Source organism: Nonomuraea sp. NPDC050540 (assembly GCF_044457485.1).
Lineage (GTDB): Bacteria > Actinomycetota > Actinomycetes > Streptosporangiales > Streptosporangiaceae > Nonomuraea.
The window spans coordinates 227,341-341,101 of the sequence record NZ_JBITHA010000011.1 but is presented as its reverse complement, the minus strand read 5'-3'; the positions used below and the strand labels follow the sequence as shown (position 1 = coordinate 341,101).

The following is a 113,761-nucleotide window of genomic DNA, read 5'->3' as shown; positions in this document are numbered from 1 at the left end:
CGAAGCCGAGCTCGACATGGTCGCCATGTCCGGTGCATTCGAGAAGGTGAAGCAGCAGCTCGTCAAGGCGGTATTCGGCGACGAGCAGGCATAACCACACCGGCGACACCGCGCAGGATCGTCCAGAGCTACGAGAAGCCCCCGGACGTTCGTCGATGCCGGTTTCGCCGGGGTGCAGGTGTACGTACACGATGAGCCGGGCACGCGAGCCAGGCCAGAGCGCGAAGCCACCGAAGCCGTCGGCCGAGATGCGCGAGCCGTACAGGACGCTCACCTACGGCCCCGCGCTGACCGCGCAGGACCTCAGCCCGGACTGCCGCAGCACAACGGCGCTCTCCGCACGGCGTCCCGGCCATGGTCGCTGCGGTCGCCTGCGCCTACGTCGCCTCTGGGCATGCTGAGGAGTTTGGAACCCCGCGAGCTGGCCTCGCTGATCGCGAGGGACGCATTCGCCTACGGGAGGAGCTCGGGAGCCGCTGCCCGCGGCGGTATCGTGACCTCCCTTCGGCACATAGAGAGATCTACATGCGCAACTGGCTCATGACATGGAACTCCGAAACCTTCGACCTGGACACACTCCGTCGTGAGGGTAGGCCAGTGAACGACTGGCGGGTCGGCCGATTCCGGGACGAACTAAGCGCTGGAGACCGGTTCCTGTTGTGGCGCTCCGGGGGCGGAGGTATCGCTGCCTTGGGTCGCATCGAGGGGAAGCCGGAGTTCAAGGCCGCTCCCTCTCCGGATGAGTGGACTGACCCTCCAGAGCCCGCTTGGTTCGTCCCGCTGGTGATCGACAGCTGGCATGATCGGCGGGTCGCTTTCAAGACCCTTCGGGCGGACGCACGCTTCGAGGGCATGAAGTTCATCGGCATGCCGGGTGCGCCCAACCCGCACCCCGTCACCGAGGCGCAATGGGCTGCGCTGATGACGTACCTGTAGGCGGCGCCAGCCCAGGGTGCTCGTTCAGCCCCGCAGGGGTGGAGATGGCCTTCTCGATACGCCGCTGACGTGTCTCGGGCTTCTTCGCGCTCTCGATTGCACGCACGTGCTCGCGCTTGTGGCTGTAGGCAAGATTGTCGTACGCGGCGCGGGCGACGGGGTTCTCGTCCAGGGCGCGGGCGAAGTCCGCCGGCTCGACGACGACGCGCGGCTCGGTGTCGAGCTCCAGTTCGACCTCGACCTCCTCGCCGATCGCAACACCCGCGGCCCGCCGGTTGGCATTGCTGAGGCCAAGCAAGTGGCGGCCGCGCAGAAGGGCGAGGCGGCTCTTCCAGGAATGCCCGTTGACGGTGATCGTCACCGGCGGCCGCGTGCCCCCGCCGAGCGCTGCTACCACCTCGGCCGGAACTTCCAGACCTCGCATGGGCTCAGGTGGCTCAACGTAGGCCAGAAACTTCATCATCTTCTCCTGTTCGTCCTGCCGGTTCACTGCGGATCCCGCTCGCCCGGCTCCGATCGCCGCTCCCACTTCCCCCACCCGGGGCTACAGCTGCCGGGACGGGCCCCGCCGTCCCGGACGGCTGTGAGACAAAGATCGCGGCTACTCCGCGTAGGGCTGGTCGGGTTGCTTGGGCGCTGTAGCCAAGACTCCAGATGTAGCCGTCGGGGTCGCTGAAGCCGCCGCCATCGGCGTCCGTGTCCGCCGGTCGGCCAGACCTTCGCTGCCGTAGAAGCACGGGCGAGGCGCCATCTGATGCCAAGAACACCGAAATCGCTCTGGGTCTTCCAGCGAGCCCCTCGGTGTAGAACTGCTTGGCCCGGTCCATATAGGGTCAATGCCCCCATGCGGTGCGCCTTGTCCTCGAAGCGGCGAACATGAGCCCTCAATGGTGGCCTTACCAGGTGCCGGCGATCTGCCGGATGGGGGCGTTGAGGCGGTTGAACAGGTTCGTCGCGGCGGTGATCAGCAGGATCGAGGCCAGCTGCCGCTCGTCGAAGTGGTCGGCGGCCTCGTCCCACACTTCGTCGGGGACAGCGTCGGCGCGGTCGGTCAGCCGGGTCGCGGCCTCGGCCAGTGCGAGGGCGGCCCGCTCGGCGCCGGTGTAGTACGGCGTCTCGCGCCATGCGACGACCAAGCCGATGCGCTCGTCGCTCTCGCCCAGCTTGCGCAGGCTCTTGTAGCCGGCATCGACGCAGAAACTGCAGCCGTTGATCTGACTGACCCGCAAGTGGATCATCTCCGCCAGCTCGTGGGAGAGCCCGCCGGACTGTGCGGCCTTCATCAGCTCCATGATCGGCTTCTGGGCGGCGGGAATGATCGTGGCGGGGTTCTTCATCCGGGCTTCCATCGCGTGTTCCTCCGTATCGGGTGGTGTGAGATGAGCTTCGCCGCCACGGTTGATACTTCGGCCATGCGACCGCGATGCGCGCATGGTGGTCACGCATGGCGTCGCGTTGTTGCCGCTCTCTCCCGAGAGCAGCCGCGCCACCGCACCGCGACGCCCTTCATCTCCCAGTGCCCACGACCATCCCGCGTGGCACCCAGGCCGGCTCCGCCGGGCGCACCTACATGGTCAGCGGCCATCATGCCTTGCGCTGCACCGACGTCATGAACGCCACCTGCGACGCGCCGACGCCTCGGGGGCCGCCGCCGCGATCGAGGCCGCACGGGTCATGGCGACACGCACCCTCGACGCGACCCGCATGCCGTCCGTGTGTTCTCCGAGGGCGTGCCCACCTCCGAGACCCCGGCCCAGGTGGCGGTGCGCCAGTCCGTCGCCCAAGACAACCTGCCTCCGTCCGACCTGTTCAGACGCCATGCCTCCCTCCCGGCCGCACTCTGCCTCGCAGGGCCTCCCAGCGGGCTGAGGTCTCCTTACCGTTGAGATCAAGCCCATGTACAGGAGTCCCAGTTCACGGCCGCGGTGGCGGAAGGGGGATGATTCCGTTCGCGTTCTGAGGGCGGGTGTCCACAGAGGACAACCGGACCCCGCCTCCTCGCGGAGCTGGCAGGTATCCCGGTCGAACGCGCTGATCTCGTGCCGAGGGGTGGGGCGATCGTCGCCGAGTTCTTCGACGTCGACAAGTCGCGCCTGATCCCGCCGCTGCGCCGCCCCGAGGCCGCCACGCTCATCGCGGAGCTGCGTAATCCCCATCGCGGCTTCGACGCGGTTGTGGTCGGTCAGCCGCGGCGGGCGTTCTATGGCAACCAGTTCGGCAACACCATGGAGCTCTTCAACCACTACGGAGTGCCCCTGTGGGTGCCCGAGGTCGGCGGGCCGATCGACCCGACCAACGAGGCCCACGAGCCGATCATGTTGATGTTCGGCGGAATCAGCAAGGGCGGGCGCAACCGCATCAAGATGCGCGTCCGAACGACGATGGAGGCGCAGGCGAAGATCGAGTGGCGGTTCCTAGGCGGGCGCCCGCCGTACGGCTACCGCCTGAAGGACATCGGCCCCACCCCAACCCGAGCAAGGCGGCTGACCACTCCGATCGTGGGGAGGATCTTCTGGGAGTTCGTCCATGGCCAGTGGCTCTACCTGATCGCCGAGGGGCTGACCCGCGAAGACATCCCTTGCTCTTCGGCCTACGACAAGGCCCGCGACCGCCACCGCAGCCGCGTCGCCTGGTCGAAGTCGGCTGTGCGCGCGATCCTGCTCAACCTGTTACACGGCCATCAGATCTGGAACAGGCAGCGCAAGCAGGAAGAGCTCCCGGACGTCAACGACGTCACCCAGGGCCACGTGACCAAGCTGAAGCGGAAACCCCGAAGACCAGTGGGCTTGGTTGGGATGCGGTCGTCCACGAGCCGATCGTCAACACCGAGACCTTCGAGAAGGCCCAGGCGCTGCCGTCGGCCAACGGGCGTCCAGCCGCCGAGCGCAAGCCTCGCAGGACCCCGCGTCGCCACCTCCTACGCCGCCTGCCGCACTGCGGCGTCTGCACCCGTCGGATGGAAGGCACCTGGAACAACGGCCGCCCCCACTACCGGTGCAAGTTCCCACCGAATACGCCCTCGCCAACAAGATCGAATACCCACGACGGTCTACGTCCGCGAGGACCACATTCTGACTGAACCGTCCAGGCCCAGAACGACGAGATAGACCATGGTTATCCAGGCGGCGAGCAAGACGATCGACGACTGCGACCTGCGGATGAGCCGATACCGAACCACTCTGGACGCGGGCGGAGACCCTCTGGAGATTGGCCGGTGGATGGCCCAGACCCGAGCCGAGAGACTGCAGGCCGAGGGCCGAAGACGGGCGATCACCAGGAAGCGTGAGATCACAGAGAAGGAGATCAAGGAGATGATCTCGACGATGGCCGCGATACCGGAAATCCTGGCCCGGGCCGAGGGCGCCGACAAGAGCGACCTTTACACACAAATAGGCCTCCACCTCGTCTATGAGCCCTCGGAGAGGGTTGTCACAGTCGAAGCGAGGCCCATCATGTACTGGAGTGCGTGTCCGAGGGGGGACTTGAACCCCCATGCCCCGCAAAGGGCACTAGCACCTCAAGCTAGCGCGTCTGCCTATTCCGCCACCCGGACTTGGTGCCTGCACGCGGGACCGTCATCCCGCGTCGGCGAGAGAAAGGTTAGCAAACTCTGGGGGGTGCGTCATACCTGGTTTCCGTGGCGGCCTCGCGAAGAGCCCAGGAGGACCCCGTGGAGAAGAGAAAAGCGTGCCCAATCAGCGAGTACAGGCTGGTTTGGGACGTGCGTTCTTGACCTCTTCCTGGATCTCTGCTGAAAAGCCCTTGCGACAACGTTGGGTGCTGCTACGGTTACGGACCGTTGAGGGGTGAGTCCATGGACCGGCCTCACCTGGTGGGGTCGGTTCTGGAGCTATGGGAGGTCACGTGGCAGGCACGCCGGTGCAGCAGCTGAGGGCGATGTCCCTCGTTGCGCCGCGTGTACGCGTGTCCGTTCCCACGGAGGGCGCGATCACTGATCGGCAGGACCGGATGGCGCGGTTCGCGGCCGGCGCCGGTCAGGTCATCGCCCGAGCAGTCGCGGTTGGGGCCCTGGTGGCCGCCGGCTGGCTGCTCGCTCTTCTCTTCGGGATGCTCACCGCCGCTCCCGCGGCGGCCGACACCTCTCCATCCATGGTCGCCGCCGGGCCCGTATCGGGCGATTTCCCCACGGCGGGCGACGCCGTCTCGGTCACGGACAATGCCGAGGCGATGGCAGGCCTGAAGGTCGACGGGCTGACCAGCCAGTCGACTCCGGGCATGCCGGCACCATCCACCGCGTCTAAAAACCTGGGCGCCAATGGGCTGGCCCCCAATGGCGGTGGCAGTGGCCCCTTCGGGCCGGGCATGGGGGACGTCGCGAGGCCGGTGTTCGACCCGCGGCTCCTGGCACAGCGCGCCCCCCTGGCGTGCGTGCTGCCCCCCGTTGTCCGCACAGCGGCGGACGACCCTTCTTTCTCACCTGACTGATCCGATGCGTCATCGGCCGGCCCTGGTCTAAGGCCCGGCGGCGGAGCGTGGGCGAATCTCTGAAGCCCCTCCGCGAGCGAGCCAGTCAGTCAGTCACAGGTTCGCATGCCCCGTGATCTTCGCTGAGCGGCGCCCCATCCAGAGGGCGCGCACGGTCTCGGGCTGCCCGCGAACTGTCAGGTAATCCCCCCAAGAACCACTAGGAGCATTCATTATGCGTACGTGGGCAAAGGCATCGGCCCCGGCGGCTCTGCTCGCCGTAGCGGTCATGTCCTTCGGCGGCGGTACGGCTGCCGCCGACACCTCGGGCAACTCATCGGTCGGCGGCGGGAACCAGGTCAACCTGCCCATCTCCCTGCCGATCGACATCAGCGGCAACGCCGTCGGCGCGGCCGGCGAGTCCAGCGCCACCTCGCAGGGCGGCGCCTCGGTCGAGAACACCGGCAAGGGCGGCATCCCCGGCAAGACATCCGGCAACAGCAGCGTGCTGGGCGGCAACCAGGTCAACGCGCCGATCAGCGCGCCGGTCAACGCCTGTGGCAACGCGGTCTCGCTGTTCGGCAGTTCCGACGCGGGCTGCAAGGGCGGCGCGACCGTCAAGAACTCCGGCAAGGGCGGCGCGGGCGGCAACAGGACCTCCGGTGACAGCAGCCTTCTCGGCGGCAACCAGGTCACCGCGCCCATCAGCGCGCCGATCAACGCCTGCGGCAACGCTCTGGCGATCTTCGGCGACGCGACCGCGGGCTGCAAGGGCGGCTCGTCCGTCAAGAACACCGGCGTCGGCGCCGGCGGCAACACCACGTCGGGCCGGAGTTCCGCGCTCGGCGGCAACCAGGTGATCGCGCCCATCAGCGGCCCGATCAACATCTGCGGCAACGCGATCGCCGTCTTCGGCCAGGCGTTCGCCGGCTGCAAGGGCGGCTCGTCGGTCACCAACGGCGGCGGCAAGCCCGGTCACGGATACCACTCCGCACACGGCAGGGGTTCCAGCGGCAACGACACCGACGGCCGCTTCGGCGCCGGCAGCGGCAACCAGGTCGTCGCGCCGGTCAGTCTGCCCATCACGGCCTGCGGCAACGCGGTCGGCAACGCCCCGGCCGGGTGCAAGGGCGGCAGCACCGTCGAGAACACCGCCGCGGGCAGCGGGGCGGGCGGCAACACCACCTCCGGGCGTTCCGGGGTGCTCTCCGGCAACCAGGTGATCGCGCCGATCACCGCTCCCGTCAACGTCTGCGGCAACGCCGTGGCCGCGTTCGGCGAGGCCTTTGCCGGGTGCCGCGGCGGCGTGTCGGTGAAGAACGGCGGCAAGGGCGCCGGCGGCAACACCACCTCTGGCAAGTCGGGTGTCGGCTCGGGCAACCAGGTCGTGGCACCGATCACCGCTCCGATCAACGCCTGTGGCAACGCGGTGGCTGCACTCGGCCTGGCCGAGGCTCACTGCAAGGGCGGCGCCAGCGTCAACCCGCACAACGGCATCGGCGGCGGTGGCAACACCACCTCCGGCCAGTCGGGCGTGCTCGCCGGCAACCAGGTGATCGCGCCGATCACCGCTCCTGTCAACGTCTGCGGCAACGCGGTGGCCGTCCTGGGTGATGCCGCCGCCGGGTGCCTCGGCGGCTCGCACGTGGGCAAGCCGGTCGAAGAGGGCCACGGCTACGACCACTACGCGCGCCCCCGTTCGGGAAGCGTCGCCAAGAACAGCGGCCTGCTGCCCGCACTGCCCCTCCCGGCTCTGGCGAGCCTGAAGGACGCGGGGAACGTCACACAGCAGATGCGCTCCGGCGGTCTGCCCCCGCTGCCCGTCGTCGGCGACGTGACCCAGACCCTGGGCCTGCCCGCGCTTCCCGGCCTGCCCGGTCTGCCGGGCCAGCCGGCAACCCCTGCCACGCAGGGCAAGACCAACCTGCCGGTGAAGACCAAGAACCACACCGCCGCCCCTGACCCGCTGTCGGCCCTCGGCCCGGTGGGCGGGCTGGCCTCCGCGACTCCGGTCGGCGGCGCGGTGGCCTCCACCGCGGGCTCGCTGCCCGTCGGCGACCTGGGCCTGATGAGCGCCGCTCAGCCCGCCGGGGTCACGGGGATGAACTCCACCTCGTTGTTCGCGCTGGTGCTCGGTGCGATGTTCGCCGCGTCCACGACGCTGTTCGCGACCACCCGCCGGCTCCGGCTCGGCAGGAAGTAGTTCAGGTACGGCTCTCGCTCACAGCCTGTGAGTAAGTAGCGTGAGACGCTTTGCCCGTTCTGGGGGGCGCGGCCCCGGGACGGGCAAAGCCATGTCCAGAAGCGGTCAACAATTAGAGGGTGCGGCGAACTCGTATGATCTTGCGGCGCAGCCGTACCCGACGGCTTCCATCGGGATACACGCGCACGAGTGACAGTTCCCACTGGCCGTACTCGGCGTGTTCGGTGAGCAGTTGACGTGCGGCTTCGCGGGAGGTGTCGCGTGGAATGAAGATATCCATGTAGGAGTAGTCGGGCACAACGATTAGTCTCCAGGGTGAGTCAGGGCGCGAGGCTGCTCGGTGGGCCTTATTCTGCGTCCTTGTGGGTGGACCCGAAAGGTTGTGGGTAGCCCGGGGGAAGGAAAAAACCCGCAATCCGGGTTACCTTGCAGATCTGTGCCGGACTCCGGCAGGGGGAAGCGCGAACGAACAGCGAGGTAGGAAGCAGCGTGCCAGCCAACAACGGCGCCGGCGGAACACGCCTGGTGATCGTCGAGTCGCCCGCCAAGGCGAAGACGATTGAGAAGTACCTGGGGCGTGGCTACGTCGTCGAGTCCAGCATCGGCCACATCCGTGACCTGCCGGAGCGGGCCGACGACATCCCCGAGAAGTACAAGGGGGAGTCGTGGGCTCGGCTCGGCGTGAACGTGGAGCACGAGTTCGAGCCGCTGTACGTCGTCAACGCCGACAAACGAGCCCAGGTCACCAAACTCCGGCAGCTCCTGAAGGACGCCGACGAGCTCTACCTCGCCACTGACGAGGACCGCGAGGGCGAGGCCATCGCGTGGCACCTGCAGGAGGTGCTGAAGCCCAAGGTGCCGGTGCACCGCATGGTCTTCCACGAGATCACCAAGCAGGCGATCCAGGAAGCCGTCGCGAACCCGCGCACTCTCAACCTGCGCCTGGTCGACGCCCAGGAGACGCGCCGCATCCTCGACCGCCTCTACGGCTACGAGGTCAGCCCGGTCCTGTGGAAGAAGGTCAAGCCGCGTCTGTCCGCGGGCCGCGTGCAGTCGGTCGCGACCCGGCTGGTCGTGGAGCGCGAGCGGGACCGGATGGCGTTCACCGTCGCCAACTACTGGGACCTTTCTGCCCTTTTCGACACCGGCAAGGCCGAGGAGCGGCCGCGTGACTTCACCGCCACGCTGTCGACGGTCGACGGCAAGCGGGTCGCGCAGGGCCGTGACTTCGCCTCCACCGGCCAGCTGAAGACGGCCGGCGTGCTCCACCTGTCCGAGGCGGCCGCCGGTGAGCTGGCCGGGCGCCTGCGCGCCTCGTCGTTCCGGGTCAAGTCGGTCGAGCGCAAGCCGTACACGCGCAAGCCTTACGCACCCTTCAGGACGACCACGTTGCAGCAGGAGGCCAGCCGCAAGCTGGGCTTCACCTCGAAGCACACGATGCAGGTCGCGCAGCGTCTGTACGAAGAGGGCTACATCACCTATATGCGTACCGACAGCATCACGCTGTCGGAGACGGCCATCGCCGCCGCGCGCTCTCAGGCCATCAAGCTGTACGGCGCCGCCTACGTGCCCGACAAGCCGCGGGCCTATGCCAGCAAGGTGAAGAACGCGCAGGAGGCGCACGAGGCGATCCGCCCGTCGGGTGAGGAGTTCCGCACGCCTGGCGAGACCGGGCTGAGCGGCGACAAGTTCCGCCTTTACGAGCTGATCTGGCAGCGGACCATCTCCTCGCAGATGAAGGACGCGGTCGGCGAGTCCGTCACGGTGAAGGTGGCGGGCGCGTCGTCGGCGGGTGAAGAGGTCGAGTTCAGCGCCTCCGGCCGGACGATCACCTTCCACGGTTTCCTCAAGGCCTACGTCGAGGGCGCGGACGACCCGTCGACCGACCGAGACGACTCCGAGAAGCGCCTGCCCAACCTGGCGGAGGGCGACACGCTGGACCTGAGCAGGCTCGATGTGGCCGCGCACGCGACCAAGCCGCCCGCCCGTTACACGGAAGCGACGCTGATCAAGGAGCTGGAGGATCGGGAGATCGGGCGTCCTTCGACGTACTCCTCGATCATCGGAACGATCCTCGACCGCGGCTACGTGTTCAAGAAGGGCACGGCGCTGGTGCCGTCGTTCCTGGCGTTCGCCGTGGTCAACCTCCTGGAGCAGCATTTCGGCAACCTGGTCGACTACGACTTCACCGCCGAGATGGAGAAGGTCCTCGACGACATCGCCAACGACCGCGCCGAGCGGGTGCCCGAGCTGCAGCGCTTCTACTACGGCGCCGACGGCGACGAGGGACTGAAGGAGATGGTCACCGACCTCGGCGAGATCGACGCCAAGGAGATCAGCTCCTTCGCGATCCGGGACAGCGACATCGTCCTGCGCGTCGGCCGATATGGCCCGTACCTGGACAGGGAGGGCTCGCGGGTCAACGTCCCCGAGGACATGACGCCGGATGAGCTGACCGCGGACAAGGCCGAGGAACTGTTCTCGCGGCCGACCGGCGACCGTGAGCTCGGGCACGACCCGGCGACGGGGAACATGATCGTGGCCAAGGACGGGCGGTTCGGCCCGTATGTCACGGAGGTCCTGCCTGCTCCGGCCGAGGATGAGGCGCCCAAGAAGCGGACGAAGAAGGCGGATGCCGCGAAGCCGCGGACGAGTTCGTTGTTCAAGACGATGACGCTGGACACGATCACGTTCGAGGAGGCGCTCAAGCTCCTGGAGATCCCGCGGCTCGTGGGTGAGCTGGAGGGCGAGCCGGTCGTCGCGCACAACGGCAAGTTCGGGCCCTACCTGAAGAAGGGCACGGACTCGCGCTCGCTGACCGCCGAAGACGACCTGTTCACGGTCACGATCGAGCAGGCCAAGGAGCTGTTCGCGCAGCCCAAGCAGCGTGGCAGGGGACGCGCCGCGGCGGCGGCGCCGTTGCGTGAGCTCGGCGAGGACCCGCACTCCAAGAAGCAGATCGTGGTGAAGGAAGGGCGTTTCGGCCCGTACGTCACCGACGGCGAGACCAACGCCTCCCTGCGCAAGGACGACAGCGTGGAGGAGATCACCACGGAGCGGGCCGCCGAACTGCTGGCCGAGCGGCGTGAGCGGGCGCCCGCGCCGAAGAAGAAGACGACCACGACCAGGAAGGCTCCGGCCAAGAAGGCTCCGGCGAAGAAGCCGGCCGCCAAGTCCTGAGAAGGCTCTCAGGCGGCGCCGCGCACGTTGTCGGCGCCGCCTCGTAGCATGACCGCGTGGGATTTGCCGTCATGATGATCGTGGTCGTTCTGGCCGTGCACTACTACCTGTGGCGCAGGCTGGTCCGTTCGACCACCGTGCCCGGCCGCTCGCGCCGAGCCCTCACCTGGGCCATGGTCGGCCTGGTCCTGCTCGTGGTGGCGACCTTCATCGGCACCCGCGTGGAGGCGGGGTTGTGGTGGCTGGCCTGGCCGGGCTACATCTGGTTCGCCATGATGTTCTACCTCGTGGTCTTCCTGGTGGTGCTGGAGATCCCGCGGGCCGTGGTGAGCCGGTTGTGGCGGCGGCCTGCCGTACATGAGGTGAAAGAGCCGGTACTGGTCGCGGGCGGGGCGCCGCCCGCGACGGAGCCCGCCGAAGCGCCGCCGCCGTCGGGCGGCGAGGACGTGAGCAGACGCCTGTTCATCGGGCGCGGCACCGCGCTGGTCGCGGGCGTCGCGGCCATGGGCACGGTGGGGTACGGCATGCGTACCGCCCTGGGGCCGCCGGTGATCGAGCCGGTCAAGGTCACGCTGCCCAAGCTCGATCCCCGGCTGGGCGGGATGAGGTTCGCGGTGGTCAGCGACATCCACCTGGGGCCGCTGACCGGGATCGGGCACACCGAGCGCATCGTCCGGATGATCAACGAGCTCGAGCCCGACGTGGTAGCGATCGTGGGCGACCTGGTGGACGGTACGGTGGCGGAGCTGGGGGCGCTGGCGAAGCCGTTCCGGAACCTCGAATCCCGATATGGCGCCTATTTCGTGACCGGCAACCACGAGTACTACACGGCCAACGGGCCGAATGAGTGGATCAAGGAGCTCGACGGGCTCGGCGTGCGGTCGCTGCGCAACGAGCGGGTGGAGATCCGGCACCAGGGCGCGGTGCTCGACCTGGCCGGGGTCAACGACATCAACGGCGCGACCATGAACGACGGCCCCGACTTCGACAAGGCGCTCGGCGGGCGGGACGCGGCGCGGCCCACCGTGCTGCTGGCCCACCAGCCGGTGCAGGTGGACCGGGCCAAGGACTACGGCGTGGACCTGCAACTCTCCGGGCACACGCACGGCGGGCAGATCGTGCCGTTCAACCTGGTGGTGCCGTTCCAGCAGCCGGTGGTGTCGGGGCTGGCGACGGTCGACGGCGTGCAGGTGTACGTCACCAGGGGCGCGGGTTTCTGGGGGCCGCCGGTGCGCGTGGGGGCGCCGCCGGAGATCACCCTGCTGGAGCTGCGCTGACTTCCCGATTCGCCTGACGGGCCCGGCCCACCCGGCGTAGTATCCAACCGGATACCGAGGAGGTGGGCGGTTGCGTACGCCTGACGTCAGATTCTGGGCCGAGCGCGGCGGGTTGCTGCTCAAACGGGCCAGACAGGCCGCCAGCATGAACCAGACCGTGCTGGCCGACCTGAGCGGCACGTCGCGTACGACGCTGTCCGCCTACGAGCACGGCCGCAAGTCACCGACGCTGGAGACCGCCGGCCGTATCCTCGACGCGGCCGGCTTCCACCTGGCGCTGGAGCCGAAGATCGAGTTCACCGAGCACGAGGGCTCCTTCCACGTGCCCGATCGGCTGCCACGGCTGCCGGCCGAGCGCGCGCTGGCCACGGTCGACTATCCGGCGGGCCGGCGACGCGACCTGTCCGACAGAGCCGACCGCGGCGCGGTCTACTCCGCCGTGCTGAGTGAGGGAAACCCCGCTGACCTGCTGCGCTATGTCGACGGCGTGTTGCTGGTGGAGCTCTGGAGAGAGCTGGAGCTGCCCGAGGCGGTCAGAGCCGCCTGGACGCCCCTGGTGCGCGCGTGCCGGACGGCATAGCGATGGGGGCCCATTCGGGGTCTGTGCCCTGCACAGGGGCCCCAGGACGTAATACCCTCAGGCGCGAGCAGCCGGGTATATCCGGCTCGTCTCGTGACCTCCCACGCCCGGCGAGCACCTGGATACGCTGACACTATGACCGCCCCTGGCCGACCCAGACCAGCGCATGTGCTGGCTAACGCCCCATTCCGCAAGCTGTGGACGGCCATGTCGGCGTGCAGCCTGGGTGACTGGCTGACCATCCTGGCGCTGACCGCCATCGCGGGAAACCTCTACCCGGGCGACCGGCGCGTGCAGACGCTGGCCATCGGCGGCGTCTTCGTCGCCAAGATCCTGCCGGCGATCCTGCTCGGACCGCTGGCGGGCGCGCTCGCCGGCCGTTTCGACCGCCGGATGACCATGGCCGCGGCCGGCCTCGCGAGGTTCGCGCTGGTGCTGTCGGCCGTGTTCGTCGGCGGCTACCAGTGGCTGATCATCACGATGGTCCTCGTGGAGTGCGTCAGCCTGCTCTGGACGCCGGCCAAGGACGCGACGGTCTCCAGCCTGGTGCCCAGGGAGCGGCTGGAGGCGGCCAACCGGCTCGACCTGCTGGCGACCTACGGCGCCGCGCCGCCGGCCGCTCTGCTGTTCGCCGTGCTGTCGGTCGTCGCCGGCCTGGTGCGTACCGTGACCCCCTTCTCGCCCGCGATGGAGACGGCGGGGCCGGCGCTGATCATCGCGGCCGCCGCCTACCTCGTGTCCGCGGCGCTCGTCTTCACGCACCACGACATCCCCCGGCGCACCGGGGCGATCCCGACGCCGTCGGTGCTCAAGCAGATCGTCGAGGGGCGCCGGTCGGTCGGCGGCAACCGGCTGGTCCGCGGGCTGATCATCGGCATGCTCGGCGCCTTCGCCGCCGGCGGCGCCGTGGCGGTCCTGGCGAAGCTGTACGTCAGCAGCCAGCTCGAAGGCGGCGACGCCGCCTACGGCATGGTGTTCTTCGCGGTCTTCACCGGCGTCGCGCTCGGCATGTTCTTCGGGCCGAGGCTGCTGGCGGGGTTGTCGCGGCGGCGGTTGTTCGGGCTGTCGGTCGTGGTCGCGGGCGTGGCGCTCGTGGCGATCGCGCTCATCCACAACCTGGTGATCGTGGTCATGCTGACCGGGCTGCTGGGCGCGTGCGCGGGCATCTCGTGGATCATCGGCCACACGCTGATCGAGCTGGAGGCGGAAGACGCGCTGCGCGGGCGCATCCTGCCGTTCCTGCGGGCGGCGGCGCGGGTGACGCTGCTGCTGGTGGTCCTGGTCGGCGGCGCGCTGGCGGCGGTGTTCGGGGTGCACAGGCTCCCCTTCGCCGGGTACGACTACACCTTCGACGGCGTCAACCTGGTGCTGGTCGTCTGCGGCGTGCTCGTCACCGTGGTCGGAGTCCTGAGCTTCCGCCACCTGGACGACAGGAAGGGCGTCCGGCTGTCGGAGGACCTGGTCGCGGCGGTGCGCGGTGAGCGGTACGCGCCCGGGTCCGACGAGGAGACCCCCGGGCTGTTCCTCGCCTTCGAGGGCGGGGAGGGCTCCGGCAAGACCACGCAGTCCCGGCTCGTCGCGATCTGGCTGCGCGACCAGGGCTACGACGTCGTCCAGACCCGCGAGCCCGGATCCACCAAGGTCGGCATGCGGCTGCGGGCCATCCTGCTGGACGCGGCCGAGCGCGGGCTGTCGGCGCGCTCCGAGGCGCTGCTGTACGCCGCCGACCGGGCCGAGCACGTCGAGAAGGTGATCCGTCCGGCGTTGGAGCGGGGCGCCGTGGTGGTCACCGACCGCTATGTCGACTCGTCGCTGGCCTATCAGGGCGCGGGGCGGGAGCTCGACCCGGCCGACGTCTCCAGGGTCAACGCCTGGGCGACCGGCGGACTGGTGCCGCATCTGACCGTGCTGATCGACACGCCGCCGGAGATCGGGCTGACCCGGCTGGGCGGGGCGGCCGACCGGATCGAGTCGGAGCCGCTGGAGTTCCATGAGCGGGTGCGCAAGGAGTTCCGCGCGCTGGCCTCGGCCGCGCCCGAGCGCTACCTGGTCGTCGACGGCACGTTGGGGCCCGAGGAGATCACCCGTTCGATCCAGGACCGGGTGCGGGAGATCCTGCCCGATCCGGTGCCGCAGGAGTCCGAAGACAACACGGGCACGATGCCTGCCATCCGCGACTAACCTTGCTTCCGTGGGCGTCTTCGATGACCTTGTCGGCCAGGACCAGGCGGTAGCCGTACTTTCGCGTGCAGCCGCTGCCGCGCGCGAGGTCGTCGGCGGCGGGCGGGGCGCGGGCATGACGCACGCGTGGTTGTTCACCGGTCCGCCGGGATCCGGGCGTGAGGAGGCCGCGCGGGCCTTCGCCGCCGCGCTGCTCTGCCCGGACGGCGGATGCGGCCACTGCGACCAGTGTCACCAGGTGATGATCGGGTCGCACCCCGACCTCGAATCGGTCCGACCGCAAGGGCTGTCCTACGGCGTGAAGCAGACCCGGGAACTCATCCTGCGGGCCGCGGGCGCGCCGACGCAGGGACGGTGGCGGGTGATCCTCTTCGAGGACGCCGACCGGGCCACGGAATCGGCCCAGAACGCGGTGCTGAAGGCCATCGAGGAGCCGCCGCCGCGTACCGTGTGGCTGCTGTGCTCGCCCGCGCCGGACGACATGATGATCACGATCAGGTCGCGCTGCCGGGTGATCACGCTGACCACGCCGCGCACGGAGGCGGTCGCGCACGTGCTGGCGACGCGTGACAGTGTGCCGGCGCCGATGGCGCAGTTCGCGGCGCGGGCCGCGCAGGGGCACATCAGCCGGGCGCGGTCGCTGGCGCTGGATGAGGGGGCGCGGTCGCGGCGGGAGGCGGTGCTGGCGATTCCCCGGTCGCTGACGGGGGTCGGGGAGTGCATCACGGCCGCGGAACGCCTGGTCAAGGCGGCCGAGGAGGAGGCCGCGGCGGCCACGGCGGCGCTCAATGAGACGGAGACGTCCGAACTGCGCAAGTTGTATGGCGAGGGGTCGACGGGGAAAGGGCTCAATCGCGGGCTGGTGCGTGGGGGCGCGGGGGCGCTGAAGGAGCTGGAGGACCGGCAGAAGTCGCGGGCCACGCGGATCAAGCGGGACTCGCTGGACTCGGCGTTGCTGGAGCTGGTGTCGTTCTACCGGGACGTGCTGGCGATGCAGTTCGGGGCGGGGGTGGAGTTGGCGAACGACGATCTGCGGTTTGACCTGGATCAGGTGGCTCGGGGGGGTACACCGGAGGAGACGTTGCGGCGGATCGACGCGATCATGATGTGCCGGGAGCGGCTGGAGGCGAGCGTCAATCCACAGATCGCGGTGGAAGCGCTGATGCTGTCCCTGCGCGGCTGAGGCCTGACTTTGTTCCCGGCCGCTTTGCGGCCGTTCTCTCTTTTCGTTCCTTCCTTTTGTTACGGCAAGCCGCCCCCACGCCACCCGCCGACGTGGGCGAGCGTGTCGTGGGGGTCGCTTCTCACGTCGGACGTGGCGCCCGCCGTCACGGCCTGCGATGCACCGGTCAGGTCGGCATCACCATCCAGGTGGCGCGCATGTCTCGTGCGGCTGGATGGTCGGCGCGGCGGGCTTTGGCGGGGCGACAAGATATCGCGGTGACCGAAGCAGCAGACGGGCCCCGCAGGCGTCTCTGTGATGTGGAAGTCGAACTGCTCACCCATGGAGAACCCCTGACGCGGCAGCATGTCGACGTCGCGGCCATCTTCGCCGAGCATCAGCTGGGCCTGGTCCGGCTGGCGCTGCTCATGCTCGGTGATCGGGCCAGCGCCGAGGACGTGGTTCAGGAGGCGTTCGCGCGTACCCATGCCGGCCGGGGCAGGCTGCGAGATCCGGACAAGGCGCTGGCCTACGTGCGTTCGGCGGTGCTCAACGGGTGCCGGTCGGTGCTGCGGCGGCGGGCGACGGTGTTCCGGCGCGCCCTGCCGTACGATCCGCCGGTCTGGTCGGCGGAGAGCGCGGCGCTGGTCGGTGAGGAGCGCCGTGAGGTGCTGCTCGCGCTGCAGCGCCTGCCCCGCAGACAGCGCGAGGCGCTGACGCTGCGCTACTACTTCGACCTCTCCGATCCGGAGATCGCCGAGACCATGGGGATCAGCGGCGGCACCGCTCGGTCCACGATCGCCCGGGGGCTCGCCGCCCTCGCCAAGCAGTTGGGGGAGGGGTCATGAACAGCCCTGTGGAAGAACGTCTGCGCCAAGCCCTGTCCGAGGCGGGGGCCGTCATCGACCCGGAGACCCTGCGCCCGCTGCGTCCGGTCGCCCGACGGCGCTGGGCTGACCTGCGGTGGATCGGGGTGAGCTGGGCACGAGTGCGGTTGTTGATCCCGCGGGCGAGCCGGCGGTGGGTGACGGTGGCCTCGGTCGTGGTGGCGGCCGGTGTGATGACGGGGGTCATGGTCACCTCGCCCTCCGGGGGCACTCTGAGCACTGCCGCCGCGGTGCTGCCGCCGAACAGCGGCATGGCCGATCTGTCCGTCTTTCTCTGCCACGGCGAAAACCCCGCGCAGCCGTCCTGCGAGGGTGAGGCCATCACGAAGGAGCAGCGCCTGGCCGTCCGGCGGGCCCTGCTGAGCGCTCCATGGGTGGAGACCTTGGTTTTCGAGGACCAGAGAGAGGCGTTCAAGAACTTCCAGGCCGATGACCTCATCTCCGAGAGCGTCAAGAAGGTTGTCCGGGTGCAGGACATGCCGGAGTCGTTCCGGGTGAAGATCAGACCAGGTGCCGACTACAAGTCGCTGATCGCCGAGGTCAAGGCCATGCCCGGGGTCGTGCAGGTAGTGGACTCCAGCATGATTCGGCGGAGGATGGCCGCGGGGCTGCCGGAGGGCTGGCCGCAGGAGCGTACGATCTCGGTCTTCATGTGCAGACGCGGCGGATCCGGCGCGCTGTGTGAAGACGAGCCCTCGAAACGTGGCAACGGGGCGACACCGGAGCAGGTGAAGGCCGCGCACGACGCGCTCCGTTCGCTGCCCGAGGTGGCGGACATCCTGGTCGAGACTCGGGAGATGGCCTGGAAGGCGCAGCAGGGCATCGGCGCCACAGCCGGCCAGACGCCCGAGGACATGAACGAGTCCATCCGGCTTCTGCTCCACCCGGACACTGATCACGCACGTGTCATCAAGGTGATCGAGTCCCTGGCAGGTGTGGAGCGGGTAGTGGAGTACCCGTGCCCCGCGTCGACCTCGTGCTGACCGCTCGGCCCGACCCCTGGGTTGATCACGCACCGGGTCGGGCCCACCGCAGCCCCCGGTCGCGAGAGGATCTTGGGTGGGCGGGGAAAGTAGTGCTAGTGACTCTCACGTTTGGGCGGTCCGCGCACGTAGTGTGGCAAGGGTAGGCACCCCCGAGGCCGTCAGGAGGCGAGCTCTAGCCCATGGGAATGATCATGGCCGTGAGCTTTACACGCTACGGGAGGCTCTACTACCTCGATCCGGGCGGGCACAGTCCCAAGGTCGGTGACAAGGTTCTGGTGCCCACCGACTCGGGTCCCGAGGTCGCGGAGTGCGTGTGGGCGCCGCAGTATTCAAGTGAGGACATCGACGGGCTGCCCGTGTGCGCGGGCGTCGCCGGCGACGAGCACCTGGCCCGTGACGAGAGCAACAAGCGCCGCCGCGCGGAAGCCCGCAGCGTCTCCAAGCGGCTGATCAAACGCCACAGCCTGCCCATGAAGGTGGTCGGCGTCGACTACCTCGACCAGGACAACGTCTACACCGTCTACTTCTCCGCGCCGCACCGGGTCGACTTCCGGGCGCTGGTCCGCGACCTGGCCCGCAACCTCCGCGCCCGGGTCGAACTCCGCCAGATCGGCCCCCGCGACGAAGCCCGCCTCCAGGGCGGCATCGGCCCGTGCGGTCGTGACCTGTGCTGCGCGACCTTCCTCAAGGACTTCGAACCGGTGTCGGTCCGCATGGCCAAGGACCAGGACCTTCCGGTCAACCCGCTGCGTATCGCGGGGGCGTGCGGGCGCCTCATGTGCTGCCTCAAGTACGAGCATCCGCTGTATGTCGAGACGCGCTACCGGATGCCGAAAGCGGGCAGCCGGGTGGCCACGCCCCAGGGCGACGGCACGGTGATGGGCCACAACGTACCGTCGGACACCGTGCTGGTCCGGCTGGACGACGGAGGCCGCCGATGCGCCTGCCCGTCGGCGTCGGTGTGCTCTCCCCGCCAGCAACACGAAAAGCAGTACGGTCCCGAAGGCGCCAACCCCGACGGCACCCCGACCTCCTGAACCCGGATGGGCATTTGGGCTAAGTGCGCCGCTGTGGCGCCCGAATGAGCGGTCACCTGGTAGCCCGTGGACGGCTCGTGCCTTCCCCATGGGTCTCCTCCGTGGGCTGACCCTCGCAGCGCCGTCACAGGTGGCGCGGTCACGCGGCGGGCAACACTGAACGGTGTAGTTGACAGTGGATACTGAACGGTTTAGTTTCGAGAGGAGATCATATTCGGAGGTTTGTCATGGATTTCGGTTTCTCCCTTGTCCCGACACCCGACATAGCCGCTCATCGCGAACTGGTCACCGTTGCCGAGGAGACCGGCCTTGACCTGGTCGGCGTACAGGATCATCCTTATGCCCCCTCCCAAGTTGACGCCTTTGCCCTGATCGGCACCTTGCTGGAGCACACGGAGCGGATCCGGTTCTTCCCTGATGTCGCCAGCCTGCCGTTGCGTCCGCCGGCCGTACTCGCCAATACTGCGGCAACCCTGGATCTGGCCTCTGGTGGGCGGTTTGAGCTGGGTATCGGTGCGGGCGGCTACTGGCGGGCGATCGCCAGTATGGGCGTGCCCGAGCTCAGGCCCGCGGCGGCTCTCGACGCGCTCGGCGAGGCGATGGAGATCATGCGCGCGTTGTGGAGCCCGGACCAGCCCACGGTACGGCTGCGCGGTGAGCACTACACGGTCGACGGCGTGCATGCCGGGCCACCGCCGGCCCACCCGATCAACATCTGGGTCGGCGCGCAGGGGCCGCGGGCGCTGCGGTTCACCGGCCGGAGGGCCGACGGGTGGGCCGCGCCGATCCCGTCGTATCTGCCGTACGAGGCCTGGCCCGAGGCGAACTCCCTCATCGACCAGGCGGCACGCGCCGAAGGCCGCGATCCGGCCGCCGTCATGCGGATGGCGCAGATCGTCGGCACCATCACCACCACCCCGGGCGAACTACCCGAACACGGCGCCGATCCGGTACGCGGCACGCCTGACCAGTGGGCCGATTTCCTGGCGAAGCTCGCTATCGAGCAGCCCTTCACCACATTCGTCTTCTGGCCGGAGCAGCAGTCGACCGATCAGGTGGTGCGCTTCGCGACCGAGGTCGTCCCGCTGGTCAAGGAGAGGACACCAAACGGTGTAGTTTACGCGCATGAACGTTGACGAATTCGGCCTTCCGATCATCCCCGATGCGGTCAACGTTTCGCAGCGCAAGCGCGAAGCGATCATCGACGCGGCCAAGGTCGAGTTCCTCAAAGAGGGATATACAGCCGCATCGGTGGATGCCATCGCCTCCCGGGCCGGGGTGTCCAAACCCACGATCTACAAGCATTTCGGCAACAAGGAGCGGCTCTTCCTGGCGGTGATCGGGGGGATCCTGCCGCAGACGTACGCGCATCTGGAGCCCTGCAAGTCGAAGATCGCCCAGGCGGACGACCTGCGAACGGCCCTCATCAGCCTGATGACCGAATGGGCGGAGATCCTCCTACGTCCCGACATCATGGCCCTGCGGCGGCTGGTCATCGGCGAGATCGACCGCTTTCCGCAGCTCGGCAAGGCGTGGTACCGCATCAGCGACAAGATGAACAACGAGCCGCTCGTGGAGGCGTTCGAGATCCTGCATGAGCGCGGGCGAATCAGCGTGCCCGACCCGGTCCTCGCCGTGCGGCAGCTCGTAGCGGCCACGATCGGCGTGCCGCAGCTGGTCCGCACGTTCGACGCCGACGCGGAGGTCGACCTCAAGGAGATCATCACCTCAGGCGTCGACCTCTTCCTCGCCCGTTACCGCCCGGCTTAGGAGACGGCGCCCGCTACCGCGCGGCCCGGGGGACGGCGCCCGCTATCGCGCGCCTTGGGAGGCCGGAGCCCTCTATCGCGCGGCTTAGGAGACGGCGCCCGGGGGACGGCGCCCGCTATCGCGCGGCTTAGGAGACGGCGCCCGCTGGTTCGCGCAGAGGACATGTCTGGACCCGGCCCGTGGCCGCCACCGACTCGGCGTAGCATGGCGACAGTGTGGTGCCGAGCCCTCCTAGCCGCCCTGATGCTGCTGACCTCCGGCTGCGCGAGCGCCCGCCCCCCAACGCCCGCGACCCTGGCCTGGTCCGACTGCGGCGACGACTTCGAATGCGCCCGCCTCCGGGTCCCCCTGGACCACGCCCAACCAGCGGGCGAACACATCGAAATCAGCGTCATCCGCCTCCCGGCCACCGGCGACCGCATCGGCTCCCTGCTGATCAACCCGGGCGGCCCCGGCGGATCCGGCATCGACTACGCCCGCGCCGCCCCCGCCATGCTCAGCCAGGACATCCGCGCCCGGTTCGACATCGTCGGCTTCGACCCCAGAGGCGTAGGCGCATCAACCCCCATCAAATGCCTGAGCGACGACCAGTTGTCCGCGTTCATCGCCTTGGACAGCACTCCCGACACCCAGCCCGAGCAGTCCGCCCTGGAACAGGCCTCGAAGGACTTCGCCAAGGCCTGCCAGGCAAGCTCCCCGAAGCTCCTCAGGCACGTCAGCACCACGAACGCCGCCCGAGACATGGACCTCCTCAGGGCCGCCCTGGGCGATGAAAAGCTCACCTACCTCGGCAAGTCATACGGAACCCTCCTGGGCGCGACATACGCCCACCTGTTCCCCGGCAAAGTACGCGCCCTGGTCCTCGACGGCGCCATGAACCCGGCGATCACCCGCCAACGCCTCAATCTCGACCAGGCCAAGGGCTTCGAAACCGCCTTCCGCGCCTACGCCAAGGACTGCCTGACCTCCCAGTCCTGCCCCTTCACCGCCAAGACCCCAGAAAACGCCCTGGCCGAGATGTCGGAGCTGCTCCGCCGTACCGACAAAGACCCCTTGACCAGCGAAACCGGCCGCCCAGTGACAGAAGCCCTGGCAACGCTGGGAGCCCTGACCCCGCTATACGACCGGAACACCTGGCCGGCCCTGTCCGAATCCTTGGCCGAAGCCCAGAAGGGCAACGGCACCCTGCTCCTGTCCTCTGCCGACCAGTTGGTAGGTCGCGCCGACGACGGCACCTACTCCAACCAGACCGAATCCGGAATGGCCGTAACCTGCGCCGACACCCCCACCCCACCCAGCACCTCAGCCCTGGCCCAAGCCGCCACAACCGCCGCAGAAGCCGCCCCCGTCTTCGGCTCCTACGTCATGTGGAGCATCCTCCCCTGCGCTTTCTGGCCTTCAGCCCCAGAGCCCCCCGCGACCCTGCGCGCCGCCGGCGCCGCCCCCATCCTGGTCCTCGGCACCCGCCGCGACCCCGCAACCCCGTACCACTGGTCACAATCCCTAGCCGACCAACTCGAATCCGGCACCCTCCTGACCTACGAAGGCGACGGCCACACCGCCTACGGCAGCGGTTCCACCTGCATCGACACCCACGTGGACCACTACCTCATCACCCGCACCACCCCCGCCGACGGCACCCGCTGCTGATCGACGGGAGCGAGAAGTGCCACGCCTCCTGTAGACTTCATCACGCTGTACGGCAGCGCCGCCTTAGCTCAGTCGGCCAGAGCACTTCACTCGTAATGAAGGGGTCTCGGGTTCGAATCCCGAAGGCGGCTCCAGGTCAAAGGCCCCCTGTGATGATCACAGGGGGCCTTTTGCTAACACCCTTGCTAACAGGACTCCTCCAGGGACTTGGCGAAGATATCGGCGGCCGCGGTCTCCGCGGAGCGGATCACGTGAGCGTAGACCCGGAGAGTGATCGCGGGGTCAGCGTGGCCGAGGCGGGCCGCGACCACGTGCACGGGGACGCCGGCCAGGAGCAGCATCGTCGCGTGGAGATGACGAAGATCGTGTAGACGGATGAGCGGGAGCTTGTCCTCATCCTTCTCGTTGTGGGCCTTACCTCTTCCAGACTTCTGTCAACTTATGTAGCCGACTGTCCGGAATCTGCTGGGCACCTCATCTCACCTACAGCGGTTGGGGCGATCGGCTGCCGCGGCCCTCCTTCGTCGGGCCTTGCCACCGGGTATCTCTGGCTGAGGTGACAGCGGGGCTGACAGCAACGTCCCCACACGGCGCTGCATTCATGCCACCTTCCACACGCGTCTGATCAGGGTGGCGAGCAGCCGAGCAGGGTGATCGGTCCGCCTGAAAGCGGAAGGGCAGCGGTTCGACCTCGCCTTGTACCATCACGTCCGACCAAAAAGAAGCCTCGGAGCGAAGATAGCAAGGCTGTCAGCAGCGACGTTTCAGTCGTGGGCGGATGTTCCAGGCGGTGTATCCGGTGTCGAGTCGGTCATGAACGCAACCTCGTTAGCCTGCACTGCTAGTCCGAACAGTGCACCGACTGTCAGTCTGACCGCTTCTTGCGCCTTTGCTGGCATTTGGTCATAGAGACCTGCTAGTGCGTCGGCCCTCGTACTGTGACCGGAGTGCGGTCTAACCCCGTACCATTCGAGCGCGATCATCGCTGCAACTTCCTCGTGGGGTAGCCCGAACAGCGCGGCGATCTGGGGGACTGCCTGGGGTGGTGGAGGTTGGCAGGCCTTCTCGTTAATCAAGGCGTGCCACCAGGCTGTCGATCGTGCTCCGCGACATCCATCTGCCATGTCCTTGTACGAGTAGCCTTCAGAACGGATCTTGCGCGCTTCGTTGGTGAAGGGTCTGGTCTCCATGATGCGATGTTAGAGTATTCTTACAAAGCGTTCAAGTAGTTGAACGACGGATGCTCTCTGCTGATTGCACTACAACCGGATCTGGAAGATCTTCCACGCGCTGGTGGAATGCGCCGGACGACACCGCGGTCTTCGGGACTCGCCGCAAACGGTGGAGCGATCGGCTCTGCCGCGGACCGACCTCCTCAGGCCTTGCCTCTGGGCACGGTGGGACCTGTGACGGCGACGCCAGCCTCCAGTCCTGTGCGGATGGCACAGCGGACGGCGACATACTCCCTGGTAGCAGCCAGCCTGCGTACGAACTGGTCGCTACCCTCAAACGAAGGTCGGCCACCGCGTGCTTCTGTTGCCCGGGTCGGACAGCTCTGCTCTCTGTATCGGCTCGCCACTGATCGCGGGGAGGCTGAGGTGCACTTGCTAACGCGCTTGCTAACAGCGGTCCCGGACGATCATGGTCCCGGGTGGACTGAGGTCGCCCGGCATCGGCTCGTGACGAGCGCGTCAAGACGCCTGTGGACGACGATGGACGATCTCGTTCTCACTCGTAATGAAGGGGTCTCGGGTTCGAATCCCGAAGGCGGCTCCGCAGCAAGAGGGCCCTTTCGGATGATGCGGAAGGGCCCTTTTCGATCTTGTGCAGCGGCTATGGGTCAGCCCTGGGGGTAGACGTTCGTCGTGACCGCTATCTGGGAGTGGCGGAGGATGCGCATCGCCACTTTGGGCATTCCCGGCCCCGCCACGAGCGGCTTGAGGTCCCTTCTGTCCTGAGCAGTGCATGGTCAAGTCCGGCGCTGTGTACGGATGGGTGGTCAGCCCGACGAGTCCACCGCCGCGCAGGCATGGGCGGCGCGCTGCAGCTTCCGCTCGATCTCTCGCGGGTGTCGCCCGAGAGAGGAGCGGGCCTCCGCCAGCGCGATGATCGCGTTGCACATCGCCTCGGTTCGCCAGGTGGCCGGCTGGCGCGCAACGGAGAACAGCCGCTCGCAGAGCCCGGCAATCCTCGCGTACGGGGCGAGGGCGGCGGCCGCCTGAGCCTCTACGGTCACGATCCCGGCTTCTGGTGGGAACTCGCTCGACTCGACGAGGTCGTACAGGTCCGTGGACTCGTCCTCAAGGCGCTCCTGGAACGTCAGGACCCGGTCCAGCATCGCTTTCGCGAGGTCGTCGCTCTCGCTGCGTAACCTTTCGATGGTCGCGTCCACGACATCGCGCAGGTCCTGTCGCAGCACACGCTGGGACAGACGGGCGATGGTGGCCTCCTCTTCGCCCTGCAGCTCGCTCTTCTGCTCCACGCACGAGCGTGCGGTCCGGATGAGGTCACGCGCATGGCCGCCGGACCATGCGTGGCAGAACAGTGCGAACACCCTGGAGAAGTCGCGCGCACGCCGAGAGATCAGCGTCTGCGACTCTCCCAGCGAGAGCGGACCGACCGAGATGACGGTGTCGAACGCCGAATCGAACACGTCCCGTACGGGCACTCCTCGCGCGGCGAAGCTGTGCATGGCGTCCGAAGACACGGAAAGGACGAAATGCGCCTTGGCTATGTGGAACAGATCCTTGAGGCCGTTGATCGCGTCAACGGCCTCGGCCGGGTTCGCCAGCTTGTCCAGCTCGTCCACGCAGATGATCACCGGTCTGTTGCTGAGCGCGAGCAACTGATCGACGAACTGCCGGAGCGCCTGCACCGACTCGGCGTGTGTGACCTCGCGTTCGGTACGAGAGAACTTGCTGAGGCCCTCGAATCCGGTCCCGCCGACCTTGGCCGCGGTGTTCGCGCTCCGCTCGACCGTTGTGGACCAGCGGAGAAATTCCAGCTGCTGTAGGCAGAGCTCGCGCGTCGTCTGCGGCGGGACCATCAATTTCGTCCGGCGCTGAAAGAGATCCCGCTGCCGGCTGAGGAAGAACCCGGCTATCAGGGCGCCCAACACGACGGTGGCGAAACCCATCCAGCCGAGGTTGAACGTGTTGGGTGAGGGACGGTTCTTGTCGTAGATCCACAACATCACCATGAGGAGCACCGCCACCGACGCGACGAGCGTCCGCACCACTGCCCGAGCGGCCGGTACCGCCATGCGGTTGCGGATGAGACCTCCTTCGCCGGGTTTCAGGCCGACCTGTGCGAGTTCGCCGTGGATGAGGCGGGTGAACTCCACGGCGGAGTACTGCACGGGCGTGCTGATCATGGCGACGTGACAGTCGAGGCCCTCATCCAGGCGCAGTTGGCGCATCAGGGTGGTCTTGCCCGAGCCCCGCGCGCCGGCCAGCCCGGTCGCCGAGGACTCGTGTCCGCAGATGAAGGATCGGAGCCGCTCGTACGTGCGGGAAGGAATGGTGTCCTGGATGTTGAGCTCCACCAGCGCGGGAGCCTCGGATGTGCGCAGGGTGCCGGACCAGCGCGCCTCGTCGCTCTGCAGATCGCTGATCACGAGACGGATCAGGGCGCGTAGCGGCGACGTCAGAGCTCTTCGGAGCTCTCGGGACGCGGTCACGCTCCGCCGCCGGATCGCGTTCGATTGCGCCAGCGCAGTGAGCGTTCCCAACGTCACCAGGCCGAGCAGCAACGTGCCCCGGAAAGCGGTCCCGAGGACCAGGAGGGATGCGGCGATAAGTGTCAGGGCGGCGATGGCCCATACCTGACGCCACGCACGGCCCGCTTCGTCGACCGCCGCGATCTCTCCGCTCAGCAGCTTGAAGAGCTCATCGGCCCGCCGCCGGATCTCATGGAGTATCTCGGGATGAAGCGCGGGATCATGCTTCAGCTCGGGATCGTATTTCAGCAGCTCAAGTGTGATCCGCTCCAGCTCTTCCGGGGAGAGTCGTTCGACCTTGCCGCGCATCGTCACCCCCGCCGGCACGAGCAATATCACCGATTTAGGTCGCCATAAATGGAGTTGTTGCTCATGATGAAAAAGCGGTTACGCGATTGATGGTTTCCGCCGCCAGGGACTTCTAACGCCAGATGCAGCATGATAGAAGATTTCTGGGTGATTGCGGTATTGCTCGTATCGGGTATCAAGTCAATCGCCATCATGGGAAGCCTCAGCCTGGGACAGCCATGTGTGCTGCAGGTTCTTGTCCGCAGCGATGGGGAATGGGAGAGCATGATGCTACGAGTCGGGCTGCCGGCAGGAGTCTCTGCGTGACCGCGCACGGTGCCAGCCCGTGGGTCGGGCTACGGCCGTTCCGCATGGACGACGAGCCCAGATTCTTCGGTCGTAGTATCGAAACCCGCGAGGTCGCCGACCTGTGGCAGAGAAATCGGGTGACGCTACTCATCGGAGACTCGGGCGTCGGAAAGACCTCCCTCCTCCACGCCGGATTGGTTCCGTTTCTGGCCAACGATGGAGCGCGAGTGGTGCCCATCGGGGAGCTGAGCTACCGCAAGACCCTGCCGGCTCCGCTGCTCACGGCCCGGGGCCGCACGCTCTTCGCGCTGCTCTCGTCGTGGCAGCCCACCCTTGACCCCGCCCGCAGCGTCGGCCTGACGGTCGCGGAGTTCTTCCGGCGGCAGACCGCCGCCGCGCCGCCGGGCGCATCGACGCTGGTCGCGATCGACGGCGCCGAAAGCGCGCTCCGCCGGTCAGGCGCGTCGAAGCCGGAACATCGTCGCTTTCGCGAGGAACTGGGAGTCGCGCTCCAGGCCTTCCCCGGTGTCCAGTTGCTCCTGTCGATCCGGCCCGACTGTGTCGATGACGCGCGTGCCTTCGCCGGGGTGCTGGGAGAGACCCCAGCGCAGTACGTCCTGCGTCCACTGGACCGGCAGTCCGCTATCGACGCGCTGTCACGGCCCCTGCTGGGCAGCCATCAGCAGTTCGACCTCGGCGTGCCCGCGCGGCTCGTCGACAAACTGGCGGTCGAGCACGGTACGTCCGGTGCCGCGCACGTGGAGCCCGTCCTTCTACAGGTACTGTGCACCGAGCTCTGGGAAGGCCTGCGCGACGGCAAGACGCTGTCCGCCACCGTCGAGAAGGCGCTCGACGACGTGGACGCGATGCTGGCCGAATTCTGTACCCGCACGCTGTTCACCATGACCAGCGACCACGGCCTGCCGAACTGCGAGATCGGCGGCTGGATGCGCCGAACCTTCACCACGTCGCCAGACGAGGGATCCACCTATGAGGCCAGGCCGGCGCCCCGGCACGACCGTCCGAAAGAGATCACCGATTCCGTTGTCCGTGCTGTGGAGGACCGCCACCTTCTCAAGTACTGCCGGTTGAGCGACGAGGACGGTTTCCAGCTTCAGCATCCGCGCATGGCGAGCGCGCTCCAGCGGCTCGGAGAGGCGCCGGCAGCACGACCGGATCCCACCCCGGGAGACCTTCTGCGGGAGGCGGAGAAAGCCATGTCCGCGGACAACCTGCGAATCGCCGAAAGGTACGCGCGAGCTGTACTGGCGATGACCGAGGGGGTGCACAGCGAGATCCATGTCTCCGCCTACGTCATCCTGGGCGACATCGCATACCTGCGGTCGGAGCACGACGTCGCACTCCAGAACTACGACAACGCGCTCGCGATGGCGGCGATGGCCGACGCCCGGTCGCCTGCCGTCGCCTATCTGTTCGCGGCGATCGCGCGTGTCCACTTGATGCGAGGGGATACCGACAACGCACTTGGCAGCGCACGTGCTGGTCGACTTGTCCCGGCAGGGGAGACGACCACCACGCTGGAACTCGCGCAGGCGCTCTGGCGCGCAAACCGGCACCAGGCAGCGGTCAAGGAGCTGAACTTCGTGCTGGACAGGGATCCAGCGCACTGTGAGGCACTGCGGATTCGCGGGGAGATCTACGCGGACTGGGGTAAGTCGCGGCAGGCCTTGAACGACCTGCGCAGCGTCGCCACCGCCGCTCCGCCGTCGGCGCGCGCGGCATACATCCTCGCGGTACATCTCGATGTCCCTGTCTCACGCGGGGCCATCGACGAGCTTCGCGACGAGGGACGGACACACGGCATGGTTCTGCTCTACCTCGCCAGGTCGTTGTACAGGCGTGGAGACCGATACCTGGCTATGGACCTCGCCGACGAAGCTCTCCAGGCGACGAATCCGCGCCTCTCACGCCATCATCGAGCGCAGGCCGAAAAGATCGCACGAAGGTAGTGGCATCGGGGAAGCATCGCGGGGTGATTCATGCCCGATTGTGGAGTTATGTCTCATCACTATCGAAATGTCCGACCGAGTTGCTAAATCCGGAGATTGCCTCGGTATCCCGCCGGTCCGGCGACATCAGATTCCTCATCGCGACAGCGAAGACTGAATCGTCAAGTTCGTCCAGGTCGCGGAGCGACAAACTAGAACAGTTGGGCAGTTGGCCTGCCAGTTCGTTCTCCTGCTGCTCCATAGCAAACTCCAAGCCTGACGCGTCACAGTCCGGTGTCCGGATCAGCATACAAGCTGACGTGTCGCCCCGGGTACGGGGACGGCGCCGCCAGGACAGTTGGAATGGTTATCATCGTGAGACATAATTATCTGATGAATGCGTTTAGTCTAGGTGGCCGGTTTTAGTTCCTATTCTGGCGTGCAGCGAAATTGACCGTATCGACGCGTCGTTCAATGTTCGGATTGAACGCCGTGATTGGGAGGCGGCCCGGTGACCGGTACACAGCCGAATGAAGCGCGAAGGTCAACGGCGCGCCCTGAGGTGTGGGGCAAGATTCCGCCCAGAAACAAGAACTTCACCGGCCGGGAACACCTTCTCGAAAAACTACGCTCAGGGATGACGACCGGAAGCGCCGGTCAGGTCACGGTGGTCCTTCCCAAGGTGCTTCCCCATGCCCTCCACGGGCTGGGCGGTGTCGGGAAGACGCAGATGGCCGTGGAGTACGCCTATAGGTATGGCAACGAGTACGACCTCGTCTGGTGGATCTCCGCAGACCAGCGCGTGCTCATCCGCTCGTCTCTGGCCGCGCTGGCCCCCTACCTCGACCTCCCGTCGGCGGCGGCGATCGGCGTGGAGGACGCCGCCAACGCCGCGCTTGACGCCCTGCGACGCGGTAAGCCGTACGACCGTTGGCTGCTCATCTTCGACAACGCGGACGAGCCGGAGGAGATCCGGGACGTGATCCCGGACGGGCCGGGCCACGTTCTGATCACCTCACGCAACCACCGGTGGGAGGACGTTGTCGAGGCAGTCCCGGTTGACGTCTTCAGCCGCGAGGAAAGCATCGCGTTCCTCTCCAAACGGATCCGCAGGGCGATCGCTCCGGAGGATGCCGACAGACTCGCTGATCAGCTGGGAGATCTCCCGCTGGCGCTGGAACAGGCCGGCGCCCTCCAGGCCGAGACCGGCATGCCCGTCGACGAGTACATCGAGTTGCTGAATGAGCACACCAGCCAACTTCTCAACGAGGGCAAGCCGACGGAATATCCGGTTTCGATGACGGCGGCATGGAATCTCTCGGTAGGCAGGCTCAGCGAGCGGCGACCGGAGGCCATCGAGCTGCTGCGTTGCTGTGCGTTCTTCGGTCCGGAGCCGATTCCTCGCGATGTGTTCAGTCAGCGCATCAGAGACCTCAGTCCTGGGCTGGCCGAGCTGCTCGCCAATCCGATCATGCTGAGTCGTTCGGTAGGAGAGCTGGGCCGCTTCGCCCTCGCGCGCATCGACCCGGGCAGCCGCACCATCCAGGTGCACCGGCTGATCCAGGCGCTCGTACGTGACGAGCTCGAGGGCGAGGAGAGGACCAAGCATCTCGGGGATGTTCACAGGTTGCTGACCGGCCTTCAACTGGGCAATCCCGAAGAATCGGCGAACTGGACCCGTTATGGCAGCATCCTGGGGCACGTCGTGCCCGCCCGGGTCCAGGAGAGCCGAGACATCAAGGTGCGCGACTTCGCGCTGAACCTGGCGCGATACCTGTACATGTCCGGCGACGGCTACGCCCAGGAGTTCGTCAACCTCTTCATCTCCCAGTGGGAGAAGGACTCCGGCCCCGCCGATCCCCACGTGCTCAGGGCCTATCGCGAGCAGGGCAACATCCTTCGCCAACTGGGCAAGTACAACGAGGTCTACGAGCTCAACCAGAGGACCCACGCCAAGATGCGGCAAGTGGGCACACCCGATGACGAGCTTCTGCTCCTGATCAGTGGTATCGGCGCCGACCTGCGTGCGCGAGGAGACTTCGCCGCGGCTCTGCAACATGACGAGGACTCGGTACGTCGGCACGAGGTGGCCTTCGGCCCGGACGATCCGCGTACCCTGCGCGCGAAGAACAATTTGGCCCTGGACTACAGTCTCACCAGCCAGTTCAAGCAAGCTCGCGAACTGCACGAGATCGCCTTCATCGGGCTGCAGGACGCGCAGGCGGGAGCGGCCACGGTCCTGGTCCACTGGAACGCGCTCGCGCGCGCGGTCCGCCTGAGCGGCGACTATGCCGAGGCCTGCGACCTGGGTGAGGAGGCTCTCGCCTTCGGCTTGGAATATCTCGGCGGCGAGCACCCGGCGTACCTCTGGACCGCCAAGGACCTGTCCATCGCGTGGCGGAGGCTTGGCGAACTCGGCAAGGCACTGGAGATGTGCACCGACGTGCACGCTCGCTATGTCCGAAGGTATGGCCTTGACCACCCCGACTCGCTGGCCGCCGCCATGTCCCTTGCCAACCTCCAGCGCAACAACGGTCAGGAGCGGGAGGGACTGGAACTGGCGGCCGACACCGTCAAGCGGTATCCGCGCGTCTACGGCACCGAGCATCCTTACTATCTCGCCTGCACAGGCAACCTGGCGCTGCTGTACCGCACGTGCCAGGACCCGGAGAGAGCCCGCCACCTGAACGAGGAAACGCTGGAGAACATCGAACGAAGCCTGGGGCGCGTCCACCACCATTACTACCTGACTGTGGCGACGAACCTGGCGAGCGACCTGGCGGCGCTGGGCCACTACGTCGAGGCCGTGGAGCGTGGCCGGGACACCAGCCGCCGGCTGACGGAACTCGTCGGCCAGAGCCATCCGATGGCCCTCGCCTGCACCGCCAACCTTTCGGCTGACCTCAAGCACCTCGGCACGTCAGAGGCCGTCGAAGAGGCGGAGAGTCTCCGGGAGGAGACTCGCGTCCGGTACGAGCAGAAGCTCAGGCTGGAACATCCCGACGCCATCGCCTTCCTTGAGGGGCGGCACCTGGACCTCGACTTCGACCCTCCACCGATCTAGCAGCACGTACCTGGAGACCGGCGATGGCCTCGTCTCGCCGCCGGTCCCGGTATCTCATCGAACGGGCTGTTCAGCTATGCGAGTGACGGTAGTTCGCCGGCCAATGGTTCGCCGTTGCGGTGGCGCCAACCAGCCAGGTGCCGGTCGGCCGAAACACGAGCTCGGCGGGTGGCCTCGGGTGGGACGTCCTCATCGCACATGGCGACCATGGTGTCCGCCATGGTCGCGGTGAACAGCTCGCCCTCGGCGGTGAGCCGACCGCTCGACCGCAGCGCGCGGATCGCCCCCCTCGTGCCGTCGCGCCAGCGAGCGAACTCGGTGTGAGCACGAAGCAGCAGATCCTCCTCGTGCCATTCCTGGCGTTCCACTCCCCAGAACGCCGCGATGCTCATGTGCGCGTACGCTCCCTGGAGCAGGCCACCCAGCGGGCGCGGATCATCACGCCAGGGCGCGTAGTAGCGGTTACCGTCGTCCGGCTCTATCAGGGGGATCAGGTCCAGCAAGCCACTCAGCTTCGTGTGCTGGGACTCGTGCGCCAGGGTAACCGCGAACGAGTGCGGGTCGGGTGGCGTGGAGAGCCCGATGTTGCCGAAGGCCAGTTTGGACGTGGCGCTGGAGGTGCCGTTTTCCGGCCCGAGCAGCGGTGTCAGCACCGTGACCAGGCTGATGATCTCCTCGGACACCTGACGGTGCCGGTCGAGGAGAATCTCCCAGGCGGGCTGGAGCGTCGACACCCATTGGTGAAGTTCCGCCTCGCTCAACCGGCCATCGGTACGGCTCGCGCCCAGCATCCGCCCAGGGTCGAGGTCGTCGATGACGAACTCGACCTCCACGCCACGGTGCGAAGCACGGATGCGACGCAGGCCTTCCCACAAGGGGTCCGCACCGACGCGTATGGTCACCCCACCGCAGTTGATCTCCGCCTCGCCGTCCCCCGTGTGGACGACGGCGAACCTGCTGCCCCCAGGGACGAGTGCTCGGCCGAGGGACGGGAGTACGACCGCGCCGTTCACCACGGGCACCTCGATCGTCTCCCCGCGCCCGGACCGGATCGCCGCGACCGCCCCGAGCGCCGCCATACCTGTCGCGCTCGCCCAGCGGACGGAGGGTGTGTGACCACTGAGCGCATGAAGCGTCCGCAGCCCCCAGGACGCGACGGTCGGATAGCGAAGTACCGCCCTGGCCACCTCAGGCGCGGTTTCCTGCACGTCGGCGAGCAGATCGTAGGCGTGCCGCACTCGAGAGACGTCGTCCTTGGCCAGATCGCGAATCCCGCGGAGGAGCAGCAGACGTTTGCTGTCCTGCGCGGTCCACAGGTGCTCGACGGCGTTGCGGCCGCCCCCACCCGCGGCGAGTTCGAGAAACATCTCTCTGGGCAGGAGATGCGGCGTCAACGTCATGGCGGGAGATTGCCTCTCTGCGGGTCGAGCGATATCTGAGAAGCGCGGACGGCGATCGCGGGAGGACATCGCGCGCTCCACATGTTTGATGAGCCGGAAGAGGTCGCGGCAGTAAACGCTGGGATTGGCGAATCCGGTGCCAGGACGATAACGGTGAGGATAGAGCCCCCCGCCGCAGACGCGCCGTATCTCGCACGAATGGCATTCATGCGAGAGCGCGCGTTCGCCGATCTGCCGAGCGGCGATCGAGGGCAGCATGAGGGCGGCGTCGAATGCGTGTGAGCCGACGTGCAGCGGCGTTCGGGTGGCTCCGTCGTAGGCTGACTTGAGACTGTCCACCTGCTCGATCGCGCCGTCGGTCTCGATGACGACGACGGCGACGGGGGAGAGCCCGACGACCTCGCTGCGCGAGGGGCGTCCCCGTACGAGACGGATGATCTCCTCGAACAACCGGACCCGAGTCTCGCGCTCCCGCGTGCCGTGCCAGCGGTCGAAGACGGCGATGAGCCAGTCGCCGTAAGGTGTGTCCTCGCTGTCCACGCGACGGCCCGGTGGAGGTGTCTCCCAAGTGCCGTGCGGCAGCAGAAAGTCCACGGTCGGCGGGCTGTGAGCCAGCAGGGCCTCGTACGTGCCGACGGGGTCGTTCCGCAGGTCGACGGTGCAGAGCAGCCCAGTGAACAGGCGCCGGAAGGCGGCGGAGGTGAGCTTGCTCAGTCCGGCGTGGACCTGGTCGTAGCTGCTCTGCCCCGCCGGACCGCGGCGGTGGCGGTCGTTGGCCTCGCGGTCGCCGTCGAGGCTGACCGCGACGAAGACATCGAGCTCGTCGAACAGCTCAAGGAAGACGGAGTTCACGAGCACGCCGTTGGTCTGCACCTGGACGTTCACCGACACGTCCGGGTCGACGGCGGAACGTACGGCGTTCACCGCGTAACGGATGTGGTCGGCGCCGGCGAGCAGGGGCTCACCGCCATGCAGAATCACCTCCACCCGCGGCAAATGGTTCGTCCGGGCGTGTTCGGCGATTCGTGTCGCGACGGAGTCCATCGTCGACTGCGCCATCCGCCGGGGCTGGCTGCGCCATCCCTGGTCGGCCATTTCATAGATGTAGCAGTAGTCGCAGGCAAGATTGCACCTGCTGTGAATTTTAAGGACAAACTGGCGGAAAGGTGTGGGGGACCACCCGCTCTCCAGCAGAGCGTTGACGTCCAGGTCCATGGGCCATTCGACGTGTGGGGCAGTCTTTCCGGATTCCGAACTCACGTCTACCAACCCTTAGGGAGATCCGAGCACCGCGACACGACAATCCATTCATCGACTTTCGGGAACGAATAAAGTGCATTCGTCGAATGAAGATTGATGTATCGCCTGCGGGCAGCGAAGATCGTCCGCTAATCCCAGCGTCACCCCCTGCGACACGCCGCGATCTTATCCCCGTTCATCAGTGTGCGAAGGCATATCGACGCGGCCACGGACGGGACATCGAGGCGGGCGGGGCGTGCTGGCGCCGGGTTCCGCGGACCACAGCGGCCTCCCGCCGCGATGTAGCCGTCGAGCGGGAGGCGGGGGTTGGGCGGCGTACTGGGTCCAGGAGGAGCCTCCGTCAGGACTGCTGGATTCGGACCATGTTGCCTGAGGGGTCGCGGAAGGCGGAGTCGCGGGGGCCCCAGGGGCGGTCGATGGGTTCCTGGAGCACTTCGGCGCCGTACGCCCTCACCTTCTCGAAGGCGGCGTCCAGGTCGTCGGTGCTGAAGACGATCATGGGCAGGATGCCCTTGACCAGAAGCTCCTGCAACGCGTCGCCGTCGGCTTGGGAACGGCCGGCGTGCGGTTGCGACAGTACGAACTCCAGGCCGGGCTGCGTCACGCCGCCGAGGGTGACCCAGCGGGACACGTCCGAGCCGACGTCGTTGCGCACTTCCAAGCCGAGGGCGTCGCGGTAGAAGGCGAGCGATTCGTCCAGGTCGTTGACGGTGATGTGGCAGTACTGAAGTGCGAGGTTCATGCCGTCGACGCTAGGTGGCGAAGGCTGCGGGGCGCTTCTTCATTCCTGCTCGGACCGCTGTACGGGGTCTGGGTTGAGGCGGGTGATCAGGGTTGGCGTACGGCGGGTCACCCGGGAGCGATACTTAAGGGAGAATTAAGCACACTTAAGGTCGAACTTCGGGTCTCGACTCGATCGCCGTAACGTGTCAATCTCGGGTCGAGATGAAAAGAGCATTCGCCCTGGGGCTTCTGTTATTGGCGGCCGCCTGCGCCGCGCCCGAGACCGAGGCGCCGGCCAACTCCGAGGACGTCATGTTCCTGCAGATGATGATCCCGCATCATCGGCAGGGCATCGAGATCGTCAAGCAGGCTCGGGCCAAGCCCGTTCCGGAGCAGCTCAAGGTGATGGCGATGGCGATCGAGTCCACGCAGGGGGACGAGGTCAAGAAGATGATGGAGTGGTTACGCTCCTGGGACCAGCCGACCGTCGCGCCTTCGAGTGCCCACGATCATCATGGCGGGATGCCGGAGACGGACCGGGAGAAGATCGAACGGCTGGCGAGGTCGAAGAACTTCCAGCCTGACTTCCTCAACCTGCTGATCGCGCACCAGGATGACGCCATCCAGATGGCGAAGATCGAGACGATGAACGGGATCAACCCGGACGTGAAGCAGTGGGCCGACCAGATCAGCAAGTCACGCAAGGCCCAGATCGACCAGATGATGACCCTGCTCAAGGAGAAGCCGTAGAGCCCGCTTGGCGGGGAAGAAGCGGTGGGGTCACGTGGATGCCCCGGGCAGTTTCGTGGCGAAGTCGGTGACGGTCTTTTCGTAGGCTTCCGGGTCCACGTTCCATGATCCGACGTGTCCACCCCCCTGCGTACGCATCACGTTCACCAGATCCGGCCGCACCCGGGCGAACTCCAACGCCGGCCCAGGCGGTACCCCGGTGTCGGCGTCGTCCACGAACAGCAGGACCGGCATCCTGAACTCCTGGGCATGCGCCACATGATCCAGCTCCGCCAGCGAGATCCCGGTCCGCCGCTCGATCACGAACCGGCCCACCGAGGCCAGCCACAACGGCACACCCTGCTCGCGCGCTCCCGCCTCGATCGGCCCCTTCCAGTCCATGACCGGACTGTCCAGGATGATCCCCCTGATCGGCTCCTTGGTGAGCTTGCGTGCGGCCATCGCGACGATCCCGCCGCCCATCGAGTACCCGTACAGCACCACCCCGCTCGCCCCCTGCGAACGCGCGTAGGAGATGGCGGCCGCCACCTCCTTCCACTCCGAGGCGCCCAGGTGGAACTTTCCGTCGGGCCCGGCCGGCGCCCCGGTGTCGTTGCGGTAGCTGATCCCCAGCACCGGCATCCCCAGCCTGTGGAAGGCCGGGGTGATCCGCAGCGCCTCGCCGGCGTTCGCGTTGCGCCCGTGCACCGCGATCACCCACGTCTTCGACCTGCCCTCCGTCTGCCACGCCGGGAACTCGCCCAGTTCCGAGCGGATTTTCACGCTCTTGTACGGCAGGCCGAGCGCCGACTCGGGATCCTCGTTCCCCCACATCCACCGGTCGAGGTAGCCGCGGACCCCGGGCTTCAGCCGGCCCCGCCGTACCTTGAGGACCTCGCGTGTCACCGTCCCGGGACCGGTGGAGATCACCTTGCCCAGCGTGGCGTTGCCGTCCTTCCACGTCAGCCCGTAGGTGCCGGGCGCGGCCGTGTCGCCGCCGCCCTTGAGCGTGACCTGGTCGCCGGAGGCCTCGGTGACTTCGAGCGGGTAGGTGTTCTGGCCGCCCGACGGGTCGATGACCATGCCGGAGTAGTACCAGCCGGCCGCGCCCAGTCCGGCCGTGCCGAGCACCAGGAGAACGGGCACCGTCCACGCCAGAAGCCTTTTCATGGCGTGCAAAATACTCCCAAAGCACTCGTAGACGCAGTGCACATAAGGTGATTAGATGACTTGATATGTCGGCCGAAGTCACCCGTCCCACGCTCTCCGACGCGCTGACCGAGCGCATGCTGGAGCTCATCCGTACCGGAGGTCATCGTCCGGGCGACCGGCTGCCCTCGACCAGGGAACTGTCCCAGCGCTTCGCTGTCACCACCCCGACGCTCCGCGAGGCGCTGCGCAGGCTCGAAGCCACCGGCGCGATCGAGATGCGCCACGGATCCGGCATCTACGTCGGCTCCGCGATCGAACGTCTCGTCATGCCCAACCCCAACATGCGCGAGATGCGCGGCGCCCAGCTCCTGGAGCTGCTCGGCGCCCGCATCGTCATCGAGCCGCCGCTGGCGGCCATGGCCGCGCAGCACGCCACCGCCGAGGGCATCGCCGCACTGCGCACGATGCTCGACGAGGCGGCGCTCCACCTGCGCGGCGAGGACGCCGAACTGCACGACGCCAACATGACCTTCCACCGGGCCACCGCCCGGCTGGCCGGAAACGGCGTCCTGCACGAGATCGTCGACTCGCTGCTGACCGTGCACGCCAACGAGCAGCGGGAGATCCTGCAGATCTTCGATGACCGGCGGCGTGACTACGACGAACACCTGGCGATCCTCGAAGCGATCGAGGCAGGTGACCCCCAGGCCGCTGAGCGGCTGATGAAGGCCCATCTCGCGGACGTGAAGAGCGTCGTCGAGCTGAGGCTGCACCATCCCCCCATGGAGTAAGGAGTCCGGCATGCGCACTCTGGCCGCGCTCGGATTGGCCGCCACCCTGACGCTGGCGGCCTGCGGTGGCAACGACGCCGCAGCACCGCAGAAGAAGAGCGAGCTGTCGCTCTACAACGACAAAGGCGCCTGGAGCAAGTATTTCGACGGCATGGGCGCCCTGTCCAAGCAGCAGATCAGCCTGTCGATGAAGCCGGTGGGTTACACCGACTCGGCGCAGTACCAGGCGTTCATCAAGGCCTCGTTCCGCACCGACGTGAAGCCCGACCTGTTCACCTGGCAGACCGGGGGGATGCTCGAAGAGATCGTCAAGCAGAAGCAGGTCGCCGACACCACCGCCGTCTGGCAGGAGGCGATCAAGGCGGGTGACCTCCCGCAGGATCTCGCGCCCTACTACACGGTCGGCGGCAAGCAGTACTGCGTCCCGCTCAACGTCGCCTACTGGGGCATGTTCTACAACATGCCGGTCTTCGAGAAGCACGGCGTCAAGCCGCCGACCACCTGGGAAGAGCTGATCAAGGCCGCGGACACGCTGAAGAAGGCCGGGGTCACGCCCTTCTACCACACCAGCGTGTTGTTCTCCTTCGTCTGGTTCGAGCAGCTCATGGCCGGAATGGACCCCGACCTGTACGACCGGTTGTCCACCGGCAAGGCCAAGTACACCGACCCGGGTGTGGTCGCGGTGATGGACAAGTGGAAGGAACTCATCGACGCCGGATACTTCGTGAACGCCGGTGACAAGACCGACCCGGCGGACCTGCTGAAGACCGGCAAGACCGCCATGGTCTCCTTCGGCACGTTCTTCAACACGAGCATGACCACCCGCAGCATGGCGCCCGGCAAGGACTACGGCTTCTTCGTCATCCCGAACGTCAACACGTCCCTGCCCAAGACCTCGGTCATCTTCGAGAGCGGTCCGCTCTGCGCGCTGGACAAGGCCGCCGACCCCGAGGCCTCGATGAAGTACCTCAAGTGGTGGACGAGCGCCGGGGCCCAGGAGAAGTGGGCGAGCAGCAGGGGCGACGTCAGCGCCAACCCCAAGGTCACGGTCAAGGACGAGGCGCTCAACGCGATCACGAAGGACGCGGGCAGCGGCAAGTACCGCCTGGTCAACCGCTACTTCGAGGCGACGCCGCCGCCGATCCTGTCGGCCGCGCTCGACGGCTTCGGCAAGTTCGTCTCCGACACCAGCACCACCAAGGAGGTGCTGGAGACGATTCAGAAGGCCGCCGACGAGTACTGGAGCACGCACCAGTGAGAAACGCCCCCATTCTCGGGCGGTTCAGGGGCGGGTACGTGGCCCCGGCGGTCCTCCTGGTCGCCGGGCTCCTGTACGCGCCGTTCCTGTGGACGGCCTACCTCAGCCTCACCGCCTACGACGGCCTGGCCGACCCCGAGTTCGTCGGGCTGCGCAACTTCACCCGGCTCTTCGACGACCCGGCGCTGCTCACCTCGACCAGGAACACGCTGATCTGGGTGGTCGGCACGATGGTGCTCCCGGTCGGGCTGGGCCTGCTGGTGGCGGTGCTGTCCTACGACATCAGGGGCGGGGCCTGGTTCCGGGTGCCGTTCATGCTGCCGTACGCGCTGAGCGGCGCCGGGCTCGGCATGGTCTGGAGCCCGATCCTGTCCCACGACGGCATCGCGAACCTGCTGCTCGGCACCGACACCGCGTACATGCAGGAGGCGCCGCACAACACGGTCGCGATGCTGCTGGTGTGGACATGGCAGCAACTCGGCGTGAACACGCTGTTGTTCGTGGTCGGCCTGCAGTCGATCCCGAAGGCGCCGATCGAGGCGGCCAGGCTCGACGGGGCGTCGGGCTGGTCGTTGTTCCGGCACGTCATCTGGCCGCTGATGCGCCCGCTGACCGCGGTCGTGGTGGGGCTGGCGCTGGTGGCGGGGCTGAAGACGTTCGACATCGTCTGGGCGATGACGCAGGGCGGCCCCGGACGCAACTCCGAGACGCTGGCGGTGATGATGTACCGCGAGACGTTCGTCGCCACCAAGTACGGCTACGGCTCCGCGGTCGCGGTGCTGCTGACCGTGGTGGCCGGGCTGGCCTCCTGGCTCTACCTGAGGAGGCAGGTGCGATGATGCGTCGTCTCGTGCTGGTGGTGCTCGGGCTGATCTGGCTCGGCCCCACCTACTTGCTGCTGGTCAACGCCTCGCGCCCGGCCGACGCCTACGACCCGGCCAGCGCGTGGGTCCCGTCGGGCGACTTCGCGTTGTTCCAGAACTTCTCGGCCGCGCTGGAGCGGGCCGACCTCGCCCAGAGCCTGGCCAGCACCGCCCTGTACAGCGTGGTCTCGCCCCTGCTCGGCGTGCTCGTCGGCGCCATGGCCGGGTACACGATCGTGGTGCTCAGGCTGCGCTTCGGCTTCCTGTGGTTCATGCTCATCTTCGGCGGCACGATCTTCCCGTCGCAGATGCTGCTGGTGCCGCTGTTCATCGGCTACAGCGACGCCGGCCTCTACGACGACCGCGTCGGCATGCTGCTCCTCTACACCGCGATCAACGTGCCGCTGGCCGCGTTCGTGCTGCGCAACTTCTACTCGGGCGTGGCCTTCTCCATCTTCGAGGCCGCCAGGATGGACGGCGCCTCGACGTTCCGCATCTTCTTCCGCATCTACCTGCCGCTGTCGATGAGCGCGCTGGCCGCGGTCTTCATCCTTGAGTTCACCTTCATCTGGAACGACCTGATCTTCGGCCTGGTCCTCACCCAGTCCGAGGGCGTGCGACCGGTCATGGTCGCGCTCAACGGCCTGATCACCGACGTCTACGCGGGCACGCCCGTCCCCGTCGGCCTGGCCGCGGGCCTGATGGTCTCGCTGCCGACGGTCGCGTTGTTCCTCGCCACCCAGCGCCTCTTCGCCAGGGGCCTTTCTCTAGGGAGTGTGTGATGACGAGCCGGTTGCTGCAGAGGAGCCTCGGTTCCCCGGACTACGACGGGATCAGGCAGGCGCTGCGGCACGACACCTCGACCCCGGTGATCAGTGTGCGCGGCCTTGAGGTACGGCTGGCCGTACTGCCGTTGTTCACCCATGACGGGCGCCAGGCGGTCAGGGTGTCGTGCACCGGACTGATCGGCTCCGATCTGGTCGTGTCCCTGAAGGACGTCGATCAAAAGACCGGCGCCGACGTCACCCTGCTGGTGCCCGAGGTGACCGAGCCCAGGACGTTCACGCTGGAGGTGCGCGACGCCGCGGGCGTGATCGGCTCGGCCGAGGTCACGGTGACGCCGCAGCGCAAGTGGAGCGTCTTCGTCGTGCACCACTCCCACCTGGACATCGGCTACACCGACCCGCAGGGCACCGTTCTGCGCCACCACCTGGAGTATCTCGACGCGGCGGTACGGCTGGCCGACGAGACCGCCTCGTGGCCGGACGACGCCAAGTTCCGCTGGACGGTCGAGTCGTCGATGCCCGCGGCGAAGTGGCTGGCCGCCCGCCCCGCCGAGCAGGTGGAACGCTTCAACAGGGCGGCCCGCGAGGGGATCATCGAGGTCACCGCGCTGCCGTTCCAGCTGCACACCGAGGCGTGCTCGACCGAGGAGCTCTACCGGCAGCTGCGCCAGGTCTTCGACTTCCCGGTCAAGTCGGCGATGCACACCGACGTGCCCGGCGCCGTGGTCGGGCTCGTGGACGCGCTCAACGCGGCCGGCGTGCGGTATCTGGCCGCGGCGCACAACTGGGCCGGGCGGTCGGTGCCGTATCTGCACGGCGGCGACAAGCTGACCAGGCCGTTCTGGTGGCAGGCGCCGTCGGGGCGGCGGGTGCTGGTGTGGTTCACGGACACGCCGCACGGCATGGCGTACATGGAGGGCAACACGGTCGGGCTGACCGACTCCTACGAGCTGGCCGACGACCTGCTGCCGCGTTACCTGTCGGCGCTGGCCACCCGGGGGTATCCGTATGGGCCGGGGACGTTCGGGTGGCAGGGGCCGGACGCGCCGCGGGAGCCGTACGAGCTGGATGTGCTGCATCTGCGGGTGCAGGGCGCGCACGCCGACAACGCGGGGCCCTCGATCGTTCCGGCGTCGATCGCGCGGCGCTGGAACGAGCAGTGGGCCTGGCCGAGGCTGCGCTCGGCGGTCAACAGCGACTTCTTCGAGCACGTCGAGGAGCGGTACGGCGACCGGCTGGCCGTGCACGAGGGCGACTGGACGGACTGGTGGGCCGACGGGCTCGGTTCCGGCGCCCGTCCGCTGGGTTACGTACGGCGGGCGCAGTCCTCGCTCAGGGCGGCCGAGACCCTGCACACGCTGGCCGGTGTCGACGCCACCGAGCAGATCTCGCTGGCCTACGACAAGGTGGCGCTGTTCAACGAGCACACCTGGGGCGCGGCCAACCCGTGGGAGGACGCTGAGGAGGCGGGCGACTCGGGCGGGCTGCAGTGGACCAGGAAGTCGGCCGGGGCCTACGACGCCCAGGACGACGCGGCCGATCTGCTGCACGCGGCCGTCCGCCGGTTCGGCGCGGCGCTGAGCGGGGAGGGCGCGGCTTCTTTCGCGGTGTTCAACCCGGGCACGCACGCCAGGACCGACGTGGTGAAGGCGTTCCTGCCGCGCGATCTCGTGCCCATCGAGGCGCCGATCGCGCTGAAGGACGCCAGGACGGGGCAGATCCTGCCCCACCACGAGGAGGTCGTGCTCCCGGAGGACTGGCCGACGCGGCCGATCGGGCGTCACCTGCACGCGGTGGTCCCCGACGTACCCGGATACGGCTACGCCCGCGTGGACGTCGTGGCCGCCGAGACCCAGGCGCCGGAGCCGGTCGAGATGGGCCAGGAGCCGGTGATCGAGAACGAGTTCTACCGGGTCACCTACGACCTGCGCGAGGGCTACGTCCGCTCGATCTTCGACAAGGTGGCCGGTCGCGAGCTGGTCAACGCCGACGCCGCCGCCGGTTTCGGCCAGTACGTCTACGACCGCTACGCCACCGCCCCGCATTTCAACCACATGTCGGGACACGTGGGCGCGCACGACCGCACGCTGCTCGGCGACCGGGCCATCGCCAGGAACGCCGCCGTGGTCAAGGCGCAGCGCACCGCGGTCAGCGAGAAGCTCGTCGTGGAGTTGCAGGGCAAGGGCGTCGACTGGCTGCGCACCACGATCGAGCTGCACAAGGGCGTGCCCAGGCTCGACCTGACCTACCAGCTGGCCAAGCAGGGAACCCCGGCGAAGGAGGCGGTCTTCCTGGCCTTCCCGTTCGCCGCGGGCGCCCCGGCGGCCTGGGAGCTGACCGGTGGCGTCGGCGGGCCCGGAGTGCCCCGGGTGCCGGGCTCGGCGGAGTACATGCTGCCGATCCGCCACTGGATCGCCTACGAGGACCCCGAGCTGACCATCGCCTGGGCCACGATGGAGGCGCCGCTGGTGCAGCTCGGCACCATCCACATGCCGTACGCGCCGTTCCCGCCCACGCTGGAGGAGGAGGCGGGCACCGTCTACTCCTGGGCGCTCAACAACATCTGGGACACCAACTTCCCCGCCCAGCAACAGGGTGAGACCACGTTCCGCTACGCCGTCACCTCGGAGGCCGGAGCCGAGGCCAGGCGCCTGGGCGCGCGAGCCGCGGCGGGGCTGACCGAGCCGTTCATCGGGGTCCTGACGACCGGCGCGGACACGGCAGCGCACGAGTACGTCCGCGTCGACCACCCCGATGTGCTGGTCACCTCACTGGGCCGGTCGGCGGACGGCGTGGTGGTGCGCCTGCAGTCGCTGGCGCAGCAGCCGGTGGAGGCGCGCGTGACGCTGCCGGGCCTGCGCGCGGCCCAGGTCAGCTCGGGGCTGCTCACCGACCTGGCGCCCGCGGCGGTCGACGGCGAATCGGTCAAGGTCGTGCTGCCCGCCTGCGGGGTGGCCGCCGTTTGGGGGACTTGTGAAGATCGTTGACATCCGGGCGACCACCGTCGCCGTCCCGCTCGAAGCGCCGCTGCGGCACAGCAACGGCGCCCACTGGGGCCGATTCGTCCGCACGATCGTCGAGGTCGAGGCGGACAACGGGCTCGTCGGGCTGGGCGAGATGGGCGGCGGCGGCGAGAGCGCGGAGGCCGCGTTCAGGGCGTTGCTGCCCTACCTGACCGGCCACGACCCGTTCCAGCTCGAAGCGCTCCGCTTCAAGATCGCCAATCCCACCGCCTCGCTCTACAACAATCGCACGCAGTTGCTCGCGGCCGTCGAGTTCGCCTGCCTCGACCTGGTCGGGCAGCACCTCGGGGTGCCCGTGCACGACCTGCTCGGCGGGCGCGTACGCGACGAGGTGGCCTTCGCCTCCTACCTGTTCTTCCGGTACGCGGCCGAGGGCCACGAGGAGATCAGGACCCCCGACCAGCTGGTGGAGCAGGCGCGCGAGCTCAAGCGGGACCATGGCTTCACGGTGCACAAGCTCAAGGGCGGCGTCTTCCCGCCCGGCTACGAGCTGGAGTGCTACCGGGCGCTGGCCGCGGCCTTCCCGGAGGACCGGTTGCGCTACGACCCGAACGCCGTGCTCTCGATGGCCGAGGGCCTGCGGTTCGGCCGGGCCATCGAGGACCTCAACAACGACTACCTGGAGGACCCGGTCTTCGGCCTGGAGGGCCTGCGGCAGGTCCGCGAGCAGGTACGCGTGCCGCTGGCCACCAACACCGTGGTGGTCAACTTCGAGCAACTGGCCTCGAACGTCCTGCGGCGCAGCGCGGACGTGATCCTGCTGGACACGACCTTCTGGGGCGGCATCCGGCCGTGCGTGAAGGCGGCCGGCGTGTGTGAGACGTTCCAGCTGGGCGTGGCGGTGCACTCCTCGGGCGAGCTGGGCATCCAGCTGGCGACCATGCTCCACCTGGGCGCGGTGCTGCCCAACCTCGGGTACGCCGCCGACGCCCACTACCACCAGCTGCGCGACGACGTGATCGAGGGCGGCAAGCTGCCCTACGTGAACGGCGCGATCGCGGTGCCCTCGGGCCCCGGGCTGGGGGTCCGGCTGGACCGGGACAAGGTGGCGCGGTACGCCGAGCTCTACCGGGAGATGGGCGGCTATCCGTACGACCGCGATCCGGGCCGTCCGGGGTGGTACGCGCAGGTGCCCAATGAGCGCTTCGCCGACCCTGATATTTCAGCAGAAGTCCGGACATAGTCTCATCCCATGACGAACACCACTCCCGCTGACAACCTGGTCACCACCTTGCACACCCTCGCCTCCGGCCAGCCGTACACGGCCAGGACCGGGACCATGGTGCTGCGGGAGGAGACGTTCACCGACGGCGCCTTCGACGGTCACCAGGCCAAGGCGGAGATGTTCGTCACCGCCTACACGCTCGACGGCGCCGACCCCCTGACGCGCCCCGTCACCTTCGCCTTCAACGGCGGGCCCGGGTCGTCGAGCGTGTGGCTGCATCTCGGGGTCCTCGGCCCGCGCCGCGTGGTCATGGGCGACGCCGGGGCGTTGCTGCCTCCGCCGTACGGGCTGGCCGACAACGCCGAGACGCTGCTCAACGACAGCGACCTGGTGTTCATCGACCCGGTCTCCACCGGTTTCTCCCGGGCCGCCGAGGGTCACAAGCCGGACGCCTACCACGGCTTCACCGGCGACGTGGAGTCGGTGGGGGAGATCATCCGGCTCTGGACCACCCGCAACGGGCGCTGGATGTCGCCCAAGTTCCTGGCCGGGGAGTCCTACGGCACGCTCAGGGCCGCCGCGCTCGCCGACCACCTGCAGACCCGCTACGGCATGTACCTCAACGGGCTCATGCTGATCTCCTCGGTGCTCGACTTCATCACCGGTGAGTTCAACCCGGGCAACGACCTGGCCTACGCCCTCTACCTGCCCACGTACGCGGCCATCGCGCACTACCACGGCCTGCACGGCGAGCGCACGCTGGCCGAGGTGCTGCGCGAGGCCGAGGAGTACGCCGCCCGCGACTACCCGTGGGCCCTGGCCCGCGGCAACCGCCTCACCACCGAGGAACGCGCCGCCGCGGTCGCCAAGGTCGCCGCGCTCACCGGCCTCGGCGCGGACTACGTCGACCGGGTCGACCTGCGCCTGGAGCACATCCGCTTCTTCACCGAGCTGCTGCGCTCACGCCGCCGGATCGTCGGCCGCCTCGACGGCCGCTTCACCGGCTGGGACGAGGACGGCGGCCGCGAGCACTTCGACCGCGACCCGAGCATGAGCGCGATCGTGGGTCCCTACAGCGCCGCGCTCAACCACTACCTGCGCGCCGACCTCGGATACACCAGCGACCTGCCCTACGAGATCCTCACCGGGCGGGTACAGCCCTGGTCGTACAAGGAGTTCGAGGGCGCCCACGTCCACGCCGCCGACAAGCTGGCGGCGGCCATGCGCGACAACCACCACCTGCGCGTCCACGTGGCCTGCGGCTATCACGACGGCGCCACGCCGTACTTCGCCGCCGAGCACACCTTCGCCCAGCTGCGCATCCCGCGCGAGCTGAGCGGCAACGTCGAGTTCAGCTACTACGAGGCCGGCCACATGATGTACGTCCACGAGCCGAGCCGCCTGCGCCAGTCGGCCGACCTGGCCGCCTTCGTCGCGGGCTCACTCCGGTAGCGCCACCGGGACGCCCGACAGCAGGCCGCCGTCCACGCGGTGCTCGGAGCCGGTGATGAACGAGGCCCGCTCACTGGCGAGGAACGCGACCAGCTCGGCCACCTCCGCCGGCTGGGCCACCCGGCCCAGCGGGTGGGAGCGGCCCCACTCGGCCACCATCTCCTCCCGCGTGCGCTCGCCGCGCCACAGGTCCGCGGCCCAGCGCAGCATGGGCGTGTCCACCGAGCCGGGGCAGACGACGTTGGCCCTGATGCCGTCGGCGGCGTGGTCGAGCGCCATGGACCTGGTCAGGCCGAGCAGGGCCGCCTTGCTGGTGGAGTAGGCCGCCACCCGCGTCTGCGAGGCGAACGACTGGACGGAGGCGACCACGACGATCGCCCCGCCGCCCCGGGCGCGCAGATGCGGGACCGCGGCCTGGCAGGCCAGGTAGACGCCCTTGACGTTGACGTCCATGACCTCGTCCCAGGTCTCCTGCGGGGTGTCCTCGACGGTGCCGTAGCGCTGCACGCCGGCGCAGGTCACCACGATGTCAAGGCCGCCGTACCGCGACACCGCCAGCTCGGCCAGCTCGCGCATCCGCCCGGCGTCGCGCACGTCGGCCGCCACCCCGGTCACCCGCTCGCCCTCGACCGGCACGCCCTCGCCGAGGCCGCAGAAGACCACCGAGGCCCCGCCGGCGACCAGCCGGTCGACGACCGCCCGCCCGATCCCCGTGGAGCCGCCCGTCACCAGAGCGACCTTGCCCTCAACGTCATTCATGCCAGTACCTCCGCGCGCCATCTCAGCACCTTGCTCTCGTACGGCCCCAGCGCCATCGCCGTGCCGTTGCCCACGGCCGCCGCCAGCCCGTCGGTCGGCATGCCCGCGAACGGTTCGAGCCCGAGCACGTAGGCCCGGCCCCACCAGGGATAGTCCACCGAAGCGCCGAACTCCTGCCACATCCACAGATACGGCAGCACCTCGGCATCCCATTCCACCCGCATGCCGATCTCTCCCGAAATCTCATACCAGCCTTCGGGAAAGCCGGTCAGGTACAGCACGTCGCTCGGCGAGCCGGGCGCCTGCACCACGGCGAGGTCGGTCGTGCCGCCGCGGCCGTCGGGCACCAGCGGCCAGTCCCAGGGCCCGCCCGGCGCCACCCTGCGGCCCGCCGGATTGATGGCCGTGTCGTGCGGGACCACCTTCACGCCGCCGGGCAGCCTGATCCGGTGGCCGGGCTTGAGGAACGGCGCGCCGTACACGATGTGCTGGCCCCACATGGCGTGCAGGGGCAGGCCGCTGTCGTTGCTCGCGCGGCCCTCGACCTCCAGCGCCGGCGATCCGGCCGCGAGCGTGAGCGTCCTCTCCAGCCGGTACGGCAGGCGCCGGGTGCGCACGCTGAGCCGTACCGAGACGAGCTCGGGCGTGTCGGCCACGACCGCGCACTCCCACGGCAGCCCCGACACCTCGCCGTGCTGGGCCAGGCGGGCGCCCCGGTAGAGGCTGGGCGCGCCGCCGCTGGGGAAGATCTCCTGCCAGCCGCCCTCGTAGTGGTCGATGAACTGGGCCACGTCGTCGGCGGCGCCCTGAAGGTGCGCGGCAGGGGCGCGCAGGCCCTGCGGGGAGAGCCAGACGAAGTCGGTGTCGGTCGGCTTGTGCAGAAACTCGAGGACGTCGCCGCCCTTGCCCGGCAGGACGGTGACGCGGAGAAGCTCGTTCTCCAGCGTCACCGCGTCCATGCCGTCAAGGGCGAAGCGACGAAGACGGGCGGCCCAGTTACGCGTCAACCGAACCTCACGTCGATGAACCTCGGGCGGTAGATCGACACGTCGCGATAGTGGTCGGTGTTGACGAAGCTGTTGACGTTGTAGGAGACCACGAGGCCGTCACCGGCCACGCCGGGGTGGGCGTGGGCGTTGTAGGTGAAGATGTTCCCGTTGGTCTCGGGGGTCGTGTAGAGGACCTGCTTGCCGGTGAACGGACCGGTCGGCGAGCAGGAGGAATAGGCCACGATCTTGGCGCTGAGCGCCTCGGTCGTGTCGTGGGTGATCAGGACGTAGCCGTCGCCGACCTTGGTCACGCTGTACTCGTTGGCCACGCCTGCCATCATGCGCGCCGAGTCCTTCTCGGACGGCGACCAGGTGCCGGAGGCGGTCCGGAACTCCCAGCGGCCCAGCAGGCTCTCGCCGCGGACCCTGGCCAGGTGCATGTACTTGGTCGCGCCCTTGTCCTCGACGCCGTAGACGTAGGTGTGGCGGCCGTCCTTGAGGATGCCGGAGGCCCAGGCCACGCCGTTGCCGGAGGGCAGGTCGTGGACGCTGATCGGGCGCTCCATGCGTCCCTGCGGGAAGCGGGCCACGACGTTGCGGTGCCACTTCCAGTCCCAGGCACCGTCACCGAAGCGCTCGTACTCCTGGTAGGTCACCTCGACCAGGCCACCGGCCAGCGTCACGTCGCCGGCCCAGTACCAGTGCTTCTTGTCGCGGGGCGGCATCACGGCGGCGGGCTTGCCGGGGCGGCCGCCGTAGATCGTGCGCAGCCGTCCTTCGCGCTCCAGCGCGAAGGTGTTGTTGAGGAACACGGTCGTGCCGCCCTCCTCGACCACCGGCGGCCGGGACCCGTCCGGGTTGACCTGGCCGAGGAAGGTGTCGGAGAAGACCCAGAGTTCTTTGCCGCTGGGCAGGCGGACCGAGTAGGTGCCGTCGGCACCCGTCCAGTCGTCGAGCCGGGAGTTGTCGTTGCCGTAGTTGCTGAACAGGCTGGTCAGCCGGGGGTTGATCGACGAGCCGCGGAATTCTGGCGCGCAGTTGGCCTCGGCGGCCATGGCCTGCTGAGGCAGGAGGAGCGCGAGTAGGAAGGGGACTAAGACCAGGCGCAGACGCTTCATCACACATCCAGGGGGGAGGAGGTGAGCCGACTACAGTTCTAGTCATCAGATGACTTATTGTCTACCCCCGAAAACCCGGATGACCCGGCCCGGCCCCGGCAGGTAGCCTGCGCGAGGAGATGGGGGAGGGATCGGAAGATGGGTCACGTCGAGGTCGGACACCTGACGTACGTGCTGCCGGATGGTCGGCCGCTGCTGAACGACGTGTCCTTCCGGATCCCCGACGGGGTCAAGGCGGCGCTCGTCGGGCCCAACGGGGCCGGGAAGACGACGCTGATGCGGCTGGTGGCAGGCGATCTGCAGCCGGTCGAGGGGAGCGTGGCCAGTTCCGGCGGGCTCGGCGTGATGCGCCAGTTCATTGGCAGCGTCCGTGACGGCTCCACCGTGCACGACCTGCTGCTCAGCGTCGCGCCTCCGCCGGTGCGGGAGGCGGCGGCCAAGCTGGAGCGGGCCGAGCTGGCCATGATGGAGCGCGAGGACGAGAAGACGCAGCTCCGCTACGCCCAGGCCATCACCGACTACACCGACGCCGGTGGCTACGACATCGAGGTGCTCTGGGACACGTGTACGGTGGCCGCGCTCGGCGTGCCGTACGACAACGTGAAATATCGGGATGTGGCCACCTTGTCGGGCGGCGAGCAGAAACGGCTCGTGCTGGAGGCGCTGCTGCGCGGCCCCGACCAGACGCTGCTGCTCGACGAGCCCGACAACTACCTCGACGTGCCGGGCAAGGAGTGGCTGGAGGCCCAGCTCAAGGAGACGTCGAAGACGGTCCTGCTGGTCAGCCACGACCGGCAGCTGCTGGCCAACGCCGCCGACCGGATCGTCACCGTGGAGTCCGGCAACATCTGGATCCACGGCGGGAGCTTCACCACCTACGCCGACGCCAGACGGGCGCGCAACGAACGCCTGGAAGAGCTGCGCCGCCGCTGGGACGAAGAGCACGCCAAGCTCAAAGCCCTGGTCAACATGCTCAAGAACAAGGCACGCTACAACGACGGCATGGCCCCGGCCTACCACGCCGCCCAGACGCGGCTGCGCAAGTTCGAGGAGGCGGGCCCGCCGGAGGAGACGCCCAGCGAGCAGAACATCCGCATGCGGCTCAAGGGCGGCCGCACCGGCAAGCGGGCGGTCATCTGCGAGGAGCTTGAGCTGACCGGCCTGATGAAGCCGTTCTCCACCGAGATCTGGTACGGCGAGCGCGTCGCCGTCCTGGGTTCCAACGGCTCCGGCAAGTCCCACTTCCTGCGCCTGATCTCCGGCGACGACGTGCGCCACACCGGCGTCGCCAGGCTCGGCGCGCGGGTGGTCCCGGGCCTGTTCGCCCAGACCCACGCCCGCCCCGACCTGCGCGGACGCACCTCGGTCGAGATCGTCATGACCGAGCACGCCAGGCTCAAGAACGAGGCCATGAAGATCCTGTCTCGCTACGAGCTGGCCGGGCTCATCGCCGACCAGCGCTTCGAGACGCTGTCCGGCGGCCAGCAGGCGCGGCTGCAGATCCTGCTGCTCGAACTGTCCGGCTCGACGCTGCTCCTGCTCGACGAGCCCACCGACAACCTCGACCTGGCCAGCGCCGAGGCGCTCCAGGTCGGCCTGGACGCCTTCGACGGAACCGTGCTGGCGGTCACCCACGACCGCTGGTTCGCCGCCGACTTCGACCGATACCTGGTCTTCGGCGCGGACGGCACCGTTTACGAGGCTCCTGAGCCGGTGTGGGATGAGACGCGGGTCGTGCGCCCACGTTAAAGAATGGGTACGCCATGCGCGTGTCTCACGCATGACGTACCCATGCACCGGCTATCACGGCAAAGTGATCCTGCGTAGCCGAACCGTCACTGTCCTCGCACTCGGCGCGATCTTCCTGACCGGGTGCTCAGAAGAAGCGCAGCCTGCCCAGCTCAAGCCGCTGGCGCTGAAGGAGCAGGTGTCCAACACCGTCAAGACCGCCTCCGGCTACGCCGTGAACTGGGCCGGAGTGCTCACCAACGCCAATCCCTGGCACTTCGGTGAGCACGTGGTGGCCACGGTGATCGGCCGTGACGCCTCCGGCGCCGAGGTCGTGCGCATGGACCAGCCGCTGGACGCGGTCCCGCCGGGCGGCTCGCTGTCGTTCGCCGGCCAGGCCAGCGCCTCGGAACGGCCGGCCAAGGTCACCATCGAGTACCGTCCCGCGCAGTGGCGCGCGGCGGCCAGGATCGCCTCGGCCTTCCGCGCCTTCCCGGTGTCGGGCGTGCAGACGCTCAAGCAGAAGGACGGCACCTACCTGGTCACCGGCTACGTGGACAACCCGTACGCGCTGCCCGCCAGCAGCCTGGTGGTCAACGCCCTGCTGCGCGACCCGGCGGGCAAGCTGGTCGGCGGCGGCTACGCGTTCGTGGACGACGTGAAGGCGGGCGCGCCGCCGCGCTTCATCCTCACGGTCGAGGGGCTGGCGCCGGGGGCGAAGGTGGCCAAGACCGAGGTGGTGGCGCGTACCTGGGGCTCGACCGGCCGGCCGTTCGAGGAGCTGGCGCTGGCGGGTGCGGTGCCGGTGCACACGGTCATGCCGACGACCGAGCCGTTCGCCGTGGACCGCGGGCGCACCGCGCTGCCCGGCGACGACCACAAGGAGTGAACCGCCGCGCCCAAGGGCGCGGCGCTTTCGCAACAATTCCTTTTTATTCGGACTTTTTATCGGCGGGCCATTCTGTCATTAGCGCTGAATCGGTAGAACTACTAGTTACCAATCCATTACCTTCAGCAACATGACTGACCGCGTCCTGGTCGAGGCTCTCCGCGCTGACGACCCGGGTGCTCTGGCTGCGCTCTACGACACGTATGCCGAGGGCATCTACCAATACTGCTGGTCCCTGCTCCAAAGCTCCGACAGCGCCCAGGTGGCGCTGCGCGACACGCTCATCGCCGCGGAGGCGCACATCGGCGCGCTGGCCGAGCCGGAGCGCCTGCGCCCCTGGCTCTACGCGCTGGCCCGCGGCGAATGCGCCCGCCGCCGCCTGGCGACGCCGCAAGCCGCGCGAACGCCGGCCGAGGCCCCGGAGCCGGACGACCCCGAGGACGCCGACCTGCGGGTCATGGCGTGGAACGCGGCGCAGGGCCTGCCGGCCGGCGACCGCGAACTGCTGGAGCTGAGCACCCGCCACGGCCTGCCCATCCACGACCTGGCCGCCGTCCTCGGCGCCGCGCCGCGCCAGGTCGAGACCGCCGAGGAGGAGGCCCGCGAGCGCCTGCGCGACGCGATCACCGCCGAGTTCCTGGCCAGGAAGGGCCCCTACGACTGTCCGCGCCGCGCCGACATCCTCGCCGGCTTCTCCGGCGAGCTCACCGCCGAGATGCGCAGGCAGCTCGTCCGGCACGTGGCCCACTGCGACCTCTGCGCCCCGCACCGCAACCGGCAGATCTCGGCCGCCAAGGTGTTCGAACTGCTCCCGGCGGCCAGGCTGCCGGCATCGCTGAGGGTCCGGGTGATGAGCTGCTTCATCGACCCCGAGCTCCTGCCGTACCGCCGCTACGTCGCCAGGCGCTCGGCCGCCCTGGACGCCGCCGGCTTTCCCGGCCCGGGGGAGAAGAAAGCTCGCAAGTGGCCTCAGGCGCTGGCTGGCGCGCTGGCGGCCGTAGCCACGGTGATCGCGATCGGCGTCGTCTTCCACCAGTTCGGAACCGAGACCGGCGGCCTGTCCGGCCTCGCCACCGGCGCCTTCCCCGCCACCGGTGAGCCGCCCGGCATCAGGCTGCCCTGGGCGCCCGACCCGCAGGACACCGCGATCCAGGTCGAACCGATCCCCGACAGCACCGCCACCCGCCCCGTCGGCGTCCTGGCCGCCACAGAACCGTCCGCGGTCACGCCGCCCGCCACCGACTCCACCACCGACCCCGCCACCGCACCGCCCACCCGCGCTCCCTCCTCGCCCGCACCGGCCACCACCGCGCCCGACTCCCCGCCGGCCGCCCCCGACCCGGGCGAGCCCGGTGACCCCGGCGGCGTACCCGGAGCCGGCCGGCCCACGAGGGACCCGCAGGGCCGCCCCACCCGCACGCCCTGCCCCACCACCCCCGCGCCGACCGCCACCCCCACGCACAAGCCCACCAAGACCCCCGCCCCGTCGGCGACGCCCACGCGGACACCCACCCAGACCCCCACGCCCACGCCGCCCGTGGAGACCCCCACCGCCGCCCCCGACCCGACGGCGAGCTGAGCGGTGGAGGCATTCGAGCTGCGCCACGACTCGCACCTCGGCTGCCGCGTCTGCCCGCTGACCGTCCGCGACGAACTCGCCGCGATGGTGCGCAGAAGCCACTGCGTCGCCTGGCCCACCTGGCTCGACCCGGGCCCCCGCATGCTGCGCGACCTGCTCGAACTGTGCCGGTTGCGGACCGCGCGGGGTCTGGCCGTCCTGTCCTGGCTCGCCGGTGGCGAGCCGCCCGCCGAGCTCGACTGGCTGTGGACCTCCCGCCGCCTCACCGGCACCCGCCAGGAGCGCATGTACGGCGCCGCCGCCACCGTGCCCGACCCTGTGCTGGGCCTCGTGCTGGCCAACTGGACCTGGGCCCTGGACACCACCCACGGCGGCCGGGTCACCGCCCCCTACCTCGCGGGAACCGCCTATCCCGGCGACGGCCACCTCGCCGCGGCCGCCACGATGACGCTCTTCCAGACCTACGACCGCCACCAGGAATCGCGCCCGGCCATCGCCGCCGCCTGGGCCGCCGCCCGGGTCAGCGCCGACTGGTGCAAAGCCGCCGAACTTCACGCTGCGTATGGAAGCCAGACACCTGTCTTCACCTATCCCCGTGGTGCGAAACCTCCCCCTATCGGCGTCCGTCCATGGATAGAACGCCTGTTTCGCCTGTGATGATTACGTTGCGTGTGATTCATGTGTGCGGTGAGTGACGAACGGGCACTGAGTGCATAGAGTGACCGAGAGCGAGGGGGATCTATGCACTCCGTCAGAGCCGGACTCCTGGTCGCCTGCCTGATCGCCACCCTTTGCCCGCCCGCCTACGCGGAACCGCGGCCGTCGGCCGACGACGTGGCCGAGGCGCGCGACGCCGTACGGGACAAGAACAAGGCGCTGGGGGCGGCGGCCGCGAAGCTCGCGGCCGCGCAGAGCAGGCTCGACGAACTCGACGCGGCCGCCGAACGGCTGGTCGAGGCCTACAACGGAGAACAGGTCAAGCTCGCGGCGGCCAAGGTCGCCGCGGCGGCGGCACGGACGCGGCTGCTGGACGCCGAGACGATGGCCGAGACGGCCAGGGCGGACGTGGCGGCGATCGCCGCGCAGGCCTACGGCGGGTTCGACCTCGCGCGGCCGATGCTGACCATGATCGCGGACGGCGGCGACGGCTTCCTGCACCGGGCCTCGGTGCTGGAGCAGATGGGCGGCGAGCGCACGCTCGTCCTCGACCGCATGCGGGCCGCCGAACGCGTGGCCGAGATCCTGCGCGAGCAGGCCGACGACGCCCAGACCGCGCAGCAGGACGCCATGGAGCGCGCCGAGGAGGCCAAGACCGCCGCCGAGACCGCCCTCGCCGAGCAGACGCGCGAGACCAGGACGCTGCTGGCCACCAAGAAGAAGCTGCAGGACCAGGTCGACTCCGCGCGCAGCCTCGCCGACCGGCTGGCCAGGGAACGCGCCGCCGCCTTCGAACGCACGAGCTTCGGCGCCGGGGCGATACCGGTGTCAGGGGCCGGGTCCACCAACGGGGACATCGCGGCCAACTGGGCGCTGACGCAGCTCGGCAAGCCGTACGTGTGGGCGGCCGACGGGCCCGGCAGCTACGACTGCTCAGGGCTGACCATGCGGGCGTGGGAGCGGGCCGGGGTCCGGATCGACCACTGGACGGGCACCCAGTGGACCTCGGGACCCCACGTGCCGCTACGCGAGCTGCGCCGGGGTGACCTGCTGTTCTTCGGCCGCATCACCAGTGATCCCGGCGACATCCACCACGTGGGCATGTACATCGGCCGCGGCCTCATGGTGCACGCCCCGCAGACGGGTGACGTCGTCAGGATCGCCTCCATGTGGCGCCGCGACCTCGTGGGCGCCACCCGCCCCAGATGAGGTCCGTCAGTGGTGGCCCTGGTCCTTGAGGCGCTGGAAGGAGCGCTTGATCTCGACCTCGGCCTCCAGGCGGCCGACCCAGTTGGCGCCCTCCACCGACTTGCCGGGCTCCAGGTCCTTGTAGACCTCGAAGAAGTGCTGGATCTCCAGCCGGTCGAACTCGGGCACGTGGTGGATGTCGCGGATGTGCTCCATCCTGGGGTCGGTGGCGGGGACGCACAGCACCTTGTCGTCGCCGCCCTTCTCGTCGGTCATGCGGAACATGCCGACCGCGCGGCAGGTGATGTAGCAGCCGGGGAACGTCGGCTCCTGCAGCAACACCAGCGCGTCAAGGGGATCGCCGTCCTCACCGAGGGTGTTCTCGATGAAGCCGTAGTCTGCGGGGTACTGCGTGGAGGTGAACAGGAGCCGGTCAAGCCGGATCTTCCCGGTCTCGTGGTCCACTTCGTACTTGTTCCGTTGCCCCTTGGGAATCTCAACGACAACGTCGAACTCCACCGCTGTTCCTCCGCTCAACCCCCCGGGCACCCCCGGCTGGGCGTTAATGTCTCGTAGGCGAACTTCAGGAGAGAGGGACAGGCGACGTGGTACGGCGCGAGCGTTGGGTGGCGGTGGTCACCCTCGTCCTGCTCCAGGCCACGACGATCGCCACCGGTGTCTACGCGGTGCGGAACGACTTCAGCCTGGCGGCCCTGACGAGGCAGGCCCCGCACCCAGCCGATCAGCCGACCGCGTCTCCTTCCGTCCCGGTGATCACCGCTGGACCAGTGCTGGCCTCGGGTGGAGACGGACCTCTCCCGACTAAGGGTACTTTGACGCAACAGCTCACCGATGCGCTGGGTGACAAAGCGCTGGGGAAACGCGTCGGAGCCGTCGTTCTGGACGCGGCGACCGGCCAGCGCGTCTTCGCCGCCAACGCCGACATCGGCATCGTCCCCGCCTCCACCACCAAAATCGTCACCTCGGCCGCCGCCCTGGCCTCGCTCGGCCCGGACACCCGCCTGTCCACCCGCGTCGTCCAGGGCAGGACACCCGGCTCGATCGTGCTCGTCGGCGGCGGCGACCCCATGCTGTCCGGCCCGGCGGCCAAGCCTGCCACCTACCCGAAACCGGCCTCCCTGGCCGTGCTCGCCGCCCGCACCGCGGCCAAGCTGAAGGAACAGGGCGTCAAGAAGGTCACGCTCGGCTACGACTCCTCCCTCTACACCGGCTCGCCCATCGGCCCCGGCTGGAAACCCAGCTACATCCCCGACGGCAACGTCGCGCCCGTCCACGCGCTGGCCATCGACGAAGGCCGGCAGAACCCGGCACGCTCCCAGCCCCGCGTCGCCAACCCGCCGCAGTTCGCCGCCGCCGCCTTCGCCAAGCTCCTTTCCAGGTACGGCATCGCCGTATCGAAGGGCATCGCCCCCGCCAAGGCCGGCCAGAGCGCGGCGGAACTCGGCAAGGTCGACTCCCCGCCCGTCTACGCGCTGGTCGAGCACGCGCTCACCTTCAGCGACAACGACCTGTCCGAGGCGCTGGCCAGGCAGATCGCGCTGAAGGAAGGGCAACCCGCCTCCTTCGAGGGCGGAGGCAAGGCGGTGCTGGCCGTACTCAAGAGACTGGGGGCCTCGCGCGGCATCCAGGTGTACGACGGCAGCGGCCTGTCCACCAAGAACCGCATCAGCGCCGACGGCCTGGCCAGGCTCGTGGCGCTGGCCGGCTCGCCCAAGCATCCCGAACTCCACGCGGTGGCCTCCGGCATGCCGATCGCCGGGTTCACCGGCACGCTGGGCAACGGGCGGCGCTTCTCCGGCTCCGACAGCAAGGGACAGGCCGGACTCGTCCGCGCCAAGACCGGCACGCTCAACAACGTCAACACGCTCGCCGGCCTCGCCACCACCAAGGACGGGCGGCTGGTCACCTTCGCCTTCATGGCCGACCAGGTTCCGCTGTCGGCCGAACCCGTCCTGGACCGGCTCGCCGCCATCGTCGCCCGATCCTGACGCGAGGCCGTCGCGGGTCGGCCTCCGACCACGTACGGTGGTAGGCATGCAGGTGATCGACTGGGATCTGGCCGTATCGACCGGCACGCGCCTGGTGCGCCCCGGGCCGCAGGTAAGCCGTGAGGAGGCCAGGCAGGCGGTCACAGAGCTACGCACTCTCTCCCGCGAGGCCGAGGGCCACGTGCGTGACTTCACCAAAATCCACACCGAGACGCCCCCGCAGCCGGCGACCATCGTCGACCGGCCCGGCTGGATCAGGGCCAACGTCGAAGGCTTCCGCGTCGTGCTGGAGCCGCTGACCGAGCGCATGGGCAACAGCGACAACCCGCCGCCCGCCATCGTGACGGCCGTCGGCTCGCGCATCACCGGGGTCGAAGTGGGCGCCGTGCTGGCGTTCCTGGCCTCGCGCGTCCTCGGCCAGTACGAACTGTTCCTCCCGCCGGACCCGACCGGCCAGGAGGCCGCGGGCCGCCTGACGCTCGTCGCGCCCAACATCGTGCACGCCGAGCGCGAGATGAACGTGCACCCGCGCGACTTCCGCCTCTGGGTCTGCCTGCACGAGGAGACGCACCGCGTGCAGTTCACGGGAGTGCCGTGGCTGCGCGAGTACGTGCGCTCGCAGATGACCGAGTTCCTGCTCGCGTCCGACCTCGACCTGCCGACGATCCTGGAACGGCTGCGCACCGCCGCCGACACGGTCGCCGACGTGGTACGCGGCGGAGACGGCAGCCTGATCGACGCCATCCAGTCACCGGCCCAGAAGGAGATCCTCGATCGCCTGACCGCGGTGATGACGCTGGTCGAGGGGCATGGCGACTACGTGATGGACGCGGTGGGGCCCTCCGTGGTCCCGTCGGTGGCCGACATCCGCGCCAAGTTCGCCTCGCGCAGGGAGAGCACGTCCAGGCTGGACAAGACGGTACGACGGCTGCTGGGCATCGAGCTCAAGATGAAGCAGTACGCGGAGGGCTCGGCCTTCGTCCGCCATGTGGTGGGGAAGGTGGAGATGGACGGCTTCAACAAGGTGTGGACATCACCGGAGACGTTGCCCACCATCGCCGAAATCGCCGACCCGGACGCCTGGATCGCCCGCGTAATCGGCCAACCGGCCCTGGACTCCTAAAAGGCAAGGCGCTTCGCGCGTTTGGCCAGTCGAGCTGAATCTCGACTCCTGGGTGTCCTCGCTGCGCTCGGGCTGCCTGCTTGGGCCCCACCCCTTGCCCGGCTAGGTGGTGGGCACGCTCCTGCCCACCCTGCCGGAGGCGTGGTGGGCCGGGTAAGCACGGCGCCCGGGGCGTCGGTGGGCCCCTACCTTGCTGCCCAGTTGGGTGGTGGGCATGCTCCTGCCCACCCTGCCGGAGGCGTGGTGGGCCGGGTAAGGGCACGATCAAGGGCGACAAGCTGGTCAAGGTCTCTGATGCCTTCGCCGCGCGCTTTCGGGGCTATTCCTGGATCAAGCCCGTCAGCACCATCTCCTGAGTACGGCCGGGCTGGTGGAGCGAGCTACGGCCAAGGCGGTCCTGCGCCGCTGGAAGCGCTCCGCGTCGAGAACTCCGGCTGGGGACGTCACCGTCGCGCCGCCTGAACGGCCGGCCATCAAACCGAACACCGCCCGGGGCGGGGACAATGGGCGGCATGGGGCCGCATCCAGCCGTAGCCGACGTCCGGCGAGCTGTCAGAGAGGTCCTGGGTGATCTGCCCCAGGGTGACCTGGTACTGGCCGCGTGCAGCGGCGGCGCCGACTCCCTGGCCCTGGCCGCGGCTCTGGCTTTCGTGGCGCCGAGGATGGGTCTGCGGGCAGGGCTGGTGACGGTGGATCACGGTCTGCAGGAGGGTTCGGCGGAGCGGGCGGCCGGTGTGGCCGCGCTGCCACTGGGGCTGGACCCCGCGGAGGTGCTGACGGCGGAGGTGGGCACCGAGGGCGGACCGGAGGCGGCGGCGAGGGACGCGCGGTACAAGGCGCTCAAGGAGGCGGCGGCCAGGTTGGGCGCGGTGGTGGTCCTGCTGGGCCACACGATGGACGACCAGGCGGAGACGGTGCTCCTGGGGCTGGCGCGGGGCAGCGGGCCGCGGTCGTTGTCGGGGATGGCGAAGGTTCAGGGGATCTATCGGCGGCCGTTCCTGGAGCTGGGGCGGAGTACGACGGTGTCCGCCTGTGCACAGCTGGGCCTGGAGCCGTGGGAGGACCCGCACAACGAGGAACACCGGTTCACCCGGGTGCGGGTGCGCAAGGCGGTGCTGCCGGTGCTGGAGGGCGAGCTGGGGCCCGGAGTGGCTCAGGCGTTGGCGCGGACGGCCAAGCTGGCTCGCGACGATGCCGACGCGCTTCAGGAATGGGCGGAGAAGGCGTTCGAGGATTGCGCTCTAAGCGATATCCCGGGGAAGGTGACGCTGGCCGTACCGGCGCTGGAGGATCTTCCCGGCGCGGTCCGGCGGCGGGTGATCAAACGGGCGGCGACCGACGCCGGGGTGCCTTCTGGAGCCTTGTCGGCCGTCCACGTGCACGCCGTCGAGCGGCTGATCACCGAGTGGCGGGGGCAGAAGGGCGTTGACCTGCCCGGGGGTCTGACCGCCGTGCGGCGGTATGGGACGCTGATACTCGCCATCAGACCCATCCCGTAAGGAACTCGCAGGTGGACGCTGCCGACATGGGCCACGACCTCGAGAAGGTCCTCATCCCCGAGGACGAACTCCAGGCGAAGATCAAAGAGCTTGCCGGCCGGATCGACGAAGACTACGCGGGCCAGGAACTGCTGCTCGTGGGCGTGCTGAAAGGGGCGGTCATGGTCATGGCCGACCTGGCCAGGGCCTTGCACACCTCGGTGCAGATGGACTGGATGGCGGTGTCCTCCTACGGCGCCGGCACCAAGTCGTCGGGTGTGGTCCGGGTGCTGAAGGACCTGGACAACGACATCATGGGCCGCCACGTGCTGATCGTCGAGGACATCATCGACTCCGGCCTGACCCTCCACTGGCTGCTGGAGAACCTGAAATCGCGCAACCCGGCCTCGCTGGAGATCTGCGCGGCGCTGCGTAAGCCGGACGCGGTGAAGGTGCCGATTGATGTGAAGTATGTCGGTTTCGACATCCCGAACGAGTTCGTCATCGGCTACGGGCTGGACTACGCGGAGAAGTACCGCAACCTGCCGTTCATCGGCACGTTGGCTCCGCATGTCTACACGTAACTGTCTGTGCGGCATTTCCGACATTGCACGCAGGGACCGGGAACATCGCTCTACCTGACGTACGTTGGTAGGGCAAGGCCGGTCTAGCGGGCGGTGCCACCGCGCGTTGTCCGGTGTACCTTCTGACGACGGGAGGGTGACCACGTGGTCCCCTTCGGGTAGTCAGTAGTCGCGGTGTCGGATGCCGCGGCCCCGGGCCCTGCCCGGGGTTTCCAGGCCATGGTCAGGAAGGGACGGGCCCGCAAGGGGTTCCGCATCGGATGGATCTCAAGCGATTTACACGTGGGCCACTGCTGTGGATCCTGGGCATCGTCGTGCTGCTCCTGCTCGTCACCCAGCTGTGGAGCGGCGGTGGCAACTTCAAGCAGGCCGACACGTCCACGGTCCTCGAGCAGATCCGCACCGGCAACGTCAGCAACGCGAAGATTGTTGACAAGGACCAGCGGATCGAGCTGACCCTCCACAACAAGATCACCGTCAAGTCGGGCGACGCCCCGACCAACATGATCCAGTCTGACTGGGTCACCGGCTACGGCCCGACGCTCACCGAAGAGCTGAACAAGCAGGTGGGCGCCGGAAAGACCAAGAGCTTCACCACCGAGGTGCCGCAGGAGAACTTCCTCGTCGGCCTCCTGGTGAGCTTCCTGCCGATCGTCATCATCGTGCTGATCTTCCTGTTCATCATGAACCAGATGCAGGGCGGCGGCTCCCGGGTGATGAGCTTCGGCAAGTCGAAGGCCAAGCTGATCACCAAGGACACTCCCAAGACGACGTTCGCCGACGTCGCGGGCGCCGACGAGGCCATCGAGGAGCTCCAGGAGATCAAGGAGTTCCTGCAGGCCCCGGCCAAGTTCCAGGCGATCGGCGCGAAGATCCCGAAGGGCGTGCTCCTGTACGGCCCGCCCGGCACCGGCAAGACCCTGCTGGCCCGCGCGGTGGCCGGTGAGGCCGGAGTGCCCTTCTACTCGATCTCCGGTTCCGACTTCGTCGAGATGTTCGTCGGCGTCGGCGCCTCCCGCGTGCGCGACCTGTTCGAGCAGGCGAAGGCCAACGCCCCGGCGATCATCTTCATCGACGAGATCGACGCCGTCGGCCGCCACCGCGGCGCCGGTCTGGGCGGCGGTCACGACGAGCGCGAGCAGACGCTGAACCAGCTGCTCGTCGAGATGGACGGCTTCGACGTCAAGGGCGGCGTGATCCTCATTGCCGCGACGAACCGGCCCGACATCCTCGACCCGGCGCTGCTGCGCCCCGGCCGTTTCGACCGGCAGGTCACCGTCGACCGTCCCGACCTGGAGGGCCGCAAGGGCATCCTCAAGGTCCACGGTCGCGGCAAGCCGTTCGCGCCGGAGGTCGACCTGGACGTCATCGCCCGCCGTACCCCTGGATTCACCGGTGCGGACCTCGCGAACGTGATCAACGAGGCGGCGCTGCTCACCGCGCGCGCCGACCAGAAGCTGATCTCGATGGACACCCTTGAGGAGGCCATCGACCGCGTCATGGCAGGGCCCGAGCGCAAGACGCGGGTCATGTCCGACAAGGAGAAGAAGATGATCGCCTACCACGAGGGCGGTCACGCGCTCGTGGCGCACGCGTTGCCCAACAGCGACCCCGTGCACAAGATCACAATCCTCTCACGCGGCCGCGCGCTCGGCTACACGATGACGCTGCCGATGGAGGACAAGTTCCTCGCCACCCGCTCGGAGATGATGGACCAGCTCGCGATGCTGCTCGGCGGCCGCGCGGCGGAGGAGCTCGTCTTCCACGAGCCCACCACCGGCGCCTCCAACGACATCGAGAAGGCCACCGCCGTGGCCCGCCGCATGGTCACCGAGTACGGCATGAGCGAGCAGCTCGGGGCGCGCAAGTTCGGCAGCGGTCAGGCCGAGGTGTTCCTGGGCCGCGAGATGGGCCACGAGCGCGACTACTCCGAGAAGATCGCATCCACGATCGACGAGGAAGTCCGCCGGATGATCGAGACGGCGCACGACCAGGCGTGGGACATCCTGGTCGAGTACCGCGAGGTGCTCGACAACCTGGTGCTCGAACTCATGGAGAAGGAGACCCTCTCCCGCCAGCAGGTGGTGGAGATCTTCTCGTCCGTGGTCGTCAAGGAGCACCGCCCGTCCTACGCGGGCTACGGCAAGCGGCTTCCGTCGGACCTGCCGCCCATCCTGACGCCGAAGGAGCAGTCGGCCAACGGCTCGCTCACCGCGGGGCACCAGGACGCCCTGCCGTCCGGGGACAGTGCGTGAACGTAGATCAACCAAGGATCGAGAAGGCCGTCCGGGAGATCCTCATCGCCATCGGCGAGGACCCCGACCGTGACGGCCTCCTCGACACCCCCTCCCGGGTCGCACGCGCTTACGCGGAACAGTTCTCCGGCCTGCGCCAGCAGCCGGAGGACGTCCTCACCAAGGTCTTCGACGTCGACCACGACGAGATGATCCTCGTGCGCGACATCGAGGTGTACTCCACCTGCGAACACCACCTGGTCCCTTTCCACGGGGTGGCCCACGTCGGCTACATCCCCAACGAAAAGGGCCAGGTCACGGGCCTGTCCAAGCTGGCCCGCCTGGTCGACGTCTACGCCCGCCGCCCGCAGGTCCAGGAACGCATGACCTCCCAGATCGCCGACGCGATGATGCGCGTGCTGGAGCCGCGCGGCGTCATCGTGGTGATCGAGGCCGAACACCTGTGCATGACGATGCGGGGCGTGCGCAAGCCAGGCGCCAAAACCCTCACCAGCGCGGTCCGCGGCGACTTCCGCACCAGCGACAAAACCCGCGCCGAGGCGATGAGCCTCATCATCGGCCGCTGACCGCCCTTCCCCAGTCAGAACAACCCGCCTTAGGGGTTACGGCAAGCCCAGGGAACCCCACCCGCCGCACCCCTCGGCGGCCTTCCAGGGAAGCGGCCGTCCACCTCACGGGTGTCCCGCCGTTACGTCCGCCCGGTCGGCCGGGCACACGACCCCACCCCGGCCACCGCACATCGGCGCCGCCCCGCCGGCGCCGCATCCCGCCGCACCGGCGCCTCGGAAGTACCGCCCGAGAGAGCGGGCCCCTGACGGAAGGGGCGGGCGTTACGCTGACTGGGCTGTGGCGGATATACACGTGATCCTGCGACGCGGCCACGAAGACAGCCGGCCACTGAGAGTTGAGAGCGGCGGGGAAAGTGCCACCCACGACATCGAGAGCGAACCACCACCGCCTAGGCTTGGGGGCATGATGAGGGTGCCGGGACTGCCTGCCGAGGATCGGTGCCTCGTCATGGGTGTGGTCAACGTCACGCCCGACTCCTTCTCCGACGGCGGGTTGTGGTTCGACGAGGCGGCGGCGATCCGGCACGGGCTTGAGCTCGTGACCGAGGGCGCCGACATCGTCGACGTGGGTGGGGAGTCCACGCGGCCGGGTGCCGCGCGGGTGGCGTTGGATGAAGAGCTGGCCAGGGTGGTTCCGGTGATCCGGGCGCTGGCCGGCGAGGGTGTCGCGGTCAGTGTGGACACCATGCGGGCCGAGGTCGCCAAGGCGGCCGTCGAGGCGGGTGCGCGGCTGGTCAACGACGTGAGCGGCGGGCTGGCCGATCCGGACATGCCGCAGGTCGTGGCCGCCACCGGTGTGCCGTACGTGGTCATGCACTGGCGTGGCCACTCCCATGACATGGACAATCGGGCCGTCTACGAGGACGTGGTCACCGAGGTGGGTGAAGAGCTGGCCAAGCGGGTCGACTACGTGCTGGCCGAGGGTGTTTCCACGGAACAGGTGGTGCTGGATCCGGGGCTGGGGTTCGCGAAGAACGCCGAGCACAGCTGGGCGGTTCTGGCCGGCATCGAACGGCTGGCGGAGCTGGGGTTCCCGCTGCTGGTCGGGGCGTCGCGCAAACGGTTCATCGGGCGGCTGCTGGCCGACGCCGACGGCACTCCGCGTCCGTTCAGCAGGAGCGACGACGCCACTCTGGCGGTGACGGCGCTGGCCGCGCGGGCGGGCGCGTGGTGCGTGCGGGTGCACGAGGTAGGGCCCAACGCGGACGCCGTGCGTGTGGCCGCCGCATGGAAGAGAGCCGAAGGATGAGCGTCGACACCGCGGCCATCGAGACGGTCAACCAGGCCTTCTATACCGCCATAGAGAACGCCGATCTCGACAAGATGACCGAGATCTGGGCCGAGGACACGATCAGCGATCAGGTGAGCTGTGTCCATCCTGGCTGGTCGTTGCTGGCCGGGCGCTCCGAGGTGCTGCGGTCCTGGGCGTTGATCATGGCGAACACCACGTACATCCAGTTCGTGCTCACGGACGTGAGCACCGTCGTGCTGGGTGACGTGGCGGTCCTGACCTGCGTGGAGAACATCCTGACCGCCGGCGAGGAGGGCGAGGCCAGCTTCGCCGCCGGGAAGGTCGTGGCGAGCAACGTCTACCTCCGTACGCCGCAGGGCTGGCGGTTGTGGATGCACCACGGCTCACCGGTGCTGCAGGGCGAGGACGACGAGGAAGAGGGCGAGCTTGACCGCTGACCGCATCACGCTGAAGGGCCTGCGCGCCCGGGGCCGTCACGGGGTGCTGCCCGCGGAGCGCGAGCTGGGCCAGGAGTTCGTGGTCGACGCGACGCTGTTCCTCGACACCGCTCCGGCGGCGGCCGGCGACGACCTCACGCTGACCGTCCACTACGGCGAGCTGGCCGAGGCGCTGGTCAAGGTCGTCGAGGGCGAGCCGGTCGAGCTGATCGAGACGCTGGCCCAGCGGCTGGCGGACGTCTGCCTGGCTTCCGCACTGGTGGAGCGGGCCGAGGTGAGCGTGCACAAGCCGGCGGCGCCGATCCCGCTGCCCTTCGACGACGTCGTGGTCACGATCGAACGGAGCCGGCCATGAAAGTGGTTCTCGCGCTGGGCAGCAATCTCGGGCAGCGCTTCCAGACGTTGCAGGGCGCGGTCGACACGCTGTTCGACGCGCCGGGGCTGGAGTTTCTGGCGGCCTCGCCGGTGTATGAGACCGATCCGGTGGGCGGGCCGGAGGGGCAGAAGCCGTACCTGAACGCGGTGATCGTCGCGGAGGCGAAGTTGCAGCCGCAGATGCTGCTCGACCGGGCGCAGAGCGTGGAGAACGCCTTCGGCCGGGTGCGGGAGGAGCGGTGGGGCGCGCGCACGCTCGACGTGGACCTGCTGGTGGTCGGCGAGGTGATCAGCGACGACCCCGAGCTGACGCTGCCGCATCCGCGGGCGCACGAGCGGGCGTTCGTGCTGGTGCCGTGGGCTCAGGTGGATCCCGACGGTGAGATTCCCGGGCGGGGGCGGGTGGCCGATCTGCTGGCCGGGCTCGACCGGACCGGGGTGTGGCTGCGCGAGGACCTGAAGCTGCAGGGGCCGGCTTGAGGCCCACCAAGCCCGGCGTGCTCGTCGGGATCGTCGTCGTGCTGGCTCTGCTCACCTGGATTCTGGTGCGGCAGGTCTACTCCGATCTGCCGGTGATTCCGTGGACCGCGATTCCGACCGTGCTGCTGCTGGCCGTGGGCGAGGCTTACAGCGCGTGGATGACGCGGGCGCGCATCGCCCGCAAGCCGGGCACCAAGCCGGTGGAGCCGCTGGCGGTGGCGCGTCTGGCCGCTCTGGCCAAGGCTTCGGCGTACGTGGGGGCGGTGTTCGCCGGGATCTTCGCCGGGTTCTCGCTGCACACCATGTCGATGCTGACCAGGCAGACGCCGCGGGCGGAGTTCTTCGTCGCCACGGGCTCGTTCCTGGCCTTCGTCGTGCTGATCGGCGCGGCCCTCTTCCTCGAACACTCCTGCCGTATCCCGAAGGACCCGGAAGCGGAGCGTCAGAGCCCCAGGTAGAGGATCACCGTGTGTTCCACCTCTGCTAGCTCGTCTCGGCCGAGATAGTAGAGGGGCGGATCCTGGATGAAACTGGTGTCCACCGTGCGGATTTGATCGACAAGAAAGCGCGTGCGTGTCCCCCCGAGCTCGATCTCGGGTCTGAAGAGCGATGCCTGCGCCTTCGTGGAGGTCGGGATGACCGTTGCCACTGTCCAGGACTCTGTCGAAGGACTGAGCACCAATCCGTAGCGTCGCCCGCGTTGTTCGTGCCCGCGTTTCGCCTCCCCGAAGTCCACTCGGTAGACCGCGCCGCGGATCACCAGGCGTCCTCTTCGTCCGAGAGGTCTTCGTCGGCCAGTCGCGCCATGTCGGCTTCTGCTTGCCGCATCCAGACTTCGCGGTCGAGCAGGCGAAGTGCTCGCCGGATGACGTCGCTGGTAGTTTCACCCTCGCTCATGGCTGACTTGATGATGCGCTCGTCGTCCGGTGTCGCCCGGAAGCCGATGTTCGTCATGGCTCCAGGTTACGATGGCGTTCAACGATTGTCAGGCATTTGCTGAACGCTGCGGCGCTTGCGGCCGAACAAGTAGATGACCGGGAGGGTGCAGATCAGGGGGCCGAGGATGGCCAGTGGGCGTTCCAGCCACCACGTGAAGTCCGGTGGGATGGTGCCGCCGAGCGTGCCGAACAACCACCACCCGAGCCCCAGCGCGATCGCCATCCCGGTCGTGTGGAACAGGAACAGCGGAAGCGCGAACCGGTTGATGGTGTCGTTGACCCGCTTCCATCCGGGCTTTTCCAGCACCCGCTCCATGGCCGGGCGCAGCACCTCGACCAGGCCGATCTGGAAGATGAGCAGGGCGACGATGACGAAGGTCGGCGGCGCCATGTTGGACCACTTCTCACCGGGTACGCCGACCATCGAGCCCGGGTAGATGCCCGAGTAGACCAGCCCGATCAGCATGAACAGGCCGGTCCAGAGCACGCCGACGTCGTAGCGGCGGGGCAGCGCGACCACGCGGTCGTAGAAGAAGCCGGCCTGGTGCGCCAGCCCCCACACGATGATCATGTTGAACCAGCCGGCCCACTCCAGGTGGTAGCGGAACCGGAGTACGTCGACGACCAGCGCCGCGCCGCCCAGCCAGATGAGGGCGAGCACGTCGTAGCGCCGGTGCAGCCACAGCGCGACCGGCAGCAGCGCGATCAGCGTCAGGTAGACCCCGATGAACCACAGCGGGCTCAGCACCAGCAGCACGACCCGCCACGTCCAGGGCGGGGCGTCGAACACCGTGGTGGCGACGGTTCCGATGGCGATCCACGCCGCCGACAGTCCGAGCGCGGGCAGTGCCAGCGCCCGCAGCCGCCGCCAGACGAAGGCGCCGATGCCGACGCCGCGCTCGCAGGCCCGGTTCCAGGACAGCAGGTGGACGTGCCCGCCGACGTAGAAGAACAGCGGCAGCACCTGCAGCAGCCAGGTGAGGATCCACAGCCCGGTGGTGAATCCGAGCGGGCTGGTCGGCGAGGGCCCGTCCGGCGTCCATTGCAGGATCGTGAACGCCCAATGCCACACCACGACGACGATCAGGCTCAGAGCGCGCAGCCAGTCGACGTATTTGTCGCGTTTCACTTGTCGATGTCACCCACGACGAAGAACATGGATCCCAAGATCGCCACCATGTCGGCCACCAGGTGCCCCGGCAGGATCTCGCGCAGCACCTGGATGTTGCTGAAGGAGGCGGAGCGCAGCTTCATCCGCCACGGCGTCTTGTCCCCCTTGGAGACCAGGTAGTAGCCGTTGATGCCGAGCGGGTTCTCGGTCCAGGCGTAGGTGTGGCCCTCGGGCACCTTCAGCACCTTGGGCAGGCGCTGGTTGATCGGGCCGGGCGGCAGCGAGCGCAGCTTGTCGACGCAGGCCTCGGCCAGGTCGAGGGAGACCTTCACCTGGTCCAGCAGGACCTCGAAGCGGGCGTAGGAGTCGCCGGCGGTCCGCGTGACGACCTTGACCGGAAGTTCGGAGTAGGCCAGGTACGGCTGGTCGCGGCGCAGGTCGATGTCGACCCCGGCGGCTCGGGCTATGGGGCCGCTCACGCCGTACTGCATGATCGTGTCGCGGTCGAGCACGCCGACGCCCTTGGTGCGCGCCAGGAAGATCTCGTTGTGCAGGATGAGGCCCTCGATGTCGGGGACCTTGCGGCGGGTCATCGCGACGGTCTCGGCCACGCGGTCCAGCCAGCCGAGCGGCAGTTCTTCCTTGAGCCCGCCGACGCGGTTGAACATGTAGTGCATGCGCCCGCCGGAGATCTCCTCCATGACGGCCTGGATGCGCTCGCGCTCCTCGAAGGCGTAGAAGAGCGGCGTGATCGCGCCCAGCTCCAGCGGGTAGGAGCCGAGGAACATCAGGTGGTTGAGCACCCGGTTGAGCTCGGCCAGCAGCGTACGCGCCCACACCGCCCTGACCGGGACCTCCATGCCCAGCATGCGCTCGGCGGCCAGCACCACGCCGAGCTCGTTGGCGAACCCGGACAGCCAGTCGTGCCGGTTCGCCAGCATGATGATCTGCCGGTAGTCGCGGACCTCGAACAGCTTCTCCGCGCCCCGGTGCATGTAGCCGATGATGGGCTCGGCGCTGGAGATCCGCTCGCCGTCGAGCGTGAGCCGCAGCCGGAGCACGCCGTGGGTGGAGGGGTGCTGGGGGCCGATGTTGAGGACCATGTCCTCTGTGGCCAGTTCCTTCGCCCCTGCGCCGATCCCGATGATGCGCTCGGTCATTTCCCCATGCTCCCACCGGCCTCGCGCGCGATCTACTGTGCGGTCCTTTCATTCTGTACGGCGCGCCCAGGCGTAACGGGCCGTTCAAGAGACGGTATGGGGAGGAGTCGCAGGTCAGAGGGGTGGGGGACAATTACCACAACGGGGGGAGAAACCACCATGAAGCTAGCTTTCGACCTAGCTGCCCTGATCTCGCGGGTGACCATCGGCGTGATCTTCGTGGCCCACGGGTGGCAGAAATGGCAGAACGGACTGGGGCCGACGTCACAGATGTTCACCCAGTCCGGCGTGCCCCAACCCGAGCTCGCGGCCGGTTTCGCGACCGTGGCCGAGCTCGTGGGCGGCAGCTTCCTGATCATCGGACTGCTGACCCGCCTGGCCGCGCTGGCCCTGTTGTGCGTCAGCCTGGGCGCGATCATCTTCGTCCACGGTCAGAACGGCATCTTCGTCACCGACATGGGCTGGGAGCTCGTCGGCGCGCTGGGCGCGGCCTGCCTGCTCCTGCTGGCCGCCGGGGCGGGCCGGATCAGCGTCGACAGCATCGCCCGCACGATCCTGAGCAGGCGCGCGGCCGACCAGACGCTGCCGGAGTCGACCGGGAGCGGCGCGACGACCACGCCCATGCCCACGAACGTCCGCACCGTGCGGGACGTGCCGCGCACCGAAACGGAACCGCCCGCCAACGGGACGCGGCCGCCCACCGGGACGCAGGCGCCCGGCACCCGGGCAGAGCAGCCGCCCACGGGGACGCAGGCGCCCACGGGGACGCAGGCGCCCGGCAACGGGACGGAGTCGCGCGCCGACGTGCCGCGCCAGCCCACTCCGCCACCCGCCACGAGCAGCGGCGCGGCCCTGAGCGACGACGACATGAAGGCGCTCGACGCGCTGATGTCCGACGACCAGCCGAGGAAGAACCCGCCCGAGTGACGATCAGCCGAGGAAGAACCCGCCTGAGTGACGCCTAACGGGCGGCGAGGTCCCGCAGCGCGGTGATGAGCCGGTCGACGTGCTCGTCGGTGGTGCCGATGCCGATCGAGGCGCGCACCGCGGAAGCCGTCCCGTCCTCACAGCCGCCGTCGGCGGTACCCAGCAGATGCCGCACGAAGGGGTGCGCGCAGAACTTGCCGTCGCGCACGCCGATCCCGTACTCGCCGGACAGCGCCTCGGCGACCTCGCGCGCGCTGTAACCGTCCACGATGAAGGAGACGATGCCCACACGCGGGTGGTCGGGACCCCACAGCGACAGCTCCCGCACGCCCTCGATCGAGGCCAGGCCGTCACGCAGCCGCGCGATCAGCCTCTCCTCCTCGATGACCAGCGGTGCCCAGCCGGTCGCGCTCAGCGCGTCGCACGCCGCGGCCAGCGCGATCGCGCCGATCACGTTCGGGGTGCCGGCCTCGTGCCGGGGCTCGGGGTCGTCGTGCCACTCGGTGGACTCCCCGTCCGCCCCGACCGACTTCACCGCGCCGCCGCCCTTGAGGTACGGCTCGCCGCTCGCCAGCCAGTCACGGCGCCCGATCAGCACACCGGCGCCGAACGGCGCGTACAGCTTGTGGCCGGAGAAGACGACGTAGTCCAGGTCCAGGGCGGTCAGGTTGAGCTGGCGGTGCGGGACGAGCTGGGCGGCGTCGACCAGGATGCGGGCGCCGTGCCGGTGGGCGATGTGCGCGAGGGCGGCGATGGGCCACAGCTCGCCGGTGACGTTGGAGGCGGCGGTGACGACGAGCAGCTTGGGGCCGGAAACGGCGGCGAGGGCCTCGTCGGCCTGGCGGACGGCCTCGCCGGGGAAGGCGGGCGGCGCCAGCCGTACCGTCTTGTTCCAGGGGAGCAGCGAGGCGTGGTGCTCGCTGTCGAAGACCACGGTGGTGGTGCCCGCGGGCAGGACGCCGGCCAGCAGGTTCGTGGCGTCGGTGGTGTTGCGGGTGAAGATGACCGCGTCGTCGGGGCGGGCGCCGGCGAAGGCGCGGACGGTGTGGCGGGCCTGCTCGTAGCGGGCGGTGGTGAGCTGGGAGGCGTAGCCGGCGCCGCGGTGCACGCTGGAGTAGGCCGGGAGCGCGGCGGTGACGGCGGCGCTGACCGGCTCCAGACAGGGGGCGCTGGCGGCGTAGTCGAGGTTGGCGTAACCGACCAGCTTGCCGCCCTTGACCGGGACCTCCAGGTCGGCGCCGAGCACGGCCGGGACGGCACGGGCCTCGCCGTGCCGGGGCTGCTGCGACTGGGTCTGGGTGGGGACGGAGCTGAAGATGGTCAGCGTGGACACGGCAAGTCTCCTGGGGTCGTCGGGACCCCCTGGAATCGCCACGGAGCCCGCGCTTGCCCGCCACACCTCGTGACGGACCAGGTCCTCACCCGGGGCACCCCGCCGCGGACGCGAGGGTTGCCGGCCAGCTAGCCGGGGCTTGTCGCTGGCACTCATGACCTACACGCAGCACTATAAGCGACACCCGGCCATAAATAGCAACCCCTTAACGCTGCGGCCCGTCGTTGACCACCTCAGCAGGGTGGATCATCCCAGGCCAGCGACATATCCGAACTACTAAGGAGGATCGTGAACTTCTGCGGGGGTTAGGTCGTTGGTACCGGGAGATAGTTCCCGACAACGGAGGTGCGGAGATGTGGGACTGGGTAAGCAACCCGGAGATCTGGATCGGGTTCTTCACCCTGGTCGCCCTGGAGATCGTCCTGGGAATCGACAACATCATCTTCATCTCGATCCTCGCCGGGAAACTCCCTGAGCACCAGCGCGACCGGGCCCGGGTGCTCGGACTGGCCGCCGCGCTCATCAGCCGTCTGCTCCTGCTGCTCGCCCTGTCGTGGGTGGTCAGGCTGACCGAGCCCTTGTTCGCCGTCTTCGGTCATGACATATCCGGCCGTGACCTGATCCTCATCCTCGGTGGCCTGTTCCTGCTGGCCAAGAGCGTCACCGAGATCGGCCACAGCATGGAGCTGAAGGGCGACGACGGCAAGCCGCGCAAGGCCGCCTCGTTCGCCTCGGTGATCATCCAGATCATGATCCTCGACATCGTCTTCTCGCTCGACTCGGTCATCACCGCGGTCGGCATGGTGAACGAGCTGGGCGTCATGGTCGCGGCGGTGATCGTGTCGGTGCTGGTCATGCTGTTCGCCTCCGGCCCCATCAGCCGCTTCGTGGACAAGCACCCGAGCATCAAGATGCTGGCCCTGTCCTTCCTGGTGCTGATCGGCGTGGTGCTCCTCGCGGAGGGCTTCGGCCAGCACATCTCCAAGGGCTACATCTACTTCGCGATGGCCTTCTCGGTCATCGTCGAACTGCTCAACATCAGGATGCGCAGCAGGCAGGCCAAGCGGTCCGAGCAGGAGAACGCCCAGGACGGCAGCTCGTAGGATGAAGCGGTGCGCTTTGACCCGTGGAATCCGGATTTCGTGGCCCATCCTTATGACGTCTACGCCGAGCTGAGGCGGGCTGAGCCGGTCAGCTTCTTCGAGCTGACCGGCCAGTACCTGGTCTCGCGGCACGCCGACGTCAACGCGCTGCTGCGTGATCGCCGGCTCGGCCGTTCCTACCTGCACGTCGCCGCGCACGAGGAATTCGGGCAGGAGGCGCCGCCGGACTTCCAGGAGCCGTTCTGGCGGGTGGTCAACGCGGGCATGCTCGACGTGGAGCCGCCCGTCCACACGCGGTTGCGCCGCCTGGTCTCCAAGGCGTTCACGCCGAGGATGGTCGAGTCGCTACGGCCGCGCGTACGGGCGATCGCGGGTGGGCTGGTGGACGCCTTCGTGGCCAAGGGCGGCGGCGACCTGCTCGCCGAGGTGGCCGAGCCGCTGCCGGTGACGGTGATCGCCGAGATGCTCGGCATCCCCGACGCCGACCGGCACCTGCTGCGTCCCTGGTCGGCCGACATCTGCGGCATGTACGAGCTGAACCCGTCGCCGCAGGCCCAGCACACGGCGGTCCGCGCGGCGGCGGAGTTCGCCGGCTATCTGAAGGACCTGGCCCGTGAGCGCGGGCGGCAGCCCGGCGAGGACCTCGTCAGCGCGCTGGCCCAGATCGAGGAGCTGACCGAGGATGAGCTGGTCGGCACCTGCGTCCTGCTGCTCAACGCCGGCCACGAGGCCACCGTGAACGTCACCGGCAACGGCTGGTGGTCGCTGTTCAGGAACCCGGCCGAGCTGGAACGGCTGCGCGCCGACCACTCCCTGCTCCCGACGGCGATCGAGGAGCTGATGCGCTGGGACACGCCGCTGCAGATGTTCGAGCGCTGGGTTCTGGAGGACATCGAGGTGGAGGGCGTGGCGATCCCGAAGGGCGTGGAGGTGGCGCTGCTGTTCGGCTCCGCCAACCGCGATCCTGAGGTCTTCCCCGACCCCGACCGCCTGGACGTGGGCCGGGCCGACAACCCGCACATCTCCTTCGGCGCCGGCATCCACTTCTGCCTGGGCGCGCCTCTGGCCAGGATCGAGCTCATGGAGTCCTTCGGCGCCCTGCTGGAGAAGGCGCCGAAGCTGGAGCTGGTGCGCGAGCCGGTGTGGAAGCCCGGCTACGTCATCCGCGGCCTGGAGTCGCTCGAAGTCACGACGGGGTGATCGCCCGGCCCTCTGGGTCGCCGGAGGTCACGACGGGCTGATCAACCGGTCGCCGCCGAACATCCCGGCCGGGTCGTGCCGCTGTTTGACCTCCGCCAGCCGCCGCAGGTGCTCGGGCGTGAAGGCCCGCACCACCTGCTCCGGCGCGCCCATGAAGTTGAGCGGCACGAACCCGGTCGCGCTGCCCGCCAGCGCGGCCGAGAACCGATCGCCGAAAGCCGCCACCTCGGCCGCGGCCCGCTCGTCCGGAATCATGCTGACGGCCGCGAGGCCGAAGTCGCCCTGCCAGTAGCCAAGCCCGGCGTCGTCGGCGTGCGGGAGCCCGGCCACGTGCCTGACCAGGATGAAGACGTAGGGCTCTGTTCCGCGCGGCGCCACCTCCACCAGGTAGTCGATCACCGCGTCGGACAGCTCCGTCACCATCTCGCCCCGCGTCGTGTAGGGCAGCGGGTCGACCGGATCCCGGGTCACCGCGTCGATCTCGGTGAACGGCAGCGGCCCGGCCATGTCCACGGCCAGGCCGGGCACCGCCCGCATCGGCGCGACCAGGTCCTCGGCGCCGGGGCCGGTGGCGCACAGGCACACGCGCGCGAAGGAGCGCCCGCGCATCGGCTCGGGCACGAAGGGCGCGTCCGGCAGGTGGATCGTCCCGGCGGCCGAGGTGACCGAGACCGGCAGGTCCGCGGTCCACTCGCGGTAGGCGGTGAGCACCTGCCGGGTCAGCTCGACCGGCCAGAACAGGCCGCCGCCATAGAGGCTCGGCTCGCGGAGGAGCTTGATCCGCAGCGCGGTGACCGCGCCCAGGTTCGGTCCGCCGCCGCGCAGCGCCCACATGAGGTCCGGCTCGCCGGAGTCGTCGAGCCAGCGCAGGTTCCCGTCGCCGGTGACGATCTGGGCGGCGGTGATGGCGTCGCAGGCCAGGCCGTACTGGCGGGACAGGAAGCCGAGCCCGCCGCCGAGGCTGTTGCCGACGACGCCGACGTGGGTGCTGGATCCGGTCAGCGGCACCAGACCGTGGGGGTGGGCGGCGGCGATGACGTCCTTCCACGTGGCGCCGGCGCCGACGGTGGCGGTGCCGTCGGCCGGGTTGATCTCGACGCCGGTCAGCTCGGAGGTGACGATGAGCAGGTCGCCGGCGCCGGCCGCGCGGAGCGCGCCGTGGCCGGTGTTCTGCACGCGGACCCGTAGATCGTGGGCGGCGGCGTAGCGGACCGCCTCCCGGACGTGCTCGGGTGAGCCGGCCAGCACGGTGAGGGAGGGTTCGTGGGTGACGGCGAGGTTCCATGAGGCGGGAGCCGCGCGGAGCAGTCCCCTGGGCAGATCCATGAGAGTAATCGTCTCATGGCGGAGAGTGATCATCTAGGGGAGTGATCACGCCTGCTGCTGGAGCCAGCCGAAGCCGCCCAGGCCGCGGGGGTCGATCAGCTCGCCCTCCTCGGAGGCGCGCGCCAGCGCCCGCAGATATCCGCGGGGGTCGGTGTGGGCCAGGTCGAGGGGCGGGCGGGCGGCGGTGATGCCGAGGGTGCGCAGCGTGTCGCGCTGTGTGGACAACGTTGTGGATATCGCGCCGGCTCGCTCGCCGGCCGCGGCGCAGGAGTCAAGTGCCACGTGTGCGGTGATGTCGCAGGTCCCGTCTGGTATGGGCGGGACGACCGAACCGTCGCGGTATCCGGTGAGCGTTCCACAGGGCGGGCGGTTATCCACAGGGTGTGAATAGTCGACTGCCACGGCCAGGCCGCGGGCCAGCCGTACGATGACCGCCGCCCACGCGGCGTCACGGGCGCGGCCGATCTCCGCGCGGGCGCCGACGCACGACAGGGGCCACCAGCGGGCGAGCCACTCCTCGTCGGCGGGGTGGGGCGGCTCGCCGAGGCGTTCCTCGCCGGTCTCGGTGTCGACCATGACCAGGCGAGGACCGTCTGCGGTGTGCTCGGCCACGTCGAGCGGGATGTTGTCGAGCCACTCGTTGGCGATCGCCAGGCCGGTGATGCCGCCGGGAATGGTCTGCGACCAGGCGATGCGCTCGGGCAGGTGAGACGGCCTGGCGGAGAGGTCGACGGCGGTGACGTTCAGGCGTACGGCCAGCTCGGACGGTGCGGCCGCCAGCACGCGGCTGACCAGGACCCCCTCCCCGGCGCCGACGTCGACGAAGTCGAGTCGCTCCGGGTGGCCGAGCTCGGCGTCGACCCGGAGAAGGAGCGTGAGCGCCGCGTCGGCGAACGCGGCCCCGGCGCTGACCGAGGTGCGGAAGTGGCCGGAAGGGCGTTCGCGCAGGTAGAAACCCCTGTCGCCATAGAGTGCGCGCTCCATCGCGGCACGCCAGGTGAGCCACATTCCTGGACTATCTCATGACCGAGAGCCGACACGCACAGTGATGCCATGACTACATATTGTGGCGAGATTGCGCTATCGTTACTCATGGTCACCGACGATCGTCCCGGCCCGCCCCCCAGCGGGCTCGGTCCGGTCGCACCGGTCGGCCGAGTAGGTAGCTGAAGCGGCCACCCGGGGCCGCGTCACCGAGAGGAGCCCCCCAAATGCTCAAGAAGACCTTCGTCGCGGCCGGCGCCTTCGCCATGCTGGCCCTGGCCACCCCAGCCCAGGCCGACCTCGTCACCTCCGGTAACAACGGCGTGCTCTCCGGCAACCAGGTGTTCGCCCCGGTCCGGATCCCGATCAACATCTGCGGCAACGCCGTGGCCGTGCTCGGCCAGGCTGTCGCCGGCTGCAAGGGTGGCGCGCACACCAGGTAGACGGACGGAGGGCTCGGACCGGTTATGGCAACCCGGCCCGAGCCCTTTTCGGCCGGCCAGTCGGCGGATGGCCGGTCGATGGTGCACTCCCAAGGGGGTAGCACATCGTCATTGCGGGCGTCGGGTCCACTATGGGCTCGGCGCCCGCTGCCATGCGATGAAAATCCCCTCTCCTCATCTCTCCCGACAGGGGGTGCACGTTTTGTATGCCCTTGTCGGATTTGTCGTTAACGCAACATGCGGTAAAAGCCCGGTCACCTGTGCATGGCAAGGCTCCAGTTACGCTGGTCGGCAGTGTCAACAGCGCGACAGGGACAGGACGACATGGACGCAGGTGATCGCCCGGCACGGCTGGCCGTCGGCGTGGTCGGAGCGGGCAAAGTGGGCTCGGCGCTCGGTGCCGCGCTGGCCCAGGCCGGCCATCGCATCGTGGCCGCCAGCGGGGTCTCCGACAGTTCCCAGCGCTGGGCGGCGGAGCGGCTCGGCGTCGCCACCTCCAGGCCCGAGGACGTGGTCGCGGCCGGCGAGCTGATCCTGCTCACGGTGCCCGACGACGCCCTGCCCGGTCTGGTCGGCGGCCTGGCCGCCACCGGCGCCGACCTGCGCGGCAAGCTGGTCGTCCACGCCAGCGGCGCCTACGGGCTGTCCGTGCTCGACCCGGCGGCGCGAGCTGGAGCGCTCCCGCTGGCGCTCCACCCGGTGATGACGTTCACCGGCCGTGACGACGACATCAACCGGCTGACCGGCATCTCCTACGGCGTCACCGCGCCCGACCCGCTGCGGCCGATCGCCGAGGCGCTGGTCATCGAGATGGGCGGCGAGCCGGTCTGGATCGCCGACGCCGACCGCGCGCTCTACCACGCCGCGCTCGCCGGGGCGGCCAATCACATGGTGACGCTGATCGCGGAGTCCTCGGAACTCCTGGAGGGCATCGGCGTCGAGCATCCCGGCCGCATGCTCGGCCCGCTGCTCGGCGCCGCGCTCGACAACGTGCTCAGGCTGGGCATCGCCGGGCTGACCGGGCCGGTCGTGCGCGGTGACGCCGGCACGGTGCGCAAGCACGTGGACGCCCTCATCCTGGCCGCGCCCGAGGCGGCCGACGCCTACATCGCCCTGGCCCGGCTCACGGCCGACCGCGCGCTCGCGGCGGGTCTGCTCAAACCCGAGGAGGCGGAGAGGTTGCTTGACGCGCTGGGCGGCAACATATGGACCTGACAGGGACCGGATGGCCCTGATCGTGGCATAGGAGGCTGTGGCGTGGAGTTGATCGTCGCGCGCAATCGCGCTGACCTGGTCAAGACTCGGGGAGAGGGCAGGGTCGCCCTGGTTCCGACCATGGGGGCGCTGCACGAGGGGCATCGAGCGCTCATCCGCGAGGCCAGGGCCCTGGCCCCCCAGGTGGTCGTGAGCGTCTTCGTCAATCCCCTGCAGTTCGGCCCTTCCGAGGACTTCTCCCGTTACCCGCGCACCCTGGAGGCCGACCTCGACGTCTGCCGCGCGGAGGGTGTGCGCGCGGTCTTCGCCCCGGCGGCAGAGGAGATGTACCAGCCCGACCGGCAGGTGAGCGTCTCCTCCGGGCACATGGGCACGATCGTCGAGGGCGCGGTACGACCCGGGCACTTCGACGGCGTGCTGACCGTCGTGCTCAAGTTGTTCAACCTGGTGCAGCCCGACGTGGCCGTCTTCGGCCAGAAGGACGCACAGCAACTGGCGATGATCCGGCGCATGGTGTCCGACCTGGACCTGCCGATCGAGATCGCCGGCATCCCCACCGTGCGCGAGCCCGACGGCCTGGCGATGTCCAGCCGCAACCGCTACCTGTCGCCCGGCGAGAGGCGGACCGCGCTCGCGCTGTCGCGGGCGCTGTTCGCCGGCGCGGCCGAGTCCGTGGAGGCCACGCCGGCGCGCATCAAGGCGGCGGCGCGGGCCGTGCTCGACGGGGCCGATCTGGCCCTCGACTACCTCGTGCTGGTCGACCCGGCCACGTTCGCCGAGGTCGGCGAGTCGTACACGGGTGAGGCGGTCCTCGCCGTCGCGGCGAAGGTCGGCGGCACGCGGCTCATCGACAACGCCGTCCTGCGCCTGTCCTGAAAAGGTCCCACCCCGGCGACGGGTCACTTGTCGGGAGGGGTTATCGTCATATTGACGAAATTCCCTCGATGAGGAGACCCCCATGAGTGGACCGGCGATCCCCCTGCGGCTCAGCGCGCCGGAGCCCGGCTGGACCCGCGAGGCCGACGTGGTCGTGGTGGGCTCGGGAGTGGCCGGGCTGACCGTGGCGTTGCGCCATGCCGAGCTACGGCCCGAGGCCAAGGTGCTCGTCGTCACCAAGGACGTGCTCGGGGAGGGTTCGACCCGGTTCGCGCAGGGCGGGATCGCGGCGGTGCTCGACCCCGGCGACAGCCCCGAGGAACACCTGAACGACACGCTGATCGCCGGGGTCGGGCTGTGCGATCGGCGGGCCGTACGCGCTCTTGTGACCGAGGGGCCGCAGGCGCTGCGTCGGCTGATCGCGCGCGGAGCCAGGTTCGACCTGACCGACGGCGGAGAGCTGCAGCTCGGCCGCGAGGGCGGGCACCGGCGCGACCGGATCGTCCACGCGGGCGGCGACGCGACCGGCGCCGAGGTGCAGCGCGCGCTCGTCGTGGCGCTGCGCGAGCGCGGGATCGAGGTCATCGAGCACGCGCTCGTGCTCGACCTGCTCAAGGACGGCGCCGGGCGGGCCGCCGGGGTGACGCTGCACGTCATGGGCGAAGGCGCGAGCGACGGCGTGGGCGCGGTACGCGCGGGCGCCGTCGTGCTGGCCACCGGCGGAATGGGACAGGTCTACCAGTCGACCACCAACCCGCTGGTCTCCACCGGAGACGGAGTGGCGCTCGCGCTGCGCGCCGGGGCGGTGGTGCGCGACCTGGAATTCGTCCAGTTCCACCCGACCGTGCTCTGGCTCGGCGAGGACGCCACCGGCCAGCAGCCGCTGATCTCCGAGGCGGTCAGGGGCGAGGGCGCGTTCCTCGTGGACGAGCACGGCACGCGCTTCATGGAGGACGTGCACGAGCTCGCCGACCTCGCCCCCCGCGACGTGGTCGCCAAGGCGATCATGCGCAGGGCCGGGCAGGTCTACCTCGACGGCCGCCACTTCGGCGAGGACAAGTGGCGCACCCGCTTCCCCACGATCCGCGCGCTCTGCCTGGAGCACGGCATCGACCCGGCCAAGGAGCTGATCCCGGTCGTGCCCGCCGCGCACTACGCCAGCGGCGGCGTCCGCACCGACCTGCACGGCCGCACCTCCATCCCCGGCCTGTACGCCTGCGGCGAGGTCGCCTGCACCGGCGTGCACGGCGCCAACCGCCTGGCCTCCAACTCGCTGCTGGAGGGGCTCGTCTTCGCCGAGCGCATCGCCCAGGACATCCAGCCCACGGTACGGCCGGCGCCCACGGACCCCCAGGCACAGGAAGGCCTGTTCGACCCGCGCGTCCGCCCCAGGATCCAGGCCCACATGAGCAGGGGAGCGGGCGTGCTGCGCGGCCGCGAGTCGCTGGCCCTGACCGCGAAGGCGCTCGGCGACGCCCGCTGGACGCCGGTGCGGGTGCTGCCGTGCACCGAGGCGTGGGAGACGACGAACCTGCTGACGGTGGCGACCGTGCTGACCGCCACCGCGGTGGCCCGCGAGGAGACCAGGGGCTCGCACTGGCGCGAGGACTTCGGCGAGCGCGACGACGAGCGCTGGCTGGGACATCTGGACGTGCGACTGACCGAGGAAGGCTTGCAGATGACTTACACGCCGCACGGGCTCGCGCTGGACACCGGCGCGCCCGAGATCCAGGACGTGATCGACCGGGCGCTGGCCGAGGACCTTCAGGAGGCCGGTGACGTGACCAGCCTGGCCACGGTCCCGGCCGGGCACCGGTCGGCCGGGGACGTGGTGGCCCGCGAGGACGGTGTGGTCGCGGGGCTGGCCGTGGCCGAGGCGGTCTTCGCGCGGCTGGGGGCCAGCCGTACGACGAGGCTGGTGGAGGACGGGCAGCGGGTCGCGGCGGGAGAGGTGCTGATGACGGTCGAGGGGCCCACGCGGGCCCTGCTCACGGCCGAGCGGACCGCGCTCAACCTGCTCACGCACCTGTCGGGCATCGCGACGCGGACCGGCGCCTGGGTCGCGGCGCTTGAGGGCACCGGGGCGCGGGTGCGCGACAGCCGTAAGACGCTGCCGGGGCTGCGGGCGCTGGAGAAGTACGCGGTGCGGGCCGGAGGCGGGGTCAACCACCGCATGTCGCTGTCGGACGCGGCGCTGATCAAGGACAATCACGTGGTCGCGGCCGGGGGAGTCGGGGCGGCGTTCAAGGCGGTCAGGGAGCGGTACCCGGATCTGCCGGTCGAGGTCGAGGTCGACACGCTGGAGCAGCTGCGGGAGGTGCTGGCCGAGGGGGCCGCGGTGGTCCTGCTGGACAACTTCACCGTCGAGGAGATGACGCTCGCCGTACAAATCACGAAAAATCAGGCGAAGTTGGAGGCCAGTGGAGGACTGACCTTGGAAATGGCCCGTGATGTGGCTGAAACTGGCGTTGACTATCTTGCGGTGGGAGCGCTTACGCATTCCGCGCCGGCCCTGGACATCGCACTGGATCTACGGGGGTAATTGATGCTGCTCACGATCGACGTCGGCAACACGCACACCGTGCTCGGTCTCTTCGAAGGCGAAGAGGTGATCGAGCACTGGCGGCTGGCCACCGACGCCCGCCGCACCGCCGACGAGATCGCCGTCGTGCTCCAGGGGCTGCTCGGCCAGTCACCGCTGCTCAAGGGAGCCGACGTCAGCGGCATCGCGATCTGCTCGACCGTGCCGTCCGTGCTGAACGAGATGCGGGAGATGTGCCGCCGCTACTACGGCGACGTGACCGCGGTGATCGTGGAGCCCGGCATCCGCACCGGCGTGCCGGTCCGCATGGACAACCCCAAGGAGGTCGGCAGCGACCGGGTGGTCAACGCCCTGGCCGCCATCGACCAGTACGGCGGGCCGTGCGTCATCGTCGACTTCGGCACCGCCACGTCCTTCGACGCGGTCTCGGCCAAGGGTGAGTACGTGGGTGCGGTCACCGCGCCCGGCATCGAGATCTCCGTCGACGCGCTCGCCGCGGCCGGCGCCCAGCTCCACAAGGTCGAACTGATCAGGCCGCGCTCGGTCATCGGCAAGAACACCGTCGAGGCGCTGCAGGCCGGCATCATCTACGGCTTCGCCGGCCAGGTCGACGGCATCGTCGAGCGGATGGTGGCGGAGCTGGCCGACGACCCGGACGAGGTGACCGTGGTGGCCACCGGCGGGCACGCCGCGCTGGTGGTGGGGGAGTCGCGCTCGATCGACGTGCACGAGCCCTGGCTGACCCTGATCGGCCTGCGGCTCATCTACAACCGCAACACGACGTGAGCGAGCGGCCCCCCGCTCGGGAATGGGGGGCCGCTCGCGGCTTGCGGGCGTCGTTACTCGGACTCGGCCGTGTACAGGTACTTCCACGAGCCGCACTTGGTCGGGTGGCTGCTGTGCGGGCCGATCTGGCAGACCTTGACGCGCAGGCTGAAGACGTCCTCCTCGGAGAACGCGTACTTCTTGTAGCCGGGGTAGCCGCAGTACTTCTTCGTGTAGACCGTGGACCAGTCGTAGTCGAAGTCGCTGGCCTGGAACTTCACGTACGCGCACTTGCCACCCTGCTTGTAGGTGCGGGAGTCGAGGTCGTAGAGCCGGCCCGTCACGGAGACGGTGTTGGACTCCTGGTGCTCGTCCCACTCGACGCCGACCCAGCCGTGTGACTTGGCCTGGTAGTGCTTGGAGTAGACGGGTCCCCAGTACGAGCTGTAGTCGTAGCTCGACGTGCTGGCGGAGGCGGCGGTCGGCAGGCTGAGGGCGAGGGCGGAGGTGGCGGCAACGGCGAGGGCGCCGATCGCGATCTTCTTTATCATGGTCTCTCTCCTGGAACCCGGAGGTGCTGTGCTCCATTGGTAACGGAGAGTTCTTGCAGCGCCCCTGCAGGGAGCCGACGAGCCCTTGCAGTTCGCCATATCCCCTACCCTTTGTTCTTGTGAGCGACGAACTTCCCGAGCAGATGCGCATCCGGAGGGAGAAGCTCGACCGCCTCCGCAGTGAGGGCGTCGAGCCCTTCCCGGTCAACTTCCCCCGCACGGCGACGAACGCCGAGGTCAGGGAGAAATACCAGGGCCTGGAGCCGGACACCGCCACGGGAGACAGGGTCGCGATCGCCGGCCGGGTCATGCTCAACCGGGTCGGCGGCAAGCTGTGCTTCGCCACCCTGCGCGACGGCTCCGGCGACCTGCAGGTCATGGTCTCGCTCGACAGGGTCGGCGAGGAGTCGCTGGCCGCCTGGAAGAGCGACGTCGACCTCGGTGACCACGTCGGCGTCGAGGGCGAGGTCATCACCTCGCGCCGCGGCGAGCTGTCGATCCTGGCCGACTCCTGGCAGATCACCGCCAAGTGCCTGCGCCCGCTGCCCGAGAAGCACCTCGGCCTCACCGACCCCGAGGCCCGCGTCCGCCAGCGCTACGTCGACCTGATCGTCAACGACGAGGCCCGCAGGATGGCCCACCTGCGCAGCGCCACCGTCCGCGCCGCGCGCGACTTCTGGCACGAGGAGGGCTACCTCGAGGTCGAGACCCCGATGCTCCAGCCCATCCACGGCGGGGCGACGGCGCGGCCGTTCAAGACCCACATCAACGCCTACAACATGGAGCTCTACCTTCGCATCGCGATCGAGCTCTACCTCAAGCGGCTGGTGGTCGGCGGCATCGAGAAGGTCTTCGAGATCAACCGCAACTTCCGCAACGAGGGCGCGGACTCCACGCACAACCCCGAGTTCACCATGCTCGAGGCCTACGGCACCTACCTCGACTACAACGACATGGCCGACCTGACCCAGCGCATGTACCAGAAGTGCGTCGTGGCGGCGCTGGGCACGTCCGTGGTGGAGCACGACGGCGTCGAGGTCGACCTGGGCATCAAGGAGTGGCCGCGCATCACGCTCTACGGCTCGGTCTCCGACGCGCTCGGCGAGGAGATCACGACCGAGACCTCGCTTGAGCAGGTCCGGAAATATGCCGACAAGCGGGACATTCACTGGGACCCGAAGTGGGGCCAGGGCAAGCTCGTCCAGGAGATCTTCGAAGAGCTGGTCGAGCACACGCTCATCCAGCCCACCTTCGTCATGGACTACCCGCTGGAGACCTCGCCGCTGGCCCGCAACCACCGCGACAACCCGCTGGTCACCGAGAAGTGGGACCTCATCGGGTTCGGCACCGAGCTGGGCACCGCCTACTCCGAGCTGAACGACCCGATCGAGCAGCGCCGCCGCCTGGTCGAGCAGTCGCTGCTGGCCGCCGGCGGCGACCTTGAGGCGATGCAGCTGGACGAGGACTTCCTTCAGGCCCTGGAGTACGCCATGCCGCCCACCGGCGGCGTGGGCGTCGGCATCGACCGGATGATCATGGCCTTCACCGGCAGGAACATCCGCGAGACCATCCTGTTCCCGCTGGTCAAGCCCACCAGCTGACCCTTCACGGGGTGAGGACGACCCGCCCGCGCTGCCCTCCTGCCGACAGCCGGGCGTAGGCCTCCGCCGCCTTCTCCAGGGGGTGGGTGCCGGCCAGGCGCACCGTCAGCCGGCCCGCCTCCGCCCAGCGGGCCACCTGGGCCAGCTGGCCGGCGTCGGCGCGTACGTACACGGTGGAGACCTGGATTCCGCGCAGCGGGATCGGCGCCGTCCCGGCGGCCACCGCCACGTACGCGCCCCCGGCGCGCACCGAGTCCAGCGCGGTGAGCCCCACGATCGCGGCGTCGACCACGCCGTCCACCCCGCCGGGCACCAGGGCGCGCACGGACGCGGCCAGATCCGCGTCCCGAGGTATGAACCACTCCGCCCCGAAGCCGCGCACCAGCTTCTCGTCGCCGGCACCGGCCAGTCCCGCGACCCGCAGCCCGCGCGCGGCGGCGATCTCCACCAGGTAGCCGCCCAGCGCGCCGGCGGCCCCGGTCACGAGGAGCGTCTGCCCGGGAGTCAGATCGGCCAGGTCGAGGGCCTGGATGGCGGTCAGCGTGTTCAGCGGCAGCGTGGCGGCCTGCTCCGGGGTCAGCCCCCCGGGCGCGGCGGCGACCTCGGAGACGTCGAGCAGCACGTACTCGGCCTGCGCCTTGTACGGCGGCATCAGCCGGTCGGACAGCCCGAACACCGCCTGCCCGGCCGTCAGTCCGCCGACCCCCGGCCCCACCTGGTCGACCACTCCGGCCACGTCCCATCCGAGCCCATACCGCTCCATGGGGTCGGTCAGCTTGTAGCCGGGCAGCGTCCCCGAGGCGGTGAACAGGTCGACCGGCTGCACGGCGGCCGCGGCCACCTTCACCCGTACCTGCCCGGGTCCCGCCTGCGGCACCGGGACCATGACGATCTCCACTTCACCCTCGTGCCCGACCAGCGCTCGCATCGTTGTCATGCGGCCACGGTAGGAAGGCTTACTCTCTTTTGGAAAGAAGGCACCTGAAGGTGCGTAAGCAACCCGGAGGAATGCCGTGCCCACCCAGTCGGCCGCGGACAGGCGCGCGGCAGCCCGCCTGGCCTACGACGCGTACATCGCCAAGTGCCCCTCGCGCCAGCTCCTCAGCACGCTCAGCGACAAGTGGGTGAGCCTCATCCTCACCGCGCTCGCCGGCGGCTCCCAGCGCTACAGCGACCTGGCCAGGACCATCGCCGGTGTCAGCCAGAAGATGCTCACCCAGACGCTGCGCAGCCTGGAGCGCGACGGCTTGGTCTCGCGCACGCTCACCCCGTCGGTCCCCGTGCGCGTCGACTACGAGCTCACCGATCTGGGCCGCACGCTCCTGCCGATCGTGGCCGCGATCAAGGAATGGGCCGAGGCGCACATCGAGGACGTCCAGGCCGCCAGGACCCTCTACGACAACCGCACCTGAAGCCGGGCCAACCCCCTCAAAACCACGTTCTCCTTGTACGGCGGCGCCTCCTCGACCAGCTTCAGCTCCGGCGCCGCCTCGGCCAGCGCCCGCAGCGCGATCTCGCCCTCCATGCGCGCCAGCGTGGCCCCGAGGCAGAAGTGGATCCCGAGCCCGAAGGCCAGATGCCGCTCCGGCGCCCGTCCCGGATCAAAGCGTCCCGGATCAAAGCGTCCCGGATCGAAGCGGTCCGGGTCGGGGAAGACGGCCGGGTCGCGGTTGGCCGCCCCGACCAGCGCCATCACCGGCGTGCCCGCGGGCACCGCGGTGCCGCCCAGCTCCGCCTCCCGCAGCGCCGTCCTGGCGGTGAGCTGCACCGGCGGGTCGTAGCGCAGCACCTCCTCGACCACCGGCTGGGGATCGTCCGCCGCGCGGTGGAGCATGCCGTGCCTGGCCAGGTTGAGCACACCGTTGGCGATCAGGTTGACGGTCGTCTCGTGCCCGGCGACCAGCAGCAGGACGCAGGTGGCCAGGAGTTCGGCCTCGGTGAGCTCCTGGACCTGGGTCAGGGCGCTGAGCAGGTCCTCGCCGGGGCGTATGCGCCGCTCGGCCAGCAGTTCGCGGAAGTACGCGCGGAACTCCAGACCGGCCCGCTCGGTGGTGTCCGCCTGGCCGGAGGGCAGCATCGGGTCGAGGCTGCGGGCCAGCGTCTCGCTCCAGCCGCGGAAGCGCTCGTAGTCCTCGGGCGGCACGCCGAGCATCTCGGTGATCACCAGGACCGGCAGCGGATAGGCGAACTCGGCGACCAGGTCGGCCTCCTCGCCCATGGCGCCGAGCAGCTCCGCGGTGATCGCCTCGATTCTGGGGCGCAGCCGTTCGAGCATGCGGGGCGTGAACGCCCGGCTGACCAGAGCCCGCAGCCGCGTGTGGTCGGGCGGGTCGAGACGCAGGAAGGACACCTGCGGCCGGTCAGGGTCATCGGTGCCCGGCGGGACGTGTCCGTGGCCGAAGCGGGGGTCGCGCAGCATCGCCGAGACGTGCTCGTGTGATGTGGCTACCACCAAACCGCCGCGGGTATGAAATAAATCGCCACGCTCGCGAAGCTCCCGATACTTTCCGTACGGGTCACGCCGGAACCCGGGATCGAACGGATCGAATCCCAGCACGTCGGCGGGGGTCAGTGTCGGTGACCGAGGGGCGTTGTAAGGATCAGTGAGATCGCTCATCGTGCCCCGAAGTGTGACGACATATGGCGAGTAGTTCACATAGGTTTGATCATGTCAATACAGCTGGTCAAGCTGGGCAATTGTCGAGCTTGACGACCTTTCCTGAATGCGTTTACCGTCTGCGAGACGAGCGCGTTGCGCGGTCCGATACGTCTGCGAGTTCTGCTGTTGGGGGGAGGGCTCCCGATGGATGTGCTCACCGAGGGCGTTGAGCTGAGCCACGCCGATTTAGCCTTGCTCGCCGAGCTGGCCAAGGGAGTCACGGTCGATCGGGTAGGGCGCCGGCTGGAGATCAGCGGACGCACGGTACGCCGCCGTTTGCGAGGGATATGCGACAGGATCGGTGTGGCCACCGCCATCGAGGCGGTGGCCTGGGCGGCACGCCGCCAGCTGATCTAGCAGGGCTGAGACCCGACCCCGCCGGTTCGACCGGCGGGGTCGGTTTTGGCTGGCATGGGGTCCTGGTTCCGTCTCTTCGGCGGGGTCAGTTCGCGATGCGGACCGCGCCCGCCCACGGGCGGCGGGAGATCGACGCCAGGCGCACGACGTCGCCGGTCTGCGGCGCGTGCACCATCATGCCGCCGCCGACGTAGATGCCGACGTGGTGCAGGTCGCTGTAGAAGAACACCAGGTCACCGGGGCGCAGCTCCTCGCGCGAGATGCGGGTGCCGGCCGTCCACTGGTCGCCGGTGTAGTGCGGCAGCGAGATGCCGACCCGCTGGTAGGCCGCCATGACCAGGCCGGAGCAGTCGTAGGAGCTGGGACCCTCCGCGCCCCACACGTACGGCTTGAGCTGCTGGGTCAGCGCCCACCTGGCCGCCTCGGCCGCCTTGCCGGCGCCGGCGATCGGCAGGCTGACCCGCACCGCGCGGGTGCCCGGCCGCCCGGCCTCGCCGATGGCCCGCTGGAACAGGTCGCTCTCGACCTTCTTGACCAGCTTGCCGATCTTGTCGCGCCGCGCGTCCAGGTCCTCGACGATCTCGGTGACCTTGTCGATGCGGGTCTTCGCCTCGGACTGGGCCTTCTCGGCCAGTTCCCTGGCGCGGGTGACCTGGTTGACCTCCTCGCCCTGCTGCTGCTCCAGCGCGTAACTGGTCGCGGCGCGGTCGAGGAAGAGCTCGGGGTCGTCGGAGGCGGCGAAGGCGAGGGCGCGGCTGAAGCCGCCCATCATGTACTCGCTCTGCGCGAGCAAGCCCGCCCGCTGGCGCTTGGTGGCGAGATCGGCCTCACTGGAGGCCAGCGTCTTCTTGGCGGCGTCGACGGCCTTCTGGGCGTCCCTGAGCTTCACGCGCTGGCCGTTGAACTGCTCGCTGAGCGTCTCGATCTCCGTATGGAGCTTCTCGGCCTGCTCCGACAGCTGCTTGAGCGACGGCTTCGGGTCGGCGGCTGCGGAACCGAGAGGCGTGACGGTGAACGTCACCGCGGCTACGGCCGCCGTCAGGACGACCAGCCGCTTCTTGATGCCTGGTTCGGGAGGGCGGGCATGCTTGCCCGCGGGCTTCCCTTCACGGTTACGCGTGCGCTTCACCAACCAGCTCCTCTCGTGGCCGCCTACCGGGTTAGCTGACGGGTTCGGGCCGGAGCAGCCCTACCGAGCCGTGGCTCGGATTCACCCCGGATGGCCTGCGGCCACTGGCGGGTCCCCGGCTCCCCAGGGGAGGGGATTAGGCGTGCCGCCGCGCGTAAGGACGCGGGTGACATCGACGCTGGACACTAGTGCACTCCAGGTTCGTGCTCAACCAGAACTGCCAAGTCTGTTGAGGTTTCACAACCGAAGCGTCACGGGGGGATCACGTGCTCCGCCGTACTGGAGCGACTTTATGTGCGCTTTGCGGGTGCATGGGACGTACGTGAGGTTCGGCGTCACCGGGGGAATCATTGCTCGTCACCGGCTATTCGCCTGGTGGTTGAGGGGGAGACGGCTGTTGTCGGGCATGCTCGTCCACTGGATGAGATGGTTGAGGAAGTAGGTGGGCAAATAGGGGGCAGCCGTAATTGCGTCTGTACTCTGAAGTGCCATGGAACAGGTCGCCGAACGGGCGGTACCCGACATCGAGGTCGTCGTGCGGCGAGCTCGCACGCCGGACGTCCGGACGATCAGGCGCCTGGTCGACACCTATGCCGGAGCCGGGCCGCGCCTGCTGGAAAAAGCCACGGTCACTCTTTACGAGGACGTCCAGGAGTTCTGGGTGGCTGAGCGTGGCGGGCAGGTCGTCGGATGCGGTGCTCTGCACGTGTTGTGGGAGGACCTCGCCGAGATTCGCACCGTGGCCGTCGACCCCGACGCCCGCGGTCTCGGGGTCGGGGGCCAAATCGTTACCGCTTTGATCGGAACGGCCCGCGAACTCGGGCTGGGGCGGGTGTTCTGCCTGACATTCGCGGTGGATTTCTTCGCCGCGCATGGGTTCCGCCCGATCCAGGGCACGCCGGTATCTCCCGAGGTCTATGCCGAGCTGCTCGCCTCCTATGACGAGGGCGTAGCCGAGTTCCTCGACTTGGAGCACGTCAAGCCCAACACCCTGGGCAACACCAGGATGCTGCTCCACCTGCCGTCGTTTGACTCGGACCTCGACCAAAGGGAAAGGTGATTGTAGATACCTATGTCGATACGTTGGGCAGCGAAGGCATGTGTCCTGACATGTGCCACATGCACACTCGAAGCGAGGTGACACGGTGAGCACCGGACAGCCGCCGTATCCACAGGACGACCCCGGCGACAACTCCGGGACTCCCGAATACGGACAGCACAACGCGGGCCACGCACAGGGCGAGCCCGACCCGGACGTGACCGTCGTGGGTTACCGCCAAGACGGCGACCCCTACGGCCAGCAGGGATACGGACAGCAGTCCGGCTCCCAGCCGGGTTACGGTCAGCAGCCCCAGTACGGCCAGCAGCAGGGATACGGTCAGCAGCAGCCTCAGTACGGCCAGCAGCCCGGCTCGCAGCCGGGTTACGGCCAGCAGCCTGGTTACGGCCAGCAGGCCCAGCAGCAGCCCGAGTACGGCCAGCAGCCGGGCTCCCAGCCCGGTTACGGCCAGCAGCAGCCTGGCTATGGCCAGCAGCCCGGTTACGGCCAGCAGGCCCAGTCGCAGCCCGGCTACGGCCAGCAGCAGCCCGAGTACGGCCAGCAGCCCGGTTACGGCCAGCAGCCCGGCTCCCAGCCGGGTTACGGTCAGCAGCAGCCCGGCTACGGCCAGCAGCCTCAGTACGGTCAGCAGCCCGGCTCGCAACCTGGCTACGGTCAGCAGCAGCCCGGCTACGGCCAGCAGGCCCCGTCCGGGCAGCAGTACGCCCAGCCGGGTTACGGCCAGCAGCCTGGTTATGGTCAGCAGCAGCCGCAGCAGGGCTACGGCCAGCAGGGCTTCCAGCCCGGCTACGGCCAGGCCTACGGTCAGCCGGTGGGCGTCCAGCCGCCCGGCGCGCCCGCGCCGCTGGCCGAGTGGTGGCAGCGTCTGGTCGCCCGAATCATCGACGGTGTGCTCTTCGGCATCGTCTACTGGGTGATCACTCTGATCATGGCCGGCATCTTCCTGGCGACGTACAGCTCGCTCGACGGTTCCAGCTCGGGCTTCTTCGGCCCGGTGCTCGTCGGCCTCATCTCGGGTGTGCTGGTCGGGGCGGTCTACATCGCCTACGAGCTGATCATGACCAAGATGAACGGGCAGACGGTCGGCAAGATCGTCATGGGCATCAAGATCGTCCCGGTCGGCGGCGCCATGCCGCCCGGCGGGCTGTCCACCGACGTCGCGATAAAGCGGGCCGGCGTGACGTGGGGCGGGTACCTGATCTCGGGCATCCCGTTCCTCGGCTGGCTCGGCTACATCTTCGTCGCGCTGAACGGCGCCTCGCAGCTGTGGGACAAGCCGCTGCAGCAGACGTTCGCCGACAAGGTCGCGCGTACCGTGGTGGTCAAGATCAAGTAGTGGTCGTGTCATGGATTCAGGGGTCACCGCCCGGTGGCCCCTGTTTCATGTGGCGCCGTGCCGTACCAGAATGAGGGGACAGCCGACCTAAAGGCCGTCGAGAGGTTGAGGCTATGGCCGCGCCCGCCCAACGCGCAGTGACCGCCGAATGGTGGGAGCGGCTGGTCGCGCGCCTCATTGAGGCCCTGGTCTTCGGCGTGTTCTATTACATTCTGTTCATCGGGCTGTGGACACTCTTCCGGTCTGTAGGGCTGCTGGAGGTCTTCGAGGGCCGCTGGCCCGAGGTCATCGCCTGGTTCGGCGCGGGCCTTGTCTATACGCTCTACGACTGGGTGTCGCATTCCGCGGGCGGCCGCACCTTCGGGCAGGCGATCATGCGGATTCGCGTGGTTCAGGCGGACGGCGCCGTTGTCACCTCCCATGGGCTGCTGAAACGCTCGCTGCTGTATCCGGGGCCGACCATGTTGATGGGCATTCCGGTGCTCGATCTGGGGGCCGCGGTGATCGCCTTCGGCGTGGGGATGCTCATCCTCATCGACCGTCCCCAGCTGCGCGGTCCCCATGACCGGCTGGCGGGAACGCGGGTGGTCAAAGACCTGCGCGAGCCGGGGCAGGCGGGATAGCCCCAAAAAATTTCCCTTGATCCGGTAAGGAGCCTGGAGAGACTGGCATTAGGCTGTCAGTCGCCCAGGTCACCCCTTGTCGGCGACCTGTCGCACGGGTGGCATCCGCGTGGCGCCATGGTCGGGCGGCGGCGGTTGTCCGCCACACGGCCCCCGCACGCGGCGCCGCGCCCGAGGTGTTCAGCCGGCTCCTGGGAAATCTGTCGCCGTGGAAACCCCGATCGGCGCGCGGGCCGAGGACGAATGGAAGGCCTTACGGAAGCTTTGGCGGCCGCCGTGACACCGGCTGGAGTCACCGGCCCCTTCGACTTTGGCGTGCGCTGAAGACGTCCCGCCGACCCTCGCCGGCCGGCGGCCAAACCGCCAGGATCGGGTCGAGAACCACAACTGATCCGCGAGTCAGCCGAATCCGTGTCTCGCTGAATTGTCTTAGCGTCTTTCCGGGTATATGTTTGGGCAGGCGAATGAAACAATGCTCCGGGAAAGGATTGCGTAGATGGCCAAGCAGATCCAGGAGATTCTCATCGATGACCTCGATGGGGGCGAGGCCAATGAGACGGTCAGCTTCGCTATTGACGGCGCTTCGTATGAGATTGACCTCAGTGACGTTAACGCCAAGAAGCTGAGGGATGCGCTCTCGCCTTTCGTGCAGCACGCTCGGCGCGGCGGTGCCGTCTCCACGCGTCGTCGGGGTCGTGGCGGGCAGCGCGCGATGACCCGCGAGAAGAGCTCCGAGATCAGGCAGTGGGCCAAGGCTCACGGCCTGCCCGTCAGCGAGCGCGGCCGAATCGCCTCCACCGTGGTGGAGAAGTACGAAGCCGCGCACTAACCGCTGTCGCGATCGACCATGCGCTTATGACAGTTGCCTAGAACCCCGGCGACTGCCATAAGCGCATGATCGTTTTTTAGGGCACTCTTTGTCCTGGTTTGCGCGTCTCGCATCGTGGACCTGGGGGCCCATTGTGCCGCATTTGGTACCCGTGATTCCTGACGATTTCGCTCCGCCGTACCGTGCGAGTACTCACTCCCCGCAGCCGGATTTGCCGATGCACTCGCGGTTTACGCGTCCTTGATTCCTGAATGCCGATCAGTGCGGAGTCGCTGGCTGATCGCATGCCAACCGCTTGCCGGGAGGCCATAGGATGTCAAGTACGGCTTACGGATGTGTCCGGCGCCTCGTCGTGGCGGTCCGTACGCGTGGCGGGCGGTAATTTCCCGACGGTCCGCCGAGGGCGTCCTAAACCTCGTTCGCTTGCGGCGTATCGGGAACACACCACCCCCGAACGGTAGTTGGATGGAGGGTGAACGCCCTGCTCTCGGGGAACGTCTCTGCTATAGAGCGTGTCAGCGGCAGTGGGCACGGTTCGCCGAGCCAGGGCTAGCATGCGGGATGACGGGACCGGACTAAACCGGCCTGACTGACCGCTCTGTGAGGAGCGACGAGATGTTCGAGAGGTTCACCGACCGAGCGAGGCGGGTTGTCGTCTTGGCCCAAGAAGAGGCCAGGATGCTCAACCACAACTACATCGGCACTGAGCACATTCTTCTTGGTTTGATCCACGAAGGTGAGGGCGTTGCCGCCAAGGCTCTGGAGAGTCTCGGCATCAGCCTTGAGGGTGTGCGCCAGCAGGTCGAGGAGATCATCGGCCAGGGCCAGTCGGCTCCGTCGGGGCACATTCCTTTCACCCCGCGGGCCAAGAAGGTCCTCGAGCTGTCGCTCCGTGAGGCTTTGCAGCTGGGCCACAACTACATCGGAACCGAGCACATCCTGCTCGGTCTCATCCGCGAGGGTGAGGGTGTGGCAGCCCAGGTGCTGGTCAAGCTTGGAGCCGATCTCAACCGTGTCAGGCAGCAGGTGATCCAGCTGCTGCACGGCTATCAGGGCAAGGAACCGGCGGCCGCGGGTGGACCGCAGGAGTCGGCTCCGTCGACGTCCCTGGTGCTCGACCAGTTTGGCCGCAACCTGACCCAGGCCGCCCGCGAGGGCAAGCTGGATCCGGTCATCGGCCGCGAGAAGGAGATCGAGCGGGTCATGCAGGTCCTCTCACGGAGGACCAAGAACAACCCCGTTCTCATCGGCGAGCCCGGCGTCGGCAAGACCGCCGTCGTCGAGGGGCTCTCCCAGAAGATCGTCAAGGGCGAGGTGCCCGAGACGCTGAAGGACAAGCAGCTCTACACGCTTGACCTCGGCGCTCTGGTCGCCGGCTCCCGCTACCGCGGTGACTTCGAAGAGCGCCTGAAGAAGGTGCTCAAGGAGATCCGCACGCGCGGGGACATCATCCTGTTCATCGACGAGCTGCACACGCTCGTGGGTGCGGGCGCCGCCGAGGGCGCGATCGACGCCGCCAGCATCCTCAAGCCGATGCTAGCCCGCGGTGAGCTGCAGACCATCGGCGCCACCACGCTCGACGAGTACCGCAAGTACCTCGAGAAGGACGCCGCGCTGGAGCGCCGCTTCCAGCCGATCCAAGTGGCAGAGCCGTCGCTCAGCCACACGATCGAGATTCTCAAGGGTCTGCGCGACCGCTACGAGGCGCACCACCGCGTGTCGATCACCGACGACGCGCTGGTCGCCGCGGCCCGCCTGGCCGACCGCTACATCAGCGACCGCTACCTGCCCGACAAGGCGATCGACCTCATCGACGAGGCCGGTTCCCGGATGCGCATCCGCCGGATGACCGCTCCGCCGGACCTGCGCGAGTACGACGAGAAGATCGCCAACGTCCGCCGCGACAAGGAGTCCGCGATCGACGCGCAGGACTTCGAGAAGGCGGCTGCCCTCCGCGACCAGGAGAAGCAGCTCCAGCTCAAGCGCGAGCGGCGGGAGAAGGAGTGGAAGGCCGGCGACATGGACGTCGTCGCCGAGGTCACGGAAGAGCTCATCGCGGAGGTCCTCGCCACGGCGACGGGCATCCCGATCTTCAAGCTGACCGAGGAGGAGTCGCAGCGCCTGCTCCGCATGGAGGACGAACTCCACAAGCGGATCATCGGCCAGGACGACGCCATCAAGGGTCTGTCCCGCTCCATCCGGCGCACCCGCGCCGGCCTGAAGGACCCCCGCCGCCCCGGTGGCTCGTTCATCTTCGCCGGCCCGTCCGGCGTCGGTAAGACCGAGCTGTCCAAGGCGCTGGCGGAGTTCCTGTTCGGCGACGAAGACGCGCTGATCATGCTGGACATGTCGGAGTTCATGGAGAAGCACACCGTCTCCAGGCTGTTCGGCTCCCCGCCCGGCTACGTCGGGTACGAGGAGGGCGGTCAGCTGACGGAGAAGGTGCGGCGCAAGCCGTTCTCCGTGGTCCTGTTCGACGAGATCGAGAAGGCCCACCCCGACATCTTCAACTCGCTGCTGCAGATCCTGGAAGACGGTCGCCTGACCGACGCCCAGGGCCGCGTGGTCGACTTCAAGAACACGGTCATCATCATGACCACGAACCTCGGCACCCGTGACATCTCCAAGGGCATCGGGGTCGGGTTCGCGAAGGCGAACGACGCGGAGTCCAACTACGACCGGATGAAGTCCAAGGTCCAGGAGGAGCTCAAGCAGCACTTCCGGCCCGAGTTCCTCAACCGTGTCGACGACATCGTGGTCTTCCACCAGCTCACGCCGAAGGAGATCATCAAGATCGTCGATCTGATGCTCGCCCAGGTGTCCGAGCGGCTGAAGGACCGGGACATGTCGCTGGACGTCGCCCAGGACGCCAAGCAGCTCCTGGCCGACCGCGGCTACGACCCCGTCATGGGGGCCCGGCCGCTGCGCCGTACCATCCAGCGTGAGCTGGAGGACTCGCTGTCGGAGAAGATCCTCTACGGCGAGCTGCGCGCGGGCCAGGTCATCAAGGTGACGATCGAGGGCGAAGGCGACAACGCCAAGTTCGTCTTCACCGGCGAGACGGCACCCACCGAGGTGCCCGACTCGGCGGCGGCGATCGCAGCGCCCATCCAGAACTGACCGAGCTCAGTCCGCAAGAGCCCCCCGTGGTTTGCCACGGGGGGCTCTTCGCGCTCTCAAGCCGCTCTCACCCCTTTGCATCCGTTACGGCAAGCCTGGTCGGCCCCGCCCGCCGTCGTGCCTGCCCGGCCCTCCAGGGGCACGCTCCTCCGCCTCACCGCTCCCCGCCGTGACGCGCGCACACCTGCCCACGCTCCGCGGGCCCAGGGGCACACGGGCCCAAGGCGCGGTGACGGTGTCCAGTGGTGCGTCGCTGACCCGGACCTCCGGAGCGCCATCGTGCCCGTGCCCTGCGGTTGACGCCCACGGGTGTGTGGCTCCGATGGGGTTGGTTTGGTGGGGTTCTGGGGTTCGGGTGGAAGGGTTTCGGTGGCGGGGTGGGGTGGGCGGCAATGTTTCCGAATCGTTGGGCGGACGGGGTGTATCACCACGGCAGGTAGTACTACACTGCGTAGAGCATGAGGTCGCCAAGTCTCGTCCAAGTGCGCCACAAGAAGGTGCGCCTACCGTGAGGCTGCTCCCTGGGGAGTAGTGAGGAATCAACTCAGGGCGGACGCGTGGGTCACCCGGGAGCAGACATGCTCGGACAAGGGCCGCGCTCTCCCGAGGCGGGCGACCGGAACAACACCAGTGCAAGCCGTGGAGGAAGCCGATGCGCCTGCGTCACGACGACGGAACGCTCGTTCACCTGGCCTACAACGCAGGCGTGCACCCCGCGGAAGACCTCGAGAACCTGATCGCCCACCTGACCCGCTACGCCGTACCGGTGCGCAAGCGGCTTGGGGTGGAGCGCATGGGAATCGGGCTGTGGTTGTCGCCCGCCGTGGCCGATCATCTGACGGCTGACCGCATCGAGCTGGTACGCCTGCGCCGTTCCCTGGAGGAACGCGGTCTGGAGGTCGTCAGCCTCAACGGGACGGGCGGCCGCAACCAGGAGGTTCCCGGCCCCGACTGGGCCAAGCCCGAGCGCTACCGCTACACGATGGCCCTGGCCAAGATCCTGGCGTTCCTGCTGCCGGAGGACGTGCGGTTCGGGAGCATCTCCACGATTCCGATCGGGTGGCGGCGCGACTGGCCGTCCGATCTGCACACGATCGCCACCAAGCGGCTGGAACGGCTGGCGCGCGAGCTGCGCGGCATCTACAGCGTCACCGGCAAGACCATCCGGGTCGGCTTCGAGCCGTGGCCCGGGTGCGTGCTGGAGACGACCGAGCAGGCCCTGGAGCGGGTCTGCGGCATCGACTCCGAGCACCTCGGCGTCTGCCTGGACGCCTGTCACCTGGCCTGCGGCGCGGAGGAGCCCGGCGCGGCGCTGCGCGGCCTGGCCGCCGCCGGCGCCCCCGTGGTCAAGCTGGGCCACGTGCACAACCACACGGACGAGAACCCGAGCACCGGCGCCGTCCTTCACGACACGCTGACGGCGATGCTGTCCGGGGCGGTCAACGGTACGGCGCACATCGAGGTCGAGACCCACAACCTCATCGTCCCCGGCCGTGCCAAGGGCCCCGGCGCCCTGGTCTCCCTCCTCGCCGAGGAACTCGACTGGGCCCGCACCAACCTCACCAGCCTCGGCCTCCAGCTCGCCGCCTAGCCTCCTTCGGCCTCGTCGGGCCGGCGGTTCTGGCTTCGCGCGCCGGGTTCCCGCGTCACAGGCCGCCGAACCAGCCCGGGATGTCCAGGCGGAAGAAGTCCGGTGGCGTCATCGTGCGGAGGTCCTGTTCGAGGGCGCGTAGCCGGTCCTCGCCGAGGGTGTGGGACCAGGTGCGCCTCAGGTCGTCGAAGATGGCGGCGGACTTCATCAGCGCGTCCACCCCGTACGGGGTCAGCTTGACGATTTTCCGGCGGGAGTCGGCCGGGTCGGTGCTGCGTTCCACGTAGCCGAGGCGTTCCAGCGTGTCGATGGTCTTTCCCGCGGCCTGTTTCGAGACGCCGAGCGTGCGGCCGAGGTCGACGGCGGTGGTGCCGTGGGGGCCGACGGCCTGCATGACGAAGCCGTGCATGGGGCGAACGTCCGGGTGGCCCTGGCGGGCGAGCTCGGCGTGCAGCTCGTCGATGATCATGCGGAACGCCATGAACAGACGCAGCGGCAACTCGAAGCCCGGGGGCTCGCTTGACATGATAGACAACCTCGTTTACCTTATGGACAACTTGGTTGTCTATCGTACATGAGGAGAACGCCATGACAGTGGTTCGCAACGCCGACGCCCGTGTGACCGAGACTCCCGGAGGCGTCATGACCACCCTGGCCTCGCCCACGCAGGGCGGCGCGAGCCGTTCCCTGTGGCGGGTGGAAGTGAAGCCGGGCGGCCAGGGGCCGCTGCACGACTTCGACGTCGAGCAGGTGTGGACCTGGATCGCCGGGAGCGCGACGGTGTCGCTGGGTGAGGAGACGTTCGCGGTGGCGGCCGGTGACACCGTGATCATGCCCGCGCGCACGGCCCGCCAGATCGTGGCCGACGGCGCCGAGGGCTACACCGCCGTGGTGACCGCACCGGGCGACGCCCACGCCTTCGGGGCCGACGGCAAGGAGTTCGGCACCCCGGCCTGGATCGCCTGACCCACCGAAGGTGGCCCTCCGCGCCTTCAAGCCCGCACGCCATCGGCCATGGGTCACGTGGGGAGTTGGTAGGTGCCGTCGTCCAGGTGTTCGGCCAGGCCGTCGGTGATGAGGCCGTCCAGGGCGCGTTCGCGTTGGACGTGGTCGTCCCAGACCACGTCCAGAGCTGACTTCGGGACCGGGCCGTGGGCGGCGCGGAGCACGGCCAGGAGGCGGCCGCGGCATTGGCGGTCGGTCCCGGCGTACGTCTGGCCTTTGCGGGCCGGGCCGTCGTGGGCCGGTTTGCCCGTCAGGCGCCACGTGCACAGGTCGGAGATCGGGCAGTCGGCGCATTTGGGGCTGCGGGCCGTACAGACCAAGGCGCCCAGTTCCATGACGGCCACACCCCAGCGGGGCGCGCCCAGAGCGGGCAGGAGGGCTTCGGCGAGGCGGCGCTCGGCGGCGGAAGTGGCGGTCGGCGGGTACTCGTCCCCGCGCACCGCGCGGGCGAACACGCGGCGGACGTTGGTGTCCAGGACGGCGTGGCGGCCACCGAAGGCGAAGCTGGCCACGGCGGCGGCGGTGTACTCGCCGATGCCGGGAAGGGCCAGCAACGTCGCGTGGTCGGAGGGGACCTCGCCGCCGTGCTCGTCCGCGATGGCCTTGGCGCACGCGTGCAGGCGCAGCGCGCGGCGCGGGTAGCCGAGGCGGCCCCAGTGGCGCACGGCCTCGCCGGGCGGTTCGACGGCCAGAGATTTCGGAGTGGGCCAGCGTTCCATCCACCCCTGCCAGATCGGCAGCACTCGGACGACCGGCGTCTGCTGCAGCATGATCTCGCTCACCAGCACGCCCCACGGCGTCGCGTCATCGGCGCGCCAGGGGAGGTCTCGGGCGTTGTCGGCGTACCACTCCAGAACGGGGGTGTGTAGGAGGATCGGCTCGATCACCCGCCTTAGCGTACGCGGAAAGGGTGACCGACGGCGTGTCGTCACCCTCGGTGGCCACAGAATTACCATGCTGTGCGTATGGATTCGGATGCGATGCGTGGCGATGGCGGCGACGTCTACTGGCGTCGGCGCATGAGCGTGCTGGTCGGCGTGCTGGTGGTGGTCGCCGTCGTGGCGTGGGCCTGCTCCAGCGGCTCCAGCGGTCCGCAGCGGACCTCGAGCGCGCAGACCGCGACGAGCAGTGGTCCGCCCGCGGCCGATCCGCTTCTGGCCGGCTTGCGTACCCTCGCTCTCGGTACGGCCAGCCCCAGCCCCACCCCGTCCCCCACCAAGAACCCCGCCACCACGGCCCCGGCCAAGGTGAAACGCCCCGGGGCGCCGTGCGAGGAAAGCGACCTGGTCCTCAACCTGCAGGGCAGGCAGGACGTGTACGGCGCCGGCGCCATGCCCAACCTGATGGCCACGCTCGTCAACACCGGCCAGGTCATGTGCACGACCGACGTGGGGCCGCGGACCATGGAGATCCGCATCACGTCCGGCGAGGACCGCATCTGGTCGACGGCCGACTGCGTGAGCGGGGAGACGGGGACGGCGCAGAAGCTGGAGCGGGGGATCCCGTTCGTGCGCACGGTGGACTGGGACCGCAAACGCTCCCGCACCGCGTGCACGGCCGACGGCCCCACCGCCCTGCCCGGCACGTACGTGGCGGTGGCCCGCCTGGGCAAGCTCAAAAGCCCCCTGGTCGTCTTCCACCTCCGCTGATGGGAGCTACCGGGAGAACAGACAGCTGCTACACGTAGCGCTCGAGGATGCTGGACTCGGCGAGGCGGGAGAGGCCCTCGCGGACGCTGCGGGCGCGGGACTCGCCGACGCCGCCCACCGCCTGGAGGTCGTCGATGCTGGCCGCCAGGAGTTTCTGCAGGCCGCCGAAGTGGTCCACCAGGCGGTCGACGACCGTGGCGGGCAGGCGGGGGACCTTGGCCAGCAGGCGGAAGCCGCGCGGGCTGACGGGGCTGTCGAGGGTCTCGTTGCCGCTGTGGCCCAGGACGTGGGCGACGGCGGACAGGTCGAGGAGCTCGCTGCCGGTGAGGTTGTCGAGCGAGTGGAGTGACTCGGCGAAGTTGCGGTGGCGGCGGCCGGCCGGGGCGGGGAGGTAGTCGCGCACCACCAGTTCGCGTTCTGAGTCGACTCCGGCCACCAGCTCGTCCAGTTGCAGGGACAGCAGGCGGCCGTCGGTGCCGAGTTCGACCACGTAGCCCTTGATCTCGTCGCTGATGCGGCGGACCATCTCCAGCCGCTGCGCGACCGCGGCCACGTCGCGGACGGTCACCAGGTCTTCGATCTCCAGCGCCGACAGGGTGCCGGAGACCTCGTCGAGGCGGTGTTTGTAGCGTTCGAGCGTGGCCAGTGCCTGGTTGGCGCGCGACAGGATGGCGGCCGACTCCTCCAGGACGTAGCGGATGCCGTCGAGGTAGAGGGCGATGATCCGCATGGACTTGCTGATCGCGATGATCGGCAGGCCGGTCTGGCGGGCCACGCGCTGGGCGGTGCGGTGGCGGGTGCCGGACTCGTCGGTGGGGATGGAGGGGTCGGGCACGAGGTGGACGGCGGCACGGACGATTTTGGCCTCGTCGTGGTGGACCACGATCGCGCCGTCCATCTTGGCCAGTTCGCGCAGGCGGGTGGGCGAGAACTCGACGTCGAGCAGGAACCCGCCGCTGCACAGGTCTTCGACCGAATCGTTGTAGCCCAGCACGATCAGGCCGCCGGTCTGCCCGCGCAGGATCCGCTCCAGGCCGTCGCGCAGCTGTGTGCCCGGCGCCACTGCGGCCAGGGCTTCGCGACGGCGGTCGTCAAGACTCCTGTCGTTTGGCACCTGACCCCCGTGTAGATATGTCAACTTCAGCTTAGCGGGGCTATGTGACGTGTGTGAGTGCGTCCCACACGTTCTCCGCCTGGACGACTTCGAACCCGGGCGCGAACGACACCGGCCCGACCGGCACCAGCGAGCGCTGGCCGGCGCGCTTGTTGCCGGATTCTTCGAGCGATCCGGCGGGTACGAGCGCGCGGGTGAAGCCGAGCCGCGCGGCTTCGGTGAGCCGCCTCCGGACGTCCTTGACCGGCCGCAGCTCCCCGGCCAGCCCGACCTCGCCGAGAGCGACCAGACCGGAAGGCAGCGGTTTGTCACCCGCCGCACTGGCCACGGCGAGCATAACGGACAAATCCACCGCGGGGTCGGCAATTTTCAGCCCGCCGACCGTGGCGGTGAATACGTCGCACCCGCCCAGCTTGGCGTTGAGCCTGCGTTCGAGTACGGCCAGCACCAACTGCACCCGGTAGGAGTCGAGCCCCGAGGTGGTGCGCCGGGGCTGCTGCGCCTCGGTGCGCGCGACCAGCGCCTGGACCTCGGCGGGCAGCGGCCGGGTGCCTTCGACGGTCACGGTCACGCAGGTGCCGGGGACGGGCTTGCTGCGCTGGGAGACGAACAGCCCGGTGGGGTCGGTGATGCCCTCGATGCCGCGCTCGTGCAGGTCGAAGCAGCCCACCTCGTCGGTCGGCCCGAAGCGGTTCTTCACCGCGCGCACCAGGCGCAGCCGCGAGTGGCGGTCGCCCTCGAAGTTGAGCACCACGTCGACGAGGTGCTCAAGCGTGCGGGGCCCGGCGATCGAGCCGTCCTTGGTGACGTGGCCGACCAGTACGGTCGCCATGTTGCGTTCCTTGGCCAGCCGGACCAGGTTCGCCGCGACCTCGCGCACCTGGGTGACGCCGCCGGGCACGCCGGTGGCCTGCGCGGAGCCGATCGTCTGCACCGAGTCGACCACGAGGAAGCGGGGCTGGACCTTCTCCACGTGGGTGACCAGCGCGGACAGCTCGGTCTCCGCGGCCAGGTAGAGGTTGTCGCGCAGCGCCCCGATACGGTCGGCGCGCATCCTGACCTGCGCCGCCGACTCCTCGCCCGTGACGTAGAGAACGGTGGCGCGCTGGGCGATGGACGCGGCCGCCTCCAGCAGCAGCGTGGACTTGCCGATGCCGGGCTCGCCGGCCAGCAGGATGACGGCGCCGGGCACGACCCCGCCGCCGAGGACCCGGTCGAGCTCGCCCACGCCGGTGGTGCGCGCGGTCGCGAGCTCGGCCTTGACCTCGCCGATCGGTACGGCCGGCCCCGTCGTGGCTCCGGCCCGCACGACGTGGACGCCCTTGGCGCCCTCCTCGTCGACCGTGCCCCACGCCTGGCACTCGCCGCAGCGGCCGACCCACTTGAGCGTGCGCCAGCCGCACTCGGTGCAGCGATAACCCGTCGCAGTCTTGGCCATGCGGAGCAGGCTAGCGGGCGGGGGCGACAATCTTCGTCAGGAAGGCGGTCGTGCGCGGCTGGAGCTGCATGCTGCCTTCCGGGACCCGGTATCCGGGGATCACCGACATGTCGTACTCCTGTTGGTAGATGCGGATCTTGGCCTCGCCCGCGCGGAGCGTCAGCGTGACCTCGACGCCCTCGGCGGGCGGCGCGTGGAAGGCGAACCCGGCCCGCTCGCCCAGCTCGCGGCCCGCCACGGTGATCTTCGGCCGCTGTCCCTCGACGTCCAGCCCGACGACCGGCGCGGCCCCGGACGGGGTCAGGCGGAGCGCCATGGTCCTGACCTCGCCGGAGGTCGTGTCCTTCAGCACGGTCAGTCCGGGCGCGCGCAAGGGGGCCGCGGGGGCCCGGCTCGTGGTCAGGTCCTCCTCGCCGAAGAACCGGACGCCGTCGGCGCCGCCGGCACCGGGCCGTCCCCAGCGCGCCTCGCCGGTGCCGGTGTCGATCGCGTAGGAGAGGTGCTCCTGGCGCGGGTGGGCGGCGTCGAAGCGGTCCGCGAACAGTCCCGCCGCGATCAGCGCCGCCGCCGCGACGGGCAGCCCCACCCACACGGTACGGCCCGGCGGCCGCGCCACCACGGGCAGTGCCAGCAGCAGCAGGAGCGCGAAGTGCGGAGCCGACAGCATGCCGCCGATGCCCAGCCCGATGTCCAGCGAGGTCAGCGCGGTGCCGCCGAGCATGACCGCCGCCGGCGCCAGCCCGGCCGTCAGCGCCACGATCCCGCCCCGCGGCAGCTTCAGGGACACCAGCCATCCGAGCGCCGCGAACAACGCCGGCCAGGCGAACACGTGCGACCCTCCGGGCAGCAGCAAGGCCGACACCATCCCGAGCGACGCGACAAGAAGCAGCCCACCGCAGGCCGGCCCGCAGAGCACCGGCCCATCCGACCGGCGGCGGAACAGCGACGCGCACACCAGCACGATCGCCGCCGTGAACACCAGCAGAGCCGCCCAGTACAACCAGGGCCGGTAGGGGTCGCCGGTGAACATCATCGTGTAGTCGGGCCGCAGCGCCCCCAGCAGCGGCCACAGGGCGTATCCCCAGGCCCCGGCCAGGACCACGGTCACCAGAGACATCCCCAGCCCGGCGAGGGCCCCGGGCCATCTCACCAGCCCCCGCCGCCGCATCACGAACACCACGGCCAGAGCCATCACGAGGGCGAGCGCCGCGATCGGGATCTCCAGCCATCCCGGATACCTGACCAGCGCCCCGGGCACGGTGAAGAACACCGACTCGCCCGCGGACTCCAGCGTGCCCAGGTCCTTCGACCCCAGCGCCGCCGCCACGGCCAGCGCGTTGTCGCCCATCTGCTGGAGACTGCCCCGGTCCAGGTGGGCGGGGTCGTCGAGCGGGGTGTGGTAGTACGCGCCGCCGCCGACGAAGGCCGAGTCAAGACCCATCCACCGGGCCTGTTCGAAGACGTGGAAGTCGGTGTTGTTGGGCAGCAGGCCCATCAGGGAGGCGAAGGCGGAGTCCGCGGCGGGGTGCGGGGCGGCGGTGCCGTACACGTCGATGAGGCCACCGGAGGAGCGGAACATCTGCACGGTGCCGCGCACACCGCGGGCCTCGTGGTTGAGCACCACGACGGGGCCGTCGAAGCGGTTCTGGCGCGCGAAGGCCTCGGCGCCGAGCAGTCCTGCCTCCTCGGCGTCGGTGAGCAGGACGACGACGTCGTTGCGGAGGTTCGGCGGCAGGGTGCGGGCGACCTCCAGGACCGCCGCGGTCCCGGCGCCGTCGTCGGCGGCGCCGGGCGCGCCCGGTACGGAGTCGTAGTGGGCGGCCAGGATGATCCGGCCGGTGGAGGCGGTGCCGGGGCGGGTGGCGACGATGTTGCGGACCCGGCCGACGGGCGTGCTGCCCGTGTAGGTCAGGGGCAGCACGCCGACGCCCTCCTGGACGCGGGTGTCGAAGCCGATTTCCTTCAGGCGAGCCACCAGGTGGTCGCGGACGCGGTCGTTCGCGGCCGAGCCGGTCGGGTGCGGCGCCTTCGCGACCACCCGCACGTCCTCGAAGGCGCGGGCCGCGCTGAAGGCCGTGGCGCCGCTCCTGGGCGGCGCCAGGTCGAACATCGTGACCGCCACCAGCACGGCCAGCGCGAGAAGACTGAGAACTCGGCTCATGACCGGCCACGTTAGGACGGTCACTCAGCGGAGCGGATCGCTCGCGATGAGGATCCGAACTACACAAAAGGGACTACGCGAGGCCCAGTTCGCGCTCCAGCAGGCGCTTGGGCTTGGCGCCGATGACCTGCTTGACCGGCTCCCCGTTCGCAAAAAGGATCATGGTCGGAATGCTCATCACTCCGAAGCGGGCCATGATCTCCGGGTTCTCGTCGGTGTTGAGCTTGCCGACCGCCAGGCCGCGCGTGGCCTCGATCTCCTCCAGCACCGGGGCGACCATACGGCAGGGCCCGCACCATTCGGCCCAGAAGTCCACGAGCACCGGCTTGTCGCTCTTCAGTACCTGCTCGTCGAAGTTCTCGGTCGTCAGCGTGATCATTTCTCTCCCTTGAAGACACATCCGGAGCACAGTTGCGCGGCCACCTCGGCACGGCGGGCGAGCAGCGTCCGGATCTCGGAGTCGATCTCCTCCAGCTTGCGCCGGTAGACCTCCACAGAACCGGCGCAGTCGCCGCCGGAGGAGTGGCCGGAGCGCAGGCATTCGACGAACGGACGGGCGTCGTCCAGCGTGAAACCGTTGGTGAGCAGTGTGCGGATCTCGCTGACCAGCCGGACGTCGTCCTCCTGATACTCGCGGTAGCCGTTGGCGGCGCGCCGGGCGCTGATCAGGCCGTGCTGCTCGTAGTAGCGCAGTGACCTGGTGCTCACGCCCGCCCGTCTGGCCAGTTCACCGATCCGCATGCCTCCACGCTAAACGTTGACACCAACGTCAATGTCAATAGGTACGCCACCGCAGCACGTTCGGATAGGCCACTTCCAGGCCCGGAGTCTCCCGGATCGCCTCGGCGGCCACCTCCGGCGTGAACTCGATGCGCAGCACCGCCTCCAGGTCGGCCCGCCGCTCGAAGGACATGCGCAGGTCGAGCGGACGGCGCAGCCAGCCCTGCCGGGTCCAGAAGGTCTCGACGGCCGTGGGGGAGTAGCTGGGCACGGTGCGCTGGAACCAGCGGCCGAAGTCGCCCCGGGTGGCGTCCAGGTCGACGACGAAGGCGGCGCCGCCCCGCCGTACCACGCGGTCGAGTTCGCGCAGGCCCGGCTCGCAGCCGGGACCGAAGAAGTACGCCCAGCGCGCGATCACGACGTCCACGCTCGCGTCGGGCACCGGCAGGCTCTGGGCGGTGGCGCGGTGCACCTCGACGCCGGGCAGGCCCGCGCAGCGCCGCAGGGCCAGCTTGACCAGGTCGCCGTGCGGCTCCACGCCGATCACCCGGGCGGCCTCCGCGGCGAGCGCGGGCAGGTGGTAGCCGGTGCCGCAGCCGATGTCGAGCACGACCGCGCCGTCTCGCGGACGGATCTCCCGCATCGCCGCGTCGGCCGCGCCATCGGGGTCGACGGCGCGGTTCTCCAGCTCGTAGACCTGCGGCGTGTTCCATATGTTGGGACTCGGGATGGCGCCGTGGGCAATGCGTGACATGGGTCAACCGTAGGCGCATGCGCCACGCCGCAGCCTCGCCCCGCTTAGGCTGGCAACGTGGCTGACGTCATCCGCGTGCCCAATGCGAAGATCGCATTGTCCACTGCTTCGGTATATCCGGAACGCACACCCGATGCGTTCGAACTGGCCGCGCGCCTGGGTTACGACGGGGTCGAGATCATGGTCGGCGCCGACCCTGTGAGCCAGGACATCGACGTGATCGAGCGGCTTTCGCAGCACTACGAGGTGCCCGTGCTGGCCATCCACGCGCCCTGCCTGCTGGTCACCCAGCGTGTCTGGGGGCGCGATCCGTGGGCCAAGCTGGTCAGGGCGCAGAAGGCCGCCGAGCGGCTGGGCGCGCAGACCGTCGTGGTGCATCCGCCGTTCCGCTGGCAGCGCGACTACGCTCGCGACTTCGAGACCGGCCTGGCGCGCATGCGCGAGGAGACCGACATCGTCTTCGCGGTGGAGAACATGTTCCCGCTGCGCGCCCGCGGCAACGACGTGGTGCCGTACTCGCCCGACTGGAACCCGGTCGACTACGACTTCCCCCACGTCACGCTCGACCTGTCGCACACCGCGGTCTCCGGCTCCGACGCCATGGAGATGGCGACCAAGCTGGGCGACCGGCTGGCCCATCTCCACCTGGCCGACGGCCTCGGCACCACCAACAAGGACGAGCACCTGGTGCCGGGCCGCGGCAACCAGCCGTGCGCGCCGATGCTGGAGCGCCTGGCGAGGAACGGCTACGACGGCCTGGTCGTGCTGGAGATCAACACCCGCAAGGCGGCCTCGCGGTCCGAGCGGATCGACGACCTCGCCGAGGCGCTCGCCTTCGCCCGGCTGTACCTGGCGGCGCGCACATGATCGAACGTGAACTCGGCAGGGTGTTCGACCGGGTCGCCGAGGCCTACGACGCGGCCCGCCCGCACTACCCCGACGAGGTTTACGGCGCCGTGTCCGAGATCACGGGGATCGAGCTCGCGGGCGCGACGGTCGTGGACGTCGGCGCGGGCACGGGCATCCTGACGCGTGCCCTGCGGGCCCGCGGCGCGCGGGTGCTGGCCGTGGATCCGGGCGCGGAAATGCTCTCCTACCTGGTCTCCCGCCTCTCCGGTACGGCCGGCGTCGCCGCGGTCGTGGCCGACGGCAACGCGTTGCCCGTGGGCGACGCCAGCGCGGACCTGGTCACCTATGCCCAGTCGTGGCACTGGCTCGACCCGGCCGTCTCGATCGCCGAGGCCCGGCGGGCGCTGCGCCCCGGCGGCGCGATCGCCGCCTGCTGGAACTTCGCCGACGCCGGCCAGGCCGAGTGGCTGGCTGCCTACGAGGCGAGGCTGTCGGCCGAGGCGCCGCGCTACTGGGGCCCGGCGCACGAGAAGTGGTCGCCGCCGCCGATCGCCGCCGCCTTCGAGGTGGTCGAGGAGCGCTGGATCCCGTGGAACCGGCTGGTCGGCATCGAGGAGTTCCTGCTCGACCTACGTTCCCACTCCTACATGGCGGCGCTGCCGGCCGAGCTGGCCGACGAGCTGGTGGAGCGGCGCCGCGGCGAGCTCAGACTGGCCTTCCCCGACGGCATGCTGAGCGTGCCGATGCGCGTCTACCTGGCGGTGGGGAGATGACCGTCAAACGGCGCCCCGGCCGCCGGCCGGGGTCCGCGGACACGCGGGGCGAGATCCTCACCGCGGCCAGGACGGTCTTCGCCGAGAAGGGCTTCGACAAGGCGACGGTTCGGGGCATCGCCAGGGAGGCGAAGGTCGATCCCGCGCTGGTGCATCACTATTTCAACACCAAGGAGGGCATGTTCGCCGAGGCCATGCAGCTCCCGATCAATCCGGAGGAAGTGGTGCCGGCGCTCCTGGAGGGGCCGCGTGAGGAGGTGGGCGAGCGGCTGGTCCGCCTGTTGCTCACGCTGACCTCCGAGGAAGAGGCCCGCCAGCCGGTGATCGCGCTGATGCGCTCGGCGATGACCAACGAGGCGGCGCTGGCGATGCTGCGGGAGTTCATCACCAACGCCCTGCTCTTCCGGGTGGCCGACGGGCTGGGCGTGCCGCACCTGCGGATAGAGGCGGCCTTCTCGCAGATGTTCGGGCTGGTGATGGCGCGCTACGTGCTGCAGCTGGAGCCCTTGGCCACCGCCGACGACGAGGAGCTGGTGGCGCTGATAGCGCCGACGATTCAGCGCTATCTCACAGGCTAGAGCATTGTTCTAGAAGGCGGGTTGACCTTAGGGTGGGTCGCGTTGGGCCCGGAATGTTACTCGCGGGTAGGATTCTGGGCAGACCTGGTCATTGCGTGGATGACCGGCAACCGTACGCTGGCAGCCAACGCCGTCTGTGGGAGGACCCGTGCTCTGGGTAGCCGTGCTCGCGCTCGTCATGACCGTGGCGGCGGTGGCCGTCGCGGGCCGCAGGGCCCTGTTCCTGTTCAAGCTCGCGACCGTGGGACCACCGGCCCCCGAACGCATCGAGTACGCCAAGACCCACGTACCCGATGAGCTCAAGGCCCAGATCGTCGAGGTCTTCGGGCAGAAGAAGCTGCTGAAGTGGACGCCGTCCGGCGTGGCGCACTTCTTCGTCATGTGGGCCTTCTTCATCCTGCTGACCGTCTACATCGAGGCGTACGGCGGGATCATCCAGGGAGCTGTCACCGGGCGGCCGAACTTCCACATCCCGCTGATCGGGCAGTGGTCGGCGCTCGGCTTCCTGCAGGACTTCATCGCGGTGGCCTGCGTGCTCGGGCTCATCGCGTTCGCGGTCATCCGGATCAAGAACTCGCCGAAGACGCTGGGCCGCAAGTCCCGCTTCTCCGGTTCGCACCTGGGCGGCGCCTGGCTCGTCCTGTTCATGATCTTCAACATCATCTGGACGTTGTTCCTGGCGCGCGGAGTGGCTTCGGCCAACGGCAACCTGCCCTACACCGGCGGCGCGTTCGTCTCGATCGCGCTGGGCGAGGTCCTGCCCGCCAGCGCGCTGCTGGAGGAGATCGCGCTGCTCCTGCACATCGGCTTCATGCTGGTGTTCCTGGTCATCGTGGTGAACTCCAAGCACCTGCACATCTTCACCGCGCCGCTGAACGTGTTGTTCTCGCGTCGCCCCGACGGCCTGGGCGCCGCCTCCGAGCTGCGGGTGGACGGCAAGCTCGTCGACTTCGAAGACGAGGACCTGGACCCGGAGAAGCTCGGCCGGGGCAAGATCGGCGACACGACCTGGAAGGGCTTCCTCGACTTCTACTCCTGCACCGAGTGCGGACGCTGCCAGTCGCAGTGCCCGGCGTGGAACACCGACAAGCCGCTGTCGCCGAAGATGCTGATCCTCGACCAGCGCGACCACGCCTTCAAGGTCGCCCCGTATCTGCTGCAGGGCGCCGACACCAGCCACGCCGACACCGACGTGCTCGCGCTGCTGGAGAAGCCGCTGGTCGGCGAGGAAGGCATCATCCACCCCGACGTGCTGTGGTCGTGCACCAACTGCGGCGCCTGCGTCGAGCAGTGCCCGGTGGACATCGAGCACATCGACCACATCCTCGACATGCGCCGCTACCAGGTGATGGTGGAGTCGTCGTTCCCGTCCGAGGCGGGGGTGATGGTGAAGAACCTGGAGAACAAGGGCAACCCGTGGGGCATGTCCGAGATGAAGCGGGCCGACTGGATCGAGGAGCTCGACTTCGAGGTCGAGCTGGTCGAGGACAAGATGCCCGAGGACGCCGAATACCTCTTCTGGGTCGGCTGCGCCGGCGCCCTGGAGGACCGGGCCAAGAAGACCACCAAGGCCGTCGCCGAGCTCCTGCACATCGCGGGCGTGAAGTTCGCCGTGCTCGGCCCGATGGAGGCCTGCACCGGTGACCCGGCCCGCCGCCTGGGCATGGAGTACCTGTTCAACATGCTCGCCCAGCAGAACATCGAGACGCTGAACGAGGCCGGGGTCAAGAAGATCGTGGCCACCTGCCCCCACTGCTTCAACACGCTGGCCAACGAGTACCCGCAGCTCGGCGGCACCTTCGAGGTCGTCCACCATACCCAGCTGCTGTCGCACCTGGTCGACACCGGCAAGCTCACGCCGGTCACGCCGATCGAGGAGAAGATCACCTACCACGACCCGTGCTTCCTCGGCCGCCACAACAAGGTCTACTCCCAGCCTCGCGACATCATGTCGAAGGTGCCCGGCGTGCAGACCCAGGAGATGCACCGGCACAAGGACCGCGGCTTCTGCTGCGGCGCCGGCGGCGCCCGCATGTGGATGGAGGAGCGCATCGGCAAGCGCATCAACACCGAGCGCGTGGACGAGGCGCTGACCACCAACCCGGACACGGTCTCGACCGCCTGCCCGTTCTGCATGGTGATGCTCGGCGACGCCATCAACGAGAAGAAGAACAGCGGCGAGGCGAAGGAGTCGCTGGAGGTCGTGGACGTGGCGCAGCTCTTGATCAAGTCGGTCAAGGGTGTGTCCTGACGCGGGAAAGTCGGACTCCTTCACAGCCCTTGTGGAGGAGTTTCGCACGTCAGACCGGTCAAGCGCCGGAAATCCGCCATCCACATAACGGGAAAATCACGGTAACCTCAACGTCGCATGGCTTCATTCGACGGGGAGGGGGCTCGCGATGCGCGTCGTCGTCACAGACGCGGAAGTCACTCTGGCTGACGTGCTCTCCCTGCGACTCGCGATCGACGACCCGCTCGATGAAGGCACCGAACTGGTGCTGCGCCATCGGGGAACGGGCGTCGAGCGCGACGTGGTGCTCGGCAAGCCGGGAAGCAGGTCGCGCGAGGCCACGCTCGCGGTCTCACTCGCGCCGCTCGGCCTCATCGCCGGCAGATGGGACGCCTACCTGCGCCACGACGGCGCCAGGACCAGGCTCAGGAGCGTGGACCCCGGCTTCTCGCTGGACCACCTCGACACCTACGCGCTGTGCAAACGCACCTTCGCCTACCGCTCCTACCGCACGCGCAACGGCTTCCTCGCGCTCAAGATCGACGAGGCGGAGCCCGTGGCCGAGGTGCGCTCGGTGTGGTTCAGGGAGGGCCGGTTCGAGGTGATGGGCCTGCTCGCCTTCACCGGCCTGGATGACGACGACGCCCGCCACGAGGCCAGTCTCGCGCTGCGCCGCAGGCAGTCGGCCGCGCACCTGTCCGCGCGGGCCACCGTCCAGGGCGTGCGATTCCACGCCGCGGTCTCCCTCGTGGACGTCATCGCCGCAGACCCGGAGGCCTCCGGCACCTGGGAGCCGTCGCTGGAGGTCGAGGGACTGCCGGAGCCGCTGCGGCTGGGCTCGCGGCTCGACGACGTGGACGGCAAACGCCGCCGCCTGCACTATCCGGCGACCAAAGTGGACGGCGTGCCCGTCCGGCCCTGCTACACCGCCGACGACGAACTGCGGATCGAGGTGGGCGGGTGAAGGTCAGCCTGATGCTCCCCTCCGCGTACGGCATGCGCGGCGACATCCGGTCCACCCTCAACCTCGCCAGCGCCCTCGCGGAGCGGCACGAGGTCGAGGTGATCAGCATCAGGCGGCAGAAGGAGAAGCCCTTCTTCCCGGTCGGCTCCAAGGTCAGGCTCCGCTCGGTGGTGGACGTCCGGCCGGGCGTCAGGCACCTGTTTCCCAGCGGGCAGATGCGCACGGAGGTGGCGCTGTGGCGGACGTTGCGCGGGCTGAAGAGTGATGTTCTGATCACGACGAGGCCAGCATTGTCTGTCCAGGCCGCCAGGTACGGCCCGCGCGAGATCCTCCGCATCGCCCGCGAATGGGGCCGGCCCTCGGTGCCCGCCCCGGTGCGCAAGTTCTACCCCCGGCTCGACGCGGTCGTCACGGCCACCGAGTCGGCGCGGGAGGAGTGGACGCGGCTGGTCGAGGGCGGGCCGGAGGTGCTGGCCGTACCGGACGCGCTGCCCCGGGGGCCGTGGCCGCGCTCGCGGATGGACAACCGGATCGTGGCGGCGGGCGGGAGGTGGGTGCCGGCCAAGGCGTACGACCGGTTGATCAGGGCGTTCGCGATGGTGGCCGACAAGCGTCCCGACTGGCGGCTGCGGCTCTATGGCGGCGGGCCGGAGGAGCGGCGGCTGCGCGCGCTGGTGCGCGAACTGGATCTGCACAATCACGTGTACTTCATGGGCACCACGCCCGATCTGGCCGGCGAGTTCGCCAAGGCCTCGATCGTGGCGACGACCTCGCGTACCGAGGACCTGGGGATGACCGTGCTGGAGGCGATGGGCTGCGGGGTGCCCGTGGTGGCCTTCGACGGGGCCAGGGGGCCGAGCGAGTTCGTGGCGACCGGCTACAACGGGGTGCTCGTGCCCGAGGGCGAGGAGCGGCTGTTCGCCGCGGCGCTGCTGGCGCTCATCGACGACGAACGGCGGCGCCGTTCGCTGGCCGCGGGGGCGCTGGAGACGACCGCCCGCCACTCGGCCGACGGCGTGGGCGAGCAGTGGGAGAAGCTGATCAGCGAACTTCGCTGAACGCGGCCCGCGATACCGCTTACGGGTACCGTAGGACCATGCATGGGTACAGCGGAGACAAGCAGGCCTATCTCACGCGGCTGCGCCGGGTCGAGGGCCAGATCAGAGGCCTCCAGCGCATGGTGGAGGACGACGCCTACTGCATCGACATCCTCACACAGGTCTCCGCCGCCACGCGGGCGCTTCAGGCCGTGGCTCTCGGGCTGCTGGAGGAGCACATCTCGCACTGCGTGGCCGACGCGATCAACACGGGGGGACCGGAGGCGGACGCGAAGGTGAAGGAGGCGTCCGCGGCCATCGCGCGTCTGGTTCGCTCCTAGTCGAAGTGACTAGTCCTGTCACCGCGGTCCCGGACCCCTGGGGAGTCCGGGACTAGGTCTTTGTACTGGCCCATTTCAGTGACTCGCTGAAGTCCGCAATCCGAGCGCGTCGTCGAGCTCGGCCAAGGTGAGTCGCCGGTCGCTGATTGCCACGGCGGTCAGCACCTCGGCGTAGAGTGCAATCTCGTCCAACGCGACACGATCGTGGACCCGATAGTCCAGGTCATCGTGCCCCACCGCGTCGTCCTTCCTTCCGCAGCCCACACCCTCTACGAGGTTACGGCCCGGGGCCCTTCAGGCGACATGGCCCATCGGGGTCATTCCTTTCTGTACCGCCGGGCCCCATCAGGATCATTTCCCGTTTCCGAGATCACAATTCAGCCAATGCCCGGTTGTTCAGGAGAAGGAACGATATAGGGGGAGTAAGAGAGAAATTACGGTATTAGTGGTTTACGGGTGGATGTCGTCGCGCTCGTGCACGAGCCTGCGGACGATCGCCCGCGCCCCGGCCAGACCTTCCTCCGGCATCCGCGCCCCCGTCAGCCTGCACCACGTCAGCCCGGTCGCGTACGCCGCGCCCAGCACCGCCGCCGCCGAACCCCTGTCCGGCGGGGCGACCACCACCCCGCGCGCCGTCGCCGGCGAGGTCGCGCGCTCCGGCCAGCCGCCCGTCGCGCCCGTCCACAGAAACGCCGGTACGGCGAAGCCGTCGGGCTCGGTGTGCTCCCCGTACTCGGCGACATGCGCGGTGAGCTCGGCGTAGGCATGGCGGACCCGGTGGTCCAGCCAGTCGTGCAGCCGATCGCCCGCCCCCGGCAGGTCGGTCAGGAAGGACGCCGCCGCCCTCGGCGCGTCTGAGGTGAACGCCAGGGACTCCACAAGGTCGTAGACCGTGTGGCGGAAGGCGGTGCCGGGGTCGGTGTCGGGCAGGATCCACCTGGCCAGGTCGGCGGGTACGCGGGCCAGCCACGCCCGCCGTACCGTGTCGTCGCCCCTGAGAGCCGCGGCGTGGTCGAGTGCGGGCTGGTGGAGCAAAGGCTTGAGCATGGCCAGCAGCGCGTGGGCACGGGGGGCGAAGCGCGGGTCGTCGGCCAGGATCTGCGCGGTGTCGGCCATGAGGGCCACCAGCCGCAGCCCGGCCTTCTCCGGAGTGTCCTTCCCGCTCCGCGCGCCGCCGGACGGTCCTGAGCCGCCGCCGTGGGAGTGCTCGGTCGTGCCGTACGCGGAGTGGCCCGTCGTGTGGGGACCGGACACCGAATGGCCGGACACCGCATGGCCGGACGTCGAGTGGCCGGGAGCCGGGTGGCCGGGGCCTGTGGAACTGGGGGGCTCGTCCGGGCGGGTGTGCCAGGGGTAGGGGGCGGACAACTGCGCGGGGTCGGACCGGCCGGTGGCGCGTACGCGCTCCGCGTACAGCGTGACCAGGGCCTCCAGGGAGGGGCGGGTGAGCCAGCGGACCCACTCGTCGCCGGGCAGGGGCCGCCGCAGGTACTCGCCGAAGATGGTGAGCAGGCGCTCGTTGCCGTCGAACGCGGGCGCGTACGCGCACCACATGATCGTGCCCCAGACGGCGGCGACCGTGCTCGGGACGTCGGCGGCGAAGACGTCCCTGAAGGAGGTCAGCGGGTAGTCGAGCTCCGACTTGCGGCCCGCACGACGCAGCAGGACCCGGATCTCCTCGGTGAGGCCCGGGTGCA

At 68.9% G+C, this 113,761-nt stretch carries 104 protein-coding genes, 2 tRNA genes and 2 riboswitches (2 of these 108 running past the window's edge); of the genes, 69 read left to right on the top strand and 37 right to left on the bottom strand.

Going from position 1 to position 113,761, the window contains the following annotated elements:
• Both ACIBI5_RS34120 and ACIBI5_RS34115 read left to right on the top strand, forming a co-directional pair.
• A protein-coding gene (locus ACIBI5_RS34120) for a serine hydrolase domain-containing protein (protein ID WP_397252824.1) crosses the window boundary here: on the top strand, positions 1-94 show its final stretch. Its footprint begins 1,004 nt before the window's first position; 94 of the gene's 1,098 nt are visible here — the last part of the coding sequence; the start codon falls outside the window, past its left edge; the stop codon is at positions 92-94.
• Positions 95-525: 431 nt separating this feature from the next.
• Positions 526-936, top strand: coding sequence for an EVE domain-containing protein (locus tag ACIBI5_RS34115; protein WP_397252823.1), 411 nt, complete (start codon positions 526-528; stop codon positions 934-936).
• On the opposite strand, the gene ACIBI5_RS34110 is transcribed toward ACIBI5_RS34115, so the two are convergent.
• Together ACIBI5_RS34110 and ACIBI5_RS34105 are read right to left on the bottom strand one after the other, a co-directional pair.
• A complete protein-coding gene (locus ACIBI5_RS34110) occupies positions 896-1,426 on the bottom strand; it encodes a YdeI/OmpD-associated family protein (RefSeq protein ID WP_397252822.1) in 531 nt (176 codons plus the stop codon). The genes ACIBI5_RS34115 and ACIBI5_RS34110 overlap by 41 nt on opposite strands.
• Before the next feature lie 406 nt (positions 1,427-1,832).
• Positions 1,833-2,426 carry a carboxymuconolactone decarboxylase family protein gene (locus ACIBI5_RS34105; RefSeq protein ID WP_397252821.1) on the bottom strand — a complete coding sequence of 198 codons (594 nt, stop codon included), beginning with the start codon at positions 2,424-2,426 and terminating at the stop codon, positions 1,833-1,835.
• Between the two features lie 549 nt (positions 2,427-2,975).
• Between ACIBI5_RS34105 and ACIBI5_RS34100 the strand changes: the two genes are divergently transcribed.
• Complete coding sequence (locus tag ACIBI5_RS34100; RefSeq protein WP_397252820.1) at positions 2,976-4,043, top strand: recombinase family protein; 1,068 nt, start codon at positions 2,976-2,978, stop codon at positions 4,041-4,043.
• A gap of 360 nt (positions 4,044-4,403) precedes the next feature.
• Here ACIBI5_RS34100 and ACIBI5_RS34095 read toward each other — a convergent pair.
• A tRNA-Leu gene (locus ACIBI5_RS34095) sits at positions 4,404-4,489 on the bottom strand.
• A 311-nt stretch (positions 4,490-4,800) separates the two neighbouring features.
• Between ACIBI5_RS34095 and ACIBI5_RS34090 the strand changes: the two genes are divergently transcribed.
• The gene (locus tag ACIBI5_RS34090) at positions 4,801-5,382 is read left to right on the top strand and encodes a hypothetical protein (protein WP_397252819.1); all 582 of its coding nucleotides are present in this window, start codon (positions 4,801-4,803) and stop codon (positions 5,380-5,382) included.
• A gap of 214 nt (positions 5,383-5,596) precedes the next feature.
• Positions 5,597-7,564 (top strand): chaplin family protein, encoded by a 1,968-nt coding sequence (locus ACIBI5_RS34085; protein WP_397252818.1) that lies wholly within the window; start codon positions 5,597-5,599, stop codon positions 7,562-7,564.
• Between the two features lie 112 nt (positions 7,565-7,676).
• Here ACIBI5_RS34085 and ACIBI5_RS34080 read toward each other — a convergent pair whose 3' ends face one another.
• Complete coding sequence (locus ACIBI5_RS34080) at positions 7,677-7,862, bottom strand: DUF5703 family protein (RefSeq protein ID WP_184971456.1); 186 nt, start codon at positions 7,860-7,862, stop codon at positions 7,677-7,679.
• A gap of 191 nt (positions 7,863-8,053) precedes the next feature.
• On the opposite strand from ACIBI5_RS34080, the gene topA reads away from it, so the two are divergent.
• The 12 genes from topA (at position 8,054) to ACIBI5_RS34020 (ending at position 22,408) form a co-directional block, all read left to right on the top strand.
• A complete protein-coding gene (gene topA, locus ACIBI5_RS34075; RefSeq protein WP_397252817.1) occupies positions 8,054-10,744 on the top strand; it encodes a type I DNA topoisomerase in 2,691 nt (896 codons plus the stop codon).
• Positions 10,745-10,800: 56 nt separating this feature from the next.
• A complete protein-coding gene (locus ACIBI5_RS34070; protein WP_397252816.1) occupies positions 10,801-12,021 on the top strand; it encodes a metallophosphoesterase in 1,221 nt (406 codons plus the stop codon).
• 70 nt (positions 12,022-12,091) lie between these two features.
• Positions 12,092-12,601: a helix-turn-helix transcriptional regulator gene (locus ACIBI5_RS34065; RefSeq protein WP_397252815.1), complete on the top strand. Its 510-nt coding sequence runs from the start codon at positions 12,092-12,094 to the stop codon at positions 12,599-12,601.
• 135 nt (positions 12,602-12,736) lie between these two features.
• Positions 12,737-14,782: a dTMP kinase gene (gene tmk / locus ACIBI5_RS34060; RefSeq protein WP_397252814.1), complete on the top strand. Its 2,046-nt coding sequence runs from the start codon at positions 12,737-12,739 to the stop codon at positions 14,780-14,782.
• Positions 14,783-14,792: 10 nt separating this feature from the next.
• On the top strand, positions 14,793-15,965 hold the full coding sequence (locus tag ACIBI5_RS34055) for a DNA polymerase III subunit delta' (protein WP_397252813.1): 1,173 nt from the start codon (positions 14,793-14,795) through the stop codon (positions 15,963-15,965).
• 299 nt (positions 15,966-16,264) lie between these two features.
• Positions 16,265-16,792, top strand: a complete 528-nt coding sequence (locus tag ACIBI5_RS34050) for a SigE family RNA polymerase sigma factor (protein ID WP_397252812.1) — start codon at positions 16,265-16,267, stop codon at positions 16,790-16,792.
• Positions 16,789-17,814, top strand: a complete 1,026-nt coding sequence (locus ACIBI5_RS34045) for a permease-like cell division protein FtsX (protein WP_397252811.1) — start codon at positions 16,789-16,791, stop codon at positions 17,812-17,814. The genes ACIBI5_RS34050 and ACIBI5_RS34045 overlap by 4 nt, the downstream gene beginning before the upstream one ends.
• 194 nt (positions 17,815-18,008) lie before the next feature.
• Positions 18,009-18,854, top strand: coding sequence for a stage 0 sporulation family protein (locus tag ACIBI5_RS34040; protein ID WP_397252810.1), 846 nt, complete (start codon positions 18,009-18,011; stop codon positions 18,852-18,854).
• A 227-nt stretch (positions 18,855-19,081) separates the two neighbouring features.
• Positions 19,082-19,990: an LLM class flavin-dependent oxidoreductase gene (locus ACIBI5_RS34035; RefSeq protein ID WP_397252809.1), complete on the top strand. Its 909-nt coding sequence runs from the start codon at positions 19,082-19,084 to the stop codon at positions 19,988-19,990.
• Entirely contained in the window at positions 19,980-20,624 is a 645-nt protein-coding gene (locus ACIBI5_RS34030; RefSeq protein WP_397252808.1) for a TetR/AcrR family transcriptional regulator, read from the top strand. The genes ACIBI5_RS34035 and ACIBI5_RS34030 overlap by 11 nt, the downstream gene beginning before the upstream one ends.
• A 204-nt stretch (positions 20,625-20,828) precedes the next feature.
• Positions 20,829-22,274 (top strand): alpha/beta hydrolase, encoded by a 1,446-nt coding sequence (locus ACIBI5_RS34025; protein WP_397252807.1) that lies wholly within the window; start codon positions 20,829-20,831, stop codon positions 22,272-22,274.
• Between the two features lie 57 nt (positions 22,275-22,331).
• Positions 22,332-22,408, top strand: a tRNA-Thr gene (locus tag ACIBI5_RS34020).
• Between the two features lie 51 nt (positions 22,409-22,459).
• On the opposite strand, the gene ACIBI5_RS34015 is transcribed toward ACIBI5_RS34020, so the two are convergent.
• The 4 genes from ACIBI5_RS34015 to ACIBI5_RS34000 all read right to left on the bottom strand — a co-directional run bounded on the left by ACIBI5_RS34015 (position 22,460) and on the right by ACIBI5_RS34000 (position 26,495).
• On the bottom strand, positions 22,460-22,615 hold the full coding sequence (locus ACIBI5_RS34015) for a hypothetical protein (RefSeq protein ID WP_397252806.1): 156 nt from the start codon (positions 22,613-22,615) through the stop codon (positions 22,460-22,462).
• A gap of 423 nt (positions 22,616-23,038) precedes the next feature.
• The gene (locus ACIBI5_RS34010) at positions 23,039-23,464 is read right to left on the bottom strand and encodes a hypothetical protein (RefSeq protein ID WP_397252805.1); all 426 of its coding nucleotides are present in this window, start codon (positions 23,462-23,464) and stop codon (positions 23,039-23,041) included.
• Between the two features lie 809 nt (positions 23,465-24,273).
• Positions 24,274-26,331: a hypothetical protein gene (locus ACIBI5_RS34005; protein ID WP_397252804.1), complete on the bottom strand. Its 2,058-nt coding sequence runs from the start codon at positions 26,329-26,331 to the stop codon at positions 24,274-24,276.
• Complete coding sequence (locus ACIBI5_RS34000) at positions 26,328-26,495, bottom strand: hypothetical protein (RefSeq protein WP_397252803.1); 168 nt, start codon at positions 26,493-26,495, stop codon at positions 26,328-26,330. Before ACIBI5_RS34000 ends, ACIBI5_RS34005 begins: the two co-directional genes overlap by 4 nt.
• A 108-nt stretch (positions 26,496-26,603) precedes the next feature.
• On the opposite strand from ACIBI5_RS34000, the gene ACIBI5_RS33995 reads away from it, so the two are divergent.
• The gene (locus ACIBI5_RS33995) at positions 26,604-28,559 is read left to right on the top strand and encodes a hypothetical protein (RefSeq protein ID WP_397252802.1); all 1,956 of its coding nucleotides are present in this window, start codon (positions 26,604-26,606) and stop codon (positions 28,557-28,559) included.
• A gap of 46 nt (positions 28,560-28,605) precedes the next feature.
• Here ACIBI5_RS33995 and ACIBI5_RS33990 read toward each other — a convergent pair whose 3' ends face one another.
• A complete protein-coding gene (locus tag ACIBI5_RS33990) occupies positions 28,606-28,800 on the bottom strand; it encodes a hypothetical protein (protein ID WP_397252801.1) in 195 nt (64 codons plus the stop codon).
• Between the two features lie 249 nt (positions 28,801-29,049).
• Here ACIBI5_RS33990 and fxsT point away from each other — a divergent pair, with 249 nt between their 5' ends.
• Positions 29,050-31,602: an FxSxx-COOH system tetratricopeptide repeat protein gene (gene fxsT, locus ACIBI5_RS33985; RefSeq protein WP_397252800.1), complete on the top strand. Its 2,553-nt coding sequence runs from the start codon at positions 29,050-29,052 to the stop codon at positions 31,600-31,602.
• Between the two features lie 74 nt (positions 31,603-31,676).
• Here fxsT and ACIBI5_RS33980 read toward each other — a convergent pair whose 3' ends face one another.
• A complete protein-coding gene (locus tag ACIBI5_RS33980; RefSeq protein ID WP_397252799.1) occupies positions 31,677-34,217 on the bottom strand; it encodes an FxsB family cyclophane-forming radical SAM/SPASM peptide maturase in 2,541 nt (846 codons plus the stop codon).
• Between the two features lie 385 nt (positions 34,218-34,602).
• Positions 34,603-35,004, bottom strand: a complete 402-nt coding sequence (locus ACIBI5_RS33975; protein ID WP_397252798.1) for a VOC family protein — start codon at positions 35,002-35,004, stop codon at positions 34,603-34,605.
• Between the two features lie 203 nt (positions 35,005-35,207).
• Here ACIBI5_RS33975 and ACIBI5_RS33970 point away from each other — a divergent pair, with 203 nt between their 5' ends.
• Positions 35,208-35,735, top strand: coding sequence for a DUF305 domain-containing protein (locus tag ACIBI5_RS33970; protein ID WP_397252797.1), 528 nt, complete (start codon positions 35,208-35,210; stop codon positions 35,733-35,735).
• Positions 35,736-35,765: 30 nt separating this feature from the next.
• Here the strand turns inward: ACIBI5_RS33970 and ACIBI5_RS33965 are convergent, their stop codons facing one another.
• Complete coding sequence (locus ACIBI5_RS33965) at positions 35,766-36,884, bottom strand: alpha/beta hydrolase (RefSeq protein ID WP_397252796.1); 1,119 nt, start codon at positions 36,882-36,884, stop codon at positions 35,766-35,768.
• A gap of 65 nt (positions 36,885-36,949) precedes the next feature.
• Between ACIBI5_RS33965 and ACIBI5_RS33960 the strand changes: the two genes are divergently transcribed.
• The 7 genes from ACIBI5_RS33960 to ACIBI5_RS33930 are packed head-to-tail and all read left to right on the top strand — an operon-like array spanning position 36,950 to position 46,203.
• Positions 36,950-37,657: a FadR/GntR family transcriptional regulator gene (locus ACIBI5_RS33960; RefSeq protein WP_184971428.1), complete on the top strand. Its 708-nt coding sequence runs from the start codon at positions 36,950-36,952 to the stop codon at positions 37,655-37,657.
• A gap of 10 nt (positions 37,658-37,667) precedes the next feature.
• Positions 37,668-38,915, top strand: a complete 1,248-nt coding sequence (locus tag ACIBI5_RS33955; protein WP_379611986.1) for an ABC transporter substrate-binding protein — start codon at positions 37,668-37,670, stop codon at positions 38,913-38,915.
• The gene (locus tag ACIBI5_RS33950; RefSeq protein ID WP_397252795.1) at positions 38,912-39,754 is read left to right on the top strand and encodes a carbohydrate ABC transporter permease; all 843 of its coding nucleotides are present in this window, start codon (positions 38,912-38,914) and stop codon (positions 39,752-39,754) included. Before ACIBI5_RS33955 ends, ACIBI5_RS33950 begins: the two co-directional genes overlap by 4 nt.
• Entirely contained in the window at positions 39,751-40,560 is an 810-nt protein-coding gene (locus ACIBI5_RS33945) for a carbohydrate ABC transporter permease (protein ID WP_397252794.1), read from the top strand. Before ACIBI5_RS33950 ends, ACIBI5_RS33945 begins: the two co-directional genes overlap by 4 nt.
• The gene (locus ACIBI5_RS33940; RefSeq protein WP_397252793.1) at positions 40,560-43,550 is read left to right on the top strand and encodes a glycoside hydrolase family 38 C-terminal domain-containing protein; all 2,991 of its coding nucleotides are present in this window, start codon (positions 40,560-40,562) and stop codon (positions 43,548-43,550) included. The genes ACIBI5_RS33945 and ACIBI5_RS33940 overlap by 1 nt, the downstream gene beginning before the upstream one ends.
• Complete coding sequence (locus ACIBI5_RS33935) at positions 43,537-44,769, top strand: enolase C-terminal domain-like protein (RefSeq protein WP_397252792.1); 1,233 nt, start codon at positions 43,537-43,539, stop codon at positions 44,767-44,769. The genes ACIBI5_RS33940 and ACIBI5_RS33935 overlap by 14 nt, the downstream gene beginning before the upstream one ends.
• A 9-nt stretch (positions 44,770-44,778) precedes the next feature.
• Positions 44,779-46,203: a S10 family peptidase gene (locus tag ACIBI5_RS33930; RefSeq protein WP_397252791.1), complete on the top strand. Its 1,425-nt coding sequence runs from the start codon at positions 44,779-44,781 to the stop codon at positions 46,201-46,203.
• Here ACIBI5_RS33930 and ACIBI5_RS33925 read toward each other — a convergent pair.
• From ACIBI5_RS33925 to ACIBI5_RS33915, 3 genes are read right to left on the bottom strand one after another with little or no spacing between them, the layout of a single operon-like run.
• Positions 46,192-46,962, bottom strand: a complete 771-nt coding sequence (locus ACIBI5_RS33925; RefSeq protein WP_397252790.1) for an SDR family NAD(P)-dependent oxidoreductase — start codon at positions 46,960-46,962, stop codon at positions 46,192-46,194. The genes ACIBI5_RS33930 and ACIBI5_RS33925 overlap by 12 nt on opposite strands.
• The gene (locus ACIBI5_RS33920) at positions 46,959-47,921 is read right to left on the bottom strand and encodes a DUF4432 family protein (RefSeq protein ID WP_397252789.1); all 963 of its coding nucleotides are present in this window, start codon (positions 47,919-47,921) and stop codon (positions 46,959-46,961) included. The genes ACIBI5_RS33925 and ACIBI5_RS33920 overlap by 4 nt, the downstream gene beginning before the upstream one ends.
• A 44-nt stretch (positions 47,922-47,965) precedes the next feature.
• Positions 47,966-49,069 carry a DUF4185 domain-containing protein gene (locus ACIBI5_RS33915; protein ID WP_397252788.1) on the bottom strand — a complete coding sequence of 368 codons (1,104 nt, stop codon included), beginning with the start codon at positions 49,067-49,069 and terminating at the stop codon, positions 47,966-47,968.
• Positions 49,070-49,207: 138 nt separating this feature from the next.
• On the opposite strand from ACIBI5_RS33915, the gene ACIBI5_RS33910 reads away from it, so the two are divergent.
• From ACIBI5_RS33910 to ACIBI5_RS33890, 5 genes are all read left to right on the top strand, one after another.
• Positions 49,208-50,818 (top strand): ABC-F family ATP-binding cassette domain-containing protein, encoded by a 1,611-nt coding sequence (locus tag ACIBI5_RS33910; RefSeq protein WP_397252787.1) that lies wholly within the window; start codon positions 49,208-49,210, stop codon positions 50,816-50,818.
• 64 nt (positions 50,819-50,882) lie between these two features.
• Positions 50,883-51,686 carry a hypothetical protein gene (locus ACIBI5_RS33905; RefSeq protein WP_397252786.1) on the top strand — a complete coding sequence of 268 codons (804 nt, stop codon included), beginning with the start codon at positions 50,883-50,885 and terminating at the stop codon, positions 51,684-51,686.
• 130 nt (positions 51,687-51,816) lie between these two features.
• Positions 51,817-53,265 (top strand): hypothetical protein, encoded by a 1,449-nt coding sequence (locus ACIBI5_RS33900; RefSeq protein ID WP_397252785.1) that lies wholly within the window; start codon positions 51,817-51,819, stop codon positions 53,263-53,265.
• Positions 53,266-53,268: 3 nt separating this feature from the next.
• The gene (locus ACIBI5_RS33895; RefSeq protein WP_397252784.1) at positions 53,269-53,922 is read left to right on the top strand and encodes a hypothetical protein; all 654 of its coding nucleotides are present in this window, start codon (positions 53,269-53,271) and stop codon (positions 53,920-53,922) included.
• 84 nt (positions 53,923-54,006) lie between these two features.
• Positions 54,007-55,131: an NlpC/P60 family protein gene (locus tag ACIBI5_RS33890; RefSeq protein ID WP_397252783.1), complete on the top strand. Its 1,125-nt coding sequence runs from the start codon at positions 54,007-54,009 to the stop codon at positions 55,129-55,131.
• A 6-nt stretch (positions 55,132-55,137) separates the two neighbouring features.
• Here ACIBI5_RS33890 and ACIBI5_RS33885 read toward each other — a convergent pair whose 3' ends face one another.
• Positions 55,138-55,629, bottom strand: a complete 492-nt coding sequence (locus ACIBI5_RS33885; RefSeq protein ID WP_184971400.1) for an inorganic diphosphatase — start codon at positions 55,627-55,629, stop codon at positions 55,138-55,140.
• Positions 55,630-55,943: 314 nt separating this feature from the next.
• On the opposite strand from ACIBI5_RS33885, the gene dacB reads away from it, so the two are divergent.
• The 11 genes from dacB to ACIBI5_RS33830 all read left to right on the top strand — a co-directional run bounded on the left by dacB (position 55,944) and on the right by ACIBI5_RS33830 (position 66,130).
• Entirely contained in the window at positions 55,944-57,119 is a 1,176-nt protein-coding gene (gene dacB, locus ACIBI5_RS33880; protein ID WP_397252782.1) for a D-alanyl-D-alanine carboxypeptidase/D-alanyl-D-alanine-endopeptidase, read from the top strand.
• A 46-nt stretch (positions 57,120-57,165) separates the two neighbouring features.
• Positions 57,166-58,242: a zinc-dependent metalloprotease gene (locus ACIBI5_RS33875; protein WP_397107029.1), complete on the top strand. Its 1,077-nt coding sequence runs from the start codon at positions 57,166-57,168 to the stop codon at positions 58,240-58,242.
• Positions 58,243-58,745: 503 nt separating this feature from the next.
• Positions 58,746-59,741, top strand: a complete 996-nt coding sequence (gene tilS / locus ACIBI5_RS33870) for a tRNA lysidine(34) synthetase TilS (RefSeq protein WP_397252781.1) — start codon at positions 58,746-58,748, stop codon at positions 59,739-59,741.
• An 11-nt stretch (positions 59,742-59,752) separates the two neighbouring features.
• Positions 59,753-60,304 carry a hypoxanthine phosphoribosyltransferase gene (gene hpt / locus ACIBI5_RS33865; protein WP_312896704.1) on the top strand — a complete coding sequence of 184 codons (552 nt, stop codon included), beginning with the start codon at positions 59,753-59,755 and terminating at the stop codon, positions 60,302-60,304.
• A 260-nt stretch (positions 60,305-60,564) separates the two neighbouring features.
• The gene (gene ftsH / locus ACIBI5_RS33860; protein ID WP_397252780.1) at positions 60,565-62,559 is read left to right on the top strand and encodes an ATP-dependent zinc metalloprotease FtsH; all 1,995 of its coding nucleotides are present in this window, start codon (positions 60,565-60,567) and stop codon (positions 62,557-62,559) included.
• Positions 62,556-63,125, top strand: coding sequence for a GTP cyclohydrolase I FolE (gene folE / locus ACIBI5_RS33855; RefSeq protein ID WP_184971390.1), 570 nt, complete (start codon positions 62,556-62,558; stop codon positions 63,123-63,125). Before ftsH ends, folE begins: the two co-directional genes overlap by 4 nt.
• Before the next feature lie 451 nt (positions 63,126-63,576).
• Positions 63,577-64,377, top strand: coding sequence for a dihydropteroate synthase (gene folP, locus ACIBI5_RS33850; RefSeq protein WP_397252830.1), 801 nt, complete (start codon positions 63,577-63,579; stop codon positions 64,375-64,377).
• Positions 64,374-64,817 (top strand): nuclear transport factor 2 family protein, encoded by a 444-nt coding sequence (locus tag ACIBI5_RS33845; protein ID WP_397188714.1) that lies wholly within the window; start codon positions 64,374-64,376, stop codon positions 64,815-64,817. The genes folP and ACIBI5_RS33845 overlap by 4 nt, the downstream gene beginning before the upstream one ends.
• The gene (gene folB, locus ACIBI5_RS33840; protein ID WP_397252779.1) at positions 64,807-65,172 is read left to right on the top strand and encodes a dihydroneopterin aldolase; all 366 of its coding nucleotides are present in this window, start codon (positions 64,807-64,809) and stop codon (positions 65,170-65,172) included. The genes ACIBI5_RS33845 and folB overlap by 11 nt, the downstream gene beginning before the upstream one ends.
• Positions 65,169-65,672 (top strand): 2-amino-4-hydroxy-6-hydroxymethyldihydropteridine diphosphokinase, encoded by a 504-nt coding sequence (gene folK, locus ACIBI5_RS33835; RefSeq protein WP_397252778.1) that lies wholly within the window; start codon positions 65,169-65,171, stop codon positions 65,670-65,672. Before folB ends, folK begins: the two co-directional genes overlap by 4 nt.
• Complete coding sequence (locus ACIBI5_RS33830) at positions 65,669-66,130, top strand: DUF3180 domain-containing protein (protein ID WP_397252777.1); 462 nt, start codon at positions 65,669-65,671, stop codon at positions 66,128-66,130. The genes folK and ACIBI5_RS33830 overlap by 4 nt, the downstream gene beginning before the upstream one ends.
• On the opposite strand, the gene ACIBI5_RS33825 is transcribed toward ACIBI5_RS33830, so the two are convergent.
• Genes ACIBI5_RS33825 through ACIBI5_RS33810 form a run of 4 tightly spaced genes read right to left on the bottom strand, consistent with a single transcriptional unit; the run spans position 66,115 to position 68,881 of the window.
• Entirely contained in the window at positions 66,115-66,432 is a 318-nt protein-coding gene (locus tag ACIBI5_RS33825; RefSeq protein ID WP_379638430.1) for a type II toxin-antitoxin system PemK/MazF family toxin, read from the bottom strand. The two genes, ACIBI5_RS33830 and ACIBI5_RS33825, sit on opposite strands and share 16 nt — an antisense overlap.
• Positions 66,429-66,626: a hypothetical protein gene (locus tag ACIBI5_RS33820; protein ID WP_397252776.1), complete on the bottom strand. Its 198-nt coding sequence runs from the start codon at positions 66,624-66,626 to the stop codon at positions 66,429-66,431. Before ACIBI5_RS33820 ends, ACIBI5_RS33825 begins: the two co-directional genes overlap by 4 nt.
• A gap of 21 nt (positions 66,627-66,647) precedes the next feature.
• A complete protein-coding gene (locus tag ACIBI5_RS33815) occupies positions 66,648-67,739 on the bottom strand; it encodes an acyltransferase (protein ID WP_397252775.1) in 1,092 nt (363 codons plus the stop codon).
• The gene (locus ACIBI5_RS33810; RefSeq protein WP_397252774.1) at positions 67,736-68,881 is read right to left on the bottom strand and encodes an NADH-quinone oxidoreductase subunit D; all 1,146 of its coding nucleotides are present in this window, start codon (positions 68,879-68,881) and stop codon (positions 67,736-67,738) included. The genes ACIBI5_RS33815 and ACIBI5_RS33810 overlap by 4 nt, the downstream gene beginning before the upstream one ends.
• A 159-nt stretch (positions 68,882-69,040) precedes the next feature.
• Between ACIBI5_RS33810 and ACIBI5_RS33805 the strand changes: the two genes are divergently transcribed.
• Entirely contained in the window at positions 69,041-69,808 is a 768-nt protein-coding gene (locus ACIBI5_RS33805) for a DoxX family membrane protein (RefSeq protein WP_397252773.1), read from the top strand.
• Positions 69,809-69,842: 34 nt separating this feature from the next.
• Here ACIBI5_RS33805 and ACIBI5_RS33800 read toward each other — a convergent pair whose 3' ends face one another.
• Positions 69,843-71,141: an aminotransferase class V-fold PLP-dependent enzyme gene (locus ACIBI5_RS33800; RefSeq protein ID WP_397252772.1), complete on the bottom strand. Its 1,299-nt coding sequence runs from the start codon at positions 71,139-71,141 to the stop codon at positions 69,843-69,845.
• A 44-nt stretch (positions 71,142-71,185) separates the two neighbouring features.
• A riboswitch (SAM riboswitch) is annotated at positions 71,186-71,301 on the bottom strand.
• Positions 71,302-71,494: 193 nt separating this feature from the next.
• On the opposite strand from ACIBI5_RS33800, the gene ACIBI5_RS33795 reads away from it, so the two are divergent.
• Together ACIBI5_RS33795 and ACIBI5_RS33790 are read left to right on the top strand one after the other, a co-directional pair.
• A complete protein-coding gene (locus ACIBI5_RS33795) occupies positions 71,495-72,244 on the top strand; it encodes a TerC family protein (RefSeq protein WP_397252771.1) in 750 nt (249 codons plus the stop codon).
• 9 nt (positions 72,245-72,253) lie between these two features.
• On the top strand, positions 72,254-73,444 hold the full coding sequence (locus tag ACIBI5_RS33790) for a cytochrome P450 (protein WP_397252770.1): 1,191 nt from the start codon (positions 72,254-72,256) through the stop codon (positions 73,442-73,444).
• A 27-nt stretch (positions 73,445-73,471) separates the two neighbouring features.
• Here the strand turns inward: ACIBI5_RS33790 and ACIBI5_RS33785 are convergent, their stop codons facing one another.
• Together ACIBI5_RS33785 and ACIBI5_RS33780 are read right to left on the bottom strand one after the other, a co-directional pair.
• The gene (locus tag ACIBI5_RS33785; protein WP_397252769.1) at positions 73,472-74,770 is read right to left on the bottom strand and encodes an FAD-binding oxidoreductase; all 1,299 of its coding nucleotides are present in this window, start codon (positions 74,768-74,770) and stop codon (positions 73,472-73,474) included.
• A gap of 45 nt (positions 74,771-74,815) precedes the next feature.
• Positions 74,816-75,754 (bottom strand): SAM-dependent methyltransferase, encoded by a 939-nt coding sequence (locus ACIBI5_RS33780; protein ID WP_397252768.1) that lies wholly within the window; start codon positions 75,752-75,754, stop codon positions 74,816-74,818.
• 227 nt (positions 75,755-75,981) lie between these two features.
• Here ACIBI5_RS33780 and ACIBI5_RS33775 point away from each other — a divergent pair, with 227 nt between their 5' ends.
• From ACIBI5_RS33775 to ACIBI5_RS33755, 5 genes are all read left to right on the top strand, one after another.
• Positions 75,982-76,197, top strand: coding sequence for a chaplin (locus tag ACIBI5_RS33775; protein ID WP_379611949.1), 216 nt, complete (start codon positions 75,982-75,984; stop codon positions 76,195-76,197).
• Between the two features lie 324 nt (positions 76,198-76,521).
• Positions 76,522-77,412 (top strand): Rossmann-like and DUF2520 domain-containing protein, encoded by an 891-nt coding sequence (locus ACIBI5_RS33770; protein ID WP_379611947.1) that lies wholly within the window; start codon positions 76,522-76,524, stop codon positions 77,410-77,412.
• A 42-nt stretch (positions 77,413-77,454) separates the two neighbouring features.
• Entirely contained in the window at positions 77,455-78,288 is an 834-nt protein-coding gene (gene panC / locus ACIBI5_RS33765) for a pantoate--beta-alanine ligase (protein WP_397252767.1), read from the top strand.
• An 82-nt stretch (positions 78,289-78,370) separates the two neighbouring features.
• Positions 78,371-80,830 (top strand): L-aspartate oxidase, encoded by a 2,460-nt coding sequence (locus ACIBI5_RS33760; RefSeq protein ID WP_397252766.1) that lies wholly within the window; start codon positions 78,371-78,373, stop codon positions 80,828-80,830.
• Positions 80,831-80,833: 3 nt separating this feature from the next.
• Positions 80,834-81,616, top strand: a complete 783-nt coding sequence (locus ACIBI5_RS33755) for a type III pantothenate kinase (RefSeq protein ID WP_379611943.1) — start codon at positions 80,834-80,836, stop codon at positions 81,614-81,616.
• A gap of 53 nt (positions 81,617-81,669) precedes the next feature.
• Here ACIBI5_RS33755 and ACIBI5_RS33750 read toward each other — a convergent pair whose 3' ends face one another.
• Positions 81,670-82,146, bottom strand: coding sequence for a hypothetical protein (locus ACIBI5_RS33750; protein WP_379638440.1), 477 nt, complete (start codon positions 82,144-82,146; stop codon positions 81,670-81,672).
• Between the two features lie 119 nt (positions 82,147-82,265).
• Here ACIBI5_RS33750 and lysX point away from each other — a divergent pair, with 119 nt between their 5' ends.
• Positions 82,266-83,747 (top strand): bifunctional lysylphosphatidylglycerol synthetase/lysine--tRNA ligase LysX, encoded by a 1,482-nt coding sequence (gene lysX, locus ACIBI5_RS33745; protein ID WP_397252765.1) that lies wholly within the window; start codon positions 82,266-82,268, stop codon positions 83,745-83,747.
• A gap of 4 nt (positions 83,748-83,751) precedes the next feature.
• Here the strand turns inward: lysX and ACIBI5_RS33740 are convergent, their stop codons facing one another.
• Positions 83,752-84,684: an NADP-dependent oxidoreductase gene (locus ACIBI5_RS33740; RefSeq protein WP_397252764.1), complete on the bottom strand. Its 933-nt coding sequence runs from the start codon at positions 84,682-84,684 to the stop codon at positions 83,752-83,754.
• 76 nt (positions 84,685-84,760) lie between these two features.
• Here ACIBI5_RS33740 and ACIBI5_RS33735 point away from each other — a divergent pair, with 76 nt between their 5' ends.
• Positions 84,761-85,159, top strand: a complete 399-nt coding sequence (locus ACIBI5_RS33735) for a winged helix-turn-helix transcriptional regulator (protein WP_397252763.1) — start codon at positions 84,761-84,763, stop codon at positions 85,157-85,159.
• Here the strand turns inward: ACIBI5_RS33735 and ACIBI5_RS33730 are convergent.
• The gene (locus ACIBI5_RS33730) at positions 85,141-86,199 is read right to left on the bottom strand and encodes a cytochrome P450 (protein ID WP_397252762.1); all 1,059 of its coding nucleotides are present in this window, start codon (positions 86,197-86,199) and stop codon (positions 85,141-85,143) included. The genes ACIBI5_RS33735 and ACIBI5_RS33730 overlap by 19 nt on opposite strands.
• A gap of 351 nt (positions 86,200-86,550) precedes the next feature.
• Here ACIBI5_RS33730 and ACIBI5_RS33725 point away from each other — a divergent pair, with 351 nt between their 5' ends.
• The gene (locus ACIBI5_RS33725) at positions 86,551-86,763 is read left to right on the top strand and encodes a LuxR C-terminal-related transcriptional regulator (protein ID WP_157251897.1); all 213 of its coding nucleotides are present in this window, start codon (positions 86,551-86,553) and stop codon (positions 86,761-86,763) included.
• A gap of 85 nt (positions 86,764-86,848) precedes the next feature.
• Here ACIBI5_RS33725 and ACIBI5_RS33720 read toward each other — a convergent pair whose 3' ends face one another.
• Positions 86,849-87,892: an NlpC/P60 family protein gene (locus ACIBI5_RS33720; RefSeq protein ID WP_397252761.1), complete on the bottom strand. Its 1,044-nt coding sequence runs from the start codon at positions 87,890-87,892 to the stop codon at positions 86,849-86,851.
• A 5-nt stretch (positions 87,893-87,897) separates the two neighbouring features.
• A riboswitch (cyclic di-AMP (ydaO/yuaA leader) is annotated at positions 87,898-88,045 on the bottom strand.
• Positions 88,046-88,382: 337 nt separating this feature from the next.
• Here ACIBI5_RS33720 and ACIBI5_RS33715 point away from each other — a divergent pair.
• The 6 genes from ACIBI5_RS33715 (at position 88,383) to ACIBI5_RS33690 (ending at position 96,451) form a co-directional block, all read left to right on the top strand.
• A complete protein-coding gene (locus ACIBI5_RS33715; RefSeq protein ID WP_397252760.1) occupies positions 88,383-88,952 on the top strand; it encodes an amino-acid N-acetyltransferase in 570 nt (189 codons plus the stop codon).
• Between the two features lie 85 nt (positions 88,953-89,037).
• Entirely contained in the window at positions 89,038-90,288 is a 1,251-nt protein-coding gene (locus ACIBI5_RS33710; RefSeq protein ID WP_397252759.1) for an RDD family protein, read from the top strand.
• A 113-nt stretch (positions 90,289-90,401) separates the two neighbouring features.
• The gene (locus ACIBI5_RS33705) at positions 90,402-90,911 is read left to right on the top strand and encodes an RDD family protein (RefSeq protein ID WP_397252758.1); all 510 of its coding nucleotides are present in this window, start codon (positions 90,402-90,404) and stop codon (positions 90,909-90,911) included.
• Between the two features lie 496 nt (positions 90,912-91,407).
• On the top strand, positions 91,408-91,740 hold the full coding sequence (locus ACIBI5_RS33700) for an Lsr2 family protein (protein ID WP_184971356.1): 333 nt from the start codon (positions 91,408-91,410) through the stop codon (positions 91,738-91,740).
• Between the two features lie 615 nt (positions 91,741-92,355).
• A complete protein-coding gene (locus ACIBI5_RS33695) occupies positions 92,356-94,860 on the top strand; it encodes an ATP-dependent Clp protease ATP-binding subunit (RefSeq protein ID WP_184971355.1) in 2,505 nt (834 codons plus the stop codon).
• A gap of 652 nt (positions 94,861-95,512) precedes the next feature.
• Positions 95,513-96,451, top strand: a complete 939-nt coding sequence (locus tag ACIBI5_RS33690; protein ID WP_184971354.1) for a TIM barrel protein — start codon at positions 95,513-95,515, stop codon at positions 96,449-96,451.
• A 55-nt stretch (positions 96,452-96,506) separates the two neighbouring features.
• On the opposite strand, the gene ACIBI5_RS33685 is transcribed toward ACIBI5_RS33690, so the two are convergent.
• Positions 96,507-96,977 (bottom strand): MarR family winged helix-turn-helix transcriptional regulator, encoded by a 471-nt coding sequence (locus ACIBI5_RS33685; RefSeq protein ID WP_379638697.1) that lies wholly within the window; start codon positions 96,975-96,977, stop codon positions 96,507-96,509.
• Positions 96,978-97,039: 62 nt separating this feature from the next.
• Between ACIBI5_RS33685 and ACIBI5_RS33680 the strand changes: the two genes are divergently transcribed.
• A complete protein-coding gene (locus tag ACIBI5_RS33680; protein WP_379638696.1) occupies positions 97,040-97,417 on the top strand; it encodes a cupin domain-containing protein in 378 nt (125 codons plus the stop codon).
• A 53-nt stretch (positions 97,418-97,470) separates the two neighbouring features.
• On the opposite strand, the gene ACIBI5_RS33675 is transcribed toward ACIBI5_RS33680, so the two are convergent.
• The gene (locus ACIBI5_RS33675) at positions 97,471-98,226 is read right to left on the bottom strand and encodes an A/G-specific adenine glycosylase (RefSeq protein ID WP_397252829.1); all 756 of its coding nucleotides are present in this window, start codon (positions 98,224-98,226) and stop codon (positions 97,471-97,473) included.
• A gap of 195 nt (positions 98,227-98,421) precedes the next feature.
• Between ACIBI5_RS33675 and ACIBI5_RS33670 the strand changes: the two genes are divergently transcribed.
• Entirely contained in the window at positions 98,422-99,105 is a 684-nt protein-coding gene (locus ACIBI5_RS33670; protein ID WP_397252757.1) for a hypothetical protein, read from the top strand.
• A gap of 28 nt (positions 99,106-99,133) precedes the next feature.
• On the opposite strand, the gene disA is transcribed toward ACIBI5_RS33670, so the two are convergent.
• From disA to ACIBI5_RS33640, 6 genes are all read right to left on the bottom strand, one after another.
• Positions 99,134-100,219, bottom strand: a complete 1,086-nt coding sequence (gene disA / locus ACIBI5_RS33665) for a DNA integrity scanning diadenylate cyclase DisA (RefSeq protein ID WP_397252756.1) — start codon at positions 100,217-100,219, stop codon at positions 99,134-99,136.
• Positions 100,220-100,259: 40 nt separating this feature from the next.
• Positions 100,260-101,657 (bottom strand): DNA repair protein RadA, encoded by a 1,398-nt coding sequence (radA, locus tag ACIBI5_RS33660; protein WP_184971344.1) that lies wholly within the window; start codon positions 101,655-101,657, stop codon positions 100,260-100,262.
• Between the two features lie 10 nt (positions 101,658-101,667).
• Positions 101,668-103,818, bottom strand: a complete 2,151-nt coding sequence (locus tag ACIBI5_RS33655) for a M20/M25/M40 family metallo-hydrolase (RefSeq protein WP_397252755.1) — start codon at positions 103,816-103,818, stop codon at positions 101,668-101,670.
• 73 nt (positions 103,819-103,891) lie between these two features.
• A complete protein-coding gene (gene trxA, locus ACIBI5_RS33650) occupies positions 103,892-104,197 on the bottom strand; it encodes a thioredoxin (RefSeq protein ID WP_397252754.1) in 306 nt (101 codons plus the stop codon).
• Positions 104,194-104,559, bottom strand: coding sequence for a MerR family transcriptional regulator (locus ACIBI5_RS33645; RefSeq protein WP_379611921.1), 366 nt, complete (start codon positions 104,557-104,559; stop codon positions 104,194-104,196). Before ACIBI5_RS33645 ends, trxA begins: the two co-directional genes overlap by 4 nt.
• 34 nt (positions 104,560-104,593) lie before the next feature.
• Positions 104,594-105,292, bottom strand: coding sequence for a class I SAM-dependent methyltransferase (locus tag ACIBI5_RS33640; protein ID WP_397107101.1), 699 nt, complete (start codon positions 105,290-105,292; stop codon positions 104,594-104,596).
• A gap of 57 nt (positions 105,293-105,349) precedes the next feature.
• On the opposite strand from ACIBI5_RS33640, the gene ACIBI5_RS33635 reads away from it, so the two are divergent.
• The 7 genes from ACIBI5_RS33635 to ACIBI5_RS33605 all read left to right on the top strand — a co-directional run bounded on the left by ACIBI5_RS33635 (position 105,350) and on the right by ACIBI5_RS33605 (position 112,064).
• The gene (locus ACIBI5_RS33635; RefSeq protein WP_397252753.1) at positions 105,350-106,159 is read left to right on the top strand and encodes a sugar phosphate isomerase/epimerase family protein; all 810 of its coding nucleotides are present in this window, start codon (positions 105,350-105,352) and stop codon (positions 106,157-106,159) included.
• Positions 106,156-106,914, top strand: a complete 759-nt coding sequence (locus tag ACIBI5_RS33630) for a class I SAM-dependent methyltransferase (RefSeq protein WP_397252752.1) — start codon at positions 106,156-106,158, stop codon at positions 106,912-106,914. The genes ACIBI5_RS33635 and ACIBI5_RS33630 overlap by 4 nt, the downstream gene beginning before the upstream one ends.
• Positions 106,911-107,492 (top strand): TetR family transcriptional regulator, encoded by a 582-nt coding sequence (locus tag ACIBI5_RS33625; protein WP_397252751.1) that lies wholly within the window; start codon positions 106,911-106,913, stop codon positions 107,490-107,492. The genes ACIBI5_RS33630 and ACIBI5_RS33625 overlap by 4 nt, the downstream gene beginning before the upstream one ends.
• A gap of 148 nt (positions 107,493-107,640) precedes the next feature.
• The gene (locus ACIBI5_RS33620) at positions 107,641-109,743 is read left to right on the top strand and encodes a (Fe-S)-binding protein (RefSeq protein WP_397252750.1); all 2,103 of its coding nucleotides are present in this window, start codon (positions 107,641-107,643) and stop codon (positions 109,741-109,743) included.
• Positions 109,744-109,933: 190 nt separating this feature from the next.
• On the top strand, positions 109,934-110,686 hold the full coding sequence (locus ACIBI5_RS33615) for a hypothetical protein (RefSeq protein ID WP_397252749.1): 753 nt from the start codon (positions 109,934-109,936) through the stop codon (positions 110,684-110,686).
• Entirely contained in the window at positions 110,683-111,744 is a 1,062-nt protein-coding gene (locus ACIBI5_RS33610) for a glycosyltransferase (RefSeq protein ID WP_397252748.1), read from the top strand. The genes ACIBI5_RS33615 and ACIBI5_RS33610 overlap by 4 nt, the downstream gene beginning before the upstream one ends.
• Positions 111,745-111,782: 38 nt before the next feature.
• Entirely contained in the window at positions 111,783-112,064 is a 282-nt protein-coding gene (locus tag ACIBI5_RS33605) for a metal-sensitive transcriptional regulator (protein ID WP_184971324.1), read from the top strand.
• A 75-nt stretch (positions 112,065-112,139) separates the two neighbouring features.
• Here ACIBI5_RS33605 and ACIBI5_RS33600 read toward each other — a convergent pair whose 3' ends face one another.
• Together ACIBI5_RS33600 and ACIBI5_RS33595 are read right to left on the bottom strand one after the other, a co-directional pair.
• Positions 112,140-112,301 (bottom strand): hypothetical protein, encoded by a 162-nt coding sequence (locus tag ACIBI5_RS33600; RefSeq protein WP_379638691.1) that lies wholly within the window; start codon positions 112,299-112,301, stop codon positions 112,140-112,142.
• Between the two features lie 213 nt (positions 112,302-112,514).
• A protein-coding gene (locus tag ACIBI5_RS33595) for a hypothetical protein (RefSeq protein ID WP_397252747.1) crosses the window boundary here: on the bottom strand, positions 112,515-113,761 show its 3' portion. The gene runs 346 nt beyond the window's last position; only the last 1,247 of its 1,593 coding nucleotides appear in the window; its start codon lies off the right edge, out of view; its stop codon occupies positions 112,515-112,517.

Excerpts from the sequence above, each read along its gene's own strand:
- ACIBI5_RS33955 (WP_379611986.1), top strand. The coding sequence starts at position 37,668 with ATGCGCACTCTGGCCGCGCTCGGATTGGCCGCCACCCTGACGCTGGCG.
- ACIBI5_RS33970 (WP_397252797.1), top strand. The coding sequence starts at position 35,208 with ATGAAAAGAGCATTCGCCCTGGGGCTTCTGTTATTGGCGGCCGCCTGC.
- ACIBI5_RS33990 (WP_397252801.1), bottom strand. The coding sequence starts at position 28,800 with ATGGAGCAGCAGGAGAACGAACTGGCAGGCCAACTGCCCAACTGTTCT.
- ACIBI5_RS33715 (WP_397252760.1), top strand. The coding sequence starts at position 88,383 with ATGGAACAGGTCGCCGAACGGGCGGTACCCGACATCGAGGTCGTCGTG.
- ACIBI5_RS33795 (WP_397252771.1), top strand. The coding sequence starts at position 71,495 with ATGTGGGACTGGGTAAGCAACCCGGAGATCTGGATCGGGTTCTTCACC.
- ACIBI5_RS33820 (WP_397252776.1), bottom strand. The coding sequence starts at position 66,626 with ATGACGAACATCGGCTTCCGGGCGACACCGGACGACGAGCGCATCATC.
- ACIBI5_RS34045 (WP_397252811.1), top strand. The coding sequence starts at position 16,789 with ATGAACAGCCCTGTGGAAGAACGTCTGCGCCAAGCCCTGTCCGAGGCG.
- ftsH (WP_397252780.1), top strand. The coding sequence starts at position 60,565 with ATGGATCTCAAGCGATTTACACGTGGGCCACTGCTGTGGATCCTGGGC.
- tmk (WP_397252814.1), top strand. The coding sequence starts at position 12,737 with ATGACCGCCCCTGGCCGACCCAGACCAGCGCATGTGCTGGCTAACGCC.
- ACIBI5_RS33740 (WP_397252764.1), bottom strand. The coding sequence starts at position 84,684 with ATGACAACGATGCGAGCGCTGGTCGGGCACGAGGGTGAAGTGGAGATC.
- ACIBI5_RS34085 (WP_397252818.1), top strand. The coding sequence starts at position 5,597 with ATGCGTACGTGGGCAAAGGCATCGGCCCCGGCGGCTCTGCTCGCCGTA.
- ACIBI5_RS33640 (WP_397107101.1), bottom strand. The coding sequence starts at position 105,292 with ATGTCACGCATTGCCCACGGCGCCATCCCGAGTCCCAACATATGGAAC.
- ACIBI5_RS33670 (WP_397252757.1), top strand. The coding sequence starts at position 98,422 with ATGGATTCGGATGCGATGCGTGGCGATGGCGGCGACGTCTACTGGCGT.
- ACIBI5_RS33705 (WP_397252758.1), top strand. The coding sequence starts at position 90,402 with ATGGCCGCGCCCGCCCAACGCGCAGTGACCGCCGAATGGTGGGAGCGG.
- ACIBI5_RS33925 (WP_397252790.1), bottom strand. The coding sequence starts at position 46,962 with ATGAATGACGTTGAGGGCAAGGTCGCTCTGGTGACGGGCGGCTCCACG.
- ACIBI5_RS33780 (WP_397252768.1), bottom strand. The coding sequence starts at position 75,754 with ATGGAGCGCGCACTCTATGGCGACAGGGGTTTCTACCTGCGCGAACGC.
- ACIBI5_RS33630 (WP_397252752.1), top strand. The coding sequence starts at position 106,156 with ATGATCGAACGTGAACTCGGCAGGGTGTTCGACCGGGTCGCCGAGGCC.
- ACIBI5_RS33700 (WP_184971356.1), top strand. The coding sequence starts at position 91,408 with ATGGCCAAGCAGATCCAGGAGATTCTCATCGATGACCTCGATGGGGGC.
- folK (WP_397252778.1), top strand. The coding sequence starts at position 65,169 with ATGAAAGTGGTTCTCGCGCTGGGCAGCAATCTCGGGCAGCGCTTCCAG.
- ACIBI5_RS33945 (WP_397252794.1), top strand. The coding sequence starts at position 39,751 with ATGATGCGTCGTCTCGTGCTGGTGGTGCTCGGGCTGATCTGGCTCGGC.
- ACIBI5_RS33685 (WP_379638697.1), bottom strand. The coding sequence starts at position 96,977 with ATGTCAAGCGAGCCCCCGGGCTTCGAGTTGCCGCTGCGTCTGTTCATG.
- ACIBI5_RS33845 (WP_397188714.1), top strand. The coding sequence starts at position 64,374 with ATGAGCGTCGACACCGCGGCCATCGAGACGGTCAACCAGGCCTTCTAT.
- ACIBI5_RS34015 (WP_397252806.1), bottom strand. The coding sequence starts at position 22,615 with ATGCTGCTCCTGGCCGGCGTCCCCGTGCACGTGGTCGCGGCCCGCCTC.
- ACIBI5_RS33625 (WP_397252751.1), top strand. The coding sequence starts at position 106,911 with ATGACCGTCAAACGGCGCCCCGGCCGCCGGCCGGGGTCCGCGGACACG.
- ACIBI5_RS33680 (WP_379638696.1), top strand. The coding sequence starts at position 97,040 with ATGACAGTGGTTCGCAACGCCGACGCCCGTGTGACCGAGACTCCCGGA.
- ACIBI5_RS33960 (WP_184971428.1), top strand. The coding sequence starts at position 36,950 with ATGTCGGCCGAAGTCACCCGTCCCACGCTCTCCGACGCGCTGACCGAG.
- ACIBI5_RS34040 (WP_397252810.1), top strand. The coding sequence starts at position 18,009 with ATGGCCGTGAGCTTTACACGCTACGGGAGGCTCTACTACCTCGATCCG.
- ACIBI5_RS33750 (WP_379638440.1), bottom strand. The coding sequence starts at position 82,146 with ATGATAAAGAAGATCGCGATCGGCGCCCTCGCCGTTGCCGCCACCTCC.
- ACIBI5_RS33785 (WP_397252769.1), bottom strand. The coding sequence starts at position 74,770 with ATGGATCTGCCCAGGGGACTGCTCCGCGCGGCTCCCGCCTCATGGAAC.
- ACIBI5_RS33890 (WP_397252783.1), top strand. The coding sequence starts at position 54,007 with ATGCACTCCGTCAGAGCCGGACTCCTGGTCGCCTGCCTGATCGCCACC.
- ACIBI5_RS33770 (WP_379611947.1), top strand. The coding sequence starts at position 76,522 with ATGGACGCAGGTGATCGCCCGGCACGGCTGGCCGTCGGCGTGGTCGGA.
- ACIBI5_RS33760 (WP_397252766.1), top strand. The coding sequence starts at position 78,371 with ATGAGTGGACCGGCGATCCCCCTGCGGCTCAGCGCGCCGGAGCCCGGC.
- folP (WP_397252830.1), top strand. The coding sequence starts at position 63,577 with ATGGGTGTGGTCAACGTCACGCCCGACTCCTTCTCCGACGGCGGGTTG.
- ACIBI5_RS33810 (WP_397252774.1), bottom strand. The coding sequence starts at position 68,881 with ATGACCGAGCGCATCATCGGGATCGGCGCAGGGGCGAAGGAACTGGCC.
- ACIBI5_RS34035 (WP_397252809.1), top strand. The coding sequence starts at position 19,082 with ATGGATTTCGGTTTCTCCCTTGTCCCGACACCCGACATAGCCGCTCAT.
- ACIBI5_RS33915 (WP_397252788.1), bottom strand. The coding sequence starts at position 49,069 with ATGAAGCGTCTGCGCCTGGTCTTAGTCCCCTTCCTACTCGCGCTCCTC.
- ACIBI5_RS33920 (WP_397252789.1), bottom strand. The coding sequence starts at position 47,921 with ATGGACGCGGTGACGCTGGAGAACGAGCTTCTCCGCGTCACCGTCCTG.
- ACIBI5_RS33690 (WP_184971354.1), top strand. The coding sequence starts at position 95,513 with ATGCGCCTGCGTCACGACGACGGAACGCTCGTTCACCTGGCCTACAAC.
- ACIBI5_RS33980 (WP_397252799.1), bottom strand. The coding sequence starts at position 34,217 with ATGGACCTGGACGTCAACGCTCTGCTGGAGAGCGGGTGGTCCCCCACA.
- ACIBI5_RS33875 (WP_397107029.1), top strand. The coding sequence starts at position 57,166 with ATGCAGGTGATCGACTGGGATCTGGCCGTATCGACCGGCACGCGCCTG.
- ACIBI5_RS33645 (WP_379611921.1), bottom strand. The coding sequence starts at position 104,559 with ATGCGGATCGGTGAACTGGCCAGACGGGCGGGCGTGAGCACCAGGTCA.
- ACIBI5_RS33975 (WP_397252798.1), bottom strand. The coding sequence starts at position 35,004 with ATGAACCTCGCACTTCAGTACTGCCACATCACCGTCAACGACCTGGAC.
- ACIBI5_RS33775 (WP_379611949.1), top strand. The coding sequence starts at position 75,982 with ATGCTCAAGAAGACCTTCGTCGCGGCCGGCGCCTTCGCCATGCTGGCC.
- ACIBI5_RS33695 (WP_184971355.1), top strand. The coding sequence starts at position 92,356 with ATGTTCGAGAGGTTCACCGACCGAGCGAGGCGGGTTGTCGTCTTGGCC.
- ACIBI5_RS33675 (WP_397252829.1), bottom strand. The coding sequence starts at position 98,226 with ATGCTGCAGCAGACGCCGGTCGTCCGAGTGCTGCCGATCTGGCAGGGG.
- ACIBI5_RS34000 (WP_397252803.1), bottom strand. The coding sequence starts at position 26,495 with ATGATGGCGATTGACTTGATACCCGATACGAGCAATACCGCAATCACC.
- ACIBI5_RS33965 (WP_397252796.1), bottom strand. The coding sequence starts at position 36,884 with ATGAAAAGGCTTCTGGCGTGGACGGTGCCCGTTCTCCTGGTGCTCGGC.
- ACIBI5_RS34010 (WP_397252805.1), bottom strand. The coding sequence starts at position 23,464 with ATGGAGACCAGACCCTTCACCAACGAAGCGCGCAAGATCCGTTCTGAA.
- ACIBI5_RS33725 (WP_157251897.1), top strand. The coding sequence starts at position 86,551 with ATGGATGTGCTCACCGAGGGCGTTGAGCTGAGCCACGCCGATTTAGCC.
- ACIBI5_RS34115 (WP_397252823.1), top strand. The coding sequence starts at position 526 with ATGCGCAACTGGCTCATGACATGGAACTCCGAAACCTTCGACCTGGAC.
- trxA (WP_397252754.1), bottom strand. The coding sequence starts at position 104,197 with ATGATCACGCTGACGACCGAGAACTTCGACGAGCAGGTACTGAAGAGC.
- ACIBI5_RS33940 (WP_397252793.1), top strand. The coding sequence starts at position 40,560 with ATGACGAGCCGGTTGCTGCAGAGGAGCCTCGGTTCCCCGGACTACGAC.
- ACIBI5_RS34030 (WP_397252808.1), top strand. The coding sequence starts at position 19,980 with ATGAACGTTGACGAATTCGGCCTTCCGATCATCCCCGATGCGGTCAAC.
- radA (WP_184971344.1), bottom strand. The coding sequence starts at position 101,657 with ATGGCCAAGACTGCGACGGGTTATCGCTGCACCGAGTGCGGCTGGCGC.
- ACIBI5_RS33805 (WP_397252773.1), top strand. The coding sequence starts at position 69,041 with ATGAAGCTAGCTTTCGACCTAGCTGCCCTGATCTCGCGGGTGACCATC.
- ACIBI5_RS33910 (WP_397252787.1), top strand. The coding sequence starts at position 49,208 with ATGGGTCACGTCGAGGTCGGACACCTGACGTACGTGCTGCCGGATGGT.
- ACIBI5_RS33605 (WP_184971324.1), top strand. The coding sequence starts at position 111,783 with ATGCATGGGTACAGCGGAGACAAGCAGGCCTATCTCACGCGGCTGCGC.
- ACIBI5_RS33930 (WP_397252791.1), top strand. The coding sequence starts at position 44,779 with ATGACGAACACCACTCCCGCTGACAACCTGGTCACCACCTTGCACACC.
- ACIBI5_RS33655 (WP_397252755.1), bottom strand. The coding sequence starts at position 103,818 with ATGAGCCGAGTTCTCAGTCTTCTCGCGCTGGCCGTGCTGGTGGCGGTC.
- ACIBI5_RS33755 (WP_379611943.1), top strand. The coding sequence starts at position 80,834 with ATGCTGCTCACGATCGACGTCGGCAACACGCACACCGTGCTCGGTCTC.
- ACIBI5_RS33900 (WP_397252785.1), top strand. The coding sequence starts at position 51,817 with ATGACTGACCGCGTCCTGGTCGAGGCTCTCCGCGCTGACGACCCGGGT.
- tilS (WP_397252781.1), top strand. The coding sequence starts at position 58,746 with ATGGGCGGCATGGGGCCGCATCCAGCCGTAGCCGACGTCCGGCGAGCT.
- ACIBI5_RS34025 (WP_397252807.1), top strand. The coding sequence starts at position 20,829 with ATGGCGACAGTGTGGTGCCGAGCCCTCCTAGCCGCCCTGATGCTGCTG.